Genomic DNA, 115,343 nt, shown 5'->3' with positions numbered 1-115,343 from the left:
ATAAAATCAATTGTGTATTTCAATGCATAATAAATTATTGATACTAATTGCTGCTAATTTTATAGTTAATGAAAAATATCATTCCCATCAACTCGACACAAAGGAAACCATTATGCAAAGAAGAGTAAATCAAGTTACTATGAAAGGTCATCCGATTACATTGCTCGGACCAGAAATCAAAGTTGGTGATCAAGCGCCCGATTTTGTTGTCGAAAATATAGAAATGCAGCCAGTTAAATTATCGGATTTCAAAGGTAAAGTCAGAATTATTAACTCCGTACCATCCATTGATACTTCAGTATGTAGCGCTCAGGTGCACCGTTTTAATGTTGAAGCGACAAAATTAAAAGATACCACTATATTTTCAGTCAGTGTCGATTTACCTTTTGCATTAAATCGTTATTGTGCAGCAGACGGAATTGACTCAGTTAACATCACATCGGATCACAAAACTCTCGATTTTGGATTAAAATATGGAGTCGTAATTGAAGAAAAGCGTTTATTGGCGCGTGCGGTATTTGTTGTTGATAAAAATGATAAAATTGCTTATGTTGAATATGTAAAAGAAACCTCAAATGAACCTGATTACGATAAAATATTGAACGTAGTTAAAACACTGTGATAAAAATAAGAACCATAATGATGTTTATGCCACCTTATTTCATTAGGTGGCGTTTGAAATTAAGATTTATCTTTCCTATATATGTAACAATGGTTAAGATTCAGTTATAATTACCAATAATCAATTTATCCCATCTTTAAGTAAAATCATGAATAATGCTAAAAAGCGCTCTCGGATCTGGTCGTCGATTCTTTGTTTAGCTTTTGCTGGATTTATTTTCAATACTACCGAATTTGTACCGGTAGGTTTACTGCCTAATATTGCGGAAAGTTTTTCAATGGATGTAGCTCATGCTGGGTTATTATTAACTATATATGCTTGGGCTGTATCATTACTGTCGTTACCATTGACAGTATTAACATCCAAAATGGAGCGTCGCAAACTCCTTATTTTTTTGTTTTGTTTATTTATTGGAAGCCATATATTAGCTGGCTTTGCATGGAATTTCTATAGTTTAATGACAGCGCGCATTGGTATCGCTTGTGCACATGCAGTATTTTGGGCTATTACCACACCTTTAGCTGTTCGATTGGCACCAAATGGCAAAAAAGCCAAAGCGATGAGCTTTATTGTAATAGGCACATCAATGGCAACCGTGCTCGGTATTCCGATAGGTACCAAAATAGGAGAATTAGTCGGTTGGCGTATCACGTTTTTATGTATCGGTGGCATTGCCTTTGGAATTTTAGTTTTATTGCTTTACTTGCTCCCCAAAGTACCAAGTATTAATACCATTTCACTCAAAGATTTGCCAAAGGTGTTAAAACGTCCAGCTTTACTCAATATTTACTTGTTAACGGCTATTATTATCACTGGACATTTTACTGCCTATACTTATATTACTCCATTTATGATGAAGGTAGGTGGATTCAGTCAAGAAATTGTTGTCCATCTATTATTAATTATTGGATTTTCAGGCATGATTGGCAGTGTTATTTTTACTCGATATGCAAGTAAATACCCAACAGCAATATTAGTTGGACCCATGATATTATTAATGGCATGCTTATTATCACTCTACTTCTGCACATTTAGCCTTTACACCGCGATGGTGCAAGGCGTGATATGGGGATTATCAATCACCATTATTGGTATGGTAATGCAAAGTAAAGTAATCGATATCGCGCCAGATGCCACCGATATAGCTACGTCTGTTTATTCTGGGATTTATAATATTGGAATCGGAGGAGGAGCCTTTGTTGGCAGCCAAGTATTAGTAAAACTGTCTACCCATTACATTGGGTTGGTTGGTGCTATTTTTGTTATCTTAGCGTTACTACTTTTTTTCTTGTTATCCAAAAAAACCTGGTAAAAGCAAATAAGCACTGGTTATACCAGCGCTTATTAATTTTGTTAATTGATGCGATAACATTCATCACTGTTGACTAAGTGCTTCTAACTGCTCCCAGCGGTCGAACACAGCTTCTAATTCGACTTCTTTATCACTTAATGATTGTAAAATTTGATTCGTTATATCATGAGGTTGATTAAAAAAGTCATTTTGACCAATTTGCTTTTGTAAATCAGCAATTGCTATTTCAAGCTGTTCTATTTTACTTGGTAATTGAGCTAATTCACGTTGTTCGTTATAGCTAAGTTTCACTTTCTTTTTAACTGCAAAATCTTTATTTTGGTTATTAATCGTTTTTGATTCTTGTTTAGTTTGTTGACTACTAGTATTTATTTTTAAAACTTTAACAGGTTGTGCCTGCTGCTGTTGTTGTAAAGCATCAGCATAGCCTCCTGAATAAATACCAATATTCCCTTTATCTTCAAAAAACCAACATTGTGTTACAACATTATCAACAAACTGCCGATCGTGGCTTACCAATAAAACGGTTCCTTGATAATCATTGACTAATTCTTCTAATAATTCTAGCGTTTCAATATCTAAATCATTTGTTGGTTCGTCCAACACTAATAAATTGCTGGGTTTTAAAAACAGTTTTGCCAATAACAATCGATTACGTTCACCACCAGATAACGCCCTTACTGGCGTTCTAGCTCTTTTTGGCGGGAATAAAAAGTCCTGTAAATAACCCAATACATGACGTGAACGACCATTTACCATCACCTCTTGCTTGCCTTCAGCCAAGTTATCCATCACTGTTTTTTCTGGATCAAGCTCCAAACGATACTGATCAAAATAGGCAACCTCAAGCTTAGTGCCACAATGCACACTACCTGATGTAGGTATTAAATTGCCAAGCATCAATTTTAACAATGTAGTTTTACCAATACCATTAGGGCCAATCAGTGCAATTTTATCGCCTCTCAAAACTTGTACTGAAAAGTCATTGATCAACAATTTATCTTCAACTTGGTAAGTCACATTTTCTAATTCAAAAACGATTTTTCCTGAACGTAATGCTTCCTCAATTTGCATTTTAGCTTTTCCCATCACTTGGCGACGCTCAGAATACTCTTGTCGCATTGCCTTTAATGCTCGTACTCGACCTTCATTACGGGTGCGACGTGCTTTGATACCTTGACGGATCCATACCTCTTCTTGAGCTAATTTTTTATCGAATTCGGTATTTTGTAGTTCTTCAACACGCAATGCTTCTTCTTTACCAAGTAAGTAATTATCATAATTACCACTCCAAGAAGCGATTTTGCCACGATCTAAATCAATAATCCGTGTTGCCATTTGACGAATGAACGAACGGTCATGCGAAATAAATACAATGCTACCATTAAAACTTTTTAAAAATTCTTCTAACCATTTGATAGTTTTAATATCTAAATGGTTAGTTGGTTCATCTAGTAATAAAACTGTTGGCTGACAAACCAAAGCTTTAGCTAAAGCCGCTTTACGCAACCAACCTCCAGAAAGTGATGATAATTGAGCTTCACTATCAAGTGATAATGATGAAATCACATTACGAATCCGATTTTCAAGTTGCCAACCATTTTGGTGATCTAACTGCTCTTGCATTTTAGCTAATTTTGTTAAATTACTTTCACTGGGTTCTAGCTCAACTCGACGCGATAATTCGTGAAAGTTCTTTAATAACTGCGATTGTTCTTGTAATCCTTCTGCCACAAAATCAAATACATTACCTTGGATATCACGAGGAGGATCTTGTTGTAAGCGTGATACGATAACGTTAGTTTCATAAACAATTTGCCCTTCATCCAATGGTACTTCTTTATTAAGTACTTTAAGTAAAGTGGATTTACCTGCACCATTACGACCAACAAGACAAACACGTTCGTTGGCTTCTATCGCCATATCAATATGATCCAATAGTGGTGCATCACTAAATGAAAGATAAGCATTGGTAAGATTAATTAATGACATATTTATGATTTTTATTTGGATATTAAATAATAAAGCGTTATTCTATCACAAAGTTGTGAAAGGCAACTAAAATTCAACTTACAAAGAATATAAAACCCTTACAAAATCAGAATTGTGTTTCTCTTCGATAACAGAAACAAATGCAACGATATTTATTGATAATTTTAGTTTAAAAAATTTATTACCAATTGAATATGCAAATAATATGTTGGTACGGAGGTTATTTATGAGTCATATGTGGACATTCCAACGGGTCGGTGGATTAGATCAAGTTGTATTTAAAAACGCTAGCGACATTATCAATCTACCTGATTTAGATCCTAAATTATGGGTAGCATTAAGTTGCCCAACTACAGGGTTAGATTTTGATAAACGAACCTTAGCTTTACTTGATACAGACCAAGACGGACGCATTCGTATACCGGATATTTTAGATGCAATTAGTTGGACCAAAGACAAAATATTATCGTTTGGCAGTATTTTACAATCCTCTAACACATTACCATTATCTGAAATCAACACCTCAACAGAACAAGGTAAAAAACTTTCCGTTACTGCACACAGCATTCTTGCGAATTTAAACAAACATGATATAAATTATTTAACTCAAGAAGATGTGCAAGATTCGATAAAAATTAATGCAGGTAAGCTTTACAATGGTGATTTAATTTTTCCATCTTCTGCCGAGTTATCACCTGAAATGCAAACATTCATTCAAACGGCAATTAAAACAACCGGTGCCATGAAAGATATGAGTGGGCAAGATGGCATTAACTTAGAGATTGCGCAAACCTTTATGGATAATCTTAAAACTTGGCAGCTGTGGCAAACTGACATTAGCAACACCCAAACTCCATTTGGTGAAAACCGAGCAGAAATTTGGAAATTAGTCCAACTTTTAAAACCCAAAATTGATGATTATTTTCTACGTGTTGAATTGGCCGAATATGCTCCACAAGCACAAACAGCGCTCAATGTAGACGAAAAATATATTGTCCCTAACGAAAATGGTTTACTCTCAGATGAAGCTTTATCTGAATTACCTTTATCAAAAATTGACTCCACCCGTTATCTTGATTTAGTCAATGGGCTAAATCCGCTTTGGAAAGAAAAAATTACTCGTTTTAAAACCTTAGTTTCCTCATCATTATCTAATCCTGACCAACTAACCCAACAAGAATGGCAAAATATTCAACACAGCTTACAAGAATACACTACGTTGATCAGTTCAAAACCAGAACTTGTACAATTAAATGTTGCTATCGAGCCAACAGCGAGTATAGAAGACATTCACAATGATGTTATCTCCAGATTGTTAAACTCAGATTTATTAACAGAATTCAAGCAAATGGTTGAGCAAGATAACCAAACCCCTATTTCAGCATCCGATGTGCTGGTGCTTGAAAAGTTAGTTTTGTTTCATAAACATCTTTATCGCTTACTGGTTAATTTTTCCTCGTTTGCTGATTTCTTCTCGCCCGAAAAAAGAGCTGCTTTTCAGCTAGGTAAACTGTATATTGATGGTCGCTGTGCTACCCTTTGTGTCGCCGTCGATAACATTGCCAAACATGCCAATATGGCAAATTATTCTGAGCTTTGTTTACTCTATTGTGAATGTACCCGTCATGGTGAAAAGAAACTGATTGCAGCGGCAATAACCGCTGGACAAGGTGATTTATTGATTGAAGGTCGTAATGGTGTGTTTATTGATAATGAAGGGAATGATTGGGATGCCAATGTGATTAAAATGATCACCAAACCTATCAGTATTCAACAAGCCATTTGGGCTCCATATCAACGTTTTGGTCGTTTAATTACCGAACAAATTAACAAATGGGCAACGGATAAAGATGCCGATATCGAAAAGTCTAGCGAACAAGCCTTACAAAATCCTGCTAATAAATTCGATATTGGTAAAAGCATGGGGATTTTTGCTGCAATTGGTTTAGCTATTGGAGCTATTGGTACAGCATTAGCCTCTATTTTTCAGGCAATCTTTTCGCTCGCTTGGTGGCAATTCCCATTAGTTATTTTTGGGCTATTTTTGATTGTCTCTGGACCTTCAGTAATCTTAGCATGGCTAAAACTACGCCGTCGTACACTTGGACCCTTACTCGAAGCATCAGGCTGGGCAATAAATGGACAAGTGAAAATTAACTTAATGTTAGGCGGATTGCTCACGAGCAAAGCCGAACTACCTAATAATGCTAAACGAAATTTGCGTGATCCCATGAAACAGAACAATCATAGGCTCATCGCTATTTTTTGGTTAGCCATATTATTAGGTGTGGGGATTAGCGGTGGCTGGCTTTGGCATAAAGGTTATTTAAACAAATTTATTGAACCACAACATCATATTCAACAAAATGTGCAACAACAATCACACATTCATAATAATAACAACGTAAGTGAAAATCATAAAAAAATGAAATGACTATCGGAGATTCAAGCCGATAGCCAATACAAACTTTGCCGACTGATTATGTCGGCAAAAGTTAACTAAATAACAGTCAATCAGTGTTGATAAACGGGTAAACGACGACAAACAGCTAATACTTTAGCTTTTACGGTTTGAATAGTTTGCTCGTCATCAATGTTATCTAAAACATCACAAATCCAATTTGCCAACTCACGTGATTCTGCTTCTTTGAAACCTCGGCGAGTGATGGCTGGTGAACCGATACGTACGCCTGATGTCACAAATGGGCTTTGCGGATCTTTTGGTACACTGTTTTTATTTACCGTAATATTCGCGCTACCTAATGCGGCGTCAGCTTCTTTACCTGTAATTTTTTTATCCACTAAATCAATTAAAAATAGATGATTTTGCGTTTCACCTGAAACCACTTTATAACCACGTTTTAAAATAACATCAACCATGGCTTGCGCATTTTTTATTACTTGATGTTGATATTCTTTATAGGCTGGTTCCATCGCTTCTTTTAAAGCTACCGCTTTGGCGGCAATTACGTGCATTAAAGGTCCCCCTTGAGCCCCAGGGAAGACAGATGAATTTAATCTTTTATAAAGATCGTCACTACCGCCTTTGGCTAAAATTAACCCCCCACGAGGTCCGCCTAATGTTTTATGAGTTGTCGTAGTAACTACATGAGCAAAAGGTACTGGGTTAGGATATACACCTGCGGCAACTAAACCAGCAACATGAGCCATATCCACAAACAAGAACGCACCGACACTATCAGCAATCTCGCGCATGCGCTTCCAATCGACCACACCTGAATAAGCAGAAAAACCACCAATAATCATTTTAGGTTTTGAATCTAAAGCTATTTTTGCCAATTGTTCGTAATCAATATGTCCAGTTTCGTCAACACCATAAGCGACTACATTATATAATTTACCTGAAAAACTGACTGGTGAACCATGTGTGAGATGCCCGCCTTCTGACAAATTCATACCTAGCACCGTATCACCTGGTTTTAATAATGTCATATAGACAGAAAAATTAGCCTGTGAACCTGAATGCGGTTGCACATTAGCATAGTCAGCACCAAACAACGTTTTTGCTCGCTCAATAGCTAACCGCTCAACAATATCAACGTATTCACAACCGCCATAATAACGTTTACCTGGATAACCTTCGGCATATTTATTGGTTAATTGCGATCCTTGTGCTTGCATTACGCGAGGACTGGTATAGTTTTCGGATGCGATTAGCTCAAGATGATCTTCTTGACGTTGTTCTTCACCTTTGATGGCATTCCATAATTCTTTATCATAATTGGCAATGGTCATATCTTTACTGAACATATTGGCTCCTTGTTAATAATTGCATTCACCATTAAGCATAACTGCACTTATTGGTTTAAAAACACATCATCAGCAATTATCCTCACTTAATCAGCATATTATTTCAATCTTTTTTTTGGATTATAAAAAAATTTTATATTAAAACGGTAGTTAAATACGACAGTTTTTATTGCTGGTTTCATCTGTAAAAACTTACTTTAAATTCAATTGTTTTATCAATTATCTTTTTTGACAAAACAAATTTTACTTAAATTCTGTAAACAAAAATCAACAACATTTCTTGAGTCACCTATTTAGAATCACTTTAGGTAATCATTTGATAGCTTTTGCCATCATCATAAAAACAAAATTATAGAATTGCGTCTAAATACACTTTTTTCTAATCGTGTTATTGGTATTCATTTTTTTCTAATGCCAATAATTTTATTTTGGTTTTGAAGAATTCAAATCCCCCATAGCGATAATGTCTTCATTCGCATCCATCTCGCTGCTTGATTCATAGATTTATGTGAACAGTCAAGTCCTTTAACAAAGGAGAGTAATGAAATAAATATAAACAAGATAAAGATAGTTAACTTCTTCATAGTTATTTCTTTTATTTAATGAAGTTAATAGTAGAACTGAAAAAGTTAATTGCCATTTATTTCATTAATTAACATAAATGAATTTTGTGTTTAGACTATACAAAAATGAAAGATTAAGTAATCATCAAAATAATATAAAAAATCAATTTTAATTATTTTGAATGTCACAAAATTGCAATAGCACTTTTTTATTTATTAATATTATGTATATACTGTTGCTAAAATTGATTATTGAGTAACACGTTTTATGCCCTTATCTACGCTCGTTATTTTGCCTTTTTTAATATTAACCATTACTTTTGCTTCACTTTTTCAACAAAAAAAATGGCAATTACTGATTATTGTCTTAATGACAGTTTTCATCGTGATGGAACTCACCTCTGTCTATTTTAGTGGTGGTTTTATTAACTATCAGTTTTTTGTGAATTTAAATGTAAATGATATCATTGAAGGTTTGTTCATTTTTAAACTGCAAGCGGTACTAGTTATTGCTGTCTTTTTTGGGTTGGTATTTATATTGTCAAAATTGGCCAATCTATACAAACGTAAATGTCGGTTATTTATTCGCTTATTATTTGCCGGTTTTGCCATCATCTCAATAAGTTACCCTAACGGTCCTTTAAGTCGTTTGTATGAAATATATCAAGTAACGAGTGCTCCTCATAAACCGTTTCAACAAGCGCTACAATCATTAAATATGATTGACTATCCAACCAAAGATCAAATTGTAAGCCAAAAGGGCAAAAATATTATCGTATTGTCTCTTGAATCTTTTGAACAAGGCTTTTTGGATTTTGAAGAAATTACACCCAATCTACGACAATTACGCCAAGATTATACCTTCTTTGCTAATATGCCAATGAGTACGGGCAGCAGTTGGACTACCGCTTCAATGTATACTTATATGACAGGCATGCCATTTCTAATTGGAGGATACACAACCTCACCATTAATGAAAGCAAACCAAACACAATTAGTAAGCTTGGGGGATGTACTTAGACAGGCAGGCTACCAAACACGTTATGTAATGGCGGGTCCTAACTTTGCAGGAATTGGGCACACAGCTGGATTATTTGGTATGCAAATTGTCTCCGAAGAAACTTATGTTGGTCAATATCCCAATGCCCCATTTGGATTATACGACAAGGATATTTTAGATATAGCTCAAAAACAGATTATTGAGATGAACAGCTCAGGTAAGCCATTTGCTTTATTTATTTCAACAGTTTCAACTCATGCGCCTAATGGCTTCAATGATGAACGCATGCAATCAGTCATATCACCTAAAGATGATAATATGTCATTTGTCGCTGCTTCGCTCGATTATAATGTTGGACAATTTATCCGATATTTAAAAGATAATGGATTATTGGATAACACTGTGTTTTATATTTTCCCCGATCATTTAATGATGGGTGCAGGCACTGCAACAATTAATCGCTTATCCCAAAAAGAGCGCAAACTTTACCTACTCACCAATGCTAAAACTAAAAATTTACATAAAACACCCGATCAAGTCATTTACCAAATTGATCTACCTCGTTTAATTTTAAATGGTGCGCAAGTTAAAAGTAATGCTAAATTTTTAACTGATTACCTAACCGAGCCCAATTTAAATAAAAAACAATTTATTGAGCAATATAAATCAAAAATTGCAACGATAAATAATTCTGCACAAGTATTTAAATAGGTATAAAATGACAGTCGATACATTAATGCTAGTCATCACTATCAGTTTTTTAGGATTGATTTCACCGGGACCTGATTTTTTTCTGATTCTGAAAAACAGTTTGAGCTATAGCCGAAAAATCGCGTTGATGTCTTGTTTAGGCGTGATTATGGCGATATTAATTCATATGAGTTATTGTATTGCCGGTATTGCCATACTCATTGCAACAACACCGATTCTTTATAATGGATTACGTTATGCAGGTTCAGCTTACTTATTATGGCTCGGAATAAAAGCATTACTAGCAAAGAAAGCAAGTACAACTTATCTTATTCAACAATCGAACATCAAATGTATTTCCGCTAAAACGGCCTTTATGCAAGGCCTATTTTGCAATCTACTTAATCCTAAAGCAACACTCTACTTCTTAGCAATTTTCACTCAAGTATTAAGTGCAAATTCATCAATGATTGATAAACTTTTGGTAGCACTTATCATTTGGATAGAAGCTGTTATTTGGTGGCCTTTTGTTGTGTATATATTCCAAACACCAGCTGTACAACGAAAATATTTTAAAATACAAATAATTATTGATAAATTGTTAGGTATTATTTTAATAACATTAGGTATAAAAGTTGCATTAGGATTTTAAAATAAATTTCTCAATATTTTTTTACTAAAACATTATGTTCACCTGAAACTTTCTTACATCAAAACTTTCTTTTTTTGAATCTTCTATAGTTAATGATACACTGTTAGCAATATGATTGATTATAATTAACCATTATTGATTATCGATTATAGCTATATGATTTACTTATATTTAAATATATTAGGTTAGTAAATATGAACAAATTATTACAATATGGTCGAGAACTTCTTGAATTAGAACTTCAAGAAGCCCAAAAATTACCTGATCGACTAGGTAAAGATTTTATTGAAGCGTGTCAACTTATTTTATCAAATAAAGGGAAAGTCGTTGTATCAGGTATTGGAAAATCCGGACATATTGGAAAAAAAATCGCAGCATCATTAGCAAGCACCGGTAGTCCAGCTTTTTTCATGCACCCATCTGAAGCCTTACATGGGGATTTAGGTATGGTCACTAAAAATGATGTAGCCATTCTTATCTCATACTCTGGACGAGCAAAAGAATTTAACTTTATTTTACCAATGCTGTCAGCAATGAACGTACCTGTGATAGCCATTACAGGTGGATTGGATTCTCCATTAGCTAAATCAGCGCAAGCAGTACTCGATGTATCAATCGAACAAGAAGCATGTCCAATGGGACTTGCACCAACTTCAAGTTCAACCAATACTCTACTAATGGGTGATGCACTCGCTATCGCAGTTATGCGTGCTCGTGGATTCAAAGAAGAAGATTTTGCTCGCTCTCATCCTGCGGGTAGTTTGGGAGCTAAATTACTCAATCATGTCAAAGATGTCATGAGACAAGGTGATTTAATTCCAAAAGTACCTCAGACTGCAACGGTATTCGATGCCATGTTAGAATTAAGCCGAACTGGAGTGGGTTTAGTTGCAATCTGTCAGGATAATAATAAAATAATTGGTGTTTTTACCGACGGAGACTTACGTCGATTATTACTAAAAAATGGTACATTGCAAGATAGTATTAGCTCTGTTATGACAAGCCCTGGCTATCAAATACCTGAGAGTTGGAAAGCAGTAGAAGCTTTAAAATCATTTAATGATCATAATATTACCGCAGCACCTGTCGTTAATAGTTCAGGTGAATTAGTAGGCGCTTTAAATATTCATGATTTACATCAAGCGGGAATAAGCTAAAAACTATTATAAATACTTATTGCAAAAAGGTACTATCTATTGAGATAATTACCGACCTAAATTTTTGTCGTTAGACGGAGATCCAAGAAAAGTTACACAGTTAACAATGCGAATGATTAAATAAATCATTGAACGTTAATGTTGTGTTGTATATTTTAACCAAAATTAATAGATGATGAAACTACAATGGCAGAAAAGCGAAATATCTTTCTAATTGGCCCAATGGGGGCAGGAAAAAGCACAATAGGCCGACAGATTGCACAACAGCTAGGCATGGAATTTTTTGATTCAGACCAAGAGATTGAAAAACGTACAGGCGCTGATATTGCATGGATTTTTGATTTAGAGGGTGAAGACGGATTCCGAGCCAGAGAAGAAAAAGTCATTAATGAATTGACTGAAAAACAAGGCGTAGTACTTGCAACCGGAGGGGGTTCAGTATTATCGAAAGAGACTCGTAATCGATTATCGGCTCGTGGCATTGTTGTTTATCTTGAAACAACCATTGAAAAACAAATGGCTAGAACGCAAAAAGATAAACGTCGTCCACTTTTACAAGGCGGCAATACTCCAAGAGAACTTTACGAAGAACTTGCCGGCGAGCGAGAACCTCTTTACGAAGAAATTGCGGATATTACAATCAAAACTGATGAACAAAGTGCTAAAGGTGTTGCAAGTTATATTATTGAGAAAATAGAGCAAATTTAAGTCGCTTATTTTAGAAATAATGGTACTTTATAAGGCAATAATCTTTTGATAGGTTAAGGAGGAAATATGCGTGTAGATAAAGACGATCGTTATATATCAGAACAACCTAGCAAGGATTCAACGCCCCCATTAAAATTGCCTAATTTTCTTCAAAATTATCCAAAGAAAAAACTTATTATTTGCGGTTTGATAATCCTAGTTATTTTTTTAATAATAAGCTTGATTATTTTCCGACCTTCACGAAAAAGCGAACCAACGCCTTTAACGCCTCCTGTGGTTAACGGTGTTGCTTCAACAGTTGAAACGGATAATATTAATGCTGTTTATGATGGACAAAGCAATGTTACAGATAATGGAAAAACTACTGATAATTCATTGGTGAATTTGGAAAGATTGAATCCATCTAAACCTGAAGTGCCAAAACCATCTGAAAATAACAGTAATGGTATAATTTCAACTGATAATTCAAATATGGCATCAAATGCCAATCGTAATGGCGAAAAAAAACCAACTAAAAAGATAGTTAATCTAAACGACGACAAAAATAGTTTAGCTAAAAACTCTAGGATAAAAGATGATCATTATGTGATTCAAATTACTGCATCTAGGTCGATTGAGGGCTTAAAAAAATTTGTTACACAAAATAAAATAGCGAATTACCATATTTATGAAACTCAATACAGCAATGGTAAATGGTTTATTTTAGTTAAAGGTAATTATTCATCAATTGATGAGGCTCATAAAGCGATCAAGTCACTACCAACAGCTCTCCAAAAAGATAAACCATGGGTTAAGTCGGGAGCAATGGTTAATAAAGAAAAAATAGTAAACTAATAAAGGATATCGTCCATTTATCCTACTAGCAACGAAAAAATAGGAGCAACCGTTGAAGAAGCAACGAGCCTTTTTAAAATGGGCCGGAGGAAAATATGCGCTTGTAGACACAATTAAGCAATATCTACCAGAAGGGGAACAATTAATTGAACCTTTTGTTGGCGCAGGTTCTGTTTTTTTAAATACCGATTACAAAAGTTATATTTTAGCTGATATCAATCATGATTTAATTGCACTATTTAAACTACTAAAAACAAACCCTGATCAATTTATTAATGATCTTAAACCATTATTTAATGAGCAAAATAATCAATCTGAGGCATTTTACCAACTTCGAGATGTATTTAATGGTAGTAACGATCAGTATTTAAGATCGTTACTCTTTGTCTATTTTAATCGACATGGTTATAACGGGTTATGTCGTTATAATACTAATGGAAAATTTAATGTACCCTTTGGTCGATATAAAACAGTCTATTTCCCTGAAAAAGAACTTTACTTTTTTGCTGAAAAAGCACAAAAGGCTGAGTTTATTTGTGCGCCTTATCATGAGGTCATGCAAAAGGCTGAACAAAATTCGGTGATTTATTGTGATCCACCTTATATTCCACCTAATAAATCAGGAGGATTTACGTCTTATTATTCCAATATTTTTGGCTTTGAAGAGCACAAAAATTTGTCTAAATTAGCGGAAACAGTGGCATATAAAAAAAATATACCCGTACTGGTGTCTAACCATTATACTGAATACACCATGACGCTCTATAATAAGGCGAGTTATCTTTACCGAGCAGAAATGCGTCGTTCAATCAGTTGTGCAGGTGGAAGCAGAAAAAAGATTGATGAGATTTTAGCTTTATATAAAAAGTCATGAGCAAGCTTATATGTAAAGTTGATTATTTAGAGGTAGGTTATGAAAGAATTTATTATTGCACCATCAATATTGTCCGCGGATTTTGCTCGCCTTGGGGAAGATACTCAAAAAGTACTTGATGCGGGTGCAGATGTTATCCATTTTGATGTAATGGATAATCATTTTGTACCAAATCTAACCATGGGTTCAATGTTTTGCAAAGCGTTACGTGACTATGGGATTACCGCACCGATTGATGTGCATTTAATGGTTTCGCCAGTCGAAGAATTAATTACCTCTTTCGCCAAAGCTGGCGCTACGAATATCTCTATTCATCCGGAAGCGACCATCCATTTGGATCGAGCGATACAGTTAATCAAAGATCATGGTTGCAATGCTGGTATTGTATTTAATCCAGCCACCCCATTAGATTATTTAGATTATGTAATCGATAAAATTGATATTATTTTATTAATGAGCGTTAATCCTGGTTTTGGCGGACAATCTTTTATTCCTTCCACCTTAAAAAAATTACAACAAACAAGAAAACGCATTATTGATTCGGGACGAGATATTCGTTTAGAAGTCGATGGAGGCGTTAAAGTTGATAATATAGCCGAAATTGCCAAAGCTGGTGCCGATATGTTTGTAGCAGGTTCAGCTGTTTTTGGTGAACCAGATTATAAAACGGTAATTGACGCTATGCGCCAACAGTTAGCAGGAGTTACATATGCATAAATTACAAGATATTCAAGCAATCGCCTTTGATTTAGATGGCACACTTGTTGATAGTGTGCCAGGACTTACGCTTGCTGCGCAAAATATGCTTGCAGATTTAAAACTTGCCACTATAACAAATGAACAAGTAAAAAACTTTGTTGGAAATGGCATTGATGTGATGTTAGAACGCATATTTAAAGCAATTAATGTTATACCATCAGCTGAACAATTTGCCAAAGCTAAAGCACTATTTAATCAACATTATGACAAGGTCATCGATGCCGAAACTAAGCTATTCCCTCATGTCAAAGAAACCTTAAAAACACTGCATAATAATCAATATTCATTGGCACTAGTGACGAACAAACCCGCTCAATTTTTACCAGATTTGCTATCATCGCTTGGCATAAAAGAGTACTTTTCCCTGATACTTGGAGGTGGTGATGTTATTAAATTAAAACCACATCCAGCACCACTATACCAAGTCATGGCAACCTTCGGTTTATTCAGCGATCAGTTATTGTTTGTGGGAGATTCTAAAAACGATATTACTGCTGCCCAAAATGCCAAATGCCCTACTGTTGCACTAACCTATGGATACAATTATGGCATCTCGATTGCGACCAGCAATCCTGATTTTTTATTTGATGATTTTAAAGATATATTAACCTTATTACCTCAGCCCAAAGCTGAAGCTAAAAAATAATGATTAAAGATAAAAAATAACCAGATTAGGAATAAATTATGAGTAAACCGATTGTATTTAGTGGCGCTCAGCCCTCAGGCGAACTAACACTTGGCAACTATTTAGGGGCTTTAAAAAACTGGGTAACTTTGCAAAGCGAATATGATTGCGTTTATTGTATCGTCAATCAGCACGCCATTACTGTACGTCAGGATCCGCAAAAACTGCGTAAAGCAACACTTGATACATTAGCCTTATATTTAGCTTGTGGTATCGATCCGAAGCAAAGTACTATTTTTGTACAATCACAGGTACCCGCTCATGCTGAACTGGGTTGGGCATTAAACTGTTACACCTATTTTGGTGAATTGAGCCGTATGACGCAATTTAAAGATAAGTCTTCTCGTCATTCTGAAAATATTAACGCTGGACTGTTTGATTATCCTGTTTTGATGGCGGCAGATATATTATTATATCAAGCCAATTTAGTACCTGTTGGTGACGATCAAAAACAACATCTTGAATTATCACGCGATATTGCGATGCGTTTTAATGCACTTTATGGTGATATTTTTTCTGTACCTGAGCCATTTATTTCTAAGGTTGGCGCGCGGGTCATGTCATTACAAGACCCAACCAAAAAAATGTCTAAATCAGATGAAAATCGCAACAATGTGATTGGTTTACTCGAAAATCCTAAAGATATTGAAAAGAAAATTAAACGGGCAATGACCGATTCTGACGAACCACCAGTAGTACGTTATGATTTAAAAAATAAAGCTGGCGTATCAAACCTGCTCGATATCTTAACAGGTATTACCGGTAAACCAATTGCTGAACTTGAAAAAGAGTTTGAAGGCAAAATGTACGGGCACCTCAAAACCGAAGTGGCAACTCAAGTGATTGATATGTTAACCGCATTACAAACTAAATATTACCAATTTCGTAATGATGAGAATTATTTACTTTCAGTCATGCAAGAAGGGGCAGAAAAAGCACGCTCCAAAGCCAAACCAACCTTGAAAAAGGTTTATGATGCAATTGGTTTTGTATAAACAATAAGCCATTAACTGCTAAACCAAAAAACTGATAGTTAAAATTCAAAATTATTACCTATCACAAAAAAATAGTATAGATTGGCTTTAATTAATGGATATGATGAGTAACGATTAAAGTCATCTGAATATATGGGTTGGTTATGAAGATTATTATTCTTGGTGCCGGACAAACAGGCAGTGCTTTAGCTGAATACCTTGTTACCGAAAAACAAAACGATGTCACTGTAATTGATGAAAATCATGATAAATTGCAATCTTTACAAGAGCGTTTTGATTTACAGGTCATTTGTGGCAAATCATCTTACCCACAAGTATTAGAAAGCGCTGGTGCTGAATCGGCTGATATGCTGGTTGCCGTCACTAATTCGGATGAAGTCAATATGATGGCTTGCCAAATAGGTCATGTCATGTTTAATATTCCGCAAAAAGTCGCACGCATTCGCGCACCAGAATATAATGACGAAAAATATTCGTTCTTTAATAAAGATTGCATTAATATCGACCATATTATTGCTCCAGAGAATCTTATTACCAATCATGTCAGTCAGTTAGTACAATATCCAGGATCTTTACAGTTTGCTTCTTTCTACGATAATCGTGTATGTTTGGTTGCAGTCACTGCCTATTATGGTGGAGCATTAGTCGGAAGTGAACTGTCTGAACTGAAAGAACATTTACCCCATGTTGAAGCTAGGGTTGTTGCAATATATCGAAAAAACCGCTTTATTCGCCCATTAGCTTCCACACTTATTGAGGCTGGTGATATGGTCTATTTCATTACTCCACCTAGCAACATCAAAGCAGTAACAAGTGAATTACAGAGACTTGAAAAACCTTATAAGCGTATCATTATTAGTGGCGGTGGCGGCATAGCGGTTGCCCTAGCCAAACGTTTAGAAAATGATTATCAAGTCAAATTAATCGAACGTAATGCTGAGCGTGCCGAATTAATTGCCGAACAATTGGTCAATACCACTGTTTTACATGGTGAATCGTCAGATCAAGAGCTACTATCACAAGAACAAGTTGAACTGACTGATCTATTTATTGCCGTAACAAGTGACGATGAATCTAACATTATGTCATCAATGCTGGCTAAAAGAATGGGCGCAAAAAAAGTTATTGTTTTAATTCAAAAGCAAGCCTACCTTGAACTGATTAATGATAGTGTTATTGATATTGCTATTTCACCACAACACGCCACTATTTCAGAGTTATTAAGTCATGTAAGGCAAACAGGTGTAGTCAAAGTTGTCTCGTTAAGGCAAGGTGAATCAGAAATAGTAGAGGTGGTAGCTCAGGGGGATAAAGACAGTTCCAAACTGGTTGGTAAAAATATCAATGGGTTAAAGTTACCTTCAGGTGCCACTATCGGTGCAGTAGTGCGTGGGGAAGATGTGATTATCGTTAATACCGATCTAACCATTGAAAGTAACGATCATCTTATCATCTTCTTACCCGACCGTCGTGATATAACTGATATAGAAAAATTATTACAATAGCTTGTGTTAAATTTTTAGTCAGTCCATAATAAATACTCTTTGACTCGGGGTGTTTTTTGTAAAGTACAAAAAACTGAGATTTTACCCGTTGAACCTGATCTGGATTATACCAGCGTAGGGAAGTCTCAGCCTTGAAAATTCTAGATTGGCCACTCTTCCCTTAATTAATTTTAAACATCGTAGTAAGGAAAGAATATGTCTGCCATCAATACTCTACAACTAGCTCAAGTTAGGCCTTTTATTGATCATGTAAAACAACGATCTCCATTAATACATTGTATTACTAATGATGTCGTACAGAACTTTACCGCCAATGTCTTATTAGCGATTGGTGCATCGCCAGCGATGGTCATTGCGGAACAAGAAGTTGCTACTTTTGCACAAATTGCCAGTGGTTTATTAATCAATGTTGGTACCATTCATAGCAGCAGTGCGCAAAGTATGTTATTAGCCGCTGCTAGCGCTCAACAAAATCAAACACCATGGGTACTTGATCCGGTTGCTATTGGGCCTGCGCTCGCCTATCGCAGTGAAATCGTCCAACAATTATTAGCTTTTAAGCCAACAGTAGTGCGTGGCAATGCATCAGAAATATTGGCATTAAATGGTGAGACCACATCTGCTAAAGGTCCTGATGGTCAAGACTCCACCGAATCTGCTTTAAATGCAGCTAAAAAGCAAGCACTAAAACATCAAACCATTATTGCTATTACGGGCGGTATCGACTATATCACCAATGGCACGGAAACTTATAGCATCAAAGGTGGCGATATTACACTAACTAAAATTACAGGCACCGGCTGCTCGCTCTCTGCCATGGTTGCAGCGTTTATTGCCGGATCAACTAATCCCTTACTTGCAGCGGCTTCAGCTTGCTTTATGATGAAAAAAGCTGGCGAGCTTGCCAATAAACATCAAGGATTAGGCACTTACTCTGTGTCATTATTGGATAAGCTTTCACTATTTAACTCATTATATGTATAAAGAAATCACATGAAAAAACAACTCGATTTAAGTCTCTATTTAGTATTAGATCCAATGTTATGCGGTGGCATTAAAGGCATGATAGAAACCACCAAAATAGCTGTTGCCAATGGGGTAACGGCAGTACAATTAAGATCAGAACATGACTTTTCTGGCAAAGATTGGTATCACACCGCACTGGCATTAAAAGAGCTACTAAATGACACTACCGTCCCCTTATTGATTAATGATCATGTCGATATTGCCCTAGCCGTTGATGCCGATGGTGTCCATATTGGGCAAAGCGATTTACCTGTCGATGTTGCCCGTAAATTAATCGGTGATGATAAGTGGTTAGGATTTTCGGTCGCCAATCGTCAACAACTGAATGCGGTTCCATGGCAACTTGTCGATTATATTGGGATTGGTCCTATTTATCCTACCACCACTAAACAAGATGCAGAACCAGCAATAGGCATGCCACAATTATCCCAATTAGTTAATCTAAAACAATGCCCTGCTGTCGCTATAGGCGGTATTAATACCAACAATGCCACACAAATACTACAAACCGGCATTGAAGGTATCGCGGTGGTGTCAGCTATTTGTGGTCAAAAAAATGTACAACAATCTACGTTATTGCTACTCGAAAAAATACAACCAATTAAATTAAGATAGGAAGAAAAATTATGACAACAGTGGCCTTAACAATGGCCGGTTCTGATCCAAGTGGTGGTGCCGGAATTCAAGCCGATTTAAAAGCCTTTTCTGCGATCGGAGCATATGGAATGTCGGTAATAACAGCGCTCACGGCCCAAAGTACCCAAGGAGTAAATGGTGTGATGGCAATCGATCCCGAATTTGTAGCCGCACAATTTAACACCCTTTATCGTGATATCAAAATTGATTCCGTAAAAATAGGTATGTTAATGAATAAAGAGATTGTGACTACGGTTTATCATCTATTAAATGATAATCCTATTGCCAATATAGTGCTAGATACCGTAATGATTGCTAAAGGTGGACATTCACTTTTAAAATCTGATGCAGTTAAAGCAATTCGTGAATTACTATTACCTTTAGCCACGGTAATAACACCTAACTTACCTGAAGCTGCTGCCTTACTGGAATGTGATGAGGCAAAAAGCGAAGATGAAATGCAACAACAGGGGCATGACTTATTAAAATTCGGCTGTAAAGCGGTATTAATAAAAGGTGGGCATTTGCAAAGTCAAGAAAGCCCCGATTATTTAATCACCCCAACAAAAACCATCAAAATGGTATCATCACGCATCCAAACTAAAAACACTCATGGCACAGGTTGCACATTATCAGCAGCAATTGCAGCTTTGTTACCAACACATAATTTAGAACACACCGTACGACAAGCAAAAGAATACTTGCAAGGTGCGATAAGTCATGCGGATGATTTAAAAATTGGTCAAGGAATTGGACCAACGCATCATTTTTATCGATGGTGGTAAATGAAGTTTTTAATGAATATTGACAACAGGTGTGACTAATAAGATGATTAATACAATTTTTAAACATAACGACACACTAGTACGGCATAGATACTCAAAGTATTTTAATTTTGATTAATAATTGAAATCAACTATCTATTAATGCTAATAAACCAATAACAACGAAAACTACAGGAATTAAAATCGTTATTGCACGTAGCATAAATCCAAAATACTTTTTAAAAAAGAAATTTTTAAGTATAAGAGCAATGATTAAAATAACTTTGATAAAGCCCTTCAGTGCAACATAATTTTATATTAGAAGAATCTCCACATTACAAGGAATTAATGGCGATTCTTTGATTCACTCACACTACAGTGGAGCGTACCTTGTTTTACATTTTCATCTTCTGAATAAATAACCCAGCAACTCTTCATTGAAGGGTCAATTTTTTTGGTTATTGCAATTCCACTCTCTGCATATACACAAACAGCATAATAAGGGGCAGTATCTTCAGCATTATTGACTCTCCACACTAATTGCTGTTTAAAGCCATCACTTGTGCCAGATACGGGCACTTGCGCAGCTTTTTTCACAGGATTATCATAATAAAGTTCTAAATTTAAAAAAAATGAAGTAACAGTTTTATCTTCAGATACATCCCATCCATCGGGCTTATCTTCAACTTTTTCTTTAAAGGTGATCTCTTTTGGACAATCTATCTGGTACGCGTTCACAGTAAAAACGCTCGCTAACCAAGCGATAATTATCATAGTATTGCATAATCTTTTCCATGTCATATCCTATGTTCTCTCTAAACTGTCTTTACAATTAATAATTAGAAAAACAGGTTAATATTGTAAATTGTCATGATAATTTGATTAAAATAGTAAATAGATATCATTAAATTTTTAAAAATTAGATTATTCATTATCTTGTTTTGATAATAAAATTCTTACCTAATTTTTTGTATCGCTCGTTTTATTTGTAGTGCAGTTAAGCGAAACAACATTATTTACTACTTTTCCGTATTTATCCTCAGAATAAAAACTTTTGCATATATTCACTGAACGATCTATTTTTTTTATCATTTCGATTTTACTTCCAACATAAATACAGTCGACATAAAAAGGAATATCATCTATAGGTCGACTGACCTGCCAGGTAAGCTCAAATTGTTTACCCCAATTTTTACGACCAATTAAAGTTTCTTCTGGCTTTTGTTGAATCTTTTTAACTGGTTTATTGTAATAAACTGCTATGCTTAAAGGTTCATATATAGCACCATCTTCACTCTCAACAACCTCCCATCCATTTGTCAGATTTTCAACATATTTTTTGACTTTCAGTTCTTTTGGACATTCAATCTGATAAGCATTCACAAAAAAAACTGCTGCCAACCAAGCCATTGAAGCAACAGTAATACGTAATATTTTATCATCCATATTATAGATCCTTTAAAATTAGCACATTATCACATATACCAAATTTGCTATTATTTCAGATGATTATGCCAACACCATGAGAAAAATCAAGAAGAATTAATATGTTATATATTGAGGAAAATATTGATTTTAAAAAAAATAAACTAAACTTTTGGAGAAGATGGATGTTTAAATCGATTTTGTGTGATAAAAAAGGCGATTTTTTAGTTTAATCGCCTGAATTTATTAATATTATAAGTTTATATTATTAATTTCTAATACGAGATACCCACAAATTCAAATCCCGCTTCATTAACTGCTAAAATGGCTGCTTCTTGTGAGATCGTTCCTCCTTCTATATCAACTTCATGCTTAGTAAGATTTACAGTCACTCTCGCTTTAGGATCGATATCGTTGATTGCTTTAGTAATGGTATTTACACAATGTTGACAACTCATATTATCCACAATTAATTTCATAATGAACCCCTTATAGTTATTAAATAGTTTAACTACATTCTATCCTACTCACATCATAGAAAATGTCAGATTTTCTCTATACTTTTGATGCGTTGTACAAAACGATTTAGTTAGTTTTAGCCATCAGCTAAGTTAAACATATTGATTATATTACGCCAAAACTAACCAAATCCAAACCGACAAAAAAATAAATTGAACATGTTAATTTCAATTTAACGTTATTAAATTAAATACAAGAACCAATAAAACTGACATTGCCGCACAATTAGTATAAATAATGATACCCATATTAGACGGTTGAATAACCGGCAGATTATTTTGCAATTATATTTTCAAGTCATACACATCTTCCAATATAAAATTAAATAAATCATAGGATCAACAAAAATTGGAGGTATTGTATATATATTAAACGAATGAGTTGTTGTGATTGATTTGTATGCAATTTTTTAATTTTTCTTGGCTTAGGATTTTATGCCACACCATCGATTGACACAGCAATATCTAGCGCCTATAAAGATAAAGTTGGTATTGCATCAGGAATACCTAAAATGGCAATCTCATTAGGCGGTTCATTTGGGGTGGCAATTTCGGCATGAATCTATTCAGCAAGTATTGCCTGAGATCAATGTGTAACTATAGGTGTTGCACTAGAACTATGGTTCAATGTGGTATTTTGTCTCTTATGTTTTATCTCAATTTTAGTTTTAGTTTTAATTTTAGTTTCAAATAATGCTGGAAAAAATAAATAAGTCAGCTTAATTTTTCATAATTTTACTATTTACTATAGGGTCGAAATTTTAAACTCTATACCTATTTTATAGAAGATAGATGAATTCAACCTATAAAGCTCAAAAAGCAATATAGGTTGAATATTGAAGAATCTCCAAAAAGGAGATTAATTTATAACGCTCAACTTATTTGCCAATACAAAATGAACTGAATATTCTTCCTAATAAATCATCAGAAGTAAATTGACCTGTAATTTCACTTAAGGCTTCTTGAGCTAGTCTGAGCTCTTCAGCTAATAGTTCACCAGCATGAAATGTCGCGAGTTGGTATTTACCATTATTTAAATGCTCTGAAGCTTTTTCAAGTGCTTGCAAGTGGCGACGCCGAGCTAAAAAACCACCTTCTGTGCTGCTTGAAAAGCCCATAGCTTGTTTTAGATGATCACGCAATAGTGTTATACCTTCACCCGTTCGAGCTGATAATTGTATGAGCGCATACCCCTCTTGTTCGCTATAATCAAGTATTTCGCCGGTTAAATCAGCTTTATTGCGAATTACGGTTATAGGAATATTTTTAGGTAATCGTTCAATAAATTCTGGCCATAATTTTTCTGGATTGGTTTCACTAGTAGTTGTGCTATCAACCATAAATAAAACGCGATCGGCTTGTTCTATTTCTTGCCATGCACGCTCAATACCTATACGCTCTACTTCATCACTGGCCTGACGCAGTCCAGCTGTATCAATGATATGCAAAGGCATACCATCAATGTGGATATGTTCTCGCAGTACATCACGGGTAGTCCCTGCAATATTAGTAACAATAGCAGCATCACGCCCAGCTAGAGCATTAAGCAAACTGGATTTTCCCGCATTGGGTCGACCAGCAATGACCACTTTCATGCCTTCACGTAATAATGTGCCTTGTTTGGCTTCCTGTCGAACTTCATTAAGGCGAGTAATAACATCGTTAAGTTGCGCCTCAATTTTACCATCGGATAAGAAGTCAATCTCTTCTTCCGGAAAATCGATAGCCGCTTCGGTAAAAATGCGTAAATGGATCAATGCTTCAACCAACGCATTCACTTTTTTAGAAAATACGCCTTGCAAAGATGATATCGCTGATTTTGCTGCTTGTTCTGAACTGGCATCAATTAAGTCAGCAATAGCTTCGGCTTGGGCTAAATCAAGTTTATCATTTAAAAATGCCCTTTCCGAAAATTCACCCGGTTTGGCAATGCGAACGTTAGCTATTTCAAGTACGCGTTTTAAAAGTAAATCTAAAATAACAGGACCACCGTGTCCTTGCAATTCAAGCACATCTTCACCAGTGAATGAGTGCGGATTAGGAAAGAATAACGCTATACCTTCGTCAAGTGTTGAGCCATCATTCGCTAAAAAGGGAAGATATTCGGCATACCTTGGTTTAGGTAATTTACCTAATACTGCGTGTGCAATCTCTTGCGCTTTCGGGCCTGATATACGCAATATGCCCACCCCCCCACGCCCTGGTGGCGTTGCTTGTGCAACAATTGTATCTGATTTCATAATTTTGTTTATAGCTAAATTAAATTGAATAGTTAATAATATCATGGACGCCCGGCAAAAACAGCTGTGACTATCGCTTTTGCTGAGCTGTTATTCGCTAATTTTAGCGTATTTTATATATCATTTTGTGGTTAATTTGTAAGTTTTGTATTGTCATCAGGATGATCAAAGAGCCAAGAGTTTGCTAATGCAAGCGGCTCACGAATTAATGCCACATATTTATCAGCATCATTAAATGCTAATGGTGCTGATAAACCTGATACATCATTAACACCTGAACGTTTGGCAAGCATTATTGAACGCAAAATATGAAAATCATTGGTGACCACTACCGTTTTCCCCAAAGGTAATATCCGATTTGCAAAAATAAATTGCTCAGCAGTGCGCCTTGACTTATCTTCTTGATAAACTCTGTTTGCATCAATTCCTTTGTCGATAAGATATTTTGCCATTACACTGGCTTCAGCTGTGGACTCATCTTCACCTTGTCCGCCACATACTATCACTTTAGTTTGAGGATTTTTATTGAGGTATTGGACAGCAGCATCTAATCTGTCCGCTAAAGTAGGTGGGGCTATAGCGGGTGTACCCGTGACTTGGTCCCCAATATAACCATTGTTTGAGCATGTTGACTTGGTTTTTGCTGAGCATAAATATAGATAACAATGTTACAGACGATAAAATAGATTAATATGAATAAAAAACCAAACTTTAGTAATTTCATTATCATAACCCTACTCTCCTAGTTTCATTTTTTTAAAACAATTTTCAACATGATCATCGACAAGTCCCATTGATTGCATAAAAGCATAGCATATAGTTGAACCTACAAAAGAAAATCCACGTTTTTTTAGCTCTTTTGACATTCGATCAGACATATCGGTATTAATTGGTACTTCGCTTTTATCTTTAAAGTGGTTGATTATTGGTTTATTATCAACAAAAGACCAAATAAATTGTGAAAAATTCTCACCATTTTCCATCATATTTAAATAAGCATGAGCATTGTTAACAATACTATTAAGCTTTAAACGGTTGCGAATCAATCCTTTATTCTCAAGCAGATGTTCAATATCTTCAGGCCTGAGTTGGATGATTTTACAAGGGTCAAAATTAAAAAAACAACGACGATATTCATCACGTTTTTTTAAAATAGTAATCCATGATAATCCTGCTTGTTGCCCTTCAAGACAGATTTTTTCAAATAATTTTAAGCTATCATATTGAGCAACGCCCCATTCATTATCATGATAATTAATATAAATTTGATCGTTTAACAACCAATCACAGCGCACTTTTTTAATATGATTCATTCTTATTTTCATCCAAATTATTTAATATTTTAAAAATATTTATTCGATTAAATTATAAATCAAACCCTCGGTTTTATTGCATACATTAAATTTTTTTATGACGGAAAAAAAGCCAAATTTTTGTGGCAGAATAATTTCTACATTTAAAAAGATCAAAAAAGATAGTTTTTTTCTATCTATCTCAAATAAATAGAAGGTTTTTTCATGAGTCAATCTGAAATCAATGCCCAATGGCAACCCAATGCTCGACCATTAAATAGTAAGGATTTTAAAACATTAATCTTGTCATCTTTAGGTGGAACCCTTGAATTTTATGACTTTGTTATCTACGCACTATATATTGATACCATTGTCAAACCACTGTTTTTACCTCATACCTTATCCCCATTAACATTAGATTTGTTTGCCTGGGGTATTTTTGCTGCTGGTTATTTGGTTCGTCCAATCGGTGGTATTATTATGGCACACTTTGGTGACAAAGTAGGTAGAAAACAGATGTTTACCCTAAGTGTAGCAATGATGGCGCTACCAACCTTTATTATTGGTGTGTTACCAACATACGAAACAATTGGCATTTTTGCACCATTACTATTGTTAGTAATGCGTATGCTACAAGGTGCCGCAATCGGAGGGGAAATGCCAGGTGCTTGGGTATTTATTGCAGAACATACGCCAAAACAACGTTATGGTTTAGGCGTTGGCACTTTAACCTCTGGTATTACGGGTGGTATATTACTTGGATTTTTCGTCACAATTATTATTGATCTCTATTTTACTAACCAAAGTATTTTGGATTTTGCATGGCGTATTCCATTTATTATTGGTGGTATTTTTGGAGTCATTTCCGTCTATTTGCGCAAATTTTTATCTGAAACGCCAATTTTTAAAGAATTAGCAGCCCGCAAAGCTTTAGAAAAAAGTATTCCAGTTGTAACTGTGTTAAAAAAACATAAAAAAGCTTGTTTGATTGTTGCTTTATTAACTTGGTCATTATCAACTGCAATTATGGTTGGTATTTTAATTACCCCAGGGCGAATTGTTGGCGGTATGTATCATTTTACTAACCTTGATTGGCGCATTGGTGGATGCATCGCAGCATTAACATTATCTATTGGATGCATTATTGTTGGTTGGTTGGATGATAAATTAGGTACAGCAAAAACCGTTATCCTAACTTGGGGAGGTTTAGCAGTAATTAGTATCTATTTTTACAGTTCACTAAGCGCAGATATATCATTAACTAAACTTTATTCTATTTGGGCAACATTTGGCTTATTTATTGGAGCAATCGCAATGACACCAATTATAAGTACTAGAACGTTCCCACCAGCTATTCGTTATTCTGGATTATCGTTATCTTATAATTTAGCTTATGCATTGTTTAGTGCAATTACACCGACTTTAACAATCTATTTATTAAGCCCTGATCATATGTTAGGCGCATATAGTTACCTTGGTGCAGGTATTTACATCTCGTTTGTAGCATTAATAGCAATAGGTATAGGTTTTCATCCGCTTGCTCAACATGGATGGCATAGTGATTCAGCCGATTGTTAACCCATAAATGCCATAATCGCGAAAAAGCAATAAAAGCAAATAAAGCAGGATAATTACCCTGCTTTTTTTATTACTTCAATCGTTACCGTTAACGCATAGTAACGAACTCTTCTGCAGCTGTCGGGTGGATAGCGACGGTGTTATCAAAGTCTTTTTTAGTAGCACCCATTTTAAGTGCTACAGCAAACCCTTGCAACATTTCGTCCATACCATAACCTATACCATGTATTCCAACAATTTTTTCATCCGGTCCAACACAAACCAATTTCATTCGGCAAGGTTGGCGATGACTTGTCACAGCTGTATACATAGCAGTAAAGCTTGAGGTGTAAACTTTGACGTTTTCATCACCGTATTCTAAAATCGCTTGCGGTTCGGTTAAGCCTACAGTGCCAATAGCAGGATGTGTAAATACCACGGTTGGAATGTTAGTGTAGTCTAGATGTTCATCAGGTTTGTTATTGAACAATCTTTCCGATAAACGACGCCCAGCGGCAACAGCGACGGGAGTTAGCGCCATTGCACCTGTATCATCACCAACAGAATAAATGCCAGGTACGTTCGTATTTTGGAATTTATCTACTGTAATAAATCCTTTATCATTAACTTCAATACCTGCAGCAAATAAATTCATATCCTGTGTAGCGGGTTCACGACCTATTGCCCAAATTAAACAATCAACAGTATAACTTTCACCATTTTCTAGGGTTAAAGTTAAACTACCATCGCTATTTTTAGTGACTGATTGTGGAATGGCAAAAGTATGTAGATGCTGTCCTTCAGCAGTTATCACTTCCATTAGCGTTTTAATAATCAACGGATCAAAAGATCTTAATGGTGTTGCTTGACGAATAAATTGATGCGTTTCGGATCCTAATGCATGCACAACTCCAGCGATTTCACAAGCAATATATCCTGCACCAACAACAGCAACTCGTTTAGGCAAGGATTTTAATGCAAAAAAACCATCCGAGGTAGTGCCATATTGTGCGCCAGGGATATTGGGTACAGTCGGTTTACCCCCTACTGCAATTAAGATATGATCGGCACTATAGAGTTCACCATTTACTTCTATTGTATGGGCATCGATAAATTTAGCATAACCATAAATGATATCAATATTGTTATTAGTTAAAACACGATCATAAGATTGATGAATACGATCAATATAGGCATTTCGGCTATCAAGTAATTTATCCCAGCTAAATTGGTTAATAGTTGCATCAAAGCCATAATCTGGACCGTAGTGATTAATCGCTTCGGCAATTTGTGCCCCATACCACATCACTTTTTTAGGTACACAACCTACGTTAACACATGTTCCACCTAATAATTTTGCCTCTATAATTGCACATTTTTTACCGTATGATGCCGCTCGGTTTACTGATGCTATACCACCACTTCCACCACCAATTGCTATATAATCATAATGTTTAGTCATTAAATAACCTCTATAAACTTTCTCTAATTTATCTAATAGCTTTGCACAAAGTGAATAATAAAAAAAGTGTTAATTATAAAATTTAATAATAGATATTAACGATTGATCTTACCTATATTGAATAAAAAACCAATTTATTAGTAGTTTAGGTACTAAGAAGATATTTAATTCTATTAACTGCTTATCATTAATATTAAACAGAGAAGAGTATAAAACATTGATTAGTGTAATTTTGACAAACAATCGGCTACTTATCTCAGTAACCGATTGTATCATAGAAAATTAGCGGTTTTTTATTGCATTAATAATGTAGGTGGTTGAGCAACCATCTTCAAAATTGAGGACTTTTACTGTACCACCAGCAGCAGTGACTTCTTTGCCTCCAGCAATATCTTCAGGTTTATAATCGCCACCTTTGACTAATACATCTGGCAAGATTTTGGCAATTAGACGTTGTGGAGTTTCCTCTTCAAATGGCACCACCCAATCAACAGAATCCAGTGCACCTAGTACAATCATACGCTGCATAAGTGGATTAATGGGTCTTGATTCACCTTTTAATTGTTTTACCGATGCATCACTGTTAACAGCAACGATGAGACGATCGCCGAGTTTTCTCGCATTAGCAAGGTAAGATACATGTCCTGCATGCAGAATGTCAAAACAACCATTGGTCATCACGATTTTTTCGCCACGCATACGCGCTTTTCTAACTTCTTCTTTAAGCTCATCTTCAGTCATTACACCAAAACCATCATCTGATCGAGCACGGATGGCGTTGCTAAGTTCAACTTGTGAAACTGTTGATGTGCCCAGTTTACCAACCACTACACCTGCTGCAGCATTGGCTAGGAAACAGCTTTCTTCTAATGATTGACCTGCCGCTAAAGCAGTAGCTAATGTAGCAATAACCGTATCCCCTGCGCCAGTTACATCAAAAACTTCCTTAGCTTGGGTTGGTAGATGATAAATCGGTTTGTTTAATTGCAACAAAGTCATCCCTTTTTCACTACGAGTAACTAATAGTGCTTTTAGATCATATTGTTTAATCAGTTGATAACCTTTTTCTACAATATCTTCTTCTGTTTGACATTGACCGACTACGGCTTCAAATTCCGACATATTTGGAGTCAATAATGTAGCACCACGGTAACGTTCAAAATCCGTACCTTTAGGGTCGACCAATACCGGAACATTAATTTGATTAGCCAATTTTATCATAGTTTGCACCGCTGATAACGCGCCTTTGGCATAATCCGACAAGACCATAACTTTATGTGTTTCTAATGCGGTTTGAATGCGTTCAAGCATAGACTTGGAATCAACATTGCCAAACCCTTCTTCAAAATCAATACGAATCAATTGCTGATTGCGAGATAAAACGCGTAATTTGGTAATAGTCGGATGTGTCGAAACTGATACAAAATCACATTGCACTTTATGTTTTATTAATTGTTCATTAAGAATTTTGGCCGGTTCGTCAATTCCCGTTAAACCAATTAGACGGGCATTACCACACAGTGAGGTGATATTCATTGCAACATTGGCAGCTCCACCAGGTCTTTCTTCTAATGCATCAATTTTGACCACCGGTACAGGCGCTTCAGGCGATATGCGATTAGTGCTTCCATACCAATAGCGATCGAGCATGATATCACCCACAACTAGTACATTAGCACGGTTAAAATCAGGTAATGACGTTTTCATTATGATTAGTTATCCTTACTGGTTATTTGAATCATAGCTATCTGTAATTACTTTTCATCATCATTCGATGCAAAATTATCTTCTTCACTGTCTTGGTGTTGACGTGGTTGGTAAAAACGAGCAAAGAAAGTACCAATTTCGAAAAGCAGACAGATAGGTACAGCTAATAAAATTTGAGAAAAGACATCTGGAGGTGTGACAAACATAGCAACAGCAAACACCCCGACAATAATATATGGGCGTTTTTTACGTAAGCTTTGAGGCGTAGTTATACCTGTCCAACAGAGTAATATAATGGCAACCGGGACTTCAAAAGCGAAGCCAAATACAATAAAAAGTGTCATCACAAAATCAAGATATTTCGTGATATCAGTATTAATTGCTACATCAACAGGTGCCGTATGAATAAAAAAATAAAATGCCAGCGGAAATACTACAAAATAAGCAAATGCAATACCAAGATAAAAAAGAATGGTGCTAGATACAATTAATGGCATGACCAGACGTTTTTCATGCTGATACAAAGCGGGGGCAACAAATCCCCATACTTGGTAAAGTACATAAGGAATTGAGATAAATATCGCTACTACAGCAGTTAATTTAATGGGGGTAAAAAATGGTGCAGCAATATCCGTTGCGATCATACTGCTACCTTGTGGTAGCTGGCTGATAAGTGGATTAGCCACAATATGATAAATTTCATTAGAAAAATAGAGCAAACCAGCAAATACGACTAGAATACAAATAATACAACGTAGCAGCCGTGCTCTGAGTTCGACAAGATGTCCAATTAAAGGTTGTGTAGCGTCGTCAGTCATGATTTATCTTTATCTGAGTGAATTTGAGGATCCAATTGAGTGGCCAAATCGATCTCTTTTTGTAACGATTCTGTTACGCGTTTTAAGTCATCAATGGATTCCTGAATTTCTGGAGTCAGAGATTTTAAACCGCTTTGTTCAGCCTTTTTTAAACTGTCTTGCAGCTCTTGCAATTTTAGTTCTTTGTTTAATTCCAGTTGCACTGTTGCTGACATGCGGCGCAATACTTTTATCCAACCAGCAACAGTTTTAATTGCAACAGGCAACCGCTCCGGCCCTAATACCACCAGTCCAATAATTAATAATAATAATAGTTGACCAAAGCTAATGTCAAACACGCGTTACTCTTTTTTAGAATTATTGTCATCGGTCGAATCAAGATTTTCGACTTTCGCTGAATTACTGCTTTCTGGCTTATCATCATCATTCATGGCTTTTTTAAAGCCTTTGATTGATGCGCCAAGGTCAGAGCCCAATGAGCGTAACTTTTTGGTTCCAAATAATAACACAACAACTGCAATTAATATGAGTAGCTGGGGTAGACTTGGCATCATAATATTTTTCTCCATTAAAGTTGATATTTAAATTATACACTTAAATGATAAGATTCCAAACAGTACCGATTAATGAAGTATGAACAGTACCATTCCAATAACACCGATTAAAGCAAGTATTGCCATTAAATATTGCTGACATCTTTTACTTTGTTGCAATTCTCGGTTAATTTGTTTTAGTTGGGCATTCATCTGTTTGGTAATTCGCTCATAATCATTCAATTTTACTGGTAATTGAGGCAAGATAGCACGCCACTGTGGTAGTGAAGCCCAAGCTTGTTGCAATAGCTTTTGCGCACTATATTTATCTTCATACCATTTTTCCAAAAAAGGTTTTGCGGTTTGCCATAAATCAAGTTCAGGATAAAGCTGGCGACCCAAACCTTCAATATAAAATAGTGTTTTTTCAAGAAGTATTAATTGTGGTTGGATATCCATCTCAAATTGACGTGCAACCTCAAATAGTTGCAATAAAATTTGTGAAAATGATATTTCAGCTAGTGGTTTAGCAAAAGCAGGCTCACAAACATTTCGCATAGCTCTTTCAAGAGCCATAATATCGGTTGTTTCAGGTACCCAGCCAGAAGCAATATAAGTTTCCGCTATTTTTCGATAATCGCGATTAAAAAAGGCTAAGAAATTTTCAGCAAGATAACGCTGATCATCTTCACTTAATATACCAACAATTGCACAGTCAATACCAATATAGCGAGGATCGTTAGGATCAGAGATATCAACAAAAATATTACCTGGATGCATATCTGCATGAAAAAAATTATCCCGAAATACTTGAGTAAAAAAGGCTTGGACGCCACGCTGGGCAAGTAATTTCATGTCGATATTGTGGTGCTTAAGCTGATCAATATTGGCAATAGGAATTCCTTTGATGCGTTCTTCAACAAGAACATTTTTACGGCATAAATTTTCATATACATAAGGGATATATAAAATATTACTATTGATAAAATTTGCTCGTAATTTAGCAGTATTGTAAGCCTCTTGCAGCAAATCGAGCTCTTTTAATAAAGTTGACTCATAATCACGCACAATTTCAATGGCGCGTAATTTCTCACCATGCTTTATACGCTTAGTAAATTGTTTTGCCACCCAATACATTAAACTAATATCGGCTTGAATTACTGGCAGAATATCAGGACGTAATACTTTTATTACGATTTCAGATTGGCTATGTTTTAAAATAGCAGTATGTACTTGTGCTATTGATGCTGATGCTAATGGCTTTTCATCAAAATTTGCAAAATAATAATCAATTGGTTGTTCAAGTGCTTGTTCAATAAGTTGTTTAGCAATTTTACCGTCAAAGGGGTCAACCTGATCTTGTAATTTTGCTAATGCATCAGCAATCTGTTTAGGTAACACATCACGTCGAGTTGAGATCATCTGCCCAAATTTTATCCAAACAGGTCCTAACTCCTGTAAGGCTTGACGTAAACGTTCGCCAATTGCTTGTTGCTTGGCCTTAGGTTTGACCCAAAATAGACAAAGCGATAAAAAGCGTAGCCAGTTTGATAATCGATGTGCTGGCAAAAGCTCATTTAAACGATAAGCATGAAATACTGTTATTATTTTATATAGTCGAAAAAATATCATTATCTGTCATCGCTTCAAAATTTAAAGCCAGTGTGTAATGCGACAATTCCACCTGTCATGTTGTGGTATTTAACATCAACAAAGCCTGCATTTTCCATCATTTTTTTTAAGGTATTTTGATTTGGATGCATGCGGATTGATTCTGCTAAATAGCGATAACTATCAGAATCATTTGCCACAATTTTGCCCATTAAAGGTAACATAGTAAAGGAATAAAGATCATAAGCTTTATTAAGAATTTTGTATTGTGGTTTAGAAAATTCCAAAATGAGTAAACGTCCACCTGGCTTTAATACTCGCCACATAGATTGTAATGCTTTGTCTTTATCAGTAACATTACGAAGACCAAAGGAAATGGTAATACAATCAAAATAGTTATCCGCGAAAGGTAATTCTTCAGCATTTGCCTGAACGTATTCAATATTTTTAAATAGTCCTTTATCACGCAGTTTATCACGTCCAACTTTTAACATGGATTCATTGATATCTGCTAAAACAACTAAGCCATTGTCACCAACAAGTTGAGAAAATTTTGCAGTTAAATCTCCTGTTCCTCCAGCAAGGTCTAACACTTTTTGACCTTTGCGAACACTGCTATATTCAATGGTGATTTTTTTCCAAATACGATGAATACCAAATGACATCAAATCATTCATTACATCATATTTATCCGCAACAGAATGAAATACATCGGCGACACGTTTGACTTTTTCTTCTTTTAAGACTTGTCGATAACCAAAATCAATTTTTTCTTGATTGTTATTATTTTGATTGTCAAATGATTGAGACATATAAATTTACCTATCATAAAGATTTAGCTTATTTTAACACAAGCATGAATAAATGTGATGAACTAAATCAAAATGATAACTCCATTTTAGATCTTTCCCTTCTTTTTTAAAAAGAAGTGTGTATTATTGGACTAACGTATCAAAATTAATATGATAAAATCAATTTATTGCTATTTTCTATTGCTATTGAATGGCATCCCCTATGCAAAATTGCAATGCGAGTACGGTCAGTTTTTTTAAGACAATGTTAATTATTGGAGTTAAAATCTCGCATTATATATACCATTACTGATATATTATGTAGTGTAAATGTAGGTGAATTTCAATACTAACTCATTGAATTTATCCAACAATAAATTGCTACTTTTTATCAAAAAATGGTTTAGCTGCATCAGCAATAAATGACCCATATTTATAAGGATTTTGACGAATTTGTGTCGCACTGATGTTCATAAAATTACGATCAGCATCAACAATAACTACTGGACAGCCGAAATAGAATTCATAATTTTTAACATCTTGTGGTTCACTAGTGAAGACAACATTAGGTTTAATGTTATGCTTAGATAAAATATGTTTAACGCGATCGCTCCAATCTTTCCAGCCATTGGGATAAGACTCAATTCCCGCTTCATCTAAAACATGTACATGAATATTATGACGGTCTTTAAACGTTTCTTTCAACCATGAAAAGCGATCGCTCACTTGAGGTTGTCTTGGTAGATGGCTTTTCTCAAAAAGTTTCTTATCTCGTGTCGCTTCACAACCCAGAAAAACATGCAGTTCATCAACTTGCGTCATAGCTTGTTCAATTAAATAGATATGACCATAATGTAAGGGATAAAACTTACCAAAAATCATACCAATTTTGTACTTTGAGCCCATAATAAATACCAACACATTTATATGCTTTATTTGTTAACAATGTACAGAAAAATAGAGCGATTTCTAATCAAATATTGCTATAAAATATATTTCACCAAAAATTTCTCAGTTTTTTCAATGAAACGATATGATAATGATTGATAAATTCACAGTTCATTATCTATATAAATTTGATAATAAGATCCCTGTAGCCACTGAGATATTCAGCGCCGGCATATTATCATTACCTTTCAAATGTACAACGACATCAGCACAGTTGACCAGTTTCATATTAATTTGCTGAAAAATAACCAAAACAACTTTCTTATCAAATTGAACTTTATGTAACTCGCTAGAATCTATCGATTTAGTTTGACAAGGTAGCAAAGCAACAATTTGATAACCACGTTGCTTTAAGATATCAAGCGAAGCAAGAAAATCGTCACTTTTAATTGATTCTACTGCTTCAATGCCGCCTTCTGATACTCGCATTGCAGCACCGCTATCAAGCAGATTTGATTGACGTAACATGACAGCATTTACATCATAAAAAGCCGCACTTCTTATCAATCCACCTAAATTATGCGGATTATTAACATCATCAATAGCTAAAATACAATCCTTATTTGCATCACTTTTTTCATCTAAATAATTGAATAAAGTTAATGGAGCACGTTTTTTAGCAATTAAACAAACACCACCATGATGCTGTGTTTGAGTTATTTTATTGAGCTGTTCATTCGAAACAATATCATAACCTAAACGCTCCTGAACTAACCAGTTAATTAACTCTTTAAACTGGTAAGTCATCTCTTGGATAATAAATAATTTCACAATAGCGCTGCGTCGATGTTTGAAAACGGCTTTACAGCTATTTTCGCTGTAAACTAAGGTTTCTTCTTTACGTTGTCGATATCCATCATAACCAAATGTTGGAGTTTGGTCATTCGCACGTACTTTCTTCTGCCATGGCGAATCATGTTCAAATTCCGATGGAGATCGATTTAATTCTATAACAATACTCTGTTTTGCAAACTTAGGTCTATCACTGCGCGCTTGAAATGTTTCAATACGGTCATTACGATCGCGTTTCGGTTTAGACTGAAATGCATCATTTTTACGCCTCTCTTTCCATCCATTTGATTTTTCTTTATTAGCCCGAGAGTGTTTTTTCGGCTCGCTATGTTTAGCGTAAAAAATAGTTGGTTTACTTTTTTCAGTATTGTCGGTCATATCAATCTCACAATTAATCGGTTATCGCGTTCGGATGGTTGGCGCTATTTTATCTAATACACCATTAACAAATTTATGGCTATCAGCAGCACCGAATGTTTTCGTCAAGTCTATCGCTTCGTTTATTACTACTTTATAAGGCACATCCTGACGCTTTAATAATTCATAAAGTGCAATGCGTAATATGGCGAGTTCAATCTGACCTAGCTCTTCGACTTTACGCTCAGTGAGATAAGGTGCCATTTTTTCGTCTAATTCCACGGTGTTTTTAGCCACGCCATGTAATAGTTCACGAAAATACTTAGTATCAACACCTTTCATATCTTGTTCTGCAATAAAACTGGTCTCAACATCCGCAAGATCGTTTCTAGAAACTTGCCAAGAGTATATAGCCTGTACTGCACACTCTCTTGCTCGACGACGAGGATTAACTAATGCCACTAAATTACTCCTTAATTGCTTTGATAATATTTAGCATTTCTAATGCAGTTAACGCTGCTTCGGCACCTTTATTGCCAGCTTTTGTACCTGCACGTTCAATAGCTTGTTCAATAGATTCGGTTGTTAAAATACCAAATCCTACGGGAAGAGTATGATCCAAACTTGCACTCAATAATCCAGAACTTGATTCGCCCGCAACAAAGTCAAAATGTGCAGTGCTACCACGAATAACTGTACCTAACGCCACAATTGCATCGTATTTTTTTGATTGAGCTGCAACTTTAGCGGTTAAGGGAATTTCGTAAGCACCTGGCACCCAAATTACCGTAATGTTTTTTTCGTCAACTTGACCGATACGAGTTAACGCATCAACAGCACCATTGACCAAACTTTCATTAATAAATTGATTAAATCGAGCCACTATAATGGCAACTTTAGCATTAGGTGCAGCAACTTGACCTGTTACAGTTTGCATATTAATTCCTTATCTATTGATTTTAAATGCAATTTCACTATTTTTATTTGTGAAAATTTTCCGGAAAAATTGTACCACAATTTAACGGCTTATCCTATTAACAAATAACGCCTCCAACAAGCTTTATCTAACAATTTATTGGAAAAGAAATACAAATATTTTGTCTATTAATACAAAGTAATTTTTTATTACTTGTTAACAAAAAAATTCCTTTAATTTATCGACTCATTTATGCTCAATTCCTCTTCAATTTTTACTTAAACATATATCTTACCTGAAACTTTTTTACACAATTTGGCATTTAATTTTTATTATCACTTGCAAGCAGTTAGGAAAAAACTAAAATGGTAAAAAGCTTTTTTTACTTATGAGGTAAGACTGATGTATATTAATAATATTCGAAATGAATTAACCCAAGCTATTGAAGTATTAACAAACTTTGTTTCGGATGATAAAAATCTTGAAGTTATTCAACAAGCAGCGGTATTAATTGCCGATTCATTTAAGCAAGGCGGTAAGGTTCTATCGTGCGGTAATGGCGGTTCTCATTGTGATGCTATGCATTTTGCTGAAGAGTTAACGGGTCGTTTTCGTGATAATCGTCCTTCATATCCAGCGATTGCAATATCTGATGTGAGCCATATTTCATGTGTAGGTAATGATTACGGATTTGATTATATTTTTTCACGCTACGTGGAAGGTGTGGGTAATAAAGGTGATGTACTACTTGGCATTTCAACTTCAGGCAATTCAACTAATGTTATTAAAGCCATTGAAGCGGCTAAACAAAAAGGCATGAAGATCATTACACTCACTGGTAAAGATGGCGGAAAAATGAATGGTCTTGCTGATGTGGATATCCGTGTTCCGCATTTTGGCTATGCTGATCGCGTACAAGAAATCCATATTAAAGTTATTCATATTCTTATTTTGCTTATTGAAAAAGAGATGATCAAATAAAATGTGTGAATTGTTGGGTATGAGTGCTAATGTGCCAACAGATATCTGCTTTAGTTTCACCAGTTTAATTAAAAGAGGTGGAGATAAAGGTCCCCATAAAGATGGCTGGGGAATCACTTTCTATGAAGGCAAAGGTTGCCGAACATTCAAAGATCCCGAACCTTGTAGTTACTCTGCTATCGCCAAAATGGTTCAAGAGTATCCTATCAAATCTAAAGCAGTAGTTGCACATATTCGACAAGCTAATCGTGGCGCTGTTGCACTTGAAAATACCCATCCATTTACCCGTCAGTTGTGGGGAAAAAATTGGACTTTTGCCCACAATGGTCAACTGACTGATTACCAAGATCTCAATACAGGTTTTTTTCAACCAATAGGTGAAACAGATAGCGAATATGCTTTTTGTTATTTAATTAACCAATTACACCAAAAATTCCCTCAGCAACCCTGTGATGTTCTCGTTTTATTTCGCTTTATCAAACTTTGTGCTGATAAGCTAAGTGAGCAAGGAATATTCAATATGTTACTTTCTGATGGGCAGTTTGTACTTGCTTACTGTACCACTAATCTGCATTGGATAACCCGTAGAGCGCCATTTGGCAAAGCAAAATTACTTGATGAAGATGTAGAAATTGATTTTCAAAAACATACAACACCGAATGATGTAGTTACCATTATTTCTACCTTACCTTTAACATCAAATGAGACTTGGCATAAACTTGATAGAAGCGAAGCAATCTTGTTTAAAAATGGTGAAATTATCCAATCTTTTTCATCTTTATGCGAACCATAGGTGGTTCATTTTTGAATAGATATTGTAAATAGGCTAATGTTACTAAACCAATAAAAGTTAAAATAATCCAAGGCAGATGCGGAAAACCAATCTGTATGGCAATATCATAAAGCCATCCTGCACCGGTATAACCCATAAATCCACCTAGGGCAAGTCCTAACCGACTAAATCCCATATAACTGCCTTTAGCTTTAGGATTCGTTAGGACCGTTGATAATGTTTCTCGGGCAGGTTCAGCAATAATTGCTCCTAAATAAAATAGTGCAATTAGTGATAAAAGCATAGATAAATGTGTAGTGAAACCAATAATGATGAAAGCAAATGACATCAAGAACAGACCGAATTTAAGACGTTGATCTAATCTAAAATATTTTTCACTTAAACGTGCTAGTGGATAAAGCAATACTAGTGATATACAAGCTTGAATTGCATACATCCATTTTACATAACTAGGGCTACCAGATACCTGAGTTATAGTGAGCGGTAACATCAACATTATTTGTACCCATAATACATAATAGCCGGTCAAAGTAAGCACATAACTGGTAAATTTCTTATCTTTTACAACCATTTTCATACCATTAATAATCGAGGCTTTACCTATGGCAATATGGTAAGCTGGCAAAAAGAACATGTTGAAAATACCGCACAAGAAAAAAATGAAAGCCCCACACCAACAAACTAAATGAAAGTCATAATCAATCAGAATTCCACCAATAAGCGCACCAATAACTGCCCCGGCATTATCTTGTATCATTAATAACGAAATAAATTTGCCTCGCTCATGTGGACGAGTAAATTTAATGGTTAATCCCATTCGAGGAGGATCAAAGAGTAACCCTCCTAATGCGGAAAGCAAACAAGAAAGTAATAATAGCCAAGGTTCATTAGCAATCGCCATCGAAATAAATCCGATACAACGCAAAAACATTCCTGTAACAATCATTGGTTTTGCGCCAAAACGATCCGCTATCGCACCACCAATAATGCCAAAACCTTGTTGCACAAATTGTCGAAGACCTAAAGCAAAACCGACAAAGAGGGCACTCCATCCAACTTGACTTACAAAATGCGTTGAAACCAGAGGAAAAACGACATAAAAACCTAAAACAATAAATAAATTATCTAACAAGAGTATTTGTCTGCCAGTTTTGCGAATTTGAGATGGTATTGGCATTTACTGGACTCTTTCGATTAAATAACCTTGGTAATCAGGAATTTCGATATCGACTTCATGTTCAAACATTGCTGATTGAATTAATGCATTAGCAGTAGCTTGATTAGTTGCAACAGGAATATTCCAAACTGTTGCTAACCGCAGTAACGCTTTAACATCTGGATCATGCGGTGCGGCGTTAAGTGGATCCCAAAAGAAGATAAGCATATCAATTTTACCTTCTGCGATTAAAGCGCCAATTTGCTGATCTCCACCCATTGGACCACTAAGCATTGGCGTAATATTTAATCCGATCTCTTTTTTTATTAATCTGCCAGTTGTTCCTGTACCCCATAAATTATGATGTGCAAGCTTTTCACTATTTTTTTGACACCAGGTTAGTAATGATTCTTTCAAGTGATCGTGTGCAACTAACGCAATATTTTTTTTTGCAGGTAATTTACGAGTGGTATAACGCATTTTTTTATCCTAATTCTTTATTATTTTTTTTAATTTTTTAACAGAGTATGAATTAAAGTGCAAGGGATATTTATTAATCAATAGATAATAAAAAAGGCACCGAAGTGCCTTTTTAAACTTTAACCAGTTACAACTAATTAGAATTGATAGATTAAACCAAGTGCAACGGTATCTTTGGCAGTTGCTTTAATTTGAGACTTAGTAAATGTACCATCTTCATATAAAGCACGACGTGCGCCAATATCATCCTTATCTAACAAGTTGATTTTATAATCAACAATTGCTGATAAATTTTTGTTGAAGTCATAAGTTAAACCAACATCAACATATTTAGCTAAATCATTACCTTTAAGACCCGCATCACTTGTTAAGCTAGACGCATCTTTAACTTTATGTTGGATATAAGCAACAGATGGAGTTAAACGACCAATATCAAAGTCAATACCATATTGTGCTACAATTTCAAATCCTTTAGTTTTCAAATCATCAGCACGACGATTTGTTGAAGCATTGTTCCAACCATATTTTTGCTTACCTTCAATGTAAAGTGCTGCTAAATATATGTTGTTGTTGTCATATTTAACACCAGCTGACCATGATTTAGCATCTTTATGACCGCCTGTTTGTGCATAACCTGCACCAACAGTTAAACCAGTATCAAGCACATCCCAATCTACAACTGAACCCCATGCTTCGGCACTATTGTGACCATTTTGAGTTTGTCTATTGAAATGATCAGTTGAACTGTTATCACCATTGTCAGCGTATTGAACAGCAAAACGTAAACCATCAACTAGACCGAAGAAATCTGAATTACGGTAAGTTGCTACAGCTTTAGTACGTGCAGTTAATGCATAAAAATCATTGTTTGATGCATCTCCACCAAATTCTGGTAAAACATCAGTGTAGGAAGTTAACGTTTTTAACACACCATCATTACGACCATAATCGAATGAACCAAAATCACCAAAGTTTAAACCAGCAAATGCATAACGAGTTTCGTTATCAGCGTCTTTACCTGTTTTTGCTTCATATTCCCAACGACCATAACCTGTTAAACTGTCAGTGATTTGTGTTTGTCCTGACATGCCTAAACGAGCGGTAGTTTTGTCACCTTCGCCAGTTTGATTGTTGCGATCAGTAATATAGTTTAAAGCATAAACTCGACCATAAAAGTCAACTTTATTTCCATCTTTGTTCCATACTTCAATAGAAGCGTTAGCTGTACCTGCAATTAAAAGCGCAGGGATAGCGATTGCTAATAGATTACGTTTCATTTTGTTACCCTCGTAGGTATATTTTATTATTAAAAAAGCAAATTACTTTGCTCTGGATTTAATAATTAACTACTAAAAATAGCAATTATATTATTACGGTGATATCTATTTTAATTTTTATAAATAGATTTTAATCATATATACTATCTATTTAACAATGTTCTTTAGATAAAATCTGAGGTTTTGCGATTATTTTAATCTTTAATATTAATTTTTTTAAACATTAAATGTTTTTTTGCTTAAAAAAATTTTTATTAGGTAATATAAAAGGCACCTAAGTGCCTTTTATATAGGGGTTAAGAGATTAGAATTGGTAAATTAAACCAACACCTAACACATCTTTAGTACCTGGTTTGTTTTTGTGACCGCGAGAATTTTCAGTATTGTTTGCAGCACCGACATCTTTACGATCAAGAAGATTGAATTTATATTCAACAATCGCGCTAAAGTTTTTATTTAGATCATAAGTTGCACCTAAAGAAACATATTTAGCTAAAGGTGAGGTTGATGAATGATCTGCATAACGATAATGATCAATACTTTCTTTATGTTGTACGTAAGCTAAAGATGGAGTTAAGCGACCCACATTTAAATCAATACCATACTGTGCAACTAATTCAAAACCTTTGATTTTTTCATCAGAAATATATCTATTACCATTAGCATTGTTAGTTACAATCCATTTATTTTTAATTTTGGTTTGGAAATAGTTAGCAGCTAAATATAAATCATAATTTTCATATTTAAGACCAGTAGTCCAAGTGCTATGGCGATGATCGCTTGAAGTTGATTGAGCATAACCTGCACCTGCTGTTAAACCTGTATCAAAAATACGCCATTGAGCATTAAGACCATAAGCTTCTCTTGATTCACCACGAACTGAATCTTCAGTTTGTGAATTATCACCGTTATCAGCATATTGTAATGCAAAACTGATATCATCAGCTAAACCAAATAGATTGTTGTTACGATAAGTTGCAACCGCTTTAGTACGAGCTGAAAGCACGTTCCAATCATTATTCGCTGCATCACCGCCAAATTGTGGTAATACGTCAGTATAAGCAGTGATTGCTTTTAAAACACCATCGTTACGACCATAATCGAATGAACCTAAGTCACCAAAGTTTAAACCAGCAAACGCATAACGAACTTCGTTTGAAGAATTTTTACCTGCTGCCGCTTCATATTCCCAACGACCGTATCCAGTCACGCTATCAGTGATTTGCGTTTGACCAGACATACCTAGACGAGCTGAAGTATCATCACCTTCATTTTTTTGACCACGGTCAGTGATGTTGTTAGCTGCTTTTACTCGACCATAAAAGTCAACTTTGTTGCCGTCTTTGTTCCATACTTCGATAGAAGCGTTTGCACCAGCTGCAACTAAAAGTGCAGGAATAGCGATTGCTAATAGATTACGTTTCATTTTTTACCCTCATGGTTATTTTATTGCTGACACAGTCCATAGGATTTGAGTCAATTTCTACTACGATGATTATTCATCCAAAAATAATATTTTTGTCTATTATTTTTATCCAATTTTCATAGCAGAGTGAATTATGTCTAAATTTAACTTAAAATCAAGTGAACTTTTCGTTAAACATGATGTCTAATGTCAAAAAGGGGTCTGTTTGACTAATTTTTATACTTTTTTGAATCTGTATTGTGCTTTTTTCATCTAAACCGACTTAAAATCGGTTTAGTGTATGAAATATAATCAGTTTAGAAGTTTGCGTTACGCGGGGTTCTTGGGAATGGAATAACATCTCGGACATTTTGTACACCAGTAACATAGACAATTAAGCGTTCAAATCCAAGACCAAAACCAGAGTGAGGGACTGTGCCATAACGACGTAAATCACGATACCACCAGTAATCTTCTTTTTTAAGACCCATTTCGTCCATACGTTTATCTAACATATCTAAACGTTCTTCACGTTGTGATCCACCAATGATTTCACCAATGCCTGGTGCTAACACATCCATTGCAGCCACAGTTTTACCATCGTCATTCATGCGCATATAAAATGCTTTAATATCTTTAGGGTAATTTTTAACAACAACTGGCGCTTTAAAATATTGCTCAGCTAAATAACGTTCATGTTCTGAGGCTAAATCAATACCCCAACTCACTGGATTTTCAAATTGAGCATCACAATTTTGTAAAATGGTGATGGCATCGGTGTAATCAACTTGTGCAAAATCAGCCTTAATAAAGTTTTCTAGACGATTAATCGCATCTTTATCAATATGTTGAGAGAAAAATTGCATATCGTCAGCTCGTTTTTCGAGTACTTTCTTAAATACATATTTCAACATGTCTTCAGCGAGTTTAGCGTTATCATCAAGATCAGCAAACGCAACTTCTGGCTCCATCATCCAAAACTCAGCTAAATGGCGTGTAGTATTTGAGTTCTCAGCTCTAAAAGTTGGACCAAAAGTATAAACTTTTGAAAGCGCACATGCATAAGTTTCAGCATTTAATTGACCAGATACCGTTAAAAATGCTTCTTTACCAAAAAAGTCTTTATCGTAATCAATTTTACCGTTATCGTTTTTCGGAAGATTTAACATATCAAGCGTTGAAACACGAAACATCTCGCCAGCACCTTCGGTATCCGAAGCGGTAATAATTGGCGTAGAAAGCCAAAAAAAGCCACGTTCGTCAAAAAACTGATGAATAGCCTGAGCAAGAGTGTGACGAACACGCGTAATTGCACCGACAATATTAGTTCTTGCTCGTAAATGGGCAACTTCACGTAAATATTCAATTGAGTGACGTTTAGCCGCCATTGGATACGTTTCAGGATCGTCAACAAAACCATATACATCAACCTGCGTTGCTTGTAATTCGTATTTTTGTCCCTGCCCTGGTGATTCCACAACTTTACCAGTGACTTTAACCGAGCAACCCGCGGTTAAACGCAAAATATCTTGTTCATAATTAGGTAAGTTATTTTCGATAACAGCTTGAATAGGCGAAAAGCAAGAGCCATCATAAACTGCTAAAAATGAAATACCTGCCTTAGAATCACGGCGAGTTCTTACCCAGCCTTGAACGGAAACGGTGCTACCAACAGCGATTTTGCCTTGTAACACATTAACAATAGGTGCAACTGAATTCATTTTATTATCCATCTCTACATTAATTTGTTTAATTAAATTTTAAGTTATACTAATATATTTTAACGATTTCCCATAATAGAATGGAATCAATACCCCAATTAAAAAAGTTTTATTTTGGATTTATATTTATAAGATTAATAATAAGTTATTATTAATATTTAACGTTGAAAGTTCGTTTTAACTCATCAATAAAATTTAAATCTTGAGATATTGTTTTACCTGGACTGTCAGATAATTTAGCTACAGATTGATTATTGCATTGCGTTAATTTAATTACAATATTCAATGCTTTGGTATTCACTTCAGTTGAAGGAATATCACACGCCAAAAAACCACCTATACCAAATGACAGTTTTACTCGATGATTAAAATGGTTATAAATTTTAATAGCTTTATCAAAATTTAAACTATCAGAAAAAACAAGTAATTTAGTCTTAGGATCTATCCCTAATTTTTGATAATGTTTAATCGCCTTTTCACCCCATTCAATAGAGTCCCCCGAATCATGACGAAGACCTTGATAACAAGAAGCAAAGTGATGATCGAAATCACGCAAAAAAGCATCCATGGTAATACAATCAGTTAAAGCAATATCTAAATCATGAGGATACTCGTCTAACCAAACTCGAAGCGCATCTTTTTGGCAATCTTTCAAAATTGGACTTAATCGTTGATGCGCTTGAAACCATTCATGAGCTTGTGTTCCAACAGGCGTTAACCCCAAACGATAAGCAAGTAAATAGTTGCTGGTGCTATGAAAATTTTCAAAATTATCTTTCAAATAGCTAACAACGGCTTCTTGCACCGCAAACGAATAACGCCGACGCGTACCAAAATCCATTAAATTAAAATCAGACTTATCCATATTAGCCGTTTTTTCATTAAATTGAGCTAATTTATCTTTCAGCCTGGCAATGGCCTCCGGTACGCCAATTTGTGGAGAACGAGCCTTATGTACAATTTCACTAATTACCGCAAGTAAGGGGACTTCCCATAAAATAACATCTAACCATTTACCTTCAATCGAAATTTCAAGCATGCCATCTTCGTTTTTAATGGTGAGTAAATCACTATTAAAGTGCCAATTTTTAAGCCAATTTAAATAGTCAGATTTAAAAAAAGGAATGTCAGATAAATAATTAAATTCATCATCCGTAAGTGATAATGATTCCATTAATTTTACTTGATACATTATTTCATCAGCATAGTGCCCTAATAAGTCATCACTACGACATCGGAACTGCGCAACGACGGTTGCATCAGGGTAATGATGAAAAACGGCTTGTTGCATATGCAACTTATATGCATCAGTATCTAAAATTGATGTAATTATTGCTGGTAACATATGTATCTATTATTACTACTATAAAGAAAATTCCTCAGATTATAGCAGAATAATAGTGAAGAGATAGATTAATTATGTAATAAGATTGTTTTTAATCAGCTATAATACTCACTAAATAGAAGATAGATTAAATACCAACCAAAAAGGTCATGACAAAATGAATACCAAAACAGCGGAATTACAACCCATTGCCAAATATCGTCTTGATTATAAAGCACCAGATTTTACTATTACTGACATCGATCTTGATTTTGATTTAGCAGCTGACATCACGACAGTCATAGCTCGCAGTCGTGTTGTGAAAAAAAACAAGCAAGCAAAAGATCTCATTTTAGATGGCGAAGACCTTAAGCTCATTTCGATCAATATTAACGAACAACCATGGCAAGACTATCAAATTACTAAAACAGGGTTAATCATTCAAAACGTTCCAAGTGAATTTATACTCACCATAGTTAACGACATTAAACCAATTGATAATACGGGATTAGAAGGACTATATGTTTCGGGTGAAGCGCTATGTACTCAATGTGAAGCTGAGGGATTTAGACATATTACCTATTATCTTGATCGACCTGATGTCCTTGCTCGATTTTCAACTCGAATTACCGCCAATAAACAAAACTACCCTTACCTACTTTCTAATGGTAACCGTATTGCACAAGGTGAACTTGCTGATGGACGTCACTGGGTTCAATGGCAAGACCCTTTTCCTAAACCAGCCTACCTATTTGCTTTAGTTGCAGGTGATTTCGACATCTTAAGAGATCAATTTACCACTCAATCTAATCGTAAAGTTGATTTAGAAATTTATGTCGATAAAGGTAATTTAGACCGTTCACATTGGGCTATGGCCAGCTTAAAAAATTCTATGCGCTGGGATGAAACACGTTTTGGATTAGAATACGATTTGGATATTTTTATGATTGTCGCCGTTGATTTTTTCAATATGGGAGCAATGGAAAATAAAGGTCTGAATATCTTTAATTCCAAATATATATTAGCCAAACCAGAAACTGCAACCGATACGGACTATTTAGGAATAGAAGGTGTCGTTGGTCACGAATATTTTCATAATTGGACCGGTAATCGCGTCACTTGTCGAGATTGGTTCCAACTTAGCTTAAAGGAAGGATTAACGGTATTTCGCGATCAAGAATTTAGTGCTGATATGGGTTCAAGAGCCGTTAAGCGGATTGATGATGTAAAATTAATGCGCACAGTACAGTTTGCTGAAGATGCAAGTCCGATGTCACACCCTATTCGACCTGACCAAGTCATTGAGATGAATAATTTTTACACAGTAACCGTATATGAAAAAGGTGCTGAAGTTATCCGTATGATGCATACCTTATTAGGAGAAGACAAATTTCAAGCTGGTATGAAGCTCTATTTTGAGCGTCATGACGGTAGTGCAGCAACATGTGATGATTTTGTAGCTGCTATGCAAGATGCATCGGGAATCGACTTAACTCAATTTAAATTATGGTATAGCCAATCAGGAACACCTGAATTAATGGTTACTGACAGTTATGACCCCAAAAATCAGCAGTATACTTTAACTGTTGAACAACATACCCCTGCAACTCAAGATCAAGCAGAAAAACAAGCGCTGCATATTCCACTAGATATTGAATTATATCAACATAATGGCCAAGTGATGACACTACAATATCAAGGAAAACCCATTCACCATGTGTTAAATCTGACGCAGCCTAAACAGCAATTTATTTTTGACCATATTAATGAAAAACCAATTATTTCACTACTACGAGATTTTTCAGCGCCAGTTAAATTGACTTATGATTATCTAGACGATGATCTGATTTTCTTGATGCAACATGCTACTAATGCTTTTAGCCGTTATGATGCATCCCAAATGTTATTGGCAAAATATGTTCGTTTAAATGTCGTAAATTACCAAGAAAATCGTGAATTAACATTACCAGAATCCGTATTAGATGCCTTTAGGGCAGTATTATTATCAGAAACAACTGATCCAGCTCTAATTGCACAAATTTTAACTTTACCGTCTGAAAACGAATTAGCCAATTTATTTAAGGTCATCGATCCAGCCGCCATTTATCAAGTTCGTCAATTTTTATTAAGCCGTTTTGCCAACGAACTGAACGACGAACTCAATGCGGTTTATTTTAATAATAAAGCTGTTGACTATCATATTGAACATATAGATATTGCTAAGCGATCACTTAAAAACTGCTGTTTAACTTTATTAGCCTATGCTGATAATAAATCCCATGCAAACACATTAGTAAGTCAGCAATACTATCAAGCAAATAACATGACTGACTGCTTAGCGGCTTTAACTGTAGCAGTTAAAACGCAACTCGATTGCTCCAATGAATTGTTAACTGATTTTGATGAAAAATGGCATCAAGATGGTTTGGTAATGGACAAATGGTTATCCCTCAATGCAACAAGTCCTGATACCGAGGTGCTATCAACTGTGAAGAAATTATTAACTCACCGTTCATTTTCAATGAGTAACCCAAATCGGATCCGTGCATTAATTGGTGCTTTTGTGAATAATAACCTTGTTGCTTTTCATGCACAAGACGGCAGTGGGTATCATTTCTTAGTTGAGATTTTAACTGAGTTAAACCAAAAAAACCCACAAGTTGCTGCTAGATTAATTGATCCACTGATTCGATTAAAACGTTATGACGAAAAACGACAACAACAGATGCGAACAGCGCTTGAAACATTACTAAAACTTGATAATCTTTCTAAAGATTTATATGAAAAAATCAGTAAAGCCTTAACGGCATAATCAAGAAAAATATCATCCTACATAATCATTGTAGGATAATATAACGGTGTTAGTTGATATTTTTTACTAAAACGTATAGGTAACCTCAAACTTTTTGACAAACATGATAATGAGTTTTTAAATGACAACGACCATAAAATCAATTACACCTGTGGAACTAGCACAGAAAATAGAGGCATCTGAAGAATTATTCTTACTTGATGTTCGTGAACCTAATGAAGTCGACATTTGCAGCATTAATGGGTCAACACACATTCCAATGAATCTTATTCCATTATATTTAGATAAAATTCCAGATGGTATCGATATCGTTATTTATTGCCACCGTGGTGTAAGAAGTTTAAATGTTGCGAATTATTTAGTCGAAAATGGCTTTGATGCCCAAAACCTATATAATCTCACAGGTGGAATTGATGCTTGGGCATCAGTTATAGATAATCAGATGATAAGATATTAAAAAGCCCGTGACTAAACGGGCTTTAGGCGACTAGTTTCCTCTATACTACTATGCATTAATTTGTATTTTGATTTATTCCTTAGGCATTACCCAATAACCATTTTGATTATGTGCTTTCATATAATCTTTGAATTGTTGGGATTGATAAATACGCTTAATATCTTGAGCCCACTGACTATTTTCATTGCCACCGTTTACAACAACCATAATTTCTAAGTCAGGAATAATGGTTTCTAAAAGTAACGCTTTACTTGAGTCAATGTTAGCTGAATAAACGATACTTCCTGGTATTACCGCAAAATCAACCTCATTCATTACACGGGGTATGTTCGCTGAATCCATTTCAATAATCTCAATCCCGGCAATATTTTGAGCGATATCATTTTTGCTAACGATGATCGGATCTGTATTGTCTTTCAACTTAATCCAACCTGCTTTTTCTAATAAGTTATAAGAACGGGCAGCATTTGATGCATCTTGTGGGATCGCAACTTTAGCGCCCGCAAACACTTGATCTAATGAGGTATATTTATTCGAAAATATGGCAGCTGGTACAGATGGAACATGAACCACAGGCTTTAAATTTGCTTTGCGTTGACTATTAAAAACATCCATATAAGCAGTATGCTGAGCGACGGTTAAATCAATACTTCCTTCGCTTAAAGCTACATCCGATTCAAGCAAATGTGGGAAATTGATCAATTTAACCTTATAACCTTCTGATTCCAATATTGGCTTAACGGCATCTTTAAACAGATCATTATAGGGACCGGGCGATACCCCCATACTGATCTCTTTTTTCGTTTGATTATCGGTTTGCTTGGATGAGTCATTACAAGCATTTATAAAAAATGCTGAACATATGATGAAAACAAGTGATAGGTATTTAAACAATTTTTGTTTGATTAAACATTTTTTCATGTGAGTTACCCTTGATAAGCTATAAACACTTGATACACTCTATCATATAAAAAATAGTTCATTTATTCCAAGTAATTCTATCTTATAACTTTTTGGAATAAGATATAAAAAACGATTATTAGAGAGATAAATAAGCCTATGTTACCGTTAATGCCATCAATCATCATTAATCGTTGGATAAATTATGAGTCAAACTATCGCAAATACTATTCATCAGCTCTTTGTCGAATTACACCAAAATCCTGAACTTTCTAATCAGGAATTTGAAACCACAAAACGATTAAAATCTTATTTACAAAAAGCCAATATCCGCATTTTAGAATTAGGAGCTAAAACGGGAGTGATAGCAGAAATTGGCTCAGGTTCACCAGTGCTAGCATTACGTGCTGATATTGATGCATTGCCTATCAAAGAACAAACTACTTGTGACTACCGCTCAAGAAATCCAGATGTGATGCATGCCTGTGGTCACGATGTACATGCCTCTATTTTAATGGGAGCAGCTTATTTACTAAAAGCACATGAAAACGATTTAAAAGGAACAATTCGTCTACTGTTTCAGCCTGCTGAAGAAAACTTTAGTGGCGCGTTACATTTTATTGAAATCGGCGCATTAAGTGGTGTTGATGCAATAGTAGGGCAACATAATAATCCCAATTTATCCATAAATCAGATGGCATCCTGTGCCGGACCGTTTTCTGCTAACGTCGACCGTATTGAAATTACTGTTAAAGGTGTGGGCGCACATGCAGCAAGACCAGAAACCGGTGTTGATCCTATTGTTGTTGGTGCTCAAATAGTGAATGCCATTCAAACCATATCGAGTCGCAGTATCAGCGGATTAGATGCAGTTATTGTAAGTATAACCAAATTTCAGGGTGGAAATACCTGGAATGTAATTCCCGAAACAGTAGAAATGGAAGGAACGGTTAGAACGCTCACCCCTAAAATTAGAGCTAGAGTTAAACAGCAGTTAACAATTATTACTGAAAATATTGCTTCTGCCCTAGGCGCACAAGCTGAGCTGCGCTGGTTTGATGGCCCACCTTCAATTATCAATGATGCCAAATGGGTGGAATTTGCCAAACAAGTGGCTCAGCAGCAAAATTATGAAATTGTTGATTTTAAACCTCAATTAGGTGGCGAAGATTTTGCTCATTACTTACATCATGTTCCAGGCGCTTTTATTAACCTTGGTTCACAAAGTTCTTATGCTGTGCATCATCCTAAATTTCAAATTAATCGAGATATGATAATGCCTGCGGTTAAATATTTATCTGAACTTGCCCAACAAGCACTCATCCAATTAGCACAAAATAAAAAGCCGGCGGTAAACCATGATTAAATTTGAATGTGTATCAAAACAATACGAGCGTAATGGCATTACTACCCAAGCATTAAATAATATCAACCTAACCATAGCAAAGGGTGATATTTATGGCATTATTGGTTATAGCGGGGCAGGAAAAAGTACACTTGTTCGTTTAATTAACTTTCTTGAAAGGCCCACTCAAGGCAATGTCTTTATTCAAAATCAATCACTCAACCAATTATCTAGTAAAGATTTACGCCTAGTTCGTCGAAAAATCGGTATGATCTTTCAACATTTTAATTTACTCGAGTCGAAAACTGTATTTGAAAATGTCGCCATTCCGTTAGTTCTAATCAAAAAAGATAAACAAACGATTAAACGAAAAGTGAGGGAACTTTTAGAATTTGTGGGATTAAGTGATAAAGCTAATAGTCATCCTAAAGAGCTATCAGGTGGACAAAAACAACGCATAGGTATAGCGCGAGCTTTAGCTAACGATCCTGATATACTGTTGTGCGACGAAGCCACATCTGCGCTTGATCCACAAACCACCCAAGCCATTTTAGATTTAATAAGAAAAATCAATGAAAAATATAAAATAACCGTCGTATTAATCACTCATGAGATGAGTGTGATTGAACGAATTTGTCACAAAGTTGCCGTAATGGAAAAAGGCAGAATTATTGAGCATGGTAATGTGCTTGATGTATTTGGCTATCCGAAACACCATACCACCCAAAATTTTGTCAGCTCTGTGATAAACGATCAAATCCCAAGTGGGGTAATTGAAAATCTATTAAAGATTGAGGAAAACAAAAATAATATCAAATTATTCAAATTGGAGTTTTTAGGACGTTCAGCCTCTGAACCCGTCATTAATTCACTCATATTACAACAAAAAGTCATCGTGAATATTTTATTTGCCCATATGTCAGAAATCGAAAAAACGGTTTTAGGCAGTATGTTTGTTCAATTAAAAGGAGATGATAACCACATTAAAGAAGCGGTACACTATCTACGTGAACGTGATGTTCAAGTGACCGAAATAAAACAATGGGAGATCAACTAAATGCAAATATTAAATAATATATTGAGTTATTTAAGCACGACTTTTGCCACAACGGTCACTTCTGATCAGTTTGTACAAGCCTCTTACGAAACATTGATTATGGTCGTGTGTTCTTTAATATTGGGCTCATTAATTGGCATTCCGCTAGGTATCTGTTTAGTCACAACTCGTCCTTCAGGTCTGCTTGAAAACAGACGGGTATACCGGGTTATCAACCCAATGATAAATTTAGTCCGTTCCTTGCCATTTATCATTTTGCTTGTGGCAATTTTGCCTTTAACAAAGTTTATTGTCGGTAGCTCAATTGGCACCACAGCTGCAATTGTCCCACTGACTTTTTATGTCGCCCCTTACATAGCTCGATTAGTGGAAAATTCGTTATTAGATGTAAAAAGCGGTATTATTGAAGCAGCCCAAGCCATGGGCGCAACACCTATCCAAATAATTTGGCACTTTATGTTACCTGAAGCTTTTAGCTCATTACTTTTAACGCTTACAACCGCCACAATTGGATTAATTGGAGCTACCGCTATGGCAGGTGCTATTGGTGCTGGGGGTATCGGCGATTTAGCGGTTTCATATGGTTATCAACGTTTTGACACCACAGTGACTTATATTTGCGTCTTTATTTTGGTTATTGTCATTCAATTTGTCCAAAGTACGGGTAACTACTTAGCCCGTAAGGCACGCCATGAATAGCTCAATTACGCGTTGATATATAGAGTAAATTACGCTTGTTGATTGCATTAATTCCATTACATGAGTTCAAATTCTATTTTATTGCATATTAATAAAAAATAATGAGTGTAAAAAAGTTTCAGATTAACTATACGTTTGAGTATAAAATATCTGAATAATCAAGTTATAATATCGCTAAAACAGTAAAAACAGACTCACTGATAATGTGTTTAATAGATTTCATTATTTATAAATATCAAGTAAAATAGGCGAAATTTTAATTCTGGTAGTGTAGGAAATCATTGTGACTGATGCATTACAGCAAAATTTGGTTGAAATACACGATATGTCTTTTTATCGTGGAACGCGACCTATTTATAAAAATATGAGTTTGACCGTTCCAAAAGGTAAAATAACCGCTATTATGGGACCTTCTGGAATTGGTAAAACTACACTATTAAGACTGATTGGTGGACAATTAAAACCACAAACAGGACAGATTTTATTTGATGGTGAAGACATACCCACCATGTCCCGCGCAAGGCTATATGAAGTACGCAAACGCATGAGCATGCTATTTCAATCAGGCGCATTATTTACTGACCTATCAGTATTTGATAATGTTGCTTATCCACTGCGTGAACATCTTAGATTACCTGAGCCTGTATTACATAATTTGGTATTAATGAAGTTACAATCCGTAGGACTTCGTGGTGCGGCAAACATGATGCCATCAGAATTATCTGGAGGGATGGCTAGGCGAGCTGCATTAGCTAGAGCGATTGCACTTGATCCAGATTTAATCATGTTTGATGAACCTTTTGCTGGGCAAGATCCCATTTCAATGGGTGTAATAGTTAAGCTTATTTCTGAAATTAACCAATCCTTAGGCTTAACATGCATTGTGGTCAGTCATGATGTAAATGAAGTATTGAGTATAGCCGATTACGCCTACATTGTAGCAGAACAGCATATTATCGCTGGAGGTACCTCAGAGCAACTACGTGACAATAACGATTTACGAGTCAAACAATTCTTGGAAGGACTTGCTGATGGACCTGTGCCTTTTCATTATCCTGCTAATGATTACAAATCGGACCTATGTAGAGGGATAAAATAATGTTGAATTTACTCGAGAAAATTGGGCAATGGTTGATTAATGTGATCGCCCTAATTGGCCGATCAGGAATGATGCTATTTGGTGCATTGATTGGTCAGCCTCAATTTAAAAAACAATTCCCATTACTGATCAAACAATTCTATTTTGTTGGTGTTCAATCACTATCCATTATTATCGTGTCAGGTCTGTTTATCGGCATGGTACTAGCGTTACAAGGTTACTTTATTTTAACAACATTTGGTACTGAAGCCAGTTTAGGGATGTTGGTTGCATTGGCATTATTACGAGAGCTAGGACCTGTTGTTGCGGGACTGCTTTTTGCCGGTCGTGCAGGTTCTGCTTTAACAGCTGAAATTGGTCTTATGAAAGCAACCGAGCAATTATCGAGTATGGAAATGATGGCAATCGATCCGTTACGCCGAATTATCGCTCCACGGTTCTGGGCAGGATTTTTCAGCATGCCTTTTTTAACAGCGATTTTTGTTGCGGTCGGCATCATAGGTGGCGTATTAGTTGGTGTTGATTGGAAAGGGATTGACGCAGGATTCTTTTGGTCATCCATACAAAGTAATGTCGATTGGTGGCATGATTTAGGTAACTGTTTTATTAAAAGTTTCGCATTTGCTATTGCGAGCACTTGGATTGCACTTTTTAATGGATACGATTGTGTACCAACATCGGAAGGAATTAGTCGGGCAACAACTAATACAGTTGTTTATTCATCATTGGTTATTTTGGGGTTAGATTTTATTTTAACCGCATTAATGTTTAGTAATTGAGGTCATTTAACATGAGTCGTAAAGTAGAAATTACAGTGGGATTATTTATGGTGCTGGTTATTGTCTCAGTACTATTCTTATGCTTTAGAGTAACTGACCCAACATCGTTTATCAGTCATAATTCGTATAGAGTTTATGCGCAATTTGATAATATTGGTGGTTTAAAAGTACGCTCACCAATTAAAATTGGTGGTGTTGTTATTGGCCGTGTCAGTAATATAAGTTTAAAAGCTACGAACAATGAAGACTATAAACCTTGGGTAACCATGGATTTAGACACCCAATATAATAAAATTCCAAAATTAAGTGCACTTTCAATTAAAACATCAGGTCTATTAGGTGAACAATTTATCGATATTAACTTTGGATTAGATCAAAGCATAGAATACGATGTTGATGCTTTAGATGCACCGACATCTTTACCAAGTAAGGACAGTCATAATAAAGAAGATATCAATCCTTATCTTGAAGATGGCTCTATTATCTATAACACAAAGCCAGCAGTAGTCATTGAAGATTTAATTGGACAATTTTTATATAGTGCCGGTGGATCATCAGATAAAGATAAAAAACAAGATACTAATGACAATAAGGAGTAACTATGTTAACCAAATTTAAACAAACCTTTTTTTTAGTACTGACTTTAATGATAAGCGCTACGGCATTTGCAAACGATCCATATCAAGATATGCAAGTTGCAGCAGACAAAATTTTTAGTACGATGAAAGCGGAATCATCAACAATTAAATCTGATCCGAACAAACTTAAAGATATGGTCAGAAGGGATTTACTTCCTTACGTACAAGTTAAATATGCAGGGGCATTAATCTTAGGTAGTGCTTATAAATCTGCGACTGAAGCACAACGTACAGCTTACTTCAACGCGTTTGAAAACTATTTAATACAAGCATTTGCTCAAGCGCTATCAATGTACAATGGTCAGAGTTATCAAGTTGAAAAATCAAAAAATTTAGATGGCAAATCACTTGTTTCAATCCGGATATTATTAAATCAACCAGATAAAAATCAACAACCTATCCGTATTGATTTCCAATGGCGAAAAAATACTGTTACTGGTGAATGGAAAGCTTATGACCTAACCGCTGAAGGGGTAAGCATGGTTACCACTAAACAAAACGAATGGGCAACTATTTTGCGCCAAAAAGGGATTGAAGCATTAACCAAACAACTCAATGATCTATCAAATCGCAATATTGATCTTAACGCTAAATAAAAAGGCTATTTTATAATGTCGCGAATCAAAACAGATAAACAACAAGATGTATTGTATTTACAGGGTGAACTCGATGTTCACGCTTTAAATGATTTATGGTCAGCGCAAAGCTCTATATTAAATGGTGTTAAATACATTGATTTAGGAGAGCTGAGCCGAGTTGATTCTTCAGGACTCGCGACTTTAGTCTATTTTTGTATTAAATATTGTGTAAAACTCAAAAGTATAAATCCACAATTACAAACATTAATCACTTTATATGATTTACAACATGTCATTGATGATTGATTTATTAGATTTTATACTGAAACACCCCCATAACCTGAAACTTTTTTACAAAAATAAACTCTATAGTTTAGAGTAATGATGAGAATAAATAATGGATAAACAAGAAATTATAAATAAATTAAAAGGTTCACTTGAACTTGACGATATTCATGTTATGACTGACGACGGAAGTCACTTTCAAGTTATTGCAGTTGGAAAATTATTTGCTGATCTTAGCCGAGTAAAAAAACAGCAAGCCATTTACGCTCCTTTAGCAGAATTTATTAATGATAATCGTATCCATGCGCTATCCATAAAAACGTATACACCTATTGAATGGCAACGTGAGCGCAAACTAATGGGATTATAAGGATCATTCTTATTAAACCTTGAATAAACGTTTTTTAGCCTCAATATTATTCTCTATTAATAGAAAATATCAATGTACATAAGGTATCGTAACATGACTAACCCATTATTAACAAACGCACCGTTACCCCTATTTTCAAAGATTAGGCCAGAACATGTTTTGCCAGCCATACAAGAAACATTAAAAAATAGCCGTCATACGATTGAAACAGTATTAAAACAAAACAACCACTATACTTGGGAAAATTTAATCCAACCAATTGATGAAATGGACGAAAAATTCAGTCGTGCTTGGTCGCCTGTTAGTCATTTAAACTCGGTCAAAAATAGCCCTGAATTACGCGAAGCTTATGAAGCGTGTTTACCACTACTCTCTCAATACAGCACTTGGGTTGGTCAACATAAACCTTTATATGAGGCCTATAAACAACTTAAAGAAAGTGAACAATATGCCAAACTGACAAAAGCTCAGAAAAAAGTTATTAATAATGCCCTACGTGATTTTGAATTATCAGGCATTGGCTTACCCGATGAAAAACAGAAACGTTATGGTGAAATTGTTGCAAAACTATCCGAATTATCATCAACCTATAGCAATAATGTATTAGATGCAACTATGGGTTGGTCTAAATTAATCACGGATGTTAAAGCCTTGTCGGGGCTACCCGAAAGTGCCCTTGTAGCTGCCCAAGAGCAGGCTAAAGCTAAAGGTGAAGAAGGCTGGTTACTTACCTTAGACATTCCAAGCTATCTGCCCGTAATGACCTATTGCGATAACCGTGAACTACGCTTTGAACTCTATCAAGCTTATAATACCCGTGCATCAGACCAAGGTCCAAATGCTGGTAAGTGGGATAATACCCAAATCATCAAACAAATTTTAACGTTACGCGATGAGCTTGCACAATTATTAGGATTTAAGACCTATGCTGACCAATCACTTGCGACAAAAATGGCAAAATCCACCACGCAAGTAATCGAATTTCTGACTGATCTAGCCTCTAAAGCCAAACCACAAGGCGAAAAAGAACTTGCCGAACTTAAACGTTATGCTTATGAGTTTTTCGGTGCCAGTGATATACAACCATGGGATATAGCCTATTACAGCGAAAAACAAAAACAGCATCTTTACACCATCAATGATGAAGAGTTACGCCCGTACTTTCCAGAGCAACGCGTGATTAGTGGTCTATTTGAAGTTGTACATCGGCTCTTTGGTATTACTGCGAAAGAACGCCAAGATGTTGAGGTTTGGGATCCAGAAGTTAAATTCTATGATCTTTATACTGCTGATGGAGAACTTAAAGGTAGCTTCTATCTTGATTTATATGCACGCGAACATAAACGTGGTGGCGCCTGGATGGATGATTGCATCGGTCGAATGCATTTTGCTGACGGTCATATACAAAAACCTGTTGCTTATTTAACGTGTAATTTTAACCGACCGATTGGTAATAAACCTGCGTTATTCACTCATAACGAAGTCACTACCTTATTTCATGAATTTGGGCATGGCTTACACCACATGTTGACCGAAGTTGAAGTACCAGGCGTTGCCGGTATTAATGGTGTACCTTGGGATGCGGTGGAATTACCAAGTCAATTTTTAGAAAACTGGTGCTGGGAGCCCGATGCACTTTCGTTTATCTCAGGACATTATCAAACTGGTGAACCATTACCAAAAGAGATGTTAGATAAAATGTTGGATGCTAAAAACTATCAAGCGGCATTATTTATTTTACGCCAGTTAGAGTTTGGCTTATTTGACTTTATTTTACACAGTCAAAAAGATCCGGATATTTTAGAAACACTAAAAAAAGTCCGACAACAAGTAGCTGTAGTGCCCACTGTTGAATGGGGTCGGTTTCCACATGCTTTCAGTCATATCTTTGCTGGTGGTTACGCCGCTGGTTACTATAGCTATTTATGGGCAGAAGTATTGTCAGCTGATGCATTTTCACGATTTGAAGAAGAAGGTATCTTCAATACTAACACCGGCAATGCTTTTCTTGACAAGATCTTGTCACAAGGTGGCAGCGATGAACCAATGACATTATTCAAAAATTTCCGGGGTCGCGAACCACAACTTGAGGCATTGCTTCGTCACTATGGAATTAAGTAATCCTGACACTGCTCAGCTCAAACGAATCGCTGAGCAGTGGTTATCCACACATACCGATCTGCCGTTCACTCTTGTAAATCAAAACAACCAACTCGAATTACAAAAAAACGACGAACCCAAATTAGGCTCAATATGCGTCAATTTTGTATCCGGTGCTATGGCTCATCGTCGTCAATTTGGTGGAGGACGAGGTGAAGCTATCGCTAAGGCTGTTGGCGTTAAAGGGGAGCATTTACCAATGGTTATCGATGCCACCGCTGGACTGGGCCGCGACGCATTTGTACTTGCCGCCATTGGTTGTCATGTCACTATGTTTGAACGACATCCTGTTGTTGCGGCACTATTACAAGACGGTCTACAGCGTGCTTATTTAGATGAAAATATTGGTTCTTGGTTACAGCAACATCTACATTTGATTTATCACTCAAGTATTGATGGATTAGGCACTCACACTCAAAAACCCGATGTGGTCTATCTTGATCCTATGTTCCCTCATCGAACCAAAAGTGCACTCGTCAAAAAAGAGATGCGCATTTTTCAGCAATTAGTGGGCAGCGATGAAGATGCAGACGGTTTACTTGAGCCAGCAAGGCTGTTAGCCAACAAACGTGTAGTGGTTAAACGCCCTAGCTATGCACCCTTTTTAGCTAACCAAAAACCAACAGCAGAAATTAAAACGAAGAATCATCGTTTTGATATTTATACCCCTTTAAAGTAATACAGGAAAATTCATAATTTATGCGATTAGATAAGTTTCTTGCTCATCATCTCGGTATCAGCCGAACGATTGTTAATAAAGAATTAAAAGCAAAAAAAGTCACTGTTGACGGTGCAATTATTAAATCAGGTGCTCATCAATTATCACCTAAACAAACTGTTGAATATGATGGCTTTAAGATTACACCCATTACCGAAAACCGCTATTTTATGTTAAATAAACCTAAAGGTTATGTTTGCTCAACCGATGATCCTGATCACCCAACGATTCTTTATTTTATTGATGAACCTATGCCAGAAAAACTTCATGCTGCTGGTAGATTGGATCTTGATACAACAGGATTGGTACTATTAACTGATGATGGTCAGTGGTCACATCGCATTACTTCGCCTAAGCATCATTGTGAAAAAATCTATCTGGTGACTGTTGAGCGCCCATTAAGTGCAGATCTCATCAAAGTTTTCAACAATGGTATTCAATTAAAAAGTGAGAAATCACTAACGAAACCAGCCAAATTAAATATTCTTGACGATTTCCATGCGGAGCTTACCATTAGCGAAGGACGATATCATCAAGTTAAACGTATGTTTGCAGCTGTAGACAATCATGTGGTTGAATTACACCGTAAACAAATAGGCAATATTAAGATTGATATTCCCGAGGGCGAATATCGCCCCCTCACTCAAGATGAAATTAATTCGTTTAACTAAAATTAAGATATTTAATCAAGTTAAATAATTTTTAGTAGGTTAAATCAATATTGAATATTTCAACATCTTTTACTAAATTGCAGGTATGGTTATCGTTTTTTAGACAACATATTCATCACTGTACAGGTTAGAACAGAAACAGGACTCAATCAGTGCAAGATCAACATTTACAGTTAGGAATCAACATTTCCAAAAAAAAACTGATTTTAATTCTTGGATTATTATCTATGTTAATGCCATTATCCATAGATATGTATCTACCAAGCATGCCAACCATTGCTCAAGATTTTAACGTAGCGGATGCGACAGTACAACTTACCATTAGTTGTTATTTATTAGGATTTTCTTTTGGACAACTCTTATTTGGTCCTATTACTGATAGCTACGGACGACGCTATGTTTTAATTGTGGGTCTGGTTATTTTCATAGTTGCAGCATTAAGTTGTGGTATTGCCGAAAATATCAATCGATTAATTACCTCTCGCTTTTTTCATGGCGTTGCTGCCGCCGCAACAACCATAGTAATTAATGCGTTAATGAAAGATATTTATCGTGATCGCGATGACTTTTCTAAAATGATGTCGTTTGTAATGCTAATATCCAATGTCGCCCCTCTGCTTGCACCGATCATTGGTGGATTTATTCTCTATTGGTTTAATTGGCAAGCTAATTTTTACACTATTAGTTTAACTGCACTGTTAGGACTGGCTTTAGTTATCTTTTTTATTCCAGAAACATTATCAAAAACAAAACGCGCTAAATTCAGTTTCACCCGTATTTTTAGTAATTTCATTACGTTATTCCGTCATGGGCAAGTGTTGGCTTATATGATGATAGGAGCCTTTGCAGGCGCAGGTTTATTCTCATTTTTAAGTTTAGGACCCTTTGTTTATATGAACCTACATGGTGTTGCACCGACAAATTTTGGTTATTACTTTGCGCTTAATATTATTGTTATGGTATTTATGAATACACTAAACAGCCGTTTAGTTAAGCATGTGGGTTCATTTAAGATGATGCAGTTAGGTCTTTTTATCCAATTTGTAATGGCAATTGGACTGATGGTCGTGACACTATTTAATTTAGATTTCATCTATTTGATTATCTTTATTGCTGGATATATTGGCTGTATGTCAACCATAGGCGGAAATAGCATGGCAATTATTTTAGATTTTTACCCACATATCGCCGGAACAGCCTCTTCGCTTGCGGGCACAATTCGATTCGCAGTAGCGGGAGCTGTTGGTATATCATTATCATTACTGGTCTCAAATTTTACAACTGTAACAACAGTTTCAGACAACATTAGTGAATGGTTAATGACAGGTTCCATGATTTTATGCAATTTTCTTGCTGTCGGTCTCTTTTTAAAAATCAGAAATATCAAAATAAAATAACCATGATCTACCAATTAGGAGGAGATGAATATCCACAACTTCATGGACATTAATATATTATCAATACGCTGAATATTATTGGTTATGGAATTTGCAATCAATGAGTATTAATTAGGTTTAATACCCTCTAGCGAGAGTGATATTGCTTGATTTATCTTGGCAATATTTAACAATATTCAAAATAATTGTTCAGTGCCTATTAATATCCATATTCTTGTATTGTGATTAAAAATATTACCGTTACTCACAACGGTATTCTACGCAATGGTCATATTGAGGATAATAGTTCAATCGGTATGATAAATACCCTCTTTAACAATACAAAATTGCGAAAATTGTTTCTTTAGACTAATCATAAGTGACGCATACGTTACCTAAAAAAGGGTTGAATTATGGAAAGTCACCCGCCAAATTCGTTCACAAACACACTAATGTTAATTTCGTCGTTCATAGACAAAATACTTAAAATACGGTACAAAACGGACAAAGATTTATCAAAAACCTATCATGGATGGATTAATACTAGTAAGAATAATGATGCTTTATGGTTTATTCACTCTGTGAGAGAATGCAATTTATGATAAAATGCTAACAATGTTAACTGTTGCAATTGTTTAGGTATGTACTTGAAAAAGTCAAAAACAACAAGAAAACAGATAATCACTCAATTCATTTTACTGGCAATTATAGGATTATCTGTTGGTCTATTTTTATCCCTATTTTCTTATAATCCATCTGATCCTGGATGGTCTCGTACTGCATGGCACTATCCAATCAGCAATTATTGTGGCTTTATTGGAGCCTATGTTTCAGATATTTTATTCCAATTCTTAGGTTTTATTGCTTTCACTATCCCATTTATCTCGATATTCTTTAGTTCACAAATGGTGATCTATTATTATCGTAACGCCAATGCACCTATCAATTATTTTAGTTTATCATTTCGCATAATTGGTATTTTAGCATTTATTTTTAGTAGTACCGGTTTTTTTGCCTTAAACATTCGTGATGCGGAACAATTTAACGCTGGAGGGTATTTAGGAGCAATTGTCATTGAAAGTCTTTTACCTGTAATGAATACTCTGACTATTTCATTAGTATTACTCATTACAAGCCTTGCCTGCATCACTTTATTAACTGGGTTATCTTGGTTTTACTTAATGGAAAAATTAGGTGCTTTGGTTATGTTACTCATTACGCCATTTCCAAAGTTGATTTTATCACGTAAAACTAACCCGATAATCAATACTCACCAACAGACAGACACAGAGCCATCAATTGTTGATAAAGAGCAAGAACCAAAATTCACTATGCCACTTGATTGCGATACAGTAAAAACTGAGATCGCCCCATCAACATCAATCATAGCCAGTGAAGAAAACATCAATGATGAAATCAATACAGATAAAGCAGAACAAAATATAGAATCAAACATACATAAAGATAATGAAGCATTCATCAAAACTGCGGAACAATTATTGCAAGAGCTTGAAAAAACAACGATGGATCAAAACGATTTATCGAATCAAGATACTCGTGATGAATCTAAAAAGAACATTGATTCTAATGATATTTTAGCTCGTATGGAAGTGATCTTAAAAAATATGAATGAGCGAAAAACCTCACCTGACACACAATCAGATAAATCTGAAGAGGTGAAAGCTTTGGAAGAAAACAAATATACCATTTCTGATGCACCGAGCAAACCTTTATTCACAGTAGGCTATGATTCCCATAAAACAGAACTGAACCAAGAGATTAAAATAAATCCATTTGAGCCTATCAGTGAAATCACACCACCAAAAACTGATTTTTCAACAATCATTGAGGTTGACAATGATCATGAAAAACCCAAAGAAGAAGTTATTGAAAGACAACAACCCTATGATGTTGATATTGAGTCTTTGAAAAAAGTGAACCCTGTTATTGATGATATCTATCTTGATGAACAAGAGATAGAAGAAATACCTCAACATTCTACTGTTGAAGTAGAGCAGGTAAAAGAAGAAAAAGAGAAAAAAAATGACAATGAGAACGAGAAAGAAGAGGAAAGTTTAATTCACCCTCTATTAAGGCGTGACAATAAGCCTTTGCCAAAACCAACAACACCTTTACCATCGTTGAATTTACTGACAGCACCACCAACAACACGAATTGAAATCGATCATTCAGCGTTAAACGCAACGGCCAATCTTCTGGAAAAAAGTTTATCTGATTATCGAGTTAAAGCAAAAGTCGTTGACTATTTACCTGGACCTGTTATTACTCGCTTTGAAATTGAACTTGCACCAGGCATTAAAGCTGCACGCATTTCAACATTAGATCGTGATTTAGCCCGTTCATTATCCATGCCATCTGTACGTGTGGTAGAAGTGATTCCCGGCAAACCGTATGTAGGAATTGAATTACCAAATAAAAATCGCCAAACCGTCTATTTTAGAGATGTACTTGATAGCCCTCAATTTAGAAATGCACAATCACCGCTCACTGTTGTACTCGGTAAAGATATAGCAGGACAATCTGTAGTTGCAGATTTAGCCAAAATGCCTCATCTTCTTGTAGCAGGGACAACGGGATCAGGTAAATCGGTTGGTGTTAATGCGATGATCTTAAGCATTTTATATAAATCGAAACCTGAAGATGTAAGATTTATAATGATCGATCCAAAAATGCTTGAGTTATCCATTTATGAAGGCATTCCACACTTATTAACCCAAGTCGTTACGGATATGAAAGATGCCGCTAATGCACTGAATTGGTGTGTTAACGAAATGGAACGCCGTTATCGTCTTATGGCAGCTTTAGGCGTACGTAATATTGCAGGTTATAACGACAAAATTAAGCAAGCCGAAAATATGGGTAGACCGATTCCAGATCCCCTTTGGAAACCAACTGACAGTATGGATCTTGAAATGCCAACGCTGGAAAAACTGCCTTACATTGTCGTTATGGTCGATGAATTTGCTGATCTTATTATGGCTGTTGGCAAAAAAGTGGAAGAGTTAATCGCCAGACTAGCACAAAAAGCAAGAGCCGCAGGCATTCATCTTGTGTTAGCCACCCAGCGCCCATCGGTAGATGTGATCACTGGTTTAATCAAAGCGAACATTCCAACTCGTATTGCTTTTACGGTATCAAGTAAAATTGATTCGCGCACCATTTTAGATCAGATGGGTGCCGAATCGTTGCTCGGTATGGGCGATATGCTGTATTTAGCACCGAATAGTTCTATTCCAATTCGTGTTCACGGGGCGTTTGTCCGTGATGAAGAAGTACACGCAGTGGTACAAGATTGGAAAGCGCGCGGTACACCAAAATACATTGAAAACGTTACCGTCGCAACCGATGATGGTGAAAACGGAGGGGCGGATCTGTTTCAGGAAGAGCTTGATCCATTATTTGACCAAGTGGTAGCCTTTGTCGTTGAAACACGAAGAGCGTCTATATCTAGTGTACAACGAAAATTCCGTATTGGTTACAATAGAGCAGCCCGAATTGTGGAACAAATGGAAGTTGAAGGTATCATTAGTGCTCCTAGCCACAATGGAAATCGTGAAGTTCTTGCTGCATCACCACACAATAATTATTGATTTTGTAAATAAAACATCCGCCAACCCTTTGCTTGAATGAGTTGGCGATCTGAAAATATGGCATCACAAAAAAATGATTTTATATCATCGCCTATAGGTAACCATTGATAATGAGTGATTATTCACAGCAAATAGCACTATTAGAACATGAATTAAACAGTGATAACAATCAATCTGTACCCGCACAATTAGCGACAAAAGCATTAATAAAAGAGATCTGTTTATCGCCTAAACCTGGATTGGTTGATATGAATAACAACGGTGCACATCGTGATATGGACTTTCACACTTTTGTTCAAAGTATCAAAGCAATCTGCCCATGGTTTGAACATTTTTATCGTTATGGTCAAACATCTGCTTTGCAGAATAACCAACAATTTTTGGCAGGAATTAGACCGATTGGTATAGAGTGTGAGCAAGCAATGTACCAAGCGACGAATCAAGTCAACACACACAAAGGCGGTATTTTTGCTTTTGGGCTATTACTAGGTGCCATTGGCAAACTAGAACAACTAGGCTTAACAATCAATAAGCAAAATATTTGTCATGAAGTTTCAACCATTTGCCAAGGAATTGTTACCAACGAACTGAGACAAAATAACCAAACCACTTCAATAGGTGAAAAACTGTTTAAACTTCACAATCTGTCTGGAGCAAGAGGGGAAGCAGAATCAGGCTATGCAACGGTTCGTAACATCTCACTTCCTATCTATAAAACGATGAAAGATAGTGGTTACGATGAAGAAACCTGTTTACTGCAAGCAATGTTACATCTGCTTGCCTATAATCAAGATACTAATTTAGTGTCTAGAGGTGGCTTAGAAGGATTAACCTTTGCTCAACAAGAGGCGAAAAAACTCATTAAACTAGGTGGAATGACTCATGCCAATGTTTTTAAACTTTTAAATCAATTAGATGAAGAATTTATAAAACGCAACTTAAGTCCCGGTGGTACTGCTGATTTAATTGCTATTACTTGGTTTTTATCACAATATTAATTGAACAATGACAGCATTTTGGGCTAAATATCTGACTCTTTCTTAGCAGTACAAAAATATATTATGGGCATTTAGAGATATTTATCAATACTTTGATTTTATTGTTCTATTTGAATAATAGAAACAATAAAACATGGTACCCAAAATCGCTACAGTCGCTAGACTGCAATAAGCCGCCGTCATTGAATATAACAGACTAACATAAACATAACCTACCATGATTGGAAAACCGTCAATCCTAAAGCAAATATTATATGTGCCAAAAAAAGTACAAGACCAAAGTAATAAACACGACTTTTTGCACTGCTTTCATGAATTATAATTTTAATGCTTACGATCCTAGAAGTTAAAAATATAACGAAATAAAATAGTTAGCTACAATTCAAATCAATCTTGTTTAACCTTTTAATCTGTGTTAGGTTGATGAAAGTTAACTCAATGGTAAAAAAGTATTATTAATAAAATTAATATGATCAACTATACATGATCATGATTGTTTCAATGTTAACAACAATTCTGGTCTGTTTGGTCTTTTTTCTACCAAAAATTAACCATTGTTAACATCAGGGAGAAAATAATGGATTATGAGAAAATTGCACAACAAATATTACTGTTGGTTGGGAATAAGCAAAATATTATCAGTGTAAGCCATTGCTTGACTCGATTACGATTCCAATTAAACGATAATAATAAAGCGAATCATGAAAAATTATTACAAACGGAAGGCGTCATTTCAGTTGTAAAAAGTAATGGGCAATATCAGGTGGTAATGGGAAATAAAGTCAGTAAAATTTATGAGGCACTTTTACCACTTATAGGTGAAGAAATCTCAATAAAACAAGAACAACCCAAAGTATCAATTGGCATTAGAATACTCAATGCTTTTGCCGCCATTTTCACCCCAATTATTCCAGCAATAGCTGCATCGGGTATGCTAAAAGGTATCTTAGCAATTGCGGTTATTATTGCTAATTACTATTCAACGGACATTAAAACTTATAATACTTATATTATTTTACATGCAGCATCTGATGCTGTATTTTACTTTATGCCAATAATTCTAGGTTATACCGCAGCTAAAGTATTTAAAGCCCATCAATTCATCTCAATGATTATTGGCGCAACGCTATGTTATCCCACGATTGTGACGTTAATGACAAGTAAAAGTGAGGTCACCTTTTTTGCGATTGAACTGACTAAAGCCAACTATACATCCAGTGTCATTCCAATTATTATTACTGTTTTTATTTTAAGTTATGTACAAAAATTTTTAGAAAATATCATTCCTGAAGTCTTAAAAATAATCATGGTACCCACATTTTCACTACTCATCATGATCCCTACTACGTTACTTGTTTTCGGTCCAATTGGAATTTATATTGGTGAATTTATAAACTGGATCTATTACTACATCATGGGTTTTAGTCCTATCTTATTAGGTGCCTTTATTGGTGGCGTATGGTGTATTTTAGTGATATTTGGCGCTCACCGTGCGATTGTGCCAATTGGTATCAATGATGTAGCACAAACAGGAAGGCAAAATCTTCTTGCATTTGCAGGTGCGGCTAATTTTGCGCAAGCAGGTGCCGCTATTGGAGTATTTTTTAAAACTAAAAATAAAAATTTGAAAACAGTGGCTGCCTCAGCAACAGTTACTGCTCTGTTTGGCATTACTGAACCCGCTATTTATGGGGCGAACTTAAGATTAAAAAGACCGATGATCTGTGCCGTGATTTGTGGTGCAATCGCAGGTGGATTGATGGGTTGGGGAGGTGCTTATGGTAATGCTTTTGCTAACCAAGGGATATTAACAATACCTGTTTATGCACAAGCAGGTACAAAAGCTTTCTTATGTTATTTAATTGGTATTGGTTTTGCTTTTTTTGGTTCATGCATTATGACGATGATTGTTGGATTTAATGATATAGCAAATGAAGAAGCATCAAAGACAATTGAAACATCATCACAAACCCAATTAACATCGGATACCGCTATTGTGTCTCCTGTTGCTGGTGATGTGATTGCTTTAAATTGTGTTAAAGATGAAGCATTTGCCTCAGGAGCAATGGGAAAAGGAATCGCAGTTTATCCTAATATTGGTGAAATCATTGCACCAGAAGACTGCACTGTTACAGCGCTCTTCCCTACTTTACATGCTATGGGTCTAAAATTGGATAATGGTATTGAACTGCTAATTCATATTGGCATAGATACGGTTAACTTACAAGGTAAATACTTCCAGTCTTATGTCCACGCTGGTCAACATATTACTAAAGGAACCAAATTAGTTTCATTTGATATTGACAAAATAAAACCGGAATTTGATTTAACCACTTCAATTATTGTGGTTAATTCCGATCAATATAAAAATATAAAAGATTGTCAACAATCTCAAGTAAGTATTACAGACAATTTATTCGTTATTCAAGTTTAGAGGTTTAGATATGAAAGCTTTTGCAAAGGATTTCTGGTGGGGAGCATCTTCGTCAGCTTTTCAAATAGAAGGAGGATGGGATGAGGATGGAAAAGGAATGACCGTTGCTGATTATAATTCATTTCAACGCTCCGCCACACAAGCAGACAGTAAAGTTGCCAGTGATTTTTATCATCATGTCGAAAGTGATATTGCTTTATTTAAAGAATTAGGATTAAAAACCTATCGCTTTTCACTATCTTGGGCAAGAATTATTCCTGATGGCGAAGGTGAAATAAATCAAGCAGGAATTGATTTTTACAATCGAGTCATTAACGAATTACTTAAAAACAATATTGTACCTTTTATAACGCTTTATCACTTTGACTTACCTTTTGCCTTAGTTGATAAATACAATGGTTGGCAAGATCGTCGTTCAGTGAATGCATTTAGACGCTATGCTCAAGTGTGTTATAAAGCATTTGGCGATCGAGTCAAACACTGGCAGATTAATAATGAACAAAATCTGATGATTCGTGTAAATGAAAGAATGAATATGTATAACGTTGCACCACAAAATATTGAAAAAGTTCGTGCACAAATGGATTATCATATGTTTGTTGCACATGCAATGGCAACCAATGATTGTCATAAATTAATTTCTGACAGTAAAGTCGGTCCTGCGGTTTCATCCACGATGACTTATCCGGCAAGTAACAAACCCATGGATGTATGGGCTGCAAAAATGAACGATAATTTCAAAACTCATTATGCGCTTGAAATGTACTGTTTTGGTGATTATCCTGGCTATTATAAAAACTATCTAACCCGCTGTAGAATCTATCCTGATACTCATCCAGAAGATGCAGAAATATTAAAACAAGCAAAACCCGATTTTATTGCCGTAAATTATTATCGAACTTTAGTTGCCAGTTATTTACCTGAGGATGATGCGCATCCATTTGGCACGAAAGAAAAAGATATCGATTTTGACCTTTATGGTTATTTTAAAATCGAGAAAAACCCAAATTTAATCGCATCAACTTATGGTGCTCAAATTGACCCTATGGGACTACGTCTTGTACTAAATGAATATTATCGAAAATATCGTTTACCATTAATCATCACTGAGAATGGTTTAGGCACCCCAGATACGTTAACCGCTGACAATAAGATACATGATGATTATCGCATCGATTATTTAAAATCCCATATTTTAGCTTGTCATGATGCAATTGAGGATGGAGTTGAATTATTTGGATATTGTCCATGGTCAATAATTGATTTATTGAGTTCACATCAAGGTTTTAAAAAACGTTATGGCTTCGTTTATGTCGATCGGGATGACCATGATTTAAAAACGCTTAACCGAATTAAAAAAGATAGCTTTTATTGGTATCAGCAAGTGATCAAAGATAGTGGAATTAAAGAATAATGAAAAAAACATTTAGATGGGCTTTTAATAGCCCATCATAACTAATATTAAGTATTATCATTCATTTACTAAATAGGTCACTGTATGCGCTTCCATCGGTAATGGTGCTTATCGTATTATAAAACATTTGTGTTTTATTCATTTGGTAAGCTTATTTCATTATTTGCTATAATAATTATTTTGTTATAGACATACATTTACTTCTAATATTTGATACTCAATTGAAACTCTCCAACCGTTGGATTTATTCAATTTAGCATCAAATATTTAATGGCTAAAATAACGAATAAGCATATTTAAATAATCATAAACTATATAAAATCGGATCAACATATTAACTATGCACAAACCATTACTTTCCTAATCGTTTATAAAGTCTTTCAGGACGCCCTATTTTCCCGTGATTGAGTTCAACTACCAATAATTTAGTTTGGACACAATATTCTAAATATCGTCTGGCTGTAGTTTTACTAATATTTGCTTTTTCGACTATTTGATCTACCGTTTGTGGTTCGTCTATCTTCATAAATAGATCTTTAACTTTTTGTAAAGTAATCTCTTCAATCCCTTTAGAGTGACGATTGATATCAACAAAATCCTTAGTTTGCAAATTAAACAATTCATCAATACGCCTTTGATTGACATGTTTTTGTAAACTTTGACGGTATAAAAAAAGCTCAAAACGCTCAAGTGAATGTTTTAATCGTTGATAAGATACCGGTTTAATTAAATAATCAAAAGCACCAAAACGTATAGCTTTACTGCACGTATCCATATCACTTGCAGCAGTGATAAAAATAACATAACAGTCTAGTTGGTTATTAATAATATACTCAAATAATTCAATACCTTTACCATCGGGCAGATAATTATCTAGTAAAATTAATGTTGGTTTTAACTTTTCAACCATTATTTTAGCTTCATCTAAATTTGACGCAATCCCAACGACTTTTACTTTGGTATCCCTCTGAATAAATTCAGCGTTTAATTCTGCTAAAATAGGTTCATCTTCAACAATAAGAACTTTTATGGCCTCTTCTTTATATTCGTTAAGCTCACTCATGCATTTACCTCTTTTTTATTATTTAGGTATAAAAACTGAAAAAATTGTGCCATATGGTGTATTGTCTTCAAATGTAATATAACCATTAGCCTTTTTTATGTAGGTTGAAACAAGATGCAAACCGATACCATGCTCTTTAGCATCTTGAGAGGTTACGCCTGGTTCGAATATTGATTCTCGAATACTTGCATCTATACCACATCCTTGATCACTCACTTCTAATACAATTTCATCCGTTGCATCACTTAGATACAAATAAATCGTTTTATCACCCTGATTATTTTTCAAACACGCATTAAAAGCGTTATCAAGTAAATTACCTAGCACTGACATAAACTCGGTTTCAGTGATCAATACAGGTAATGCACTTAATTGACATGCAGGGTCAAAAATTAAATTCAAGCCAATTTCATGTGACTTTGAATATTTACCAATTAATAATCCACAAACCGCCGGTATTTTGAAATGTTCAGAAATAAAATCTAAACAGTTTTGATTATCCGCCGAATGTAAAGTAATAAAGGATTGCGCTTCTTCATAACGTTTCATATAAATGAGTCCCGATAAAGTCGCCATCCAATTAAGGTGTTCATGCCGTAAAGCCCGCAAATTATCAATATATTGAGTAACCTGAGTCAATTTCATACTTAATAAATTGATATCATCATAATTGCGAAAAGTGATCACCCAACCTTGAATTTGATCATCCACAATCACACGAATTCGATTAGCAATGACAATAATATTATTAAAGTAACAAATATAATCATGCACATCTTTTGTCTGATTTTCATTGCCGTAAAGAAAATCAGTTGATTTGATAACATTGCGTAAATCATGGTTAAGCAAATCTTGATCACTCGCAATGATGTCTAACATATTGCGAGCTGATTGATTAATATTGATAATTTTATAATTAAGATCAATGGCGATGATCCCTTCAAAAATAGATTCCATTATTGACTTTTGGCTTTTAACCAGTAAGGCAATCTCTTTAGGCTCTAAATTAAACATCTGTTTTTTAACTGCTTTTGAAAAAAAGAACGAAAAAACAAACAATGCAAAAAAGAGTAAGGAACAAAAAATGATGATGGGTATAAATTGGTTAATATGTAATACATATATATCATCAATCATATAACCAACAGATATAATCCCTATTATTTTACCTTGATCCATAATAGGAGCTTTACCTCGAAGTGCTAAACCTAACGAGCCTTCGCTAATAGTAACACTGCTCTTTCCTCTTAATACTTCCTTATTATCCCCACCAACCATTGGTGAATATAACTTATTATTTGAGGTATGATATAATCGATAAGCTTGTTCATCACCAATAACGATATAGCTGGCATCACTTTGTTCAAAAATATCATTAACTAAATTGGCTAACTCGACAGTATCTTTTTCTTTAACATATTTTATTAAACTTGGGATCACAGACAATTCTTTGGCTTGAATTTGTGCTTTTTCACCCAAACTTTTATATAATGTAGTCTTCGTTGCATTCCATATATAACTTTGTAAAAGTGCGAGCATTATTAAAGAAAAAAGCAAAAGGGACAGAAATAACTTTGTCGCAAAAGATAATTGTACTTTTTTTCGCATAATAACGCTCATATTAAAAATTTAGTATTGACTTTAAGTTTATCACAGCATTAAAAAACATATAGCCTTTAAAACCATAAAAACCACACTCAAAGTATGATTTAAATCACAAAATTAGGTTTAAAATTTTGCAACCATATGCGCCAATTTAGCAATTCAGATTTTTTGGAGAAAAATAAAATATGGCGGATCTTAATTCAATCGGGAAAACGCGGACTGAAAAAGAATCAGTATCGAGCTCTGATGAACAAAAACATGATAAATGTTCTCACAATGGGAATCAACAACTAACTGGATGGCCATACAATTGGTGGCGGCTTATGGACAATTATAAAATTGGTGTAATCCCGCTTCCATTATTTATAATTGCTGGTATTCTAATTTTTGCTGAAGTGTTAGTAACTGGTAAATTACCTAGCGAAATTGTTGTGATGGTGGTAACTTGTGCATTCTTTGGCTTCCTATGTGGTGAAATTGGTAAACGTTTACCAATCGTTGGGAAAATGGGAGCAGCAGCGATCTGTGCAACCTTCATTCCGTCGGCATTAGTATATTATGGTATTTTGCCAACTCCGGTTGTCGAAGCAACAACAAAATTCTACAAAGATACGCACATTTTGTATCTGTACATTTGTTGTATTATCGTTGGTAGTATTATGAATATGGATAAGAAAACGCTTATTCAAGGATTCTTAAAAATATTTGGACCAATGGTATGTGGTGAAATTGTTGGAATGTTAGTTGGTGTTGGTGTTGGTTATTTATTAGGTTTATCACCATTTGAAACATTCTTCTTCTTGGTATTACCTATTATGGCAGGTGGTGTTGGTGAAGGAGCTATTCCTCTTTCAATCGGATATGCATCAATATTAGGTATGGAACAAGGTGAGGCGCTTGGCCGTGTATTACCAATCGTTATGTTAGGTGGTTTAACGGGTATTATTTGTGGTGGTATTCTAAACCGTATTGGTAAAGCTTATCCACATTTAACTGGTAATGGACGATTATTACCGGCTTCAGAAGATGATGAATTAATGGGTGCTAAAAAATCAGCTAAAGCTGAACCTATTATCGATGTAACAACATTTGCTTCAGGTGTATTATTAGCAGCGATTCTTTATATGGTTGGTATGATTGGTCATAAAGTAACAGGTATTCCAGCTCCGGTAGGAATGTTATTTGCTGCAGTTTTTGTTAAGTTAGTATCAGGTGTTTCACCGAAAGTATTAAGTGGTTCACAAGTCGTTTACAAATTTTTCCAAACGTCTGTTACCTATCCAATTCTATTTGCGGTAGGTGTAGCAATCACTCCATGGGATAAAATCGTTGCTGCTTTCACTATTACAAATTTAATTGTTATTGTTTGTACTGTTGTTAGTTTAGTCACCACTGGTTTCTTTGTCGCTAAAAAATTAGGTATGTATCCGATAGATGCTGCTGTTATTTCATGTTGTCAAAGTGGTCAAGGCGGAACAGGTGACGTAGCAATCTTAACTGCCGCAGAACGTATGGAGTTAATGCCATTTGCTCAAATTGCAACCCGTATAGGTGGTGCAATAAATGTATCAGTGTCATTACTCATTCTCGGCAATTTCTTAGTTTAGATTAAAATTTTAAAGAGCAACCTTAGTTTATCTAAGGTTGTTCGTTTTTATTTATAGTTAAATTTAGCATAAAATAGCTTTTAAGGAGTTTTCATGAAGCTTGTCAGTTATCTTGTCTCTGATCGAGCAAGTTTTGGTCTTCTTACTCACAATGGTATTGTTGATTTAAAAGAAAAATTAGGTAATAAATATGCCGATTTAAAATCTCTACTTGCTGATCCAGAAGGACTCTCTGTCGCCAAAACTTATCTTGATGCACCAAGCGACATTGATGAACAAGACATTATTTATCTACCTGTTATCCCAAATCCAAACAAAATTTTATGTGTTGGTATGAATTATGCTGAAAAACGCGCGGAATTTAACGAAACTAGCTCAGCACCAACGTTATTCGTTCGTTTTCCTGATTCTCAAACAGGGCACAAAACTAATATTATCAAACCAGCTATCACTAACGAATTAGATTACGAAGGTGAATTAGCCATTATTATTGGTAAAGCAGGATTTCGTATTAAACCAGAAGAGGCATTATCACATGTAGCTGGCTACAGTTGCTATATGGATGGATCTATCCGTGATTGGCAATACACTTGGTTTACTGCCGGTAAAAACTGGCCAAGTACTGGTGCATTTGGTCCATGCATTACAACCAGTGATGAAATTCCTGATCCAAAAGTTTTATCTTTAACGACTTATCTAAATGGTCAGGAAATGCAGCACGATTCAATTAAAAATCTTGTGCACACCGTACCAGAACTTGTTTCTTACATCAGTACATTTACTCGTTTATCGCCTGGAGATGTCATCCTCACTGGTTCACCTGGTGGCGTAGGTAAAAAACGTAATCCTCCAGTATTTATGAAAGATGGTGATAAGATTGAAGTCGAAATTACAGGAATTGGTCGTTTAACCAATTACGTTGTAGCAGAAAGAGGGTAATTTTATGTATGATTTAGTTGATTATACCATCGTTGATATTTCTAAATCAGAACAAGACCATCAAGACATTAAGCAATTATTATCTCGATCGGATCTTGATTTAGATTCGCAAGTGACTCTTTTTATGGTTGCAAAAATTAACGATAAAATTATTGCTTGTGCAGGTATGGATCGCAATATTATCAAATGTGTTGCCATCGATCCTCAATATCGTGGTAATCAACTAAATCTGACTTTAATGGATCACACCATAAAATATGCCAATGAAAACGGCTATTTTCACCTTTTTTTATACACAAAGCCTGAAAATATAGATTTCTTTAAAGGATGCGGTTTTTACCCGATTGTTGAAATAACCGATTTAGTTGTCCTAATGGAGAACAATCCAGTCGGAATACAGCTATATTGTAAACAACTCAATGCACAGAAAAAAGAAGGGAAAAAAATTGGTAGCATTGTTATGAATGCTAATCCTTTTACTAAAGGTCATCAATACTTAGTACAATATGCGGCAAGTCAATGTGATTGGTTACATGTATTTGTTGTCAATGAAAATGCCTCGCAATTTTCCTTTGATACACGCTTAAAGTTAGTTAAAGATGGCACAAAGCAGATAAAGAATGTCACTGTGCATGCAAGCTCACCCTATATTATATCTAGAGCAACATTTCCTACTTATTTCCTAAAAGATAAGACAAAGATTGATCAAGCCTATATGGGTATCGATCTGCTAATTTTCCGAAATTATATTGCTCCAAGTCTCAATATCACTTATCGATTTGTCGGGACTGAACCTTTTGATGAGGTGACCAAAGCTTATAACGATGCGATGCGCTATTGGCTTGAAGATAATACGGTAAGTAATCTACCAGCTATCACAGTTGTAGAAGTTGAACGAATATCCGAAAACAATTGTGTTGTATCAGCTTCATTAGTAAGAAAGCTATTAGCAGCTGGGCAATATGAACAGGTAAAAACGTTGGTTCCCCCAACAACATGGGATTATCTTTCGGCTAATTTGGATAAATTTAAAATTTAACACGTTTTAAAAGGTAAAAAAATGAAAATACAAAAAGAAGCTATGGCTGGGACTCTCGAATCGAGCGATTTGTTAGTTAAAGTCATGCCAAATACGGGGATTGAAATTGTTATTAATAGTGATGTTAATAAGCAATTTGGCGATCAAATACGTGAAGTGGTCAATCAGACTTTAAATGATTTGAATGTAACTGATGGTTTAATTATTATTGATGATAAAGGCGCTTTAGATTGTGCGATTAGAGCAAGAATTCAATGTGCAGTATTACGCGGTGCAGAAGAAGAGAATTTAGATTGGAGTAAATTACTATGAAAAAATTACGTCGCAGCATGTTATTTCTTCCAGGCGCCAATGCCGCAATGTTATCAACATCGTTTGTATACAAACCTGATTCAATCATGTTTGACCTTGAGGATGCGGTTTCAATTAAAGAAAAAGACTCAGCACGTCTACTAGTAGCTCAAACATTAAAAATGCCTGTTTATAAAGAACACAATATTGAAACAGTGGTCAGAATTAACGCACTAAATACACCATTTGGACTTAAAGATTTAGAAGCCGTAGTTCGAGCAGGAGTAGATGTTGTTCGTTTACCAATGACAAACAGCGCAGAAGATATTCATGAGCTTGAAGCTCACGTTGAACGAATTGAAAAAGAATGTGGGCGTGAAGTCGGCAGTACTAAATTAATGGCAGCCATTGAATCGGCTCTAGGTGTTGTTAATGCAGTTTCGATTGCTAAATCATCGTCTCGTTTAATTGGTATCGCTTTAGCTGCATTTGACTATCTTGTCGATATGCAAACAGAAAGAGGCGATGGTACGGAATTGTTTTATGCTCGTTGCGCTGTTTTACATGCAGCTCGTGTAGCGGGTATCGATGCTTTTGATGTTGTCTATTCAAATGTTAATGACGACGAAGGTTTCTTAAAAGAAGTGAGCCTAATCAAAAAATTAGGATACAACGGTAAATCATTGATTAATCCAAGACAAATTGAGCTTTTACATAATGCTTATGCTCCTACTGCGAGTGAAGTAGAAAACGCTAAAAAAGTAGTTGAAGCAGCTGAAGAAGGTGAAAGAAAGGGGCTTGGAGTTGTTTCTTTGAATGGCAAAATGATTGATGCACCAATTATTACTCGTGCTCAAAAAATCATTGAACTAGCAAAATACTCCGGTGTACGTAAAGAAATTTGATAGGATTGAAATATGACAACTTCTATAAACCAAAAAATTGATGATTTATTAAAACAGCATCCTGATCTTAAAAATATCACACCATTTACTGATGCTAATGCAACAACACCATATTTAAAAGATGAGTCTAAATATACTCGTAAATTATGTGATTCTATTGAACAAGCAATTAAAAATTGTGAATTACGTGACGGTATGACCATATCTTTCCATCACGCTTTCCGTGAAGGTGATAAGGTTATCAATAAAGTTGTAGAGACAATTAGTCAATTAGGCATTAAAAATCTGACTTTAGCATCAAGTTCATTGTTAAGTTGTAATGCAGCATTAATTCCACATATTGAAGCTGGTGTGATTACTAAAATTTACACCTCTGGATTACGTGGAAAATTAGCTGATGCAATTTCACATGGTTTAATGGATAACCCTGTACATATCCATTCTCATGGTGGACGGGTAAAACTTATCCAAAGTGGTGAAATTAATATTGATATCGCATTTTTAGCCGTATCTACTGCTGATGAACAAGGTAATGCTAATGGTGTATCAGGTAAGTCACAATGTGGTGCACTTGGCTATGCGATGGTTGATGCACAGTTTGCCAAAAAAGTGGTTTTACTCACTGAAGATATCGTTGGTTATCCAAATAACCCTGCTAGTATTCGTCAAGATCAAGTTGACTATATTGTTAAAGTTGATGAAGTCGGTGACCCAACCAAAATCAGTGTTGGTGCAGCACGTATCACAACCAATCCTCGTGAACTTATGATTGCTCGTTACGCTGCTGATGTTATTGAACATTCTGGTTATTTTGAAGATGGCTTCTCAATTCAAACTGGTTCTGGCGCTTCTTCAACAGCCGCAACGCGTTTCCTTGAAAATCGTATGCGCGCTAAAAATATCACAGCCTCATTTGCTTTAGGTGGCATTACAGCAAGTATTGTTGATTTACATGAAAAAGGATTGGTTAAACGTTTATTAGATACCCAAAGCTTTGACGGTGCAGCAGGACAATCTTTAGGCCGAAATAAAGATCATATTGAAGTCTCAACCAATGTTTATGCTAACCCAGCTTCTAAAGGGGCAAGCGTTGATGAATTAGATATTGTGATTTTAAGTGCTTTAGAAATTGACCTTAATTTCAATGTAAATGTATTAACGGGTTCTGATGGCGTAATGCGCGGAGCATCTGGTGGTCACTGTGATACCGCTGCTGGAGCAAACTTAACAATTATTGTTGCGCCATTAATTCGTAGCCGTATCCCAACAGTAATTAAAAATGTAACCACGCTGGTAACTCCAGGTGAAAGCGTTGATGTACTAGTGACTGATCATGGTATTGCAGTGAACCCTAATCGTCCAGAAATTGCTGAACGTTTAAAAGCAGCTAATTTACCAGTGATGAGCATTGAAGAACTTTATCAACGAGCGGTTTCTTTAACAGGTGAACCAAAACCAATCGAATTTGAAGATAAAATTGTAGGTATCGTTCATTTCCGTGATGGTTCTGTTATTGATGTAGTTCGTCAAGTTAAAGATTAATGACTCAACGATCTTTTATAGCATGGCATAAATAATGTCATGCTATAATTCCTTTATTATGAATAAAATGTTAATTAAATTTGATGATGGCACCCCAATTAGTCTTGAGCAAATGTTATTAGCTAAAGAAAAAAGGGTAGAAAACCAACTAACCGCTATTTCACTTTATAAAAAACCTCTTATATCATTAACGTTAGTCATCCCAGGTCCAATAAAAAGTAGTAGTGGAGCGCATTATCTATTTCAAGAAGCGATCGCCGCGTTACATCAATTTTTTATTAAAAATAATATACCGTTAATTGAAGAGCAACACTATCATGAGTTAACGGGTTCAGAAGCAATTCTTGTGTTAGATTGCGCTATTGAAAAACTGAAACAATACTGCATTGATATCGAAAGCCAACATCCATTAGGTCGTTTGTGGGATATTGATGTGATCGATCCAATAACACAAAAAAGTGTATCTCGCTCGCAATTTGAGCTTGCGCCAAGACAATGTTTAGTTTGTGAGAATATCGCTAAAATATGTGGTCGAACAAAACGACACTCTTTCGATGAAATTTTTGCTGCCATTAAAGAAAAAATAGAAGACTTTCAAAAAAATAATAAAATTTAACATAATGATAAAGTTGAAGAAACAGAATTGTGTTGAGTTGAAATATCACATCATTGTGTAAATTAAACTTTATCATTTTTACTAAAATGTTAAATGGCTGCTAAAGCTTGTTCTAAATCCCCCAACAAATCATTGATATCCTCCAAACCAACAGAGACACGAAGGAGTTGATCGGAAATACCGGCTGTTGTACGTGCTTGAGCACTAATACCTGAATGAGTCATTGTTGCTGGATGACAGATTAAACTTTCAACGCCCCCTAAAGATTGAGCCAGCGTAATAATATTCAGTTCTTTTAAGAATTTAGGCATTACCTCAGGTTCTCCAGCTAATTCAAAACTTAGCAATGAACCAAAACCCTTTTGTTGTCTTTTGGCAATTTCATGACCAAGATTAGACGATAACGAAGGATGATAAACATGAGCGATTTTCGGATGGTTAACTAAAAACTCAACAAGTTTTTGTGCATTGGCTTGTTGTAAAATTACTCGAGCTGCAAGTGTTCTCAAGCCACGTAATAATAGATAACTATCAAATGATGAGGTAAGCGTACCAATATTATTTGCCCACCATAACACATCTGTAGCAAGTTGTTGGTCTTTAAATACTAAAATACCCGCTAAAAGATCGGAATGCCCATTCAGAAATTTAGTACATGAATGACTGACAATATCCGCTCCTAGCTCTAAAGGTTTTTGCAATATAGGGGTCATAAATGTGTTATCGACTAAAACCAGAGCACCAACTTCATGTGCTTGTTGTGATATTTCTTGAATATCAACAACACGAAGTAATGGATTACTTGGCGTCTCAATCAATACTAATTTTGGTCGTAACCTTAAAGCTTCTTTTAATGCAACAGGATCAGATTGATCAACAAATTTTGCTTTAAAATAACCACGTTGACTTAAACTATTAAATAGACGATAGCTGCCACCATAACAATCATGAGGAGCAACCACCAAGTCATCCGGTGTTAACAGCGCTACACTGACAAGATGAATGGCAGACATACCACAGTTAGTAAGAATCGCATCCGAACCACCTTCCAACTTAGCGACCGTTTCCTCAACAAATCGTCTACTAGGATTTGCTTTGCGTGCATAATCAAATTCTCTCGGTGTTGCAAACTCTTGATAACGGTAACACGTTGACGGTGTAATGACAGGAACCACGCTCCCATATTGATCATCGGTATTGATTCCACCTCGGACAGCAATAGTGCCTTGACTTAAATTTTTTGATTGGCTAGCCATAATAACATCCCTAGATAATACTATATTTATTTTAATAATTTACTTGTATAAGAATAACACAACCATTCAAGACGTCAACATGTCTAGACGTCTAACTATCTCGATGTATAGATTGCAGCAAAATAAAAAAAAAGTTAAAATTAACCCTATAAATTGTGATGTAATTTGGTGAAAAATATGATGGAATGGAATGGCCAATACATAAGTCCCTATGCTGAGCATGGAAAAAAAAGTGAGCAAGTAAAAAAAATTACTGTATCCATACCTTTAAAGGTATTAAAAATATTGACTGATGAACGTACGCGTCGACAAGTGAATAATTTACGCCATGCAACAAATAGTGAACTGTTATGCGAAGCATTTCTTCATGCTTACACTGGTCAACCGCTACCTTGCGATGAAGACTTACAGAAAGATCGTGAAGATGGCATCCCTAGCCAAGCTAAGGAAATGATGCGTAATTTAGGTATCGATCCCGATTTAATTGATGAATAACTGTCATTTATATTTTTATTGAAGAATAATATCATCAATTAAGATAAAAAAATAAAAAAGGCGCATAATGCGCCTTTTTTAATAATTACTCTGTAATTTACGGAAAATTATTTTTTACCGCCAACCATAGCAAAACGTTGTTTAAATTTATCTACACGTCCGCCAGTTGCAACATCACGTTGTTTACCTGTATAGAACGGGTGACATTCACCACATACGTCAAGATGAATATCATGACCAATTGTTGAATGAGTATTAATAACATTACCGCAAGAACAAGTTGCTTTAATTGCTTTATATTCTGGGTGGATACCTTCTTTCATAATAAACCTCTAAAGTTTGTTCGTATCGCTATATAAATGGCCATAAAAGCAAAATCTATACACCATACGAGTGTTAAAAAACATGATAAGGTCGCGAATTATACGCCTTAAACGGTAAATAATCAAGTTATAAAAAAGATCAATCAAACTGGTAACTGCCCTATTACCACCTGCAATTCAATCTTTTCTCCATTTCGTAATACGATAATGGGGATGGTTCGTCCCGGTTTCAACTCTGCAATCTGATCCATCGTTTCAACAATTGATTTAACCGGTTTACCATCAACCATAATCAAAATATCATTAGGCTGTACACCTGCTTGTAAGGAAGGACCTTCAGCATTGGTCACTAAAATACCTAACACAACTGGTATATCACTTGGATTTTGTGTTGGCGCAAACTCTAACCCATCAATACCAATATAACCACGAATAACTTTACCATACTGAATTAATTTCTTCATAATTTTAACGGCCAAAGATGTTGGAATAGCAAATCCAATGCCTTCTGGAATTTCATTTCCCATATTTTTTGCAAACGTCAGAGTATTAATCCCCATTAATTCGCCTTTTGTATTAACCAAAGCACCACCTGAATTACCATGATTAATTGAAGCATCTGTTTGAATAAAATTCTGTCTTCTATATGGGCTTAATCCATCTCGACCTGTTGCACTAATGATCCCTTGAGTGATAGTTTGCCCAATATTATAAGGATTACCAATTGCTAAAACGACATCGCCAATTTTGGGTTCGCGTTGGGAATTGATGTGAATCGTTGGAATATTAGTCGCTTCAATTTTTAAAACGGCAATATCAACCAATTTGTCAGAACCAACAGTCAAAGCTTCAAATATTCGACCATCTTGTAAAGCAACAATAATTTGTTCTGCTCCGTCTACCACATGATAATTAGTAATAATATAACCATGTTTGCTCATTATAACCCCTGAACCTAATGGCGTGATTGCGCTATCTTGTGATCGATTTGGCACGGAGCTAATTGAACGACTATAGATATTCACTACTGCTGGAGCAGCAGTTTTAACCGCATATGAATAACTCATAGGGTCATTATTAAAAATGAAGTTTGGAAAATTTGATTGAGTTCCATTACGTAGCGATGGAAAAATAATCAACAATACGATAGCTAAAACAGAACCAATCAATATTGGCCATAGGATTTTTTTAAGCATTAGAATGATTACTAGAGTAGCAGTAGAATAGATATGATTTTAACATATCTAATTAACAGTTAATATTTATGTTTTTCGCCGATAGAAACTATCGGCGAAATCACATAAAACAATGCATTATCGTAAAATAAGATAGAGTTGGCTATCACCACGTACAATATTTAACGCAATTGCTGATGGTTTACTATCGATAATTTTACGTAAATCAGCAATATTGGTAATCCTTTGTTTATTTACACCCGTGATAAGATCACCTTTTTGTAAACTTAATCGAGATGCTGGCGAATTTTTAGCAACACCTTCAATTAAAACGCCTTTTTGTCCTTTGACATTGCCATTACTTAATGTTGCGCCGTCAAGAGCTGGGTGTAATGATTTTGCTTCGGTAGCAGACTCATCACTATTTTTTAATTTGACATTGACTGTCATTGTTTTACCATCACGAATGATACCTAACTGTACAGTTCTGCCCGCACCAGTAGTAGCAATTTTAGCTCGCAATTCTGCAAAACTATCGACTGGCTTACCATCCATTGAAACAATCACATCACCAGATTTAATACCAGCTGCTTTAGCGGCAGAGTCGTCAAGCACCTCACTCACAAAAGCACCTTTTTGCACATCTAAATCAAATGCTTTGGCAATATCAGAGGTTAACTCATTACCTTTAATACCAAGTACACCACGTTTAACTTCTCCATATTCAATCAGTTGAGAAGTTAAATTTTTCACCATATTACTCGGTATAGCAAAACCGATACCGACGTTACCACCACTAGGTGCAATAATAGCCGTATTAATCCCCACTAATTCACCATTTAAATTAACTAAAGCACCACCTGAATTACCTCGATTGATTGAAGCATCCGTTTGAATAAAATTTTCAAAGCCATTCATATTAAGTCCACTACGAGCTAGCGCAGAAATAATACCAGATGTAACAGTTTGTCCAATTCCAAATGGATTACCAATAGCAACAACATAATCACCAACACGTAATTTGTCCGAATCAGCTAAAGTAATGGCCGTTAATTTCTTAGCCTCTTCAACTTTAAGCAATGCAATATCACTTTGAGGATCTTTACCTATTAATTTAGCAGCATATTCATGCCCATCATTTAAACAAACAGTGATTTTATCTGCATTTTCGATAACATGATTATTGGTAACAATATACCCTTTTTCACTGTCAATAATAACGCCTGAGCCTTGCCCTGAAAACGCTCTTGATTGACTATCAGGATACCCAAAAAATCGCTTAAATTCTTCAGGAATATTGGTTTGCATTTGAGCAGTTCCTTCAACCTTAATGCTAACCACCGAAGGCAATACTGTCTCTAACATTGATGCTAAGCTAGGTTGTTGCTGACTATTTTCACTAGTTGGAAATGAAGGAAAAACAGCAAAGGCATTAGGTAAGGTAGATAATGAAAGACTTAAGCCTAACACAATTAAACTAAGTAATTTTTTGGGTTTTAGTAAAGAATTATTAATCATAAAACTCTCTCATCCTTAAAAAATTTAATATTTACCACAACATTTCACCAGATAATTCTAGTGCAAAAAACTAAGATTTATTAGGATTTATTTTCGTCAGTTTTGAATAAACCGGAAGGGTCATCAGAATAATCTTTTGGTTGTTTTTTTAGAGTGAATGTTTTTTTTATACTCGTATCATTGCTCGAATCTAGAGCCATAACTGGCATATCATTTTCTGAAGTAAATTTTCCTGAATTTTCAGCCATATGTTGATAAAGACGACGAAAATCATTAGCCATGTTATCTAAAATTTCAGCGCTATGTGAAAAATATTTACTAATTGTCTGTTTTTGGATTTTTAACTGCTCTTGAGTTTCCTCAAGTTGGCGTTTTACTTGTGCAAATTTACGCCCTTTTGCACTAAACACATTCGTCAAAATAATACCTAAAACAAAACCAATTACTAAGCCAATAACAAGATAAATCATCATCTGTTTATCCATATTTCACTCCTTGTATCTTTCGTTGTATAACTTTTTACACTATTGTTCAATAGTTTTACTTATTTTGCATGGTTAGCAAGTTTAATCAATTGTTTTTTCAGTTTATCTGGAGCACTTTCTGCCAAAGCAGACAAATAAGTAGCACTTTGAGGACTTAAAGCTCGCGCAATTGTAACACTTTTTGATGAATCATTGATCATTTTTGAATGTTGACTGGAAAGGTCTGGATTAATTTTATATTGAATTGAAGATAGGGATGGTAATATCTGTTTTCTAATTTCAGATAACAAATTACTTTGCTCGTATCTTAATCTGGTTAACCAACTGGCTGAGCTTACTTCAAGGACAAGAATACCTTGACGATAATTAGCAATTCTATATTGCTGCCTTAGCAATGTTGGTAATAACTCGTTAATCACATCAGCCAATTTATTTAATGCAAATGTTTTCTCTTTTATCTGGGATAAACAAGTTTGTTGAGACAAAATTGAGGTTAACATCTGTGGCTCATTATAACGCATATTTGATACTTACCTTTATTTCCGAATAAAATAATAGTCAACTAATTACACATGATGCAAAAAATAAGTAGTATTAATTTACCTTATTTAAATCAAAAAGTCTTACTTAAAAAAAACATTTACAGTTTATTATTTTTTTATTGAAAAACAATAGTATCTCACAACTCTATTTTGTCAAAATTTAAATAATAGAATAATCAACTACTGAATTATTCTATTGAATATAAAGGTCGTTTTTTTGATTGTTTTTCGAGATAAAGTTATTATCATCCAGTTTGGAAAAAAAGCCAGCTCTATTAAGAATAATTGGCACTTTGCTTTTACTGGAATGTGCTTTAACTTATAAATGAAAGCCAGTGTGTTGATTGTTAAAAGTGAATTGAGAATCAAAACAAAACTGTTCACATCTTTATTAGCATGGAAGCAATACTTAGTATAAGTTTTACCACTCTTTATTTTTTACACAGTATTATTATTGCGGATAATTTCGAGCTTCCATGATTATCAATTATTTAAAAACATTTTGCTTATACAAATTGAAAGTTTCAGGACGAGTTAATCTAATCTAAAATATTCATCATTCGAAAACATTATGCATCTTAGATTATCACTCTAAAAATTGTTAATAACCGATATGCATCATAATCTGTCGGTACTAAGAATGAGATTGCAACAACGTTACTTTATCTTTCGTTAGTACCAAAAATATTAAAACTCATTATTATTACATTGAAAGCAATCTAAAAATAATCAATCGAATAGGTTGGTGTCTCTTTTGCTTTCATCTTTATTGGTAACAAAAATTATTGTTCAAAAATTTTTTCGTAAGAGTGATACAACTTCAACTCACTAAATCACAGAGAGTTTGTTTTGCACCTTTTTGCATTAAAGAAAGATAATGATGCGTTATTTGTTCTTTAAATAATGAATTATTCGATAAATCTTCACCAAACACCGCATTCAAACTCAATAAAGCATTTACCCTTTCTAAACCATCTTGACTTGAGTTAACAAGCGATTTTAATTCTTTCTGCATTGGATCGCGTACATCAATATCATTCTTATTATCATCCATACCGCTTACATAACGCATCCAACCCGCTACACCTAAAGCAAGCAATGAAAAATCGGAGTTGTTTTTAAGGTGCCAACGCACAGAATCAAGCATTCGTTGTGGTAATTTTTGCGTACCATCCATGGCAATCTGCCAAGTTTTATGTTTAAGGGAAGGGTTACTGAATCGTTCAATAAGTTGATTAGCATATTGTGATAGATTGACGTGTGAAGGTACATGAAGTGTGGGGGCTTGTTGTTGCATCATCAGTGCAAGTGTTATTTTTTTATAATTGGCGTCATTCATACAATCATTAATATGTTCGTACCCTGCTAGATAACCTAAATAAGCCAAAAAAGAGTGACTGCCATTTAGCATACGTAATTTCATCTCTTCATAAGGTACCACATCATTGACAAATTCGGCACCAACTTCATCCCAATTAGGGCGACTGGTAACAAAATTATCTTCAATAACCCATTGAATGAAAGGTTCACAAGCAATACCACATGGATCAAACATGCCACCTAATACATTTTGAATATCAGTTAATGTCTCCGGTGTTGCCGCAGGTACAATACGGTCAACCATGGTACATGGAAAAGTGGCATTCGTCTCAATCCACTCTGCTAATTTTACATCTCGTGCTTTTGCCAAACCTAATATCGCTTTTTTTAATACTGCCCCATTTTCTGGAATATTATCGCAGGATAACACCGTAAATGATTTGAGTCCTCTTTGCATTCTTCTATAAAGAGCTTCGACAATAACACCTGGAGCAGATCTCGGTTTGGATGGATTAGCTAAATCAAATTTAATTAATGGATTCTCTAAATCTAAATCACCACCACCTGGTAGCATGCAATACCCTTTCTCAGTTATGGTTAAAGACACAATCTCTACCACACTATCGGCCATTTTTTCTAAAATTGCATCAATGCCGTCAGTAGATGCCAAAAACGACTCTTTTACACTACCAACAATAAACGCTTGGGTTGTCGTAGTTCCTTTTTCTAATACGGTGTACAAATGATCTTGCTGACGAATATCTTCAATTAATTCCTCACCACCCAAAATATTAACTTCACAAATTCCCCAGTCACTTACGCCCTTATTCAGTAAGCGATCGGTAAACAATGCTTGATGCGCTCGATGAAACGCACCAAATCCTAAGTGGACTATGCGTGAAATCATTTTTTTTCTGTCATATGAAGGCTTATGTTCGATTGATTCTGGGACTTTGGATAAATTTAACATTTTATTCACCGTAATTAACAATTTAAATACTTTATTGGTTGGACATATTTTCACTTGTAGATAAAATTTTCATCTTTAATTTTCAAATATGTGATCATAATCACATATTTTGGTTTATTTAATAGGCACCTTTTCGAAACTATTTATAATACGAATGCATATTGGCATACCAATTATAAAAATAAACGTATTTTAAATCATCAGTGGCTTATAGTACTTATGACAAATCGCTTATAATTGACGTTATTTAACCGAAATTAGAATGAGGATTAAAATAATGCCAACAATTAATCGGCTCTATCAACAAATTGGTAATGAGCTGAAATCATTATTAAAAAGTGGTATTTATAAAATTGGTGAACGATTACCACCTGAGCGCGATATTGCTGATGCATTTAATGTAAGCCGAACAGTAGTGCGTGAAGCGCTAATTATGCTAGAACTTGAAAATCTGGTTACAGTAAAAAAAGGTTCTGGTGTATATGTAATTGGTTTACCAAGTGAAATTTCATCTGAACAAGATAAAAACATAGAAGAAGAGGATTTTGGACCATTTGAACTATTACAAGCAAGACAACTTATTGAAAGTAACATTGCCGCTTTTGCCGCTTCACAAATATTGAAATCCGATATCATCGAGTTAAGAGCAATTTTAAAGCAAGAACGCCAAATTTTAGAACAAGGTATTCTTGATGATTATAGTGCTGATGAGATGTTTCATATTGCCATTGCCAAAGCAACAAAAAACTCAATACTTGAAAGTTTATTAAATGATTTATGGCAAAAACGTTCGGCCAGCAAAATGTGGAATCAATTACACAGTCGCATTACCGATCATAGTTACCGAAAAAAATGGCTTTACGATCATGAAAGAATTCTGCAAGCATTACAGGTAAAAGATGCAATAGGTGCACGCCATGCTATGTGGCAACATTTAGAAAATGTTAAACAAACATTAATGACAGTTTCTGATAGTGAAGATCCAAATTTTGATGGTTATTTATTTGATTCTATTCCGGTTAGCATTGTTAACCCATAGACAATAAAAAATCAGCATTGTTTATAGATCTTTTCGTATAGAAAATTAAACAAATAAAAATCATTGAGGAGATTTATATGGAACAAACAATGCGTTGGTTTGGACCAAATGATCCAGTATCACTAGATGATATCAAACAAGCAGGAGCAACTGGAATTGTGACAGCTTTGCACCATATTCCAAATGGTGAAATATGGACAGTTGAAGAAATACAAAAACGAAAAAAAATTATTGAAGAAAAAGGATTGACGTGGTCTGTTGTTGAAAGTATTCCTGTTCATGAAGAGATCAAAACGCATTCAGGAAATGTTAAACAACATATCGAAAATTACCAACAATCAATTCGTAATCTAGCCGCTTGTGGCATTGATACTGTTTGTTACAATTTTATGCCTGTGTTAGATTGGACTCGTACTGATCTTGCTTATGAGCTACCAGACGGTTCCAAAGCTTTACGTTTTGATCAAACTGCATTTGCAGCATTTGATATTCATATTTTACAAAGACCCAATGCCAAAGAAGATTACTCAAAAGAAGACATCGACTCAGCAAAAATTTATTTTGAGATAATGACTCAAGCAGATAAAGACAAACTTATAGCTAATATCATTGCTGGTTTACCTGGTGCGGAAGAAGGCTACTCTCTTGAGCAATTTAAAGCACATTTGGCGACTTATGATGGTATTGATAAAGCCAAATTGCGCGAAAATTATGCCTACTTTTTGAAAGCAATTGTTCCTGTCGCTGAAGAAGTTGGTGTGGTATTAACTGTGCACCCTGATGATCCTCCTCGACCAATTTTAGGTTTACCGCGTATTGTGTCAACAATCGAAGACATGCAATGGATCAAAGATACCGTTGACAGTATTCACAATGGATTTTGCTTTTGTACAGGTTCATACGGCGTTCGCAATGATAATGATTTGGCGACCATGGCTGAAAAGTTTGCTGACCGAGTTCATTTTATTCACTTACGCGCAACCGTTCGCGAACAAAATCCACTCTCTTTTCACGAAGGTGACCATTTAGGTGGTGATGTGGATATGTATGCGGTAATCAAAGCGCTCGTTACCGAAGAACAGCGCCGTAAAAAAGTAGGAATTCAACGCGCTATACCTGTTCGCCCTGATCATGGGCATCAAATGTTGGATGATCTTAAAAAGCACACCAATCCTGGTTATTCGGGAATAGGTCGTTTACGTGGTTTAGCGGAAATTCGTGGTGTTGAATATGCCATTAAACGGGCATTTTTTGGATAACTTTAATTTTTTCTGTATTAATAAATGCCCATTTTAATGGGTATTTTTTTGCATAATCATAAATAAAGTGTCGTAGATAGGTATTGCATCTAAATAAACATCATTAACTTTCTCCTATTATTGCGTACAATAGAATCATTAATTCACGTCAGGCTCCTACAGTATTTAATAGCGCACCAATAATAATTTTTGGTAGCAATCTAATTTTCTAAATTCATTAGATTCGATAAACAATATTGATAAGTAATGTTTATAAAATTCTTAAGGATATTTTACTTTGTCTATTTTTATAATATTGATGAAAAATTAGTATAACTAATTTACTAGAAATGGCCATCCAAAACAGTTAAATTGATGGTGTAAAAGGAAAATAATGATAAAAAAACGCTAAGTAACATTCTACATATTTGTATCATTAAAGATGATTTGAAAAAAATCGTTAACCTAGGTTTCTAGTTATAAAATGCCAAGAAAATATTACTTTTTTGACTTTTCCTACTGTTCCGCGTTATATTAATAGTGATATTGTCTACATCCATATCGTTAAGCAGTCTTTTCAAAAGCAGTTTAAACATGAGAGGTGTAATATGGGTATCTTAAATAGTATTTTTTCTAAAATATTTCCAAGTGCGCAAGCAGCAGTAGGTAATGTTACTGATGCTGTCAAAAATCAAGTTAATAATATGACAGGTAATAACAAAGATACAACATCTACCGGTCAAGATCAAAACCAACAAAATCAGCAGAATCAACAAAACTCAGGAAACCAAACACCAGCATCAAATGTTGATGTTATGGCAATTCTTGAAAACTTAGCTAAAAAATTTCCTGAAAAACTAAACTGGAAGACATCAATTGTCGATCTTTTAAAACTTTTAGGTTTAGATAACAGTTTGGATGCTCGTAAAAAACTAGCTAAAGAGCTTGATTATACAGGTAGTATGGATGACACAGCTGCCATGAATACATGGCTAATAAAAGCAGTAATGAAAAAAATTGCGGAAAAAGGGGGAAATGTATCTCACCTTTTCTCTTAAAACAAAGAGTTAAAGCATGTTAAATCCACCTTTTATTATAGGTGGATTTTTAATAAAAACGCTATATTAGCGGTCTTGATACTCATCAACCCTATTCACTAGGCTTTAAAAGCATGCAATCGATTCATCGCGGTTTCAATACCATCAGACAACAAAATATCTGTACAACGTACCGATTCATCAATCGCTTTATCAATTAACTCTTGTTCTGCTTTTGAAGGCTTATTTAAAACAAAACCCACAACTTTATTTTTATCGCCGGGATGACCAATACCGATTCTTAAGCGATAAAAATTAGGATTATTACCTAATTTGTTGGCAATATCTTTCAAGCCATTATGCCCGCCATGGCTGCCGCCAAACTTGAATTTAGCAATACCTGGATTGAGATCGAGCTCATCATGCGCAACAAGAATCTCTTCAGGCTTAATCTGATAAAATGTTGCCATAGCTTGTACTGCTTTACCACTTAAATTCATAAAAGTTGTCGGTACCAATAAACGCACATCATGACCAGAAATAGTTATTCTTGAACTGTAACCAAAAAATTTTGGATCATTTTTTAAAGATTGATGATATCGATCCGCCAATTGTTCAACAAACCATGCTCCCGCATTATGGCGAGTTGCCGCATATTCGTTGCCAGGATTGGCTAGCCCTACAATAAGTTTAATAGTTGTCATGATAATTTGATAATAAATGTTGCTAGAAAATATAAGTTGCTATAAGTAAAAAAGCCCCAAAAATGGGGCTGGTAATCATAATACTAAAACAGATTAGTAATGAAACATTGCTGAAATTGATTCTTCGTTACTAATACGACGAATGGCTTCAGCAAGCATACCTGATAAAGTTAATTGGCGCACATTTTTCAATGCTTTAACTTCAGCGGTTAATGGAATTGTGTCACAAACCACAATTTCATCAATAGCACAATTTTTAATATTACTGACTGCTTTTCCTGAAAAAATTGGATGAGTTGCATAGGCAAATACTCTTTTAGCGCCACGAGCCTTTAAGGCATCAGCAGCTTTACAAAGTGTTCCTGCAGTATCAATCATATCATCCACTAAAATACAATCACGATCAGCAACATCACCAATAATATTCATTACTTCAGCTTCATTGGCACGCTGACGACGTTTATCGATAATCGCCATATCAGTATCATTAAGAAGTTTGGCAATTGCACGCGCTCGCACCACACCACCAATATCAGGAGATACCACAATTGGGCGTTCAAAATCACGTTGCAACATATCTTCTAAAATAACTGGGCTACCAAATACATTATCAACAGGCACATCAAAGAAACCTTGAATCTGTTCAGCATGAAGATCAACTGTCAATACTCTATCAACACCAACAGTTGATAAAAAGTCAGCAACCACTTTAGCCGTAATAGGCACACGTGCAGAACGAACTCGACGATCTTGCCTTGCATAACCAAAATAAGGAATAACCGCAGTAATACGACCAGCTGATGCACGACGCATAGCATCAATCATTACCAATAATTCCATTAAGTTATCATTGGTTGGCGCGCAAGTTGATTGTATAATAAAAACATCTTCACCACGGACATTTTCATTAATTTGGACATTTACCTCACCATCACTAAAACGGCTAACTACAATGTCACCAAGAGAAGTATAAAGACGATTAGCTATACGTTTTGCTAGCTCGGGTGTGGCATTACCAGCAAAAAGCTTCATATCAGGCACGAGAAATCCTCAAGCATGTTATAATGATTACTTTATTTGTAATCGGTTAAATCGGAGCCATAATTATATAATTATTTATCTATCATGCTCAACCACAATATAAAAAATTATCAAAAATATTTGATATATATATCAAAATTATTAATTAAAAAAATTTGACCTTAAGATACTTTGGCTCATACCCCAAAATCGAGTAAAATAACGTACAAATCCATTAATTAGTTTTACTAAATTCCACAATCCAAGTAGATAACGTGATGAACGAACAATTAAATAGCAATAACCAAGAAATCAAACCCAAAAGAACGATCCGAAGTTTTGTACTACGACAAGGTCGTTTAACTAAAGGTCAAGAACAAGCATTAAATAATTTATGGCCAATATTTGGCATTGAATACCACTCAAACTCACCAATATGCTTTGATAAAAATAAATCTGTCGTTTTAGAAATTGGATTTGGCATGGGGGCATCATTAGTTAAAATGGCCCAAAATGCACAAGATAAAAACTTTCTAGGTATTGAAGTACACAAACCAGGTGTTGGTGCTTGTTTAATGGCTATTGAAGAAAACCAATTATCGAATTTAAAAGTAATGTGTCATGATGCCGTAGAAGTGCTAGAAAACATGATTCCTGATCATTCATTAGACAAAGTGCAGATCTTCTTTCCCGATCCATGGCATAAAGCAAGACACAACAAACGTCGCATTATTCAACCACAATTTGTACAATTAATTCGGCAAAAATTAAAAATCGGTGGTGTTTTACATTTGGCTACCGACTGGCAAAATTATGCCGAACATATGTTAGAGGTTTTAACTGAAGCTGAAGGTTTTGAAAATTTATCAGCTACAGGTGACTATATTCCACGACCGGATGATCGACCTATCACCAAATTTGAAAAACGTGGTCAAAATTTAGGTCATGGCGTTTGGGATTTACAGTTCATGAAAAAATAGCAATAAAACAAGGAGTCATTATGCAAAATAGAACAATTGATTTAATTTGTCACCGTCGTTCAATTCGGTCTTACCAATCAACGCCATTAACTAACGAACAAATTGAATTACTTGTGCAAGCTGCACAATCGGCTCCAAGTTCTAATTTTCTACAATGCACCACAATAATCAGAATTACTGACAACAAAAATCGCTCAAAACTAGCACATTATGCTGGAGATCAAAACTATATAAATCAAACCTCTGAATTTTGGGTGTTTTGTGCCGATTTTAATCGCCATTTTCAAATCGATCCAACCATTCCCCTTGAAAAAGCCGAACAGCTTTTAGTTGGTTGCATTGATACCGCTCTTATGGCACAAAATACTGTTATTGCGGCTGAATCATTAGGTTTAGGCACGGTTTATATTGGTGGGTTACGCAACAATATCGATAAAGTAACACAATTACTTGCCTTACCCAAATATGTTCTACCGCTTTTTGGACTTTGCATTGGTTACCCTGACCAAAATCCAGATCTTAAACCAAGATTACCAAAAGAATTAGTTTTTTTTGAAAATCACTACCAACCAATTAATCATCAATTATTAGCACAATACGATACTCAGATGCGCCAATACTATGGACATCGACAAACCAATCAAAAAACAAGTGGTTGGAGTGATAAAATTGCAGAAACCCTTATTAAAGGGCAACGAGACTTCATTTTAAATTATTTGCATAAACAAGGATGGGTAACTCAATGAACAACAATCAATACCAATTAGACAAAGTCATTATATTAAGTCGTCACGGTATCCGTACTCCGTTAGAAAACACAATAGCATTGTTAGAACAATCCAGCCCGTTAAAATGGCCTAGCTGGGATCATGCTTATGGTTATTTAACAACGCGAGGAGGCGTATTAGAAGCTTTCTTTGGACATTATCTATCACAATGGCTTGAACAAAAAAACATTAATATTGAACCTCAAAATCCTGATATCTACGTTTATGCAAACAGCCTTCAAAGAACAGTGGCAACAGCTCAATTCTTAGTTAATGGCGCTTTTGCGGGTTATGACATTCCTATCCATCACAAATACACCATTGAAAAAATGGATCCGATTTTTGATCCAAGTGTACAAGATGACTCTACAGAATTAAAACAAGCTGTATTGAGGGATATTGAAGAGGCCGACAAAACCGCATCTATCTTCAAAAATTTAGCGCCCGCTTATCAAATGGTCTCAGATATATTGGACTATCCACATTCACAATTATATGCACGCTATCGATGTGATTTTGCCGATATCCCCTATGAACTCTATTTTAAAAAAAATGAAGAACCTGAGTTACATGGACCACTAGCCATCGGAATTTGTGCCGTTGATGCATTTTTATTACAATATTATTCTGCATTTCCAAAAGATCAGATCGCATGGGGCAAAATAACCCGCCTAGAACAATGGCAACAAATCCTGCAAATTCGTAACCACTATATTGATTTAGTCTTCCATTGCAAGACCATTGCTCAACACATTAGTAAATTATTAATCAATAAGATCGATGATTTACTGCATCACCAATCTCACAAAGTTAATCTACTCGTTGGGCATGATAGTACTATTGCAGCCTTGCTCGGCGCTTTGGATTTTGCACCATACCAGCTTCCAAACCAATGTGAAAATACACCAATCGGCGGGATGGTTATCTTCCAACGCTATCGCCACATTTCTTCAGGTGATTACTTTTTTAGAGCCGAATACGTTTATCAAAGTTTTGAACAACTTTATACTGGGCAGCCAATTGATATTCATAATCCACCACAACATTATCAATTAAAGTTGGAAAATGCTTATATCAACAGTGATGGTTATTATAATTGGGCAGATTTTGCAAAACGTTTAAAGGATAATTAATAGTCATTTAAATTTTTCAATAAGACATCGATTCCACCGACACACATCGGTGGAACACATAATCTTTAACGCAATTATCACAAGAATAATTAACGACTGTTTTCAGATGCTCTATGAGTAATTTACGTAAAAATATTAATCCTATTAAGCTGATAAAATAGATTACTCACTCAGATCCGATCCCATAACATATTGATGCAAAAATCTGCACAACATATCTTCAGAAAACTACTTATTTTTAAAGGGAGATAATATAAAAACAAACTTAATATACGTTTTCACACCGATTCGATACATTTTCAAAAAAAGCTTACTGACCATTTGGATGAAAACCGTTATCTATGACCTAAATCTCATCTTTCAATATCATACTAAAAGATTAAGTACATTCACTGTACACCCATTTTATTTCTATTTTTAAGTGTCATTATTTATATTCATCTAAAGAAGTTAACAAATCAAGCGAATAAGTCATTATTCATAAAATATCGTTATACCCAATAATTGTAATCGATTTCATAAATCACTTTTTTATAATAAATACCAAAATGAAAAAAAATTAAAAATTCATTTTATGTAAGTAAGCATTGCTGTAACCCTTACTCTATTGGCTACTATTGGCTATTATCACCTCAATAAATTAGAAAATAATTATAAAATATATACTGAAACGTCTGCTTAACCTCAAACTTTTTAACAAAAAACTCAAATGTAATCGATTTCATAAAATGTTAACTGGATCACTTTTTTGTAATAAATAAAGTGATAGTATTCATTTTAACCAATAACGTTTTCGATAAATAAAAGTGTAAACGATTTCTAAATGAGGCCAAATCATTTAAAGCTTAACAGAGGAAGTTCATCATGAATCAAAACATTAAGTCATCACTACATAATAAAAACTATTGGGTATTTAGCCTCTACTTTTTTCTTTACTTTTTTATTATGGGAGCATACTGCCCTTTTTTTCCAGTTTGGTTAAAAATGATTGGCCTTGATGAAGCAAGTACAGGATACGTCTTTTCTTTTATTTCGTTATTTGCATTAGTTTTTCAACCTATTTTTGGTTTGATTTCGGATAAATTAGGATTAAAAAAACACCTGCTATGGATTATTACCCTGCTATTAGTATTGTTTGGACCATTTTTTATTTTCGTATTTGGACCACTACTCAAATTTAATGTCACGTTAGGTGCAATTGTGGGTGGATTTTACCTAGGTATGGTCTTTAGTGGTGGGGCTCCAGCTATCGAAGCCTTAGTTGAAAAAATCAGTCGTCGCAGTGGTTTTGAATTTGGTCGCAGTCGTATGTTTGGATGTTTTGGTTGGGCAATTTGTGCATCGTTTGTTGGGATTATGATATCGAAAAACGTCAATGCTGTTTATTGGTTATGTTCTGGATTTGCCCTAATTCTATTAATTTTAGTTAAAATCGCTGATCCGGCAAAAACCTCAACAACTGATGTAGTAGAACAATTGGGATTAAACAAACCTGAACCTTTCAATCTAAAACTGGCGTTAGATTTACTTAGAATGCGTAAGACATGGTTTTTTATGCTTTATATCGTTGGTGTAGCATGTACTTATGATGTATTTGACCAACAATTTGCTAACTTTTTTACTTCCTTTTTTTCAAGTGAGCAATTAGGCCGTGAAGCATTTGGTTACGTTACAACACTTGGCGAATTTTTAAATGCCACAGTAATGTTTTTTGCGCCCATAATTGTAATGAAAATCGGCAGTAAAAATACCTTATTGATTGCAGGCATAATCATGTCAATTCGCATCACTGGTTCAGCTTTTGCTAGTAACGCAGTTGAAGTGGTAATTTTAAAAACATTGCATATGTTTGAAGCACCATTATTATTAGTTGGAGCCTTTAAATATATTACTAAACACTTCCCTATTCGCTTATCAGCAACCGTTTACTTAATCGCATTTTGCTTTGCAAAACAATTATCTATCATGTTTATGTCTACTTTTGCTGGATTGATGTATGTTAATATTGGCTTTGAAGGAGCCTACTTAGTTCTTGGACTCATCGCTTTCAGCTTTACACTGATTTCGTCCTTCACATTATCAGGACGTGGACCATGGGATGTTTTCAAATATAAAAAAAATGAAGAATCCGGTAATTAATTTCGATTCTCTGAACATAATTAACTCAAATTAAGGTATTTAGATGAAAATATTAGTCACTGGCGGTTGTGGATATATCGGTAGCCATACTTGTGTTCAACTCATTCAATCAGGCTATACACCTATTATTATTGATAATTTATTCAATAGTAAAGCCTCAGTATTACAAAGAATACAAACTATCACAGGGAAACCTATTATCTTCTATCAAGGGGATGTGTGTGATGCAAAATTATTAGCAACCATTTTTAAAGAGCACAACATCAAAGCCGTTATTCACTTTGCTGGTTTAAAAGCTGTTGGTGAGTCTGTATACAAACCGCTGGAATACTATGAAAATAATGTGTATGGCAGCATTGTGTTAATGAAAGCGATGCGTGATGCAGGGGTTAAGCAATTGGTATTCAGTTCTTCAGCTACGGTATACGGTGAATTAGCACCCGTTCCTTACGTTGAAACGTTACCGCAAGGATTACCTACTAGCCCATACGGTAAAAGTAAACTTATGGTTGAACAATGCATGATGGATTTAGCCAATGCTGAGCCTGATTGGTCATTAACACTGCTACGTTATTTCAATCCAGTTGGTGCTCATCCTAGTGGTTTAATGGGTGAAGATCCTCTTGGTATTCCAAATAATCTTATGCCATATATTACTCAAGTTGCAGTGGGTAAACGTGAATCTCTGGCTGTGTTTGGTAATGATTATCCAACCGAAGATGGCACTTGTGTTCGCGATTTTATTCACGTTGTGGACTTAGCTGATGGACACATTGCTGCACTTAAAGCTGATCAAAATAGAATTGGAATCCATATTTATAATTTGGGTTCAGGTGTTGGTTACAGTGTTTTGCAAGTAATTAAAGCTTTTGAAAAAGCGTCAGGAAAACCACTTAACTGGCATTTTGCACCTCGCCGTGCTGGTGATTTGCCGGCTTTCTGGGCTGATGCTAACAAAGCCGAACAAATATTAGGTTGGAAAACCAAACTCACCCTTGATGATATGGTAAAAGATTCATGGAATTGGCAATCTAATAATCCACAAGGCTATCCTGATTGAATTGAAGCTCGACAATAATAACAACAAAATCGAATCAAATTAAAGAGGCAAATATGGATATTTTTAACCCAGTAGATCATCCTCATCGTCGTTATAATCCATTAACTAATCAGTGGATACTTGTTTCACCACATAGAGCAAAACGTCCTTGGCAAGGACAACAAGAAGAGTTAAGCGAAGAACAAAAACCGAGTCACGATCCAACTTGTTTTTTGTGTGCAGGAAACAAGCGAATAACCGGTGATATCAATCCCAACTATAAGGGGACTTTCGTCTTTACCAATGATTTTGCTGCATTGATGGAAGATACGCCAATTTCGCCAGATAATAATGATCCGCTATTTCAAATGCAAAGTGCCAGAGGCACAAGTCGCGTTATCTGTTTTTCACCTGATCACAGTAAAACTTTGCCTGAACTCGATTTATCTACCATTGAAAGCATGATCAAAACGTGGATAGGTCAACAACAAGAATTAAGTAAAAAATATCCTTGGGTACAAATATTTGAAAATAAGGGCTCAATCATGGGGTGTTCTAACCCACACCCACATGGACAAATTTGGGCAAACAGCTTTTTACCCAACCAAATTGCGCGTGAAGATCTCAATATGCGCAATTACTATGAAAAATATCACCGAAATCTGTTAGTTGATTATGTAGAAAAAGAACAAATAAAGCGTGAGCGAATTGTCGTTGAAACCAAACATTGGTTGGCCGTGGTCCCTTTTTGGGCAACTTGGCCATTTGAAACATTATTATTACCCAAAATGCATATTCCACAATTAACCTCACTAACAAGCAATCAACAAAGTGATTTAGCAATAGCACTGAAAAAATTAACCAGCCGCTACGATAATTTATTTCGTTGCTCTTTTCCTTATTCAATGGGTTGGCATGGCGCACCATTTATGCAAAATACAACTGATTATTGGCAAGTTCATGCTCACTTTTATCCACCGTTGTTACGTTCAGCAACAATCAAAAAATTTATGGTCGGTTACGAAATGTTAGCCGAAGTACAACGAGATTTAACGCCGGAACAGGCAGCTGAAAGACTGCGTAATGTTAGTGATGTGCATTATAAAGAGATAAAGGATAAATAAATGAAAGAATTAATCAATAAAACTTCGCAAGCATTTGAAGCTAAATTTGGCTATAAACCCGATACGACAATACAAGCGCCAGGTCGCGTAAATTTAATTGGTGAACATACCGATTATAATGACGGATTTGTACTCCCTTGCGCTATTAATTATCAAACAGTAATCAGCTGTCATAAACGTTCAGATAATTTGATTCGGGTCATTGCAGTTGACTACAATAATGAGCAAGACGAATTTTCATTAGATTCCTCAATTGAAAAACATCCAAAATACCAATGGGCTAACTATGTACGTGGCGTAATCAAACATTTAAAAAAATATACTCATAATATACAAGGGGTTGATCTAGCCATTAGTGGTGATGTGCCACAAGGTGCAGGACTTAGTTCATCAGCATCACTTGAAGTTGCCATAGCTAAAATGTTTCAGGTTTTATATAATTTGCCATTAGATGGCACTAAATTAGCGTTGATTGGTCAGGAAGCAGAAAACCAATTTGTTGGTTGTAATTGTGGAATAATGGATCAGCTTATCTCCGCACTAGGGCAAGCACAGCATGCCTTACTGATTGATTGCCGATCATTAGAGGCAATGCCAGTTTCAATACCTAAAGATTTTGCAGTCGTAATTATCAACTCAAATATCAAACGTGGTTTAGTGGACAGCGAATACAACAGTCGTCGTCAACAATGCGAAACAGCCGCTAAAGCCTTTGGTGTCAAAGCGTTACGAGATGTAACTTTAGATGAATTAAAGCAAATTAAAAATAAACTGGATCCTATTGTTTTTAAACGCGCTCGTCACATAATTACCGAAAACGATCGTACCTTAAAAGCAGCTGTAGCACTGGCAAATAGCGACTATAAACTACTATCAAATCTTATGGCACAAAGCCATAACTCTATGCGTGATGATTTTGAAATCACTGTGCCAGCCATTGATTATCTTGTTGAAATCATACACAACAACCTAGGTGAACAAGGTGGCGTACGTATGACAGGTGGAGGTTTTGGGGGATGTGTAGTTGCACTCGTACCAAAAAATAAAGTTGACGATATCAGAGCCGTCGTTAAAAATAATTATGCTAAAAAATTTGGAATCAAAGAAGATTTTTATGTCTGCATACCAAGTAAAGGGGCACACGCTTTATGCTCATAAAACAGATTATAACACTTTCAAACAGACAGGGAATGACAATTAAACTTTCAAACTGGGGAGCAACTTGGCTCTCTTGTCAATTACCCGTTGCCGGACAAAATCGTGAAGTACTACTTGGTTGTAAAAATTTGGAACAATATGCACAACAAAAGGCCTATCTTGGGGCTACCATTGGTCGATATGCTAACCGAATTGCAAACGCAACCATTGAAATTAACGGAATAAACTACTCACTTAGTGCCAATCAAGGAACAAACCAATTGCATGGCGGTAAATTCGGGTTTGATAAACAACTATGGCACATCCAATCTCAATCTGACAAGCAAGTTATATTTACCTTGATATCGCCTGATGGAGATCAAGGATTCCCTGGAGAGCTAAAAGTTGAAGTTACCTATAAACTCACCGATGACAATCAAGTTATTCTCTCTTTTAATGCGATTACCACCAAAACTACCCCTGTAAATCTAACCAATCATGCTTACTTTAATTTAGACGGAGAAACGAGCAAAGATATCCTAAATCACACCTTACAAGTTAATGCTGACTTTTATTTACCGGTTGATCATAGCGGCATACCAAACAGTGATTTAGTGAGTGTTAACCAATATGACATGGATTTACGCAGACCAAAATTCATCGCCGAAAGATTTCTAGAAAGCCCGATAAGACAAATCACTGGCGGTTATGATCATGCTTACTTATTAAATAAATCGCAATCCATTGCCGCTAAACTAATATCAGCCGATAAAAAAGTGAAGATGAATGTGAAAACAACCCTACCCGCACTGCAAATCTATACCGGTAATTTTTTAAAACATACGCCTAACAGGCATAATGGTCAATACAATAATTTTGCAGGAATAGCTTTAGAAGCTCAGTTTTTACCTGATAGCCCTCATCATCCTGACTGGCCACAACCAAGCTGTTATTTAGAACCTCAACAAACTTATCATCATCAAATTTGTTATCAATTTGATATTAAATAGGAATTATTAAAAAACTATTGATTAACTCACATTCTCATCATCAATCACTACTCTTTAATAACACTGTATGAATACAATTATGCAATGAACAAATAATGTTCTCATCCTGTTAAACTGATCACACAATTTTATAAGAGATCTAACACTTTGTGTTTTTTGTAAAAAAGTTTCAGGTTATCGCTACGTTTGAGTATAAAAACAATTGCTTCTATCACGTTAAACTAACAATCTTGAGCAAAATTAGGTATGATATTCACATCTTTGCTAATGGATAACATAATAAATGAAAAGCAAAACTTTAACCGCAATCTTCCCTGGAACGTTTGATCCCATTACTAATGGGCATATTGATCTCATTACCCGAGCATCATTACTTTTTCCTCGTTTAGTTGTTGCGGTTGCTGAAAGTCCTAATAAAAATAGACTTTTCACCTTAGAAGAACGAGTTAATCTAGCATCTACTGCTGTTGAGCATCTTCTTAATGTCGAAATTATTGGTTTTGATAATTTAATGGCTAATTTTGCCCAAACACATAATGCTACAGTGATTGTTCGTGGGGTACGCACCACACATGATTTTGAATATGAAAGACAACTTGCCGAAATGAATCGTGCATTAAAACCAGATTTAGATACTATATTTTTGATGCCATCAATAGCCATGGGCTTTATTTCATCAACGATTGTCAAAGATGTGGCTTATCATGGTGGTGATATTACCAATTTAGTGCCTACCCATGTCAAAATAGAATTGTTAAAACGACTAACTTAGATTTTAAACTTACGATTATGGTTAAATTTTACACACCAACCAAAAAAAAGCTTACCTCCCAAAAATTGACCGTTACTGTTTCGTCACTTGATGCCTTTGGACAAGGTGTTGCTAGTCACAACGGCAAAACAATTTTTATTAAGTCAGCCTTACCTGATGAAACCGTTGATATTAAATTAACAGAAGATAAAAAAAATTACGCGAAAGCGACGGTTATAAAATATTACAATCAAAGTAACGAACGGGTTAAACCTCAATGTGAATATTTTAAAAAATGTGGTGGTTGCGAACTTCAACACATCTCATCACATTTACAACAACATGCCAAATATACGGCACTGATTAACTTATTACAAAAAGAAAGTGGACAGTCTTTAGCAAATATTGTTAAAAATTCACCGCAAATAATTGCCGATCAACCTTACCATTATCGCCGACGAGCAAGATTGGCAATTCATCTTGTTAAAGGTGAATTATTTATTGGATTTCGTCAGGCTGAATCAAGTCAAATAATCAATATTGAGCATTGTCCAATATTGGTTGAACAATTAGATTTATTACTTGCTCCATTACAACATTGTCTACGCAAAATTACCCAAAAAAAAGCGCTCGGTCACATTGAATTAATCGCCGTAGATAGTGGTGTGTTGATTGTATTAAGACACACATTACCAATGACACCACAAGATACCAAAATACTGAAACAATTTGCTGAAGATCATCAACTTACGCTCTATTTTTACGGAACAGAATTAGTCCATATTAGGGGGAACAAAGAACATTATTATTTAATCAATCAATTAAAGTTAACCTTTAGTCCACTTGATTTTATTCAAGTAAATAGCAAAATTAATCAAAAAATGATTAATCAAGCTTTGGAATGGTTAACATTAAAACCAACGGATAATGTATTAGATCTATTTTGTGGAATGGGTAATTTTTCATTGCCGATGTCAACATTATGTAAATCGGTTACTGGAATTGAAGGCATCCATACTCTGGTTGAAAAAGCCAAATTCAATGCTTTATTAAACAACAAAGAAATTTGTGCTAAAACACATTTTTTAGTTAATAATTTAGATGATCAACAGCAACTTTCGACATGGAGTCATGCTAAATTTGAAAAAGTATTATTAGATCCTGCTAGAGCAGGTGCTTACAATGCTACAGCAGAAATTGTGAAGATAGCACCAGAAAAGATTGTTTACATTTCGTGCAACCCTGCTACCCTAGCGAGAGACTGTAAGCAATTTATTGATAAAGGATATAAAATTGCTCAAGTTGCTATTTTGGATATGTTTCCGCAAACCAAGCACATTGAATCAATGTTGCTGTTAACAAAGTAGGATAGTAATTATGGTATCAGTTAGAGGAGCCCATCAACACAGTGAAGAGCATTATTCTCTTGCACAATTTGATATTGAAAGATGGACCAGTCAAGAATTATTATTAGTCAATCCAACCTCTTATAAAAAATTCAAAGAAGTTTGGGACTTTTGTTTTGAAAACAGTGCCGGTGCACCTGAACAGATCCACTGCTTCCAAAATGCGATTGAAATGGTCGAAATTTTATCGACGCTTAATATGGACATTAACAGTCTGTGTGCCGCGTTATTACTTCCTTTCGTTGACACCAAAATTATTCGTCGAGAAGATATTCCCGAAGATTTCGATCGCGAAATTTCAAATATTATTTCCAGCATAGTAAGAATGAAAGAAATTCGCCACTTACGAGCAATTCGTAACGGCAGTGCAACGACGGAACAAATTGATAGTATTCGCCGCATGTTACTGGCAATGGTAAATGATTTTCGCAGTGTTGTAATTAAATTAGCAGAACGCATTACTTATTTACGCGATTTGATGTCTGCCCCGCAAGAAGAACAAGTTTTAGCCGCCAAAGAGTGCTTTAACATCTATGCACCCCTAGCTAACCGATTAGGCATTGGTCAATTAAAATGGGAACTGGAAGATTTTTGCTTCCGCTATTTATATCCTGATAAATATCGCCTTATCGCCAAAAAATTGCAAGAAAAGCGCTTAGATCGGGAATTATATATCAATCGATTTGTTAAGCACCTACAAGATTTAATGAATCAAGATCACATACGTGCTGAAGTTTATGGACGCCCTAAACATATATACAGTATCTGGCGCAAAATGGAACGTAAACATCTGAAATTTGAAGAACTTTATGATATTCGTGCAGTTCGAATCATTTGTGATCGTATCGAAGATTGTTACAACGCTTTAGGTATTGTTCATAGTCATTACAAACATATTGCTAAAGAATTTGATGACTATGTTGCCAATCCAAAACCGAACGGTTATCAATCCATTCATACGGTCGTTTATGGACCGCAAGATAAAACGATCGAAATTCAAATCCGTACTGAACAAATGCACAATGACGCAGAACTAGGTATTGCTGCGCATTGGAAGTATAAAGAAGGCAGTACCGATAAAATGACTGCTTATGATCAGCGAATTTCTTGGTTACGTAAACTGCTAACTTGGCAACAAGAAATGTCTGAAAGTGGTGAAATTCAAGAAGCCGTACGCAGCCAAATTTTTGATGATCGAGTCTATGTTTTTACGCCTAAAGGGGATGTGGTTGATTTACCAGCCGGTTCGACTCCACTTGATTTCGCCTATCACATCCACAGTGATGTAGGACACCGCTGTATTGGTGCAAAAGTAGGCGGACGCATTGTCCCTTTTACCTATAATTTAAAAATGGGCGATCAAGTTGAAGTCATTACCCAAAAACAACCCAATCCAAGTCGCGATTGGTTAAATCCAAATACCGGATTTGTGAACAGTAGTCGTGCCAGAGCTAAAATTCAGGCCTGGTTTAAAAAACAAGATCGTGAAAAAAACATCGCCTCGGGTGAACAAATCTTATACAATGAGCTAGAGCCATTAAACATTACTTTAAAAAGTGTCGAAAAAGTACTAATCAGTAAATACAATGCTCACTCATTTGACGAAGTTCTTGCCGGTATTGGCAGTGGTGATATTAGAATTAATCAGTTAGTTAATTTTATTAATGCTCAATTTAATAAACCAACGGCAGAAGAGGAAGACGAAGCCGTATTAAAGCAAATTGCTCAAAAATTAAATACACAAACTAAAAATAACAACAAATCAGGCAATAAAAAAGGCAGTGAAATTATTATAGAAGGTGTAGGAAATTTAATGTACACCATTGCTAATTGCTGTCGTCCTATCCCCGGTGATCCTATCGCTGGATTTGTCACTCAAGGACGGGGTATTTCAATCCATCGTGCTGATTGTGAACAGTTACTGGATCTAAAAAATCACGCTCCTGAACGCATCACTAACGCTGTTTGGAGTAACAATACGCACTCAGGCTATACCATGGTAATGCAAATCGTTGCTAACGATCGCAGCGGTTTATTAAGGGATATCACAACAATATTAGCTAACGAAAAAATACAGGTACTTGGACTTATAAGCCGTTCAGATATAAAGCAACAATTAGCAACCATTGAGGTAGACATGAAAATCTTTGATCAAGATTCATTAAATCGCATTCTTAATAAAATAAAACAACTACCCGATGTGATTGAAGCCAAACGTTTTCAAGGCTAATTTAGCATAAGATCGCCACATTTAAGTGGCGATTATGCACAAAAGGTTATTTACGTTCTAAAATTTCAAATTGATATGGATAGCTATTTTGCTCATCGGCTTGATGATCTTGTTGATAAATCACCTGCCACTGCTCAGGTAAATAATCGGGAAAATAGGTATCTCCTTGAAGATCGGCATCGATGTGCGTTAAATACAGCCGATTAATTAAAGGTAAAACCTGCTGATAAATATTTCCACCACCAATGACAAAAGCTTCTTCTACGTGCTGTGCTTGCACGAGTGATAAAGCTGCCTCGATCGATTGCACCCAACTTATATTTGGGTTGGCATTAAGGTCACTGACAGCTTGCCGTGAAACAATAATATTATGACGATTGGGAAGCGGTCTACCAATCGATTCAAATGTTTTTCTCCCCATAATCACAGGTTTATGGAGTGTATTTTTTTTGAACCATGCCAAATCAGCGGGTAAATGCCAAGGCATTTGATTATTTTGGCCAATAACACGATGATGTGCCATAGCAACGATAACACTTAAAATCATACTAATTACACGTATCCTAAAGATTTAATTCGTTGATTTACATTTTCTGGAAAAATGGTTTCACTCCACAACCTTCGGCTTAAAGAAAGTAAAGGCTCTGTCTGTCCGGAAACTATCCAATTTGCTAATTCGGTTGCTACATCAGGATAGATTGTTGGTTTAGGAGAAGGTAAGCTCAACCAATATTTAAGTTTGATACAATTTAAACTCTCCATAACAGTTGCCATATCTAACGTATGCAAACAACGTGCATTATAGATTTGCTCAAATTGTCCTGATACAGGCTTAGTCAAAATCTTTTTACCTAATACTAACGCTTCTGAAATTAGGGCAAAACCAGTATTAGTAATAATACCGGAACAACTGACTAAAGCAGCGGTAAAATTATCACGACCAAGTGGTTGAAAAATAATATTGCTTTGTTGTGACAGTTGCTTTATATCCGGATGAAAACAGATAAATTGATGATCCGGAAACTGTTTCAACATTAACGTAATTTCGTCTAATGCTTCAAAAGGCAAATAAACAATAATATTTCCATCTTCAGTTGGTGCAACGTTAAAGGAGTCAATCATTGGTGGAATCAATTTATGCCCAAAATGAAACCAATGTAGGCCAATGGGTTTAGTGACAGGCGCATAATACTTCATAATTACATTCGCTATCATCCCATATTCTTTAGGCTTAAGATATTGGCATACAGCCTGATTACTGATACCTAAACAGTCCCGATGCTGATAATGTGCAGCCCAAGCACTAACTGGCTCAAAATCGCTAATAATACAATCATATTTTGACAAATCGAGTTCACGAACATCTTTAACCAGGCGAAAGGCTCGAATTCGCTGAACGGTTTTACGAAAATTGATTTTGCCATTTAGTGTCGCAAATGACACACCACGATAGGTTTTATAATTACCAAAAGCTTGCATATCAAAATAGTCTTTAGGATTACGGCCACTGAAGATATAGTCAACATCAGCACCAGCTATTTTAAGAGCTTTGGCTAATGTTCTACAACGACTGACATGGCCATTTCCTGTTCCTTGAACACCAAAGAGAATTTTCATATCAATATTATTCGATAGTTGTTATTAGCAAATATAATACCAGAACACTCAATTATTAGCTCCATTATTTTAAGCAAATAAACTCGATATTGATAACAAACATTGATTCACATCAACTTTGATTGCAAACCATAAAATGAAGTTAAACAATTTATCTATCAATCAAAACATTGTTGAACATTTAACGTTTAATGTTATGAGTGAATTTTATCCAAATTCACTCATGGTAATTCAATCTTACAAACAGCAAAAAATTTTTAAATCACGTTTTCCTTCTGTCGTTAACTTTCAATAATAAATTAAAACATCGATATAAAACAATACAATAAATAAAATAATTATTACAGAATCTTATTTATTTCAGTAATGAAATAAAGATTGCATTATTCAAAAAAACATCGTATGTTATTTCGCGTATATTGATTGTCATTATTATGAATTATTTGGTTTAAATTAATCAACAAACCATAACGATCTAAATTAAAGGAATGCATTATGAATTCTATGGAGTCAATCGTTAACAATATTTCATCGTTCATAAATAACTCGTCACTTAATAACTATTCGCTCAACATTGAAGGTTTAAATAACGAGTTAACCTTACCTTCTATTGAATCCATTAAGGGCAATGAAGCGTTAAATATACCTTGGCATTACAACATTATCTTCACATGCCCAAATAAGCATATTGAGATTGATTCAGTACTTAGCCAACATGCTTCTTTAACTTTACAGACTCACAATTTAACCAATACCTTAACACATCTTACTTCTTATAATCTAAATCAAAAACCAAAAACGCTTCATGGCATTATTACTCAATTCAGCCTGTTATCTATTAATAAAGATGAAGCTCGCTATCAGGTGACACTTGAACCACGCTTAGCATTGCTGGCAAATAGCTATCACTGCGCAATTTATCAAAATCAAAGTGTTGTTGCTGTGGTAGAAGAAGTCCTGCGTAACCATCATTTTATTGGTATTGACTACCGATTTGAACTTAAAGAAACTTATCCCGAAAGGGAGTTTATTACTCAATGGCAAGAAAGTGATCTCACTTTTATACAACGATTGCTTGCAGATGTTGGGATCTGGTTCCGTTTTGAAACGCATCCTGAGCATTATTGTGATGTGATGGTAATAAGTGATGATCAACAAGGATTTGCAGACGGTGGCACCATTTCACTCAAAACACCAAGTGGAATGCATGATGATCATCAAAACAGTGTCTGGGATTTACAATTCACCAGCCACACCAAGCCCCAAAATGTCATTGTTAACGACTATAACTATCGCTCAGCTGACAGTGATCTTAATACTCAAATCAATACCCAACCTAAAGATATCACCACCCGTGGTGATGACTATCATTATGAAGAGCATTACAAATTGCGGGGAGACGAACGCACCATTGAAAGTGGTCAATGGTATGCACAAATTCGCCATCAGCAGTATATCAGTGGCAAACTTATTATTTCTGGCAAATGCAATGACTACAATCTTGCTCCCGGTCAACATATTATCATACCTCAATGTCCAATTAATGATATCCATAATGGTATTATTATTCTCTCGACACAAAATTATGGAGACAGAACTTATCCTTATCAAACCCATTTTACTGCCATTGCCTATGATGAGCTTAAACCTTATCGCCCTACGCCCTTACCATGGCCACAAGTTAGTGGTACGTTACCAGCCAAAGTAACCAGTCCTGATAACGATACATACGCCTACATTGATATTCAAGGACGCTATCGAGTCAAATTCAATTTTGATTTAAAAAATTGGAAAAACGGTTACGAAAGCTTATGGGTCCGGCTTGCTAAACCTTATGCCGGTGAAACTTATGGTTTTCACTTTCCATTAATTGATTCAACCGCAGTAGCCATAGCCTTTACGAATGGTAATCCTGATAGACCCTATATTGCTCATGCTATGCACGATAGTATGCATCCCGATCACATCGCGACGGCCAATAAGCATCGAAATGTGATTCGTACCCCAGCTAACAATAAACTAAGAATGGATGATAAACGTGGGCAAGAACATATCAAACTCTCTACCGAATATGGCAAAACTCAACTTAACTTAGGTCATCTGGTTGATGGGGAAAAAAATCAGCGTGGTGAAGGTTTTGAATTACGTACTGATGAATGGGGAGCGATACGTGCAGGTAAAGGCGTATTTATCACTGCTGACGAACAATCTAAAGCGCAGAATATACAACTTAATATGCAAGAAGCCAAAGAACAACTTGAAAAAACCGTTAATATGGTCTCGGCATTACAAAGTGCCGCCAAACAAGCTGAAGCTGAATTAGCCGACTTAGAAAGTCAAAAAAAACTGTTCACTCAATCGCTGGCAGAATTAAAACAGGCGTCCATTTTATTATCATCACCTAAAGGAATTGCCCAAGTCACACCAGACAACATTCAATTAGCGGCAGGTAAAAATATTATGTTCGCCAGTCATCAACACACCGATATTAATGTATTAAGAAAATTTACCGTGGCAGCAGGCGAAATCATCAGTTTATTTTCACAAAAATTGGGGATTAAATTGCTGGCCTCTCATGGCAAAGTGGATATTCAGGCGCAGAGTGATGAAATGTCACTCACTGCACAAAAAGACCTGACAATGGTAAGTCAACAAGGGCGAACAATTATTTCGGCTAAAAAAGAACTTATTTTAACTTGTGGTGGTGCTTACATTCGTCTTGCTGATGGTTCAATTGACATAGCTGCACCAGATAATGTCATTTGTCGGGCAGCGACATGGCAAAAAACTGGTCCAGATAGTTTAAGTCAAATGTCGAATGAACAAAAAACAAGTAATTATTCTTTTAAATCCCGACTGCTTTGGCAACATGATGGCACTCCAGTCAAAAACCGAAAAGTAAGAATTATTCGTGCAGACAACAGTGAGATCAATACGATAACTGACGAAAACGGCAAACTACCCGAACAGTTTGGCCAATTTATAGAACCAATTACCGTGGTAATAGAACCTGAAAACAAAATTTAACAGGTCAATGATTACCAATAATTATTGTAAAAAATTATTAACAAAAGGGAGCTGATTTATGGGATGGAATATTCCTAGGCCATTAGAGCACGAACCTATCAAAAAAATCTCCTATTTATTATGGGGATTAAGCTTTTTATTGCTTGTACTGATTAGTTTCATAGTGACCTTATTTATCTATGACGGCGATGATTCCCTGTTATTTTGTTTTTTTGCATTCATATTACCAATGATTCTATGGTTTATAGCATTAGCAATTAAGGTATCCAACCTATATTCGGATGATGTTTATAACAACGAAATCACCAAACAAAACCTAGAATCAACCAAACTTTGGCAAAATTGGAGCAAAACACAGCTTCCCATTTTTGCAAGTCACGTTATTTGTGCCGAACCCAATGGAGTGCAGGCATTAACAGGTGAACTAACCAAAATACCACTCTACCCACTAAAAGCACGACCACTATTTAATGCGACTGCCTCAACTAAATCTTTTTGGTTTCTGGATGAAGTAAAGCAAAATCTGGAACAGCAATGCCCTCATTATCGTAAATATTTAAGCCATATCTATATACCTAACGCACTAATGGAAGATGAAGATCTGCTAAACGCCATTTTTAATCGTTGGGATTTGCGTGCAGAACCTATTATGGACTATAACATTTGGATTTCAGAATTATATCAACATATTGATGATATCGAATTATCACTCATCTTAACGTGTCAATACAGTGATACCAACTACCGCAATCACAGTAAATTCATTAGTGCACTACTCATTGGAGGAACATCATTGATTGACAGCCAAATACAAACGGCTCAATCGTGGTTAGGGCGTTTAATGATTTCAGAGCATGATTTATCGGCTGATTTGCAACAGCTATTTACTTATACTCAGTTTTCACCTGAAAACATTAACGATATTTGGCTATCAGGATTAAATAAAAATCATCGAATACAGTTAGCCCTTGCCACAAATCAATTAGCAATGGGTGAAGATAACCAACAACTACTGCACGATATTGATATGACCTTTGCTAAACCAAGCAAATTAACTCAATATTTTACTTTAACATTAGCAAGTGAACGTGTAAGAACGCATTTACGCGATCAATTAACCCTCATTGAATACCAAGGTACTGTCTATTTGCAATTAATCACCCATCAAAAATTGGTGTCATGATAATAAGGATAAAGAGCACATGACTGAAAATAACAATCATCAACAATTTGAATTCAATACCGTACCGCGTTCTGATAACAGGATTGAACACATAACGCTTAAAAAAGAGCGTCAAGTCATCCCGATTATTTTTCTGCCTGGGGTAATGGGCAGTAATTTAAAGGTTAAAGCTCAAAAAAACAGATATGAAGATGACAATGAAAATAATGGTAAAGATGACGATACTGAAGCGATTTGGCGTTTAGATAATATAACCAGTTTAGCAAAATGGATTTTATGGCGATTTGGAAACGCCAAAGCCAGAAGAAAAAAATTACATCCCCAAAAAACCCAAGTTGATAATCGTGGAAAAGTGATCGATGCGGCAACTAATCAGATTAATCTGATTCAAGCCTATGGTATGGCTGAAGATCAAGGCATTAACCCCAGTAATGAACCCACACAAGTACAAATAAATAAAGCCATTAAAAATCACCCTGAAAACAAACTGTTTGGGACCCGACGTGAACGGGGTTGGGGTACGGTAGGTTATATAAGTTATGGTAAGTTTCTAGAAAAATTTCAATCTTCTTTATTTCAAGCTAATGGTCAACTTTCTGATAAATTACGCAGTTTAACCAAGTCCCCTTCATTTGAACTAGATAAAGATAAAAATGAAGAAGAGGACAAAATTACACTAACCTTTACCCAAACACAAATCGACATTTGTAAAAACTATGATTTGCCCCTTTATGCCATGGGTTATAATTGGCTAGAATCCAATGAAGAAAGTGCTAAACGCTTAAAAACTTTAGTGGAAAAAACCATTCCTGCTTTTTATAAAAAACAGGGTAGAATTTGCGACAAAGTGATTTTAATTACCCACTCCATGGGCGGATTGGTTGCCCGCTATTACACCGAAGTCCTCGGTGGTCGTGAAAAAGTCTATGGCGTCATTAATGGTGTGCAACCGGCCACCGGTGCGGTAGCAGCTTATACCCGAATGAAACGAGGTAACGAAGCTAACTGGGCTATAGCAAATGTATTGGGGAAAGATGCAGCCGAAATGACCGCTGTTTTAGGCCAAGCGCCGGGGCCATTACAATTATTACCCAGTGCCGATTATGGTATGGGTTGGCTCACCATTACTAATCCGGAAATTAAATCAGACTATTACCCTAAAACCGACCCATATAAAGAGATCTACTTAAATAAAAAAGATTGGTGGTGCGTGTGTGAACCTCACTTGATTAATCCGTTTAACACCAATCATGATTTAACACAAATGCAAAGTGACTGGGAAGAATATGAATCAATTATAAAGGATTTGGTAAAACCATTTCATGAAGCTATAAACAAGAAGTACTTTAAAAATACGTATGTGTTTTATGGGATTGATCATGGTAAAAACATACAAGAAAAATACTTAACCTATGATACTGCGCATTGGCAAGGAGAGTATATTCAAGGTTATAAGTCTGAAGCTAAAAAACCGTTTAAAAATCATATAGGTGCCGAAAATCGTTTAGATTTAAGTGAAATGTCAGAAACCCGAACCGTAACCACTGAAAATAACTATTGGATTGAAGTTCAACGAAAAGCCGGACGCACACATGTAAAGTATCAAGATTATAAAGGTAACATTGCTGAGCGCTATACCCTCAAACCCGCGGTGAGTAATGGCGATGGCACGGTACCTCAACGTTCCGGGGAAATCCCCATCGAAAACATTAAAGTACGCATGCATTTGCCCATAGAGCATGAACCAGCATACAAAAATTCAATCACGCAAGAATTCACCTTGCGTGCGGTTGTCAATATTTTACTTGAGGTAAATAAACAAAATGAAAAAAAGACCGCCCCTAACGCATGAGCATTACCTCTTAATTATCGCTCTACTCATTATTTTATTTGTTACTTACCGCTACTTAACTAAGGATATACGTATGGTTACTCTCACAACCCAACAACAGCAACAAGTCGATGAACTGCTAAACAATACCGCTACCCGATGCATGGGGGTTTACTTATTTGATCTGCCC

General features: G+C 35.4%; 99 protein-coding genes, 4 pseudogenes and 1 riboswitch. Of the genes and pseudogenes, 64 read left to right on the top strand and 39 right to left on the bottom strand.

Translation table 11 applies throughout. The features are described from left to right. The first annotated feature begins 112 nt into the window (after positions 1 to 112). The gene (gene tpx, locus J3U19_RS00980; protein ID WP_267339502.1) at positions 113 to 622 is read left to right on the top strand and encodes a thiol peroxidase; all 510 of its coding nucleotides are present in this window, start codon (positions 113 to 115) and stop codon (positions 620 to 622) included. A 148-nt stretch (positions 623 to 770) separates the two neighbouring features. Further along, positions 771 to 1,934 (top strand): sugar transporter, encoded by a 1,164-nt coding sequence (locus J3U19_RS00975; RefSeq protein ID WP_267339503.1) that lies wholly within the window; start codon positions 771 to 773, stop codon positions 1,932 to 1,934. Positions 1,935 to 1,997: 63 nt separating this feature from the next. On the opposite strand, the gene J3U19_RS00970 is transcribed toward J3U19_RS00975, so the two are convergent. Further along, complete coding sequence (locus J3U19_RS00970; RefSeq protein WP_267339504.1) at positions 1,998 to 3,926, bottom strand: ABC transporter ATP-binding protein; 1,929 nt, start codon at positions 3,924 to 3,926, stop codon at positions 1,998 to 2,000. Between the two features lie 226 nt (positions 3,927 to 4,152). Between J3U19_RS00970 and J3U19_RS00965 the strand changes: the two genes are divergently transcribed. Continuing rightward, positions 4,153 to 6,360, top strand: coding sequence for a hypothetical protein (locus J3U19_RS00965; protein WP_267345211.1), 2,208 nt, complete (start codon positions 4,153 to 4,155; stop codon positions 6,358 to 6,360). Positions 6,361 to 6,440: 80 nt separating this feature from the next. Here the strand turns inward: J3U19_RS00965 and glyA are convergent, their stop codons facing one another. Continuing rightward, positions 6,441 to 7,697 (bottom strand): serine hydroxymethyltransferase, encoded by a 1,257-nt coding sequence (gene glyA / locus J3U19_RS00960; RefSeq protein ID WP_267345209.1) that lies wholly within the window; start codon positions 7,695 to 7,697, stop codon positions 6,441 to 6,443. 831 nt (positions 7,698 to 8,528) lie between these two features. Here glyA and J3U19_RS00955 point away from each other — a divergent pair. The 13 genes from J3U19_RS00955 (at position 8,529) to thiD (ending at position 20,566) form a co-directional block, all read left to right on the top strand. Further along, entirely contained in the window at positions 8,529 to 9,971 is a 1,443-nt protein-coding gene (locus J3U19_RS00955) for an LTA synthase family protein (RefSeq protein ID WP_267345208.1), read from the top strand. Between the two features lie 7 nt (positions 9,972 to 9,978). Then, on the top strand, positions 9,979 to 10,602 hold the full coding sequence (locus J3U19_RS00950; RefSeq protein ID WP_267339508.1) for a LysE family transporter: 624 nt from the start codon (positions 9,979 to 9,981) through the stop codon (positions 10,600 to 10,602). A gap of 194 nt (positions 10,603 to 10,796) precedes the next feature. Further along, on the top strand, positions 10,797 to 11,759 hold the full coding sequence (gene gutQ, locus J3U19_RS00945) for an arabinose-5-phosphate isomerase GutQ (RefSeq protein ID WP_267345207.1): 963 nt from the start codon (positions 10,797 to 10,799) through the stop codon (positions 11,757 to 11,759). A gap of 186 nt (positions 11,760 to 11,945) precedes the next feature. After that, positions 11,946 to 12,467 (top strand): shikimate kinase AroK, encoded by a 522-nt coding sequence (gene aroK, locus J3U19_RS00940; protein ID WP_267339510.1) that lies wholly within the window; start codon positions 11,946 to 11,948, stop codon positions 12,465 to 12,467. A gap of 66 nt (positions 12,468 to 12,533) precedes the next feature. Continuing rightward, complete coding sequence (locus J3U19_RS00935) at positions 12,534 to 13,301, top strand: SPOR domain-containing protein (RefSeq protein ID WP_267339511.1); 768 nt, start codon at positions 12,534 to 12,536, stop codon at positions 13,299 to 13,301. Between the two features lie 52 nt (positions 13,302 to 13,353). Next, the gene (locus tag J3U19_RS00930; RefSeq protein WP_267339512.1) at positions 13,354 to 14,175 is read left to right on the top strand and encodes a Dam family site-specific DNA-(adenine-N6)-methyltransferase; all 822 of its coding nucleotides are present in this window, start codon (positions 13,354 to 13,356) and stop codon (positions 14,173 to 14,175) included. Between the two features lie 39 nt (positions 14,176 to 14,214). Next, entirely contained in the window at positions 14,215 to 14,892 is a 678-nt protein-coding gene (gene rpe / locus J3U19_RS00925; RefSeq protein WP_267339513.1) for a ribulose-phosphate 3-epimerase, read from the top strand. Next, positions 14,885 to 15,580 carry a phosphoglycolate phosphatase gene (locus J3U19_RS00920; protein ID WP_267339514.1) on the top strand — a complete coding sequence of 232 codons (696 nt, stop codon included), beginning with the start codon at positions 14,885 to 14,887 and terminating at the stop codon, positions 15,578 to 15,580. The genes rpe and J3U19_RS00920 overlap by 8 nt, the downstream gene beginning before the upstream one ends. A gap of 38 nt (positions 15,581 to 15,618) precedes the next feature. Further along, on the top strand, positions 15,619 to 16,614 hold the full coding sequence (gene trpS / locus J3U19_RS00915) for a tryptophan--tRNA ligase (protein ID WP_267339515.1): 996 nt from the start codon (positions 15,619 to 15,621) through the stop codon (positions 16,612 to 16,614). 143 nt (positions 16,615 to 16,757) lie between these two features. Next, complete coding sequence (gene trkA / locus J3U19_RS00910) at positions 16,758 to 18,119, top strand: Trk system potassium transporter TrkA (protein ID WP_267339516.1); 1,362 nt, start codon at positions 16,758 to 16,760, stop codon at positions 18,117 to 18,119. Between the two features lie 35 nt (positions 18,120 to 18,154). Then, a riboswitch (TPP riboswitch) is annotated at positions 18,155 to 18,257 on the top strand. Positions 18,258 to 18,314: 57 nt separating this feature from the next. Further along, positions 18,315 to 19,103 (top strand): hydroxyethylthiazole kinase, encoded by a 789-nt coding sequence (gene thiM / locus J3U19_RS00905; RefSeq protein WP_267345205.1) that lies wholly within the window; start codon positions 18,315 to 18,317, stop codon positions 19,101 to 19,103. A gap of 9 nt (positions 19,104 to 19,112) precedes the next feature. Beyond that, positions 19,113 to 19,760, top strand: coding sequence for a thiamine phosphate synthase (thiE, locus tag J3U19_RS00900; RefSeq protein WP_267345203.1), 648 nt, complete (start codon positions 19,113 to 19,115; stop codon positions 19,758 to 19,760). An 11-nt stretch (positions 19,761 to 19,771) separates the two neighbouring features. Continuing rightward, positions 19,772 to 20,566 (top strand): bifunctional hydroxymethylpyrimidine kinase/phosphomethylpyrimidine kinase, encoded by a 795-nt coding sequence (gene thiD, locus J3U19_RS00895; RefSeq protein ID WP_267339519.1) that lies wholly within the window; start codon positions 19,772 to 19,774, stop codon positions 20,564 to 20,566. Positions 20,567 to 20,890: 324 nt separating this feature from the next. Here thiD and J3U19_RS00890 read toward each other — a convergent pair whose 3' ends face one another. The 3 genes from J3U19_RS00890 to J3U19_RS00880 form a co-directional block, all read right to left on the bottom strand. Further along, positions 20,891 to 21,346 carry an STY0301 family protein gene (locus tag J3U19_RS00890; protein ID WP_267339520.1) on the bottom strand — a complete coding sequence of 152 codons (456 nt, stop codon included), beginning with the start codon at positions 21,344 to 21,346 and terminating at the stop codon, positions 20,891 to 20,893. Positions 21,347 to 21,505: 159 nt separating this feature from the next. Further along, entirely contained in the window at positions 21,506 to 21,991 is a 486-nt protein-coding gene (locus J3U19_RS00885) for an STY0301 family protein (RefSeq protein ID WP_267345202.1), read from the bottom strand. Between the two features lie 254 nt (positions 21,992 to 22,245). Continuing rightward, on the bottom strand, positions 22,246 to 22,449 hold the full coding sequence (locus tag J3U19_RS00880; protein WP_267339522.1) for a heavy-metal-associated domain-containing protein: 204 nt from the start codon (positions 22,447 to 22,449) through the stop codon (positions 22,246 to 22,248). A 455-nt stretch (positions 22,450 to 22,904) separates the two neighbouring features. Between J3U19_RS00880 and J3U19_RS11500 the strand changes: the two are divergent. Next, positions 22,905 to 23,045: pseudogene (locus J3U19_RS11500) on the top strand (hypothetical protein); the annotation flags it as partial. Between the two features lie 321 nt (positions 23,046 to 23,366). Here the strand turns inward: J3U19_RS11500 and mnmE are convergent. The 3 genes from mnmE to J3U19_RS00865 form a co-directional block, all read right to left on the bottom strand. Then, positions 23,367 to 24,731 (bottom strand): tRNA uridine-5-carboxymethylaminomethyl(34) synthesis GTPase MnmE, encoded by a 1,365-nt coding sequence (mnmE, locus tag J3U19_RS00875; protein WP_416380327.1) that lies wholly within the window; start codon positions 24,729 to 24,731, stop codon positions 23,367 to 23,369. A 128-nt stretch (positions 24,732 to 24,859) separates the two neighbouring features. Further along, complete coding sequence (locus J3U19_RS00870) at positions 24,860 to 25,306, bottom strand: YdcF family protein (RefSeq protein WP_267345286.1); 447 nt, start codon at positions 25,304 to 25,306, stop codon at positions 24,860 to 24,862. 156 nt (positions 25,307 to 25,462) lie between these two features. Next, positions 25,463 to 26,041, bottom strand: a complete 579-nt coding sequence (locus J3U19_RS00865) for a DNA-3-methyladenine glycosylase I (RefSeq protein ID WP_267339525.1) — start codon at positions 26,039 to 26,041, stop codon at positions 25,463 to 25,465. 204 nt (positions 26,042 to 26,245) lie between these two features. On the opposite strand from J3U19_RS00865, the gene J3U19_RS00860 reads away from it, so the two are divergent. Further along, entirely contained in the window at positions 26,246 to 27,598 is a 1,353-nt protein-coding gene (locus tag J3U19_RS00860; protein ID WP_267339526.1) for an MFS transporter, read from the top strand. 88 nt (positions 27,599 to 27,686) lie between these two features. Here J3U19_RS00860 and gorA read toward each other — a convergent pair whose 3' ends face one another. From gorA to ribE, 11 genes and pseudogenes are all read right to left on the bottom strand, one after another. Continuing rightward, positions 27,687 to 29,039, bottom strand: a complete 1,353-nt coding sequence (gene gorA / locus J3U19_RS00855; RefSeq protein WP_267345201.1) for a glutathione-disulfide reductase — start codon at positions 29,037 to 29,039, stop codon at positions 27,687 to 27,689. 282 nt (positions 29,040 to 29,321) lie between these two features. Further along, positions 29,322 to 30,746, bottom strand: a complete 1,425-nt coding sequence (hldE, locus tag J3U19_RS00850; protein WP_267345200.1) for a bifunctional D-glycero-beta-D-manno-heptose-7-phosphate kinase/D-glycero-beta-D-manno-heptose 1-phosphate adenylyltransferase HldE — start codon at positions 30,744 to 30,746, stop codon at positions 29,322 to 29,324. Between the two features lie 47 nt (positions 30,747 to 30,793). Beyond that, positions 30,794 to 31,564: a twin-arginine translocase subunit TatC gene (tatC, locus tag J3U19_RS00845; protein WP_267345198.1), complete on the bottom strand. Its 771-nt coding sequence runs from the start codon at positions 31,562 to 31,564 to the stop codon at positions 30,794 to 30,796. A 14-nt stretch (positions 31,565 to 31,578) separates the two neighbouring features. Further along, positions 31,579 to 31,902: pseudogene (tatB, locus tag J3U19_RS00840) on the bottom strand (Sec-independent protein translocase protein TatB); the annotation flags it as partial. Between the two features lie 3 nt (positions 31,903 to 31,905). Then, positions 31,906 to 32,118, bottom strand: coding sequence for a twin-arginine translocase TatA/TatE family subunit (gene tatA / locus J3U19_RS00835; RefSeq protein WP_416380320.1), 213 nt, complete (start codon positions 32,116 to 32,118; stop codon positions 31,906 to 31,908). A gap of 114 nt (positions 32,119 to 32,232) precedes the next feature. Further along, positions 32,233 to 33,729: pseudogene (gene ubiB / locus J3U19_RS00830) on the bottom strand (ubiquinone biosynthesis regulatory protein kinase UbiB); the annotation flags it as partial. Between the two features lie 14 nt (positions 33,730 to 33,743). Further along, positions 33,744 to 34,520, bottom strand: coding sequence for a bifunctional demethylmenaquinone methyltransferase/2-methoxy-6-polyprenyl-1,4-benzoquinol methylase UbiE (ubiE, locus tag J3U19_RS00825; RefSeq protein WP_267339532.1), 777 nt, complete (start codon positions 34,518 to 34,520; stop codon positions 33,744 to 33,746). Positions 34,521 to 34,880: 360 nt separating this feature from the next. Then, on the bottom strand, positions 34,881 to 35,405 hold the full coding sequence (gene nadR, locus J3U19_RS00820) for a multifunctional transcriptional regulator/nicotinamide-nucleotide adenylyltransferase/ribosylnicotinamide kinase NadR (RefSeq protein ID WP_267345196.1): 525 nt from the start codon (positions 35,403 to 35,405) through the stop codon (positions 34,881 to 34,883). Positions 35,406 to 35,561: 156 nt separating this feature from the next. Beyond that, a complete protein-coding gene (locus tag J3U19_RS00815) occupies positions 35,562 to 36,617 on the bottom strand; it encodes a TrmH family RNA methyltransferase (RefSeq protein ID WP_267339534.1) in 1,056 nt (351 codons plus the stop codon). Positions 36,618 to 36,638: 21 nt separating this feature from the next. Further along, positions 36,639 to 37,058 (bottom strand): transcription antitermination factor NusB, encoded by a 420-nt coding sequence (nusB, locus tag J3U19_RS00810; RefSeq protein WP_267339535.1) that lies wholly within the window; start codon positions 37,056 to 37,058, stop codon positions 36,639 to 36,641. 4 nt (positions 37,059 to 37,062) lie between these two features. Beyond that, positions 37,063 to 37,533: a 6,7-dimethyl-8-ribityllumazine synthase gene (gene ribE, locus J3U19_RS00805; RefSeq protein WP_267339536.1), complete on the bottom strand. Its 471-nt coding sequence runs from the start codon at positions 37,531 to 37,533 to the stop codon at positions 37,063 to 37,065. A 381-nt stretch (positions 37,534 to 37,914) separates the two neighbouring features. On the opposite strand from ribE, the gene lpcA reads away from it, so the two are divergent. Both lpcA and J3U19_RS00795 read left to right on the top strand, forming a co-directional pair. Beyond that, a complete protein-coding gene (gene lpcA, locus J3U19_RS00800; protein ID WP_267339537.1) occupies positions 37,915 to 38,493 on the top strand; it encodes a D-sedoheptulose 7-phosphate isomerase in 579 nt (192 codons plus the stop codon). A gap of 1 nt (position 38,494) precedes the next feature. Continuing rightward, positions 38,495 to 39,286: a class II glutamine amidotransferase gene (locus tag J3U19_RS00795; protein WP_267339538.1), complete on the top strand. Its 792-nt coding sequence runs from the start codon at positions 38,495 to 38,497 to the stop codon at positions 39,284 to 39,286. Here the strand turns inward: J3U19_RS00795 and mdtH are convergent. From mdtH to pncB, 6 genes are all read right to left on the bottom strand, one after another. Beyond that, positions 39,252 to 40,463: a multidrug efflux MFS transporter MdtH gene (gene mdtH / locus J3U19_RS00790; RefSeq protein WP_267339539.1), complete on the bottom strand. Its 1,212-nt coding sequence runs from the start codon at positions 40,461 to 40,463 to the stop codon at positions 39,252 to 39,254. The genes J3U19_RS00795 and mdtH overlap by 35 nt on opposite strands. Continuing rightward, positions 40,464 to 40,922 carry a methylglyoxal synthase gene (locus tag J3U19_RS00785; RefSeq protein ID WP_267345195.1) on the bottom strand — a complete coding sequence of 153 codons (459 nt, stop codon included), beginning with the start codon at positions 40,920 to 40,922 and terminating at the stop codon, positions 40,464 to 40,466. 137 nt (positions 40,923 to 41,059) lie between these two features. Continuing rightward, complete coding sequence (locus tag J3U19_RS00780; protein ID WP_267339541.1) at positions 41,060 to 42,199, bottom strand: porin; 1,140 nt, start codon at positions 42,197 to 42,199, stop codon at positions 41,060 to 41,062. Positions 42,200 to 42,503: 304 nt separating this feature from the next. Then, complete coding sequence (locus tag J3U19_RS00775) at positions 42,504 to 43,625, bottom strand: porin (protein ID WP_267339542.1); 1,122 nt, start codon at positions 43,623 to 43,625, stop codon at positions 42,504 to 42,506. Positions 43,626 to 43,921: 296 nt separating this feature from the next. Continuing rightward, positions 43,922 to 45,325 carry an asparagine--tRNA ligase gene (gene asnS, locus J3U19_RS00770; protein WP_267345193.1) on the bottom strand — a complete coding sequence of 468 codons (1,404 nt, stop codon included), beginning with the start codon at positions 45,323 to 45,325 and terminating at the stop codon, positions 43,922 to 43,924. A gap of 151 nt (positions 45,326 to 45,476) precedes the next feature. Next, the gene (gene pncB, locus J3U19_RS00765; RefSeq protein WP_267345192.1) at positions 45,477 to 46,670 is read right to left on the bottom strand and encodes a nicotinate phosphoribosyltransferase; all 1,194 of its coding nucleotides are present in this window, start codon (positions 46,668 to 46,670) and stop codon (positions 45,477 to 45,479) included. A gap of 157 nt (positions 46,671 to 46,827) precedes the next feature. Between pncB and pepN the strand changes: the two genes are divergently transcribed. Together pepN and J3U19_RS00755 are read left to right on the top strand one after the other, a co-directional pair. Next, positions 46,828 to 49,461 carry an aminopeptidase N gene (gene pepN, locus J3U19_RS00760; protein ID WP_267339545.1) on the top strand — a complete coding sequence of 878 codons (2,634 nt, stop codon included), beginning with the start codon at positions 46,828 to 46,830 and terminating at the stop codon, positions 49,459 to 49,461. Between the two features lie 121 nt (positions 49,462 to 49,582). Then, positions 49,583 to 49,918, top strand: a complete 336-nt coding sequence (locus tag J3U19_RS00755) for a rhodanese-like domain-containing protein (RefSeq protein ID WP_267339546.1) — start codon at positions 49,583 to 49,585, stop codon at positions 49,916 to 49,918. Between the two features lie 72 nt (positions 49,919 to 49,990). Here J3U19_RS00755 and J3U19_RS00750 read toward each other — a convergent pair whose 3' ends face one another. After that, on the bottom strand, positions 49,991 to 50,839 hold the full coding sequence (locus tag J3U19_RS00750) for a MetQ/NlpA family ABC transporter substrate-binding protein (protein WP_267345190.1): 849 nt from the start codon (positions 50,837 to 50,839) through the stop codon (positions 49,991 to 49,993). A 184-nt stretch (positions 50,840 to 51,023) separates the two neighbouring features. Between J3U19_RS00750 and J3U19_RS00745 the strand changes: the two genes are divergently transcribed. The 17 genes from J3U19_RS00745 to J3U19_RS00660 all read left to right on the top strand — a co-directional run bounded on the left by J3U19_RS00745 (position 51,024) and on the right by J3U19_RS00660 (position 71,050). Then, a complete protein-coding gene (locus J3U19_RS00745; RefSeq protein ID WP_267345188.1) occupies positions 51,024 to 52,184 on the top strand; it encodes an amidohydrolase in 1,161 nt (386 codons plus the stop codon). Further along, positions 52,177 to 53,220 (top strand): methionine ABC transporter ATP-binding protein, encoded by a 1,044-nt coding sequence (locus J3U19_RS00740; protein ID WP_267345186.1) that lies wholly within the window; start codon positions 52,177 to 52,179, stop codon positions 53,218 to 53,220. Before J3U19_RS00745 ends, J3U19_RS00740 begins: the two co-directional genes overlap by 8 nt. Continuing rightward, positions 53,221 to 53,919 carry a methionine ABC transporter permease gene (locus J3U19_RS00735; RefSeq protein WP_267339550.1) on the top strand — a complete coding sequence of 233 codons (699 nt, stop codon included), beginning with the start codon at positions 53,221 to 53,223 and terminating at the stop codon, positions 53,917 to 53,919. It abuts the gene before it with no gap. 307 nt (positions 53,920 to 54,226) lie between these two features. Then, a complete protein-coding gene (mlaF, locus tag J3U19_RS00730; RefSeq protein ID WP_416380326.1) occupies positions 54,227 to 55,018 on the top strand; it encodes a phospholipid ABC transporter ATP-binding protein MlaF in 792 nt (263 codons plus the stop codon). After that, positions 55,018 to 55,797 carry a lipid asymmetry maintenance ABC transporter permease subunit MlaE gene (gene mlaE / locus J3U19_RS00725; RefSeq protein WP_267345185.1) on the top strand — a complete coding sequence of 260 codons (780 nt, stop codon included), beginning with the start codon at positions 55,018 to 55,020 and terminating at the stop codon, positions 55,795 to 55,797. The genes mlaF and mlaE overlap by 1 nt, the downstream gene beginning before the upstream one ends. Before the next feature lie 11 nt (positions 55,798 to 55,808). Further along, entirely contained in the window at positions 55,809 to 56,396 is a 588-nt protein-coding gene (gene mlaD, locus J3U19_RS00720; RefSeq protein ID WP_267339553.1) for an outer membrane lipid asymmetry maintenance protein MlaD, read from the top strand. Positions 56,397 to 56,398: 2 nt separating this feature from the next. Then, positions 56,399 to 57,031, top strand: coding sequence for a phospholipid-binding protein MlaC (mlaC, locus tag J3U19_RS00715; protein WP_267339554.1), 633 nt, complete (start codon positions 56,399 to 56,401; stop codon positions 57,029 to 57,031). A 15-nt stretch (positions 57,032 to 57,046) separates the two neighbouring features. Continuing rightward, positions 57,047 to 57,319 carry an STAS domain-containing protein gene (locus tag J3U19_RS00710; protein WP_267339555.1) on the top strand — a complete coding sequence of 91 codons (273 nt, stop codon included), beginning with the start codon at positions 57,047 to 57,049 and terminating at the stop codon, positions 57,317 to 57,319. Between the two features lie 91 nt (positions 57,320 to 57,410). Continuing rightward, positions 57,411 to 57,668: a BolA family protein gene (locus tag J3U19_RS00705; protein WP_267339556.1), complete on the top strand. Its 258-nt coding sequence runs from the start codon at positions 57,411 to 57,413 to the stop codon at positions 57,666 to 57,668. A gap of 93 nt (positions 57,669 to 57,761) precedes the next feature. After that, positions 57,762 to 59,789, top strand: coding sequence for an oligopeptidase A (gene prlC, locus J3U19_RS00700; RefSeq protein WP_267345183.1), 2,028 nt, complete (start codon positions 57,762 to 57,764; stop codon positions 59,787 to 59,789). Continuing rightward, positions 59,776 to 60,507, top strand: a complete 732-nt coding sequence (locus J3U19_RS00695; RefSeq protein WP_267345182.1) for a class I SAM-dependent methyltransferase — start codon at positions 59,776 to 59,778, stop codon at positions 60,505 to 60,507. Before prlC ends, J3U19_RS00695 begins: the two co-directional genes overlap by 14 nt. 20 nt (positions 60,508 to 60,527) lie before the next feature. Then, on the top strand, positions 60,528 to 61,217 hold the full coding sequence (gene rsuA, locus J3U19_RS00690) for a 16S rRNA pseudouridine(516) synthase RsuA (protein WP_267339559.1): 690 nt from the start codon (positions 60,528 to 60,530) through the stop codon (positions 61,215 to 61,217). A gap of 152 nt (positions 61,218 to 61,369) precedes the next feature. Beyond that, on the top strand, positions 61,370 to 62,614 hold the full coding sequence (locus J3U19_RS00685) for a Bcr/CflA family multidrug efflux MFS transporter (RefSeq protein ID WP_267345181.1): 1,245 nt from the start codon (positions 61,370 to 61,372) through the stop codon (positions 62,612 to 62,614). Between the two features lie 626 nt (positions 62,615 to 63,240). After that, positions 63,241 to 66,204: a DNA translocase FtsK 4TM domain-containing protein gene (locus tag J3U19_RS11495; protein WP_416380317.1), complete on the top strand. Its 2,964-nt coding sequence runs from the start codon at positions 63,241 to 63,243 to the stop codon at positions 66,202 to 66,204. A gap of 110 nt (positions 66,205 to 66,314) precedes the next feature. Further along, positions 66,315 to 67,202, top strand: a complete 888-nt coding sequence (gene citG / locus J3U19_RS00670) for a triphosphoribosyl-dephospho-CoA synthase CitG (RefSeq protein WP_267339561.1) — start codon at positions 66,315 to 66,317, stop codon at positions 67,200 to 67,202. A gap of 577 nt (positions 67,203 to 67,779) precedes the next feature. Next, positions 67,780 to 69,636, top strand: a complete 1,857-nt coding sequence (locus tag J3U19_RS00665) for a beta-glucoside-specific PTS transporter subunit IIABC (protein WP_267339562.1) — start codon at positions 67,780 to 67,782, stop codon at positions 69,634 to 69,636. A 10-nt stretch (positions 69,637 to 69,646) separates the two neighbouring features. Continuing rightward, positions 69,647 to 71,050 (top strand): glycoside hydrolase family 1 protein, encoded by a 1,404-nt coding sequence (locus J3U19_RS00660; protein ID WP_267339563.1) that lies wholly within the window; start codon positions 69,647 to 69,649, stop codon positions 71,048 to 71,050. A 352-nt stretch (positions 71,051 to 71,402) separates the two neighbouring features. On the opposite strand, the gene J3U19_RS00655 is transcribed toward J3U19_RS00660, so the two are convergent. Both J3U19_RS00655 and J3U19_RS00650 read right to left on the bottom strand, forming a co-directional pair. Further along, positions 71,403 to 72,113: a response regulator gene (locus J3U19_RS00655; protein ID WP_267339564.1), complete on the bottom strand. Its 711-nt coding sequence runs from the start codon at positions 72,111 to 72,113 to the stop codon at positions 71,403 to 71,405. 18 nt (positions 72,114 to 72,131) lie between these two features. Further along, complete coding sequence (locus J3U19_RS00650; protein WP_267339565.1) at positions 72,132 to 73,721, bottom strand: ATP-binding protein; 1,590 nt, start codon at positions 73,719 to 73,721, stop codon at positions 72,132 to 72,134. A gap of 308 nt (positions 73,722 to 74,029) precedes the next feature. Here J3U19_RS00650 and J3U19_RS00645 point away from each other — a divergent pair. From J3U19_RS00645 to citX, 7 genes and pseudogenes are all read left to right on the top strand, one after another. Next, positions 74,030 to 75,325, top strand: a pseudogene (locus J3U19_RS00645) (2-hydroxycarboxylate transporter family protein); the annotation flags it as partial. A gap of 93 nt (positions 75,326 to 75,418) precedes the next feature. Continuing rightward, on the top strand, positions 75,419 to 76,264 hold the full coding sequence (locus J3U19_RS00640) for a fumarylacetoacetate hydrolase family protein (protein WP_267339567.1): 846 nt from the start codon (positions 75,419 to 75,421) through the stop codon (positions 76,262 to 76,264). 4 nt (positions 76,265 to 76,268) lie between these two features. Beyond that, entirely contained in the window at positions 76,269 to 77,303 is a 1,035-nt protein-coding gene (citC, locus tag J3U19_RS00635; protein WP_267345180.1) for a [citrate (pro-3S)-lyase] ligase, read from the top strand. A gap of 21 nt (positions 77,304 to 77,324) precedes the next feature. Continuing rightward, positions 77,325 to 77,615 carry a citrate lyase acyl carrier protein gene (gene citD, locus J3U19_RS00630; protein WP_267339569.1) on the top strand — a complete coding sequence of 97 codons (291 nt, stop codon included), beginning with the start codon at positions 77,325 to 77,327 and terminating at the stop codon, positions 77,613 to 77,615. Further along, positions 77,612 to 78,499, top strand: coding sequence for a citrate (pro-3S)-lyase subunit beta (gene citE / locus J3U19_RS00625; protein ID WP_267339570.1), 888 nt, complete (start codon positions 77,612 to 77,614; stop codon positions 78,497 to 78,499). The genes citD and citE overlap by 4 nt, the downstream gene beginning before the upstream one ends. Positions 78,500 to 78,511: 12 nt before the next feature. After that, positions 78,512 to 80,041 (top strand): citrate lyase subunit alpha, encoded by a 1,530-nt coding sequence (citF, locus tag J3U19_RS00620; protein WP_267339571.1) that lies wholly within the window; start codon positions 78,512 to 78,514, stop codon positions 80,039 to 80,041. Between the two features lie 67 nt (positions 80,042 to 80,108). Next, a complete protein-coding gene (gene citX, locus J3U19_RS00615; RefSeq protein ID WP_267339572.1) occupies positions 80,109 to 80,657 on the top strand; it encodes a citrate lyase holo-[acyl-carrier protein] synthase in 549 nt (182 codons plus the stop codon). An 89-nt stretch (positions 80,658 to 80,746) separates the two neighbouring features. On the opposite strand, the gene metB is transcribed toward citX, so the two are convergent. After that, positions 80,747 to 81,913, bottom strand: a complete 1,167-nt coding sequence (gene metB, locus J3U19_RS00610) for a cystathionine gamma-synthase (protein ID WP_267339573.1) — start codon at positions 81,911 to 81,913, stop codon at positions 80,747 to 80,749. A 177-nt stretch (positions 81,914 to 82,090) separates the two neighbouring features. On the opposite strand from metB, the gene metJ reads away from it, so the two are divergent. Continuing rightward, positions 82,091 to 82,408, top strand: a complete 318-nt coding sequence (metJ, locus tag J3U19_RS00605) for a met regulon transcriptional regulator MetJ (protein ID WP_267339574.1) — start codon at positions 82,091 to 82,093, stop codon at positions 82,406 to 82,408. 107 nt (positions 82,409 to 82,515) lie between these two features. On the opposite strand, the gene rpmE is transcribed toward metJ, so the two are convergent. From rpmE to J3U19_RS00575, 6 genes are all read right to left on the bottom strand, one after another. Further along, positions 82,516 to 82,731, bottom strand: coding sequence for a 50S ribosomal protein L31 (rpmE, locus tag J3U19_RS00600; protein WP_034883381.1), 216 nt, complete (start codon positions 82,729 to 82,731; stop codon positions 82,516 to 82,518). Between the two features lie 143 nt (positions 82,732 to 82,874). Continuing rightward, on the bottom strand, positions 82,875 to 83,927 hold the full coding sequence (degS, locus tag J3U19_RS00595; RefSeq protein WP_267339575.1) for an outer membrane-stress sensor serine endopeptidase DegS: 1,053 nt from the start codon (positions 83,925 to 83,927) through the stop codon (positions 82,875 to 82,877). 117 nt (positions 83,928 to 84,044) lie between these two features. Further along, positions 84,045 to 85,424 (bottom strand): Do family serine endopeptidase, encoded by a 1,380-nt coding sequence (locus tag J3U19_RS00590; RefSeq protein WP_267345179.1) that lies wholly within the window; start codon positions 85,422 to 85,424, stop codon positions 84,045 to 84,047. Between the two features lie 80 nt (positions 85,425 to 85,504). Continuing rightward, the gene (locus tag J3U19_RS00585) at positions 85,505 to 85,909 is read right to left on the bottom strand and encodes a YhcB family protein (RefSeq protein WP_267339577.1); all 405 of its coding nucleotides are present in this window, start codon (positions 85,907 to 85,909) and stop codon (positions 85,505 to 85,507) included. Positions 85,910 to 85,968: 59 nt separating this feature from the next. Beyond that, the gene (locus J3U19_RS00580; RefSeq protein WP_267339578.1) at positions 85,969 to 86,430 is read right to left on the bottom strand and encodes a DUF721 domain-containing protein; all 462 of its coding nucleotides are present in this window, start codon (positions 86,428 to 86,430) and stop codon (positions 85,969 to 85,971) included. A gap of 841 nt (positions 86,431 to 87,271) precedes the next feature. Beyond that, complete coding sequence (locus J3U19_RS00575) at positions 87,272 to 88,750, bottom strand: mannitol dehydrogenase family protein (RefSeq protein WP_416380316.1); 1,479 nt, start codon at positions 88,748 to 88,750, stop codon at positions 87,272 to 87,274. Positions 88,751 to 89,018: 268 nt separating this feature from the next. On the opposite strand from J3U19_RS00575, the gene J3U19_RS00570 reads away from it, so the two are divergent. From J3U19_RS00570 to J3U19_RS00560, 3 genes are all read left to right on the top strand, one after another. Then, positions 89,019 to 89,780 (top strand): GntR family transcriptional regulator, encoded by a 762-nt coding sequence (locus J3U19_RS00570; protein WP_267345177.1) that lies wholly within the window; start codon positions 89,019 to 89,021, stop codon positions 89,778 to 89,780. Between the two features lie 77 nt (positions 89,781 to 89,857). Continuing rightward, entirely contained in the window at positions 89,858 to 91,039 is a 1,182-nt protein-coding gene (gene uxuA / locus J3U19_RS00565; RefSeq protein WP_267339581.1) for a mannonate dehydratase, read from the top strand. Positions 91,040 to 91,626: 587 nt separating this feature from the next. Next, entirely contained in the window at positions 91,627 to 92,076 is a 450-nt protein-coding gene (locus tag J3U19_RS00560) for a DUF3597 domain-containing protein (protein WP_267339582.1), read from the top strand. A gap of 98 nt (positions 92,077 to 92,174) precedes the next feature. Here the strand turns inward: J3U19_RS00560 and pth are convergent, their stop codons facing one another. Continuing rightward, positions 92,175 to 92,759, bottom strand: a complete 585-nt coding sequence (pth, locus tag J3U19_RS00555) for an aminoacyl-tRNA hydrolase (protein ID WP_324123783.1) — start codon at positions 92,757 to 92,759, stop codon at positions 92,175 to 92,177. Positions 92,760 to 92,852: 93 nt separating this feature from the next. Next, positions 92,853 to 93,800: a ribose-phosphate pyrophosphokinase gene (locus J3U19_RS00550; RefSeq protein WP_267339583.1), complete on the bottom strand. Its 948-nt coding sequence runs from the start codon at positions 93,798 to 93,800 to the stop codon at positions 92,853 to 92,855. 257 nt (positions 93,801 to 94,057) lie between these two features. Here J3U19_RS00550 and trmB point away from each other — a divergent pair, with 257 nt between their 5' ends. From trmB to relA, 11 genes are all read left to right on the top strand, one after another. Continuing rightward, positions 94,058 to 94,759: a tRNA (guanosine(46)-N7)-methyltransferase TrmB gene (gene trmB / locus J3U19_RS00545; RefSeq protein ID WP_267339584.1), complete on the top strand. Its 702-nt coding sequence runs from the start codon at positions 94,058 to 94,060 to the stop codon at positions 94,757 to 94,759. 20 nt (positions 94,760 to 94,779) lie between these two features. Next, the gene (nfsA, locus tag J3U19_RS00540; RefSeq protein ID WP_267345175.1) at positions 94,780 to 95,505 is read left to right on the top strand and encodes an oxygen-insensitive NADPH nitroreductase; all 726 of its coding nucleotides are present in this window, start codon (positions 94,780 to 94,782) and stop codon (positions 95,503 to 95,505) included. Next, positions 95,502 to 96,659 (top strand): histidine-type phosphatase, encoded by a 1,158-nt coding sequence (locus tag J3U19_RS00535; protein ID WP_267345173.1) that lies wholly within the window; start codon positions 95,502 to 95,504, stop codon positions 96,657 to 96,659. Before nfsA ends, J3U19_RS00535 begins: the two co-directional genes overlap by 4 nt. 864 nt (positions 96,660 to 97,523) lie before the next feature. Then, a complete protein-coding gene (locus J3U19_RS00530; RefSeq protein ID WP_267339587.1) occupies positions 97,524 to 98,798 on the top strand; it encodes an MFS transporter in 1,275 nt (424 codons plus the stop codon). 43 nt (positions 98,799 to 98,841) lie between these two features. Next, a complete protein-coding gene (galE, locus tag J3U19_RS00525; protein WP_267339588.1) occupies positions 98,842 to 99,858 on the top strand; it encodes a UDP-glucose 4-epimerase GalE in 1,017 nt (338 codons plus the stop codon). A 53-nt stretch (positions 99,859 to 99,911) separates the two neighbouring features. Then, a complete protein-coding gene (gene galT / locus J3U19_RS00520) occupies positions 99,912 to 100,961 on the top strand; it encodes a galactose-1-phosphate uridylyltransferase (protein ID WP_267339589.1) in 1,050 nt (349 codons plus the stop codon). After that, positions 100,962 to 102,119 carry a galactokinase gene (gene galK / locus J3U19_RS00515; protein ID WP_267345171.1) on the top strand — a complete coding sequence of 386 codons (1,158 nt, stop codon included), beginning with the start codon at positions 100,962 to 100,964 and terminating at the stop codon, positions 102,117 to 102,119. It begins immediately after the preceding gene. After that, positions 102,110 to 103,108 (top strand): galactose-1-epimerase, encoded by a 999-nt coding sequence (gene galM / locus J3U19_RS00510; protein ID WP_267345169.1) that lies wholly within the window; start codon positions 102,110 to 102,112, stop codon positions 103,106 to 103,108. The genes galK and galM overlap by 10 nt, the downstream gene beginning before the upstream one ends. A gap of 283 nt (positions 103,109 to 103,391) precedes the next feature. Then, positions 103,392 to 103,880, top strand: coding sequence for a pantetheine-phosphate adenylyltransferase (gene coaD / locus J3U19_RS00505; protein ID WP_267339592.1), 489 nt, complete (start codon positions 103,392 to 103,394; stop codon positions 103,878 to 103,880). Between the two features lie 17 nt (positions 103,881 to 103,897). Next, positions 103,898 to 105,226 carry a 23S rRNA (uracil(1939)-C(5))-methyltransferase RlmD gene (rlmD, locus tag J3U19_RS00500; protein ID WP_267339593.1) on the top strand — a complete coding sequence of 443 codons (1,329 nt, stop codon included), beginning with the start codon at positions 103,898 to 103,900 and terminating at the stop codon, positions 105,224 to 105,226. 10 nt (positions 105,227 to 105,236) lie between these two features. Then, positions 105,237 to 107,495, top strand: a complete 2,259-nt coding sequence (gene relA, locus J3U19_RS00495) for a GTP diphosphokinase (protein ID WP_267345168.1) — start codon at positions 105,237 to 105,239, stop codon at positions 107,493 to 107,495. Positions 107,496 to 107,541: 46 nt separating this feature from the next. Here relA and folA read toward each other — a convergent pair whose 3' ends face one another. Continuing rightward, the gene (gene folA, locus J3U19_RS00490; protein WP_416380315.1) at positions 107,542 to 108,042 is read right to left on the bottom strand and encodes a type 3 dihydrofolate reductase; all 501 of its coding nucleotides are present in this window, start codon (positions 108,040 to 108,042) and stop codon (positions 107,542 to 107,544) included. 5 nt (positions 108,043 to 108,047) lie between these two features. Next, complete coding sequence (locus J3U19_RS00485) at positions 108,048 to 109,112, bottom strand: MJ1255/VC2487 family glycosyltransferase (RefSeq protein ID WP_267345167.1); 1,065 nt, start codon at positions 109,110 to 109,112, stop codon at positions 108,048 to 108,050. 495 nt (positions 109,113 to 109,607) lie between these two features. Between J3U19_RS00485 and J3U19_RS00480 the strand changes: the two genes are divergently transcribed. From J3U19_RS00480 to J3U19_RS00470, 3 genes are read left to right on the top strand one after another with little or no spacing between them, the layout of a single operon-like run. After that, positions 109,608 to 112,139: a type VI secretion system Vgr family protein gene (locus tag J3U19_RS00480; RefSeq protein WP_267345165.1), complete on the top strand. Its 2,532-nt coding sequence runs from the start codon at positions 109,608 to 109,610 to the stop codon at positions 112,137 to 112,139. Positions 112,140 to 112,197: 58 nt separating this feature from the next. Further along, a complete protein-coding gene (locus tag J3U19_RS00475; RefSeq protein WP_267345164.1) occupies positions 112,198 to 113,322 on the top strand; it encodes a hypothetical protein in 1,125 nt (374 codons plus the stop codon). Positions 113,323 to 113,341: 19 nt separating this feature from the next. Then, a complete protein-coding gene (locus J3U19_RS00470) occupies positions 113,342 to 115,174 on the top strand; it encodes a lipase family alpha/beta hydrolase (protein ID WP_267345163.1) in 1,833 nt (610 codons plus the stop codon). Positions 115,175 to 115,343: the final 169 nt, after the last annotated feature.

Source organism: Gilliamella sp. B2828 (assembly GCF_026537125.1).
In the GTDB taxonomy this organism is placed as follows: Bacteria; Pseudomonadota; Gammaproteobacteria; order Enterobacterales; family Orbaceae; genus Gilliamella.
Note: the sequence above shows the minus strand (reverse complement) of the source record. Positions and strands in the feature narration are given on the sequence as shown.

Coding starts and splice junctions, on each gene's coding strand:
- J3U19_RS00750 (WP_267345190.1), bottom strand. CDS start 50,839: ATGAAAAAATGTTTAATCAAACAAAAATTGTTTAAATACCTATCACTT.
- galE (WP_267339588.1), top strand. CDS start 98,842: ATGAAAATATTAGTCACTGGCGGTTGTGGATATATCGGTAGCCATACT.
- citF (WP_267339571.1), top strand. CDS start 78,512: ATGACAACTTCTATAAACCAAAAAATTGATGATTTATTAAAACAGCAT.
- J3U19_RS00795 (WP_267339538.1), top strand. CDS start 38,495: ATGTGTGAATTGTTGGGTATGAGTGCTAATGTGCCAACAGATATCTGC.
- thiM (WP_267345205.1), top strand. CDS start 18,315: ATGTCTGCCATCAATACTCTACAACTAGCTCAAGTTAGGCCTTTTATT.
- rpe (WP_267339513.1), top strand. CDS start 14,215: ATGAAAGAATTTATTATTGCACCATCAATATTGTCCGCGGATTTTGCT.
- J3U19_RS00880 (WP_267339522.1), bottom strand. CDS start 22,449: ATGAAATTAATTGTGGATAATATGAGTTGTCAACATTGTGTAAATACC.
- hldE (WP_267345200.1), bottom strand. CDS start 30,746: ATGAAAACGTCATTACCTGATTTTAACCGTGCTAATGTACTAGTTGTG.
- citG (WP_267339561.1), top strand. CDS start 66,315: ATGAGTGATTATTCACAGCAAATAGCACTATTAGAACATGAATTAAAC.
- J3U19_RS00580 (WP_267339578.1), bottom strand. CDS start 86,430: ATGCGTTATAATGAGCCACAGATGTTAACCTCAATTTTGTCTCAACAA.
- J3U19_RS00535 (WP_267345173.1), top strand. CDS start 95,502: ATGAACAACAATCAATACCAATTAGACAAAGTCATTATATTAAGTCGT.
- J3U19_RS00480 (WP_267345165.1), top strand. CDS start 109,608: ATGAATTCTATGGAGTCAATCGTTAACAATATTTCATCGTTCATAAAT.
- J3U19_RS00785 (WP_267345195.1), bottom strand. CDS start 40,922: ATGCGTTATACCACTCGTAAATTACCTGCAAAAAAAAATATTGCGTTA.
- J3U19_RS00470 (WP_267345163.1), top strand. CDS start 113,342: ATGACTGAAAATAACAATCATCAACAATTTGAATTCAATACCGTACCG.
- prlC (WP_267345183.1), top strand. CDS start 57,762: ATGACTAACCCATTATTAACAAACGCACCGTTACCCCTATTTTCAAAG.
- tatA (WP_416380320.1), bottom strand. CDS start 32,118: ATGATGCCAAGTCTACCCCAGCTACTCATATTAATTGCAGTTGTTGTG.
- J3U19_RS00935 (WP_267339511.1), top strand. CDS start 12,534: ATGCGTGTAGATAAAGACGATCGTTATATATCAGAACAACCTAGCAAG.
- rlmD (WP_267339593.1), top strand. CDS start 103,898: ATGGTTAAATTTTACACACCAACCAAAAAAAAGCTTACCTCCCAAAAA.
- J3U19_RS00475 (WP_267345164.1), top strand. CDS start 112,198: ATGGGATGGAATATTCCTAGGCCATTAGAGCACGAACCTATCAAAAAA.
- trmB (WP_267339584.1), top strand. CDS start 94,058: ATGAACGAACAATTAAATAGCAATAACCAAGAAATCAAACCCAAAAGA.
- citC (WP_267345180.1), top strand. CDS start 76,269: ATGTATGATTTAGTTGATTATACCATCGTTGATATTTCTAAATCAGAA.
- trkA (WP_267339516.1), top strand. CDS start 16,758: ATGAAGATTATTATTCTTGGTGCCGGACAAACAGGCAGTGCTTTAGCT.
- trpS (WP_267339515.1), top strand. CDS start 15,619: ATGAGTAAACCGATTGTATTTAGTGGCGCTCAGCCCTCAGGCGAACTA.
- asnS (WP_267345193.1), bottom strand. CDS start 45,325: ATGAATTCAGTTGCACCTATTGTTAATGTGTTACAAGGCAAAATCGCT.
- gutQ (WP_267345207.1), top strand. CDS start 10,797: ATGAACAAATTATTACAATATGGTCGAGAACTTCTTGAATTAGAACTT.
- mlaD (WP_267339553.1), top strand. CDS start 55,809: ATGAGTCGTAAAGTAGAAATTACAGTGGGATTATTTATGGTGCTGGTT.
- galM (WP_267345169.1), top strand. CDS start 102,110: ATGCTCATAAAACAGATTATAACACTTTCAAACAGACAGGGAATGACA.
- J3U19_RS00755 (WP_267339546.1), top strand. CDS start 49,583: ATGACAACGACCATAAAATCAATTACACCTGTGGAACTAGCACAGAAA.
- J3U19_RS00970 (WP_267339504.1), bottom strand. CDS start 3,926: ATGTCATTAATTAATCTTACCAATGCTTATCTTTCATTTAGTGATGCA.
- J3U19_RS00955 (WP_267345208.1), top strand. CDS start 8,529: ATGCCCTTATCTACGCTCGTTATTTTGCCTTTTTTAATATTAACCATT.
- J3U19_RS00665 (WP_267339562.1), top strand. CDS start 67,780: ATGGATTATGAGAAAATTGCACAACAAATATTACTGTTGGTTGGGAAT.
- J3U19_RS00640 (WP_267339567.1), top strand. CDS start 75,419: ATGAAGCTTGTCAGTTATCTTGTCTCTGATCGAGCAAGTTTTGGTCTT.
- metB (WP_267339573.1), bottom strand. CDS start 81,913: ATGGCTAGCCAATCAAAAAATTTAAGTCAAGGCACTATTGCTGTCCGA.
- ubiE (WP_267339532.1), bottom strand. CDS start 34,520: ATGTCTCAATCATTTGACAATCAAAATAATAACAATCAAGAAAAAATT.
- J3U19_RS00710 (WP_267339555.1), top strand. CDS start 57,047: ATGTCGCGAATCAAAACAGATAAACAACAAGATGTATTGTATTTACAG.
- lpcA (WP_267339537.1), top strand. CDS start 37,915: ATGTATATTAATAATATTCGAAATGAATTAACCCAAGCTATTGAAGTA.
- relA (WP_267345168.1), top strand. CDS start 105,237: ATGGTATCAGTTAGAGGAGCCCATCAACACAGTGAAGAGCATTATTCT.
- J3U19_RS00885 (WP_267345202.1), bottom strand. CDS start 21,991: ATGGATGATAAAATATTACGTATTACTGTTGCTTCAATGGCTTGGTTG.
- galK (WP_267345171.1), top strand. CDS start 100,962: ATGAAAGAATTAATCAATAAAACTTCGCAAGCATTTGAAGCTAAATTT.
- nfsA (WP_267345175.1), top strand. CDS start 94,780: ATGCAAAATAGAACAATTGATTTAATTTGTCACCGTCGTTCAATTCGG.
- J3U19_RS00975 (WP_267339503.1), top strand. CDS start 771: ATGAATAATGCTAAAAAGCGCTCTCGGATCTGGTCGTCGATTCTTTGT.
- J3U19_RS00950 (WP_267339508.1), top strand. CDS start 9,979: ATGACAGTCGATACATTAATGCTAGTCATCACTATCAGTTTTTTAGGA.
- pncB (WP_267345192.1), bottom strand. CDS start 46,670: ATGTTACCAGCAATAATTACATCAATTTTAGATACTGATGCATATAAG.
- J3U19_RS00745 (WP_267345188.1), top strand. CDS start 51,024: ATGAGTCAAACTATCGCAAATACTATTCATCAGCTCTTTGTCGAATTA.
- J3U19_RS00780 (WP_267339541.1), bottom strand. CDS start 42,199: ATGAAACGTAATCTATTAGCAATCGCTATCCCTGCGCTTTTAATTGCA.
- gorA (WP_267345201.1), bottom strand. CDS start 29,039: ATGACTAAACATTATGATTATATAGCAATTGGTGGTGGAAGTGGTGGT.
- J3U19_RS00560 (WP_267339582.1), top strand. CDS start 91,627: ATGGGTATCTTAAATAGTATTTTTTCTAAAATATTTCCAAGTGCGCAA.
- tatC (WP_267345198.1), bottom strand. CDS start 31,564: ATGACTGACGACGCTACACAACCTTTAATTGGACATCTTGTCGAACTC.
- mlaC (WP_267339554.1), top strand. CDS start 56,399: ATGTTAACCAAATTTAAACAAACCTTTTTTTTAGTACTGACTTTAATG.
- J3U19_RS00860 (WP_267339526.1), top strand. CDS start 26,246: ATGAGTCAATCTGAAATCAATGCCCAATGGCAACCCAATGCTCGACCA.
- uxuA (WP_267339581.1), top strand. CDS start 89,858: ATGGAACAAACAATGCGTTGGTTTGGACCAAATGATCCAGTATCACTA.
- J3U19_RS00740 (WP_267345186.1), top strand. CDS start 52,177: ATGATTAAATTTGAATGTGTATCAAAACAATACGAGCGTAATGGCATT.
- glyA (WP_267345209.1), bottom strand. CDS start 7,697: ATGTTCAGTAAAGATATGACCATTGCCAATTATGATAAAGAATTATGG.
- J3U19_RS00705 (WP_267339556.1), top strand. CDS start 57,411: ATGGATAAACAAGAAATTATAAATAAATTAAAAGGTTCACTTGAACTT.
- J3U19_RS00965 (WP_267345211.1), top strand. CDS start 4,153: ATGAGTCATATGTGGACATTCCAACGGGTCGGTGGATTAGATCAAGTT.
- rsuA (WP_267339559.1), top strand. CDS start 60,528: ATGCGATTAGATAAGTTTCTTGCTCATCATCTCGGTATCAGCCGAACG.
- citX (WP_267339572.1), top strand. CDS start 80,109: ATGTTAATTAAATTTGATGATGGCACCCCAATTAGTCTTGAGCAAATG.
- citD (WP_267339569.1), top strand. CDS start 77,325: ATGAAAATACAAAAAGAAGCTATGGCTGGGACTCTCGAATCGAGCGAT.
- coaD (WP_267339592.1), top strand. CDS start 103,392: ATGAAAAGCAAAACTTTAACCGCAATCTTCCCTGGAACGTTTGATCCC.
- J3U19_RS00530 (WP_267339587.1), top strand. CDS start 97,524: ATGAATCAAAACATTAAGTCATCACTACATAATAAAAACTATTGGGTA.
- J3U19_RS00865 (WP_267339525.1), bottom strand. CDS start 26,041: ATGAATCATATTAAAAAAGTGCGCTGTGATTGGTTGTTAAACGATCAA.
- J3U19_RS00660 (WP_267339563.1), top strand. CDS start 69,647: ATGAAAGCTTTTGCAAAGGATTTCTGGTGGGGAGCATCTTCGTCAGCT.
- metJ (WP_267339574.1), top strand. CDS start 82,091: ATGATGGAATGGAATGGCCAATACATAAGTCCCTATGCTGAGCATGGA.
- galT (WP_267339589.1), top strand. CDS start 99,912: ATGGATATTTTTAACCCAGTAGATCATCCTCATCGTCGTTATAATCCA.
- folA (WP_416380315.1), bottom strand. CDS start 108,042: ATGATTTTAAGTGTTATCGTTGCTATGGCACATCATCGTGTTATTGGC.
- J3U19_RS00890 (WP_267339520.1), bottom strand. CDS start 21,346: ATGACATGGAAAAGATTATGCAATACTATGATAATTATCGCTTGGTTA.
- pepN (WP_267339545.1), top strand. CDS start 46,828: ATGAATACCAAAACAGCGGAATTACAACCCATTGCCAAATATCGTCTT.
- J3U19_RS00650 (WP_267339565.1), bottom strand. CDS start 73,721: ATGCGAAAAAAAGTACAATTATCTTTTGCGACAAAGTTATTTCTGTCC.
- ribE (WP_267339536.1), bottom strand. CDS start 37,533: ATGCAAACTGTAACAGGTCAAGTTGCTGCACCTAATGCTAAAGTTGCC.
- mdtH (WP_267339539.1), bottom strand. CDS start 40,463: ATGCCAATACCATCTCAAATTCGCAAAACTGGCAGACAAATACTCTTG.
- nadR (WP_267345196.1), bottom strand. CDS start 35,405: ATGGGCTCAAAGTACAAAATTGGTATGATTTTTGGTAAGTTTTATCCC.
- J3U19_RS00590 (WP_267345179.1), bottom strand. CDS start 85,424: ATGATTAATAATTCTTTACTAAAACCCAAAAAATTACTTAGTTTAATT.
- J3U19_RS00695 (WP_267345182.1), top strand. CDS start 59,776: ATGGAATTAAGTAATCCTGACACTGCTCAGCTCAAACGAATCGCTGAG.
- rpmE (WP_034883381.1), bottom strand. CDS start 82,731: ATGAAAGAAGGTATCCACCCAGAATATAAAGCAATTAAAGCAACTTGT.
- J3U19_RS00585 (WP_267339577.1), bottom strand. CDS start 85,909: ATGGATAAACAGATGATGATTTATCTTGTTATTGGCTTAGTAATTGGT.
- J3U19_RS00775 (WP_267339542.1), bottom strand. CDS start 43,625: ATGAAACGTAATCTATTAGCAATCGCTATTCCTGCACTTTTAGTTGCA.
- tpx (WP_267339502.1), top strand. CDS start 113: ATGCAAAGAAGAGTAAATCAAGTTACTATGAAAGGTCATCCGATTACA.
- J3U19_RS00485 (WP_267345167.1), bottom strand. CDS start 109,112: ATGAAAATTCTCTTTGGTGTTCAAGGAACAGGAAATGGCCATGTCAGT.
- thiE (WP_267345203.1), top strand. CDS start 19,113: ATGAAAAAACAACTCGATTTAAGTCTCTATTTAGTATTAGATCCAATG.
- J3U19_RS00655 (WP_267339564.1), bottom strand. CDS start 72,113: ATGAGTGAGCTTAACGAATATAAAGAAGAGGCCATAAAAGTTCTTATT.
- degS (WP_267339575.1), bottom strand. CDS start 83,927: ATGCTTAAAAAAATCCTATGGCCAATATTGATTGGTTCTGTTTTAGCT.
- J3U19_RS00815 (WP_267339534.1), bottom strand. CDS start 36,617: ATGACCGACAATACTGAAAAAAGTAAACCAACTATTTTTTACGCTAAA.
- thiD (WP_267339519.1), top strand. CDS start 19,772: ATGACAACAGTGGCCTTAACAATGGCCGGTTCTGATCCAAGTGGTGGT.
- aroK (WP_267339510.1), top strand. CDS start 11,946: ATGGCAGAAAAGCGAAATATCTTTCTAATTGGCCCAATGGGGGCAGGA.
- J3U19_RS00735 (WP_267339550.1), top strand. CDS start 53,221: ATGCAAATATTAAATAATATATTGAGTTATTTAAGCACGACTTTTGCC.
- J3U19_RS00920 (WP_267339514.1), top strand. CDS start 14,885: ATGCATAAATTACAAGATATTCAAGCAATCGCCTTTGATTTAGATGGC.
- pth (WP_324123783.1), bottom strand. CDS start 92,759: ATGACAACTATTAAACTTATTGTAGGGCTAGCCAATCCTGGCAACGAA.
- J3U19_RS00570 (WP_267345177.1), top strand. CDS start 89,019: ATGCCAACAATTAATCGGCTCTATCAACAAATTGGTAATGAGCTGAAA.
- mlaE (WP_267345185.1), top strand. CDS start 55,018: ATGTTGAATTTACTCGAGAAAATTGGGCAATGGTTGATTAATGTGATC.
- citE (WP_267339570.1), top strand. CDS start 77,612: ATGAAAAAATTACGTCGCAGCATGTTATTTCTTCCAGGCGCCAATGCC.